Genomic DNA, 115,343 nt, shown 5'->3' with positions numbered 1-115,343 from the left:
AAAGCAACTCAAACTGGAGTAGCTCAGGCTATAGTAGAAGGTCAACCAAATGATAATGATTATTTTAGAAGAAGTTTTAATTTAAACGAGCAAAGATATGTATCCTTTGATGTGGGAGCTTATGCGAGATTTTCACCCTTTGTGGCAGCAGGAATTGTGGTAAAAGATGCCTTTGGTATACCATTAGAAGGTAAAATAACCTCAGGGTATGAAGAGGGTTATTTCTCTGATACTAGCGGTTCTATTACAACTACTACGCCTTATTCTGAAAGTACTTCTCCTATGGATGTGACTTTGCCAGATATGTCTTTGAAGGCAGGTGTATTTGTGAAAATACCAGTTCTTGCTACTAGGGTTGCCATTGATGCAGATCTTGACAAAAACTTTACTCCTATTTCCTATAGAGTAGGTGTAGAACAACCACTATTCTTTGTATTGACAGCAAGAGGCGGAGCAGTACTTGATGCAAATTTACAACCTCAAATCTATACCCTTGGTTTAGGTGCAAATATCTTACTTGTACAAGCTGATATGGCCATTGTTTTAGATCCAACGAATATGGCTCCTGTTGCAGGATCTATTTCGGGTTCTGTAAGATTTTAAGATAACTTAAGGGATAAAAAAGAGGGGAGACCTTTAGGCCTCCCCTCTTTTTTTAAGCTTTCTTGGATTTGAACCTAATTCTTCTTACCAGCTCTAAGAGTTCAAGAACTGAGTCATCTGCTAAAGAGTAATAAACAAATTGGCCTACACGCCTTTTCTTAAGAAGTCCTAAGTTATAAAGATCTTTCAAGTTTTGAGATGTATTTGCAAAGGATGCATTTATAAGTTTGGCTATCTCTCCTGCACTTTTTTCTCCATCGGAAAGGGCACAGAGTATATGAATTCTTACATAACTTGAGAGAGATTTAAAGATATCTGATAAAGCCTCACATTCTTCAATTGAAAGCCTCTCTTTGTCTTTAGTCTCCATATATTTATTACTCCCTTTCTTTTTGTTTTTTTATTTAATTAATAAGTTCTATTTAATTATAGAAGAAGAGGAGATAAAGTCAAGGAAAACTTTTCTATTGACACCCCCTTTCTATTAGTTTATAATTTCTTTTTTAAATATTACAAATTTTTTGTAAAGTACTCCTCCTACTCCTTCAGCCTCACGACACATTTTATTATTGTTGATATTAATGGTTGAACCTTCTGCGAAAACATAGCCTTTATCCCTAGCATATCTTAATAATTCAATGAATAGTGCGGCAGGGACTCCCTTTGATTGAAATTCAGGTACTACAAAAAGTAGAAATACTCTCGCTCTATTTATTTTATTTTTATACCATAGAAATTTAAGCCAACCTAAGGGGAAGAGTCTCCCATTAAGCCTTTTAAGTACTTGATTGTAATCAGGCATTGCTACTGCAAAGCCGATAGGGGTTTCCTCAGAAAAGGCAATCTGTACAAATTCTGCTGGTATAAATTTGACTAAGTCTTTTGCTAAGGAAATCATTTCTTCCTCTGTGGGAGGAAGAAGATAGTCATACTCTAAGGGTATAAGAGATCTTTCCAATATTTTTTGAAGGATTTTTGCCTCCTCGACTACCTTAGAGTAGTCTGCTTTTCTCGTATAGAAGTTATATTTCTTTTTGGCATATTCAATTACTTTAATGGAGTCATCTAATGGTAATTTTTTGAGATCATATTTGAAGGCTACAAAAGTGTGTTCTGGCACAAAACCATAGTCTTTAAAAAAGTCGACATAGTAAGGTGGATTATAGGTAGTGTATATTACAGGTGGATCTTCGAAATTTTCCACTAACATTCCTCTGTAGTCATCACCATTTGTTGGAGAAACAGGACCTATCATTTTTGTCATTTTTCTTTCTCTGAGCCAGTTTTGTGCAGTATCCAAAAGAGAAAAGGCTACTTCTTTATTATTAATACTCTCAAATAAAGTAACATATCCTTCGGTTTTATTTCTTATTTTGTTCATTTTTTCATCTATTCCTACAGCTATTCTTCCTATAATTTTTCCATTTTCATAAGCATTGAAAAAAGTATGAGGACCCGATTGGAATAGTAAGCTTCCTGGTCCATTTACGATTCTCTTCATCTCTGAGATTAGAGGCGGAACCCACAATGGATCGTTTTTATAGAGTTCAAAAGGAAACATTATAAAGTCTTTCTTTTCTTGCTCAGTTTTTACCTCTTTTATTTCTACGGACATAATTACCTCCTTTGAATGAAAAATTTCTAACTTAAATATTTTAAGTAATTAATTCATCAATATCAATAAAATTTTAAGGAAGAAGAGGTCTTTTTTCTGGTATACCTGGCCTTCGAGGATATTTTTCCGGAGTATTATTAATTTTTCTTATCTTTAGGAAAATTCTTGTAATGTTATCGAAATTTATCTCAATTTTTTCTTCGGTTTTTCCTCCTAATATCCCAACTACCTTTTGCGCGTTTTCCCACTCTGAAAGGTTATTGGGTGTTGCTTGTCCTAAGAATATTCCTCCAGTCTTTACAAAGGGTAGGGCATATTCCAAAACTATATTAGGCTTAGCAACTCCTCTTGCAAGGGCTAAATCGAATTGTTCTCTATATCTTGGATCTTTTCCTAAATTTTCAGCTCTATCCCATACAATTTCGACATCCGAAAGTTCCAGTATTTTTATAAGTTCTTCTAAAAATAGGATCTTTTTCTTTTGAGATTCTAAAAGGGTTAATTTATATTTCTCATCATAGATTTTAATTGGTATGCCCGGAAAGCCCGCTCCTGTACCGATGTCTATTATTCTTTCTATATTTTCATTCCTTATGGGTATTATACATGATAGGGAATCAACAAAATGTTTTAAAATAATCTCCTCTTCCCCTTCAAGAGAAGTAAGATTTATTTTCCTATTCCACTCTTTTAATGCCATATAGTATAAATAAAACTTCTCCTCTTGAAGGGGATCAAGACTTAAATTTAGTTCACTAACCTTTTCTCTAAGGATCCTTTTAAAGTTTTCTTCCATTTACTCATATTATAGCCCAGCCTTTTCTAATTGTGCTACTGTATTACTAATTTGTTCTTTTGCAACTTTTGGAAGTCCTGGTATTTCAAGGTTCAGGAAACCGCGAGTTATGGTAGACATTGCCTCATCTTTGTCAAAACCACGTGTAGTTAAATATTCTATCTCCTCTTCATTTATAGGACCTATGGCTGCTTCGTGAGAAAGCTCACTTTCAGGATGCTGAGCGTCAAGTATAGGTATAGCTACTATTTTTGCATTTTTGTTTAAAATTATTCCTCTACAATCTAAAAAGCCTTTGGATCCTTTTGCTTTACCTATCAGCTCGCCCCTACTGTAGATTTGAGATGAATCATCAGCAATTATTCTTGAAACTATTTCTCCCTTTGAGTTTTCTCCTTCAAATATTATTCTTCCACCAAGATCAATATAGGAATCTTTTCTTCCGTATATGATACTATAAAGTCTTGCTATAGCATTTTCTTTTACGTATACCGTTGGATAACTTTGGATAGATTTAACTGGTTTTAAGCTTACATAGTTATTTATAAATACTCCATTTTCCTCTACAAGTACAGCGGTTCTAGGCCTTACATGGAATTCCTCTGACCAATTATGGATCATAGTAAAGTATAGTTTACCACCTTTCTTAACGAAAAATTCTGAAATACCTATGTGAATACCAGGTTGATTTTTCAAATGAGTTAAACACCCTGTGGTTACAAAAACTTCCGCATTTTCCTCAACAATTATTATGTTATGTACATTTTGGCTTATATTCCCTTCTTTGATGTATAAGCAAGATTGCACAGGATATTCTACCTTTTGATTGGCAAATACCCTTATGAAATAACCTCCTGTAGGAAGAAGTTCTGCCCATGCTGTGTATTTATCAGTATCAGGCTTTACAAGTCTTCCGTAATAGTCCTCTAACCAATCGTATTTTTCAAGGGCTTCTTGAATCGACATTATCTCTAATTTACCTTTATAGGTTTCCTTTAATTTTTCGTAAACTACACTGTGGTTTATTTGAAAATATGTTCCTGCTCTTTCTTCTTCGGAAGGAGTTATTCCTGAGTAAAGAATATTCTCTTTTATTTCTTCAGGAAGTTCCTCCAAATCATTAATCTTAATGTCAGATATAGTCTTCATATAGGGCTCTAAATCTATGTCAGGACCCAATAATGCTGGTTTATCTTTTGCTTTTAAGGCTTTTTCTCTTAATTCTTTAAGATAAGTTTTGAGCATATGCCAACCTCCTTACATATTCGTATCCTCTTTCTTCAATTTGATGAATTATTTCAATACCATCTTTATAAATATATTTACCATCTAAGAGGACGATGACAGAATTAGGATTTACATAATCGAGCACTTTTAAGTTGTGGGTAACGATTAACAGGTTACTTTCTTTTGAAATCTTTCTTAGAGCTTCACCAATGAGTTTTAAAGAGTCTATATCTACTCCAGAATCAGGTTCATCAAGCATGGCAAGTTTTGGTTTTGCCAATAAAAGTTGAAGAATTTCACTCTTTTTTCTTTCGCCTCCCGAGAAGCCATAGTTAATTTCTCTTTCAAGAAAACTTTCATCAAGGTCTAATTCTCTTAAATATGTATATACTTCCTCAGGTAAATTCTTCTTGGGATCAATATTCAATATTTTCTTAAGGATATCCTTAAGCCTAACTCCTCTCACAGCTGGGGGTAGTTGATAGGCGAGGAATATTCCTTTTTTAAATCTCTGATCTGGAGTTAAGTCAGTTATATCTTCATTGTAGAACCATATTTTGCCAGAAGTCTTATATTTGGAAAGTCCCATTATTGCCCCTAATAAGGTAGATTTTCCTGTACCATTAGGCCCAAGAAGTACATGAACTCCTTCATTTAGAGACAGATTTATATTTTCAAGAATTACTTCATCTTTTACCTCGACTTTCAAATTTTCTAATCTTAACATTTCCTTTCCAATTGTTTCTTTCATAGTGTCAAAACTTCCTCCTTTCTAATTGTTCCATTAATAAGATCTTCTAGGGTTAATTTTCCTAAAAGATCTATGATCTTTTTCTCTATAAATCTCCATACGCTTTTTGAATAACAAGTGTTTTCTCTTTCACACTTATTTTCTAAATGAATACAATCAATAATTTGAATAGGCCCTTCTAATGCCTCAAAAATCTCTTTTAGAGTAATCTCTTTTGGGGGTTTAGTTAAAGTATAACCTCCTGTGATACCTTTGTAACTTTCTATGAGATTTGCTCTCCTTAAGTCAGACATTAGTTGAGCAAGAAATTCTCTTGATATATTTTCTTTTTGGGATATTTGAGAAAGGGTAACCTTCTCATGGGGGTAATTTTCCCCCAAGTATATCATAGCTCTTAATCCGTATTCCAATTTGGCAGATACTCGAAACATCTTACCTCCTAAAAGTTTAGTTTTTTACTCAACATTTACATTTTAAGTCGGAATTATTTAATTGTCAATAGCAAAACTTTTTATTTTTTTAATGTCAAGGTATAATTGAAAAGTGTATATTAAACTCATAAGAAGGAGGAGGAAATAATGAAGTTTATTACTCAACAAGAAGATTTATATAAGTCATTGCAATTTGTTAAAAGTGCGGTTGCTACAAAGACTACTATACCTATTCTGACTTATGTCTATATGAAGGCAGAGAATGATACTTTATATCTCCAAGGTAATAATTTAGAGGTTGGTCTTGCCTTAAGTATGCCTGTGATTGTGGAAGAGCCAGGAGAAGTTTGTCTTCCAGCAAGCTTATTTATAGATGTAATAGGTAAACTTCCCGAAGTAACCTTAGAGGTTTATGTGAACGAAAGAAATAGAGCGATTATTCATGCTGGCTATTCGGATATAGAAATTCAAGGAGAAAGTCCAGAGGAATTCCCAAAAGTTGAAGTTGGTAATATTACTGAATACCATGCAAGTCTTGATAGAATTTTGTTTGCAAAGGCTATAAAACAAACTATCTTTGCAGCAGCAGAGGATGAGATAAAACAGGTTCTTACAGGAGTGCTCTTTGAGGGAAAAGATGGGAAATTGAATATGGTTGCAGTAGATGGTCATAGATTAGCTCTTAAAACCTTAGAGATAGATAAAGATTTTCCTTCCATTATTGTTCCAGCTAAAAGTTTAAAGGAATGGCAAAAAATAATTACAAAAGCATTGGAAGATAGGGTAAATATAGCTGCCTTGGATAACCAGGTAGTTTTTAATTGTGGAGAGATTTACTTTATATCAAGACTTCTTCAAGGGCAGTTTCCAGCCTATGATAAGATAATTCCAACGGAATTTACAGCTTCTTTTAAGGCAAATAGGAAGGATTTTCTTGATATTTTAGAGAGAATGGAGGTATTTGCTGAGATAGATCAAACAAATACAGTTAAAATTAGTCTTTCCTCAGAAGAGGTGGTAATTTCTACTTTGCCCTCAGAGAGAGGCTTTGCTAAAGAGGTATTGCCTGCAGAGGTTAATATAGATGGTAATTTAGAAATAGGTTTTAATGTAGAGTATCTTATGGATCCTTTGGATAATGCTGATTGGGATGAGATAGTTATGAAATTCACTTCGGATCTTGGACCTGCTTTAATTACGTCTCCTGAGGATGAAAATTATACCTATATCTTGATGCCTGTGAGACTATGAAAGAGATAAAAATATATACAGAGTCTATTACTTTAGGACAGTTTTTAAAGTGGTGTAGGGTAGTAGAGACTGGAGGGCAAGCAAAAAATCTTATTTTAGCAGGAAGGGTAAAGGTAAACGGTGAGATAGAACTTCATAGGAGTAGAAAATTAAAAAATGGAGATGTGGTAGAGGTTGATGGAGAAAAATATGTCGTGGTGGTGGGAGAATAATTGCGCCTTATAGATTTGAGAGTAGTAAACTTTAGGAATTTGAAGAACTTGAATTTGAATTTTTTTGATGTGAACATATTCTATGGGGAAAATGCTCAAGGAAAAACTAATATCCTTGAGAGTATATATTTTCTTTTCTCTGGAAAATCTTTCAGAACTAAAAATGAAAGGGAAATTATAAGATGGGGTGAGGAGAGTTTTTATCTCAGGGGAGATGTAAATTGGCAGAATCAAAATTTAGTGCTCGAGTCAGCCCTTTCTGAGTTAGAAAAGAAGATAAAAATTAATCAGAAAAATTTGAAAAGGTATAGAGATATGGTTTTTCTTTTTCCTATCATTCTTTTTTCTCAAGAAGAAATAGAAAATTTTAAAAAAGGACCCTCTCAGAGGAGGTACTTGTTAAACAGATTTATCTCTACCTTGTCTTATAAGTACCATAAAGCTCTTTCTGAATATTACAAGACTCTGTATCAGAGGAATTTAACTCTTAAAAGTGGTAGAGATGTGAGTGTGTGGAACTCTACATTAATTAAATTAGGAAGTTATATATTGTTTCAAAGGCTAAGCATAGTAGAAGAAATAAAATCTAAAGTAAAGGAGGTTTCTAATAAGCTTCTCGAGAAAAATTTTCTCGAAATAGAATATATTTCCACTGTTCCTTTAGGAGATTCGGAGGAAGAGATTGCAAAAAATTTTGAAGTGATGTTAAAGGCAAAAGAAGCAGAGGAAAAAAAGAAAGGGTACACATTAGTTGGTCCTCATAGAGATGACATAGTTTTGAGGATTATAAGGGATGATATCCAATATGACTTGAGGAAATATGGTTCCGCAGGTGAGAAAAAATTGGGTTATATTATTTGGAAATTAGCTCAAGTTGAGATTCTTTCTGAAAAAAGAAAAGAAAAGCCTATCCTTCTTATTGATGATCTTTTTGGAGATTTGGATGAATATAAACAGAAAAGAGTATGGGATGGAATAAAAGACTTTCAGATATTTCTGACCACGCCAATTAAGATAGAATTTCTTAGAGATTTTCCCCATTTTTTAGTGAAAAATGGTGAGGTTACTTTAAATGCCTGATTCTTTATATTCAAAACTCTGGGAAGTATTCATAAAGTTAAATCTTGAAAAAAAGCTTTGTGAGTATCTTGCTATGAATAAGTGGGAAGAGGTAGTTGGAGAGACTCTTTCCCAACATACAAGGCCTGCATATGTAAAAGACGGGATTCTTTATGTATATGTGGATAGTAGTGTATGGGTACAAGAACTTTCTCTTTTTAAGGATAAGCTTATAGAAAAGTTAAACAGTAGTGTGGTTATTCCTCATGTTATTAAGGATATAATCTTCATAGATAAAGGTAAAGCTTTTAATAAGTTGAAGAGTAGAAAAGTAAAAAAGGAAGTAAAACTTTCTTTGCAGGAGGAAGAAAGAATTGCTAAAATAGTTGAGGATATAAAGGACGAGGAATTACGAGAGATATTGAAGAATTACTATAAGAGCATAGCTTTAATTCAAAAAGGAGGTATTAAGGATGGCCGTAACAAAAAAAGATAAATACACTGCAGATAGCATTCAGATATTAGAAGGTACAGAGGCCGTAAGAAGAAGACCTGGTATGTACATAGGAGATACCGGGGTAAGAGGGCTACATCATCTTATTTTTGAGTTAGTAGATAATAGTATAGATGAAGTAATGGCTGGGTATTGCGATTACATTCTTGTGGAGTTAAAAAAAGATGGAGCAGTGGTGGTTGCTGATAATGGAAGAGGAATTCCGGTAGATATACATCCTCAGGCTAAAAAGCCGGCTCTTGAAGTTGTTCTTACCACTCTTCATGCAGGAGGTAAATTTTCTAACTCTATATATAAGATAAGTGGTGGACTTCATGGGGTTGGTCTTTCGGTGGTCAATGCATTGTCTTCAAAATTAGAAGTAGAAGTTATGAGAGATGGAAAGATTTTTTATCAAGTTTATGAGAGAGGTAAGCCTATTACACCTCTTACAGTGAAAGGAGAAACAGATAAGACTGGTACTAAGATAAAGTTTTATCCTGATCCAGAAATTTTTGAGACTACGAAGTTCGATTATGATATTGTGGCAAATAGATTAAGAGAGCTTGCTTTTTTGAATCCAAAGGTAACTATTGAATTAAGGGATGAACGAACCGGAAGATCTAATATCTTCAAATATGAAGGAGGACTTCTTGAATTTATTGAATATCTTTCAAAGGGTAAGGAAGTTCTGCACGAACCTATTTATATGGAAAGAGAAGAGGGAAACTTAATTTTAGAGATTGTAATGCAATATAACTCAGGTTATGATGAACTGATCTTATCTTATGTAAATAATATTCATACTATTGAAGGAGGAACTCATGTAACAGGATTTAGAACTGCCCTAACAAGGGTTGTCAATAATTTTGCGAGAAGCTGGGGCTTGTGGAAGGAAAATGAAAGCCTTTCAGGAGACGATGTGAGAGAAGGACTTACTGCTATAGTTAGTGTAAAGGTTCCTGATCCTCAATTTGAAGGTCAGACTAAGACAAAACTTGGAAATACAGAGGTAAGAAAATTTGTAGAGAAAGTTGTTGAAGAAGAGTTAACAGAATATTTTTCCAAGAATCCTGATACAGGAAAACTTATAATAACTAAGATTATTGAGGCTTACAGAGCAAGGCAAGCGGCAAGAAAAGCAAGAGAGCTTGTGAGAAGAAAAAGCCTTTTAGAGTCAACATTACTTCCAGGTAAACTCGCAGATTGTTCCGAGAAGGATCCAGCAAAGTGTGAACTTTTCATTGTTGAGGGAGAGTCTGCAGGTGGTTCTGCTAAACAAGCAAGAGATCGAAGATATCAGGCTATTCTACCGTTAAGGGGTAAAATATTGAATGTGGAGAAAGCCCAACATCTTACTAAGATATTATCAAGTGAAGAGATCAAGGCGATAATTGCATCTTTAGGAACAGGAATAGGTCAAGATTTTGATCTCTCAAAATTAAGATATCACAAGATAATCATTATGACTGATGCTGATGTAGATGGAGCTCATATAAGGACATTACTTTTAACCTTCTTCTATAGACATTTTAGACCTCTTATTGAGGGCGGATATATTTATATAGCTCAACCTCCTTTGTATCTTTTGAGGAAGGGTAAAGAAGAAAGATATGCTTATTCCGAAGAGGAAAAAGAAGAGATTCTTAAAGAATGGGGATATCCCGAAAATGTTTATATACAAAGATATAAAGGTCTTGGAGAGATGGATCCAGAACAGCTCAGAGAAACTACCATGGATCCTCAGAAGAGAATATTACTTCAGGTTACCATAGAGGACGCCTTAGAGGCGGAGAGGCTTTTCTCTATTTTAATGGGTAATAATGTGGAAGAAAGGCGAAACTTTATAGAGCAGAAGGCAAAATTTGTAAGAAATTTGGATATTTAATTATGATTTCCTGTAAAAATATAATTCGCGAAGATGAAAATTTTTATACTTTAAAATTTAAGTGTACGGAGGATTTAGTTTCTCTCTTAAAAGGCGAGAATATAGGAGTAGTATATAAAGGAGATCAAAATCTACTTTGGGATGCCATTCTAACTGATTTAGCAATCTATTTTAGATTGAGAGATAGCTTTCCTTTTAGGCCTTTTTTACATGATGAGAAACTTGGTACTGGTGATCATCGTCTTATTCCCTTTTATGAAGATAATAATAGATATGTCATAACTGAAGATTATGCAGGAAAGCTAACAGGCGCAGTTTATATAAACCAAGATATAACATATGGACTTTTTTATGGGGTTCCTATAGAGCCCTCTGAATATAAAAATTTAAATTTCCAGTTGTCATGGATCGCAGATTCATGGAAAGATTATAAAGAAAACTTAAGGAAGGATGAAGAATTCGTTAAGGCCTTGGAGGATCTGGGTTTTCCCTTGAATTATGAGAATTATTCTCAGGTAACTAAAATTGGCCCTATTGCTAATAAAGAGTCATTGAGAAAATACTTTTGTAGAAATCCAAAAGCAGAAATTTATTATCTCTTTTCTAAATCTTTAGGGTGGTATGGAGTCGTACCTAAATATCCTGAGGAAATAAGTCTTTCCAGTGTATACATTAACGAAGAACTTAAAAGACACTTAGCTAAGTTATTTATTACTGGAGTTAGAGGGATTTTAAAGCAGGTAAGAGATAGAGAAAAGAGAAAGGAGATACTTGAAAGAGCTAGGAGGATAAGGAACCATGCTTTAGAATTATTGAAAGAAGAGATTTCTATAGCTGATTTTCAAATAAAGATGGCTAACTTTATTATAAAAGATGTGACAGGTATTGAGGTATATTTTGATAAGACCTCAGAGATGCTTAAGATTAGGAACTTAGAAGATTATGAAAATAAAGATTTTTATTACTTTTTTGATTTGTTATTAAGAAGTCCTGAAACTTTTGCAAGAGCATATAATACTGCATTGAATAAAGCCAAATTACCTTTAAAGAGATTTCATATAAAAAATAATGTTTTTCAACCTCCGTATTTTCTTGAAGTTTTTACCAAGCATAACGGGAGAAATATTTTAACAAGATGTAATATAGAAATTAAAAATACAGATCAGGAAGCTCACATTAGATTGTTTTCGCCTCATTGTTCATCGGAGACCATTACGAGTACAAGAAATATTAAAAATGCAAGAGATTTTTTGACTTCCCTTGTATTATCTAATAAATTTCCTAATGGTTTTGCTCTTATTGGAAAAGCAGGTCCTTTTATGGCTGAAATGAGAAGAATTCCAAGGGTTCTTGCGGTACCTGAAGAAGGCTCTAAGTATGCACCTATGGTAGATTATTTCTTAGGTGAGTTGAAAAAGGAAATTAAAGATATACCTGAAAGTCATCTTTTGAGGATAAATCTAAATTTGCTTGATAACCTTAGGTTTTTAGGAGATCTGAAGTTTAAGTTGCCAAGGTTTTTAAGTTTATATATTGGTGAGACGGAGATATCTGCAAAAGAATTTTCTAGTATTTGGAGAGGAAAAGTAGAAGAGGCTGAAAAAGTGCTTGAGTTGATAAAAGGTCTTGAGGCAGGACAATATTTTCATCTTGCCAATATAATTTTATGGGAAAAAGGACTTATGGATCTTTCAGATAGAAGCTATAAATTACTGAGTAAGCTGAAAGAAAAAGGATATAATAGGGAGTTTCAGAGATTAAATCTTCCTGAGAGTTTTTTGAAGATGCTACAGAACTTGGTTGAGGAACGCAGAAAGATAATAGATGAGATAAAAATGAAAAAAGAGGAGGCTCCAAAGGAGCTTTTTGAAGAGAGGGAATTTTTAGAGTATAAGATCCTATTTCTTTTTGCTGTACTTTTGAGGAGCCTCCTCCAATTTGAAAAATCTCTTAAATATTTGAATTATAGGCCTTATACCATTATTCTATATTTACTTTCACCAGAATTTCTTAAAGAATTAGCAAGCAAGGCAGAGATATACATTGAGAAGGTAGTTTTTAAGATTTAGCAACAAATTGAGGACAGCTGTTATCAGCTTTTACAGGAAGCCCAAAACAAGTTCCACGGGAAGGATCGTTAGGATTAGGTTGAAAGAATTTACAATTTTTACATTTTCTTTCCTCTGTCATATAAACACACCCCCTTTGCTCTTTTTACTCCTTAAATAATATTTTATCACTTTTGTATTTATACTTGTTTGTATTTATACTTGAAAAAATTTATCTTGTATAATAGATATTTAAAATTAACAGAAAGGAGAATTGGGATGAGAGAGAGATTAAAAGAACTACTTGAGAAGGTAAAATCTGGTGAAATTTCAATAGATAGAGCTATAGATGAACTTAGAATTTTACCTTATCAGGATCTTGGATATGCTAAAGTGGATCATTTGAGAGGTTTGATAAAGGGGTTCCCAGAGGTAATTTTTTCTCAGGGTAAAACTACTGATCAAGTGATAAATATAATGTTAGAGTTGCTAAAAGTTAATAATAGAGTTATAGCTACAAGGGCAACTTATGAGGTTTACAAGAGTTTAAAAGAACGTATTCCTGATGCAGTTTATTTTGATAGGGCAAGGATTATAGCTGTACTCAGGGAAGATGTGGAGAAAAAGGGTAAAATTGTAGTTGCTTGTGCAGGAACGGCAGATTTACCCGTAGCAGAAGAAGCGGCAGTGACGGCAGAGATTATGGGGAGCAATGTGGAGAGGATATATGATGTGGGAGTTGCTGGATTACATAGATTAATAGATCAGATTGATAAGTTTTATTCAGCCAATGTGGTCATAGTAGTTGCTGGTATGGAAGGTGCTTTACCTTCGGTGGTGGGAGGATTGGTGGCAAAACCTATAATTGCTGTGCCTACTAGTGTAGGATATGGAGCTAATTTTAATGGGCTTTCTGCTTTGTTGACCATGCTAAATAGTTGTGTACCTGGTATTGCAGTGGTGAATATAGATAATGGATTTTCAGCAGGTTATTTAGCAAACATGATAAATTTAATGGTGGAGGAGAATAAAAAATGAAAGCATTGTATTTTGATTGTTTTTCAGGAATAAGTGGAGATATGATACTTGGAGCTTTAATAGATTTAGGAATAGATGTGGAAAAGTGGAAAACTGAACTTAATAAAATTCCTGTAAAGGGATATAAAATTGAAATTTCTAAGAAGCAGAAGAATAGCATATGGGGAACAGATGTTAATATAATTATTGACGATCACCATTCTCATCGACATCTGGAAGATCTTTTAAAAATCGTAGATGAAAGTGGGCTTTCTGAAAATATAAAAACTAAGGCAAAAAATATTTTTTATAAAATTGCTGAAGCGGAAGCCAAAATTCATAACCAGCCTATAGACGAAGTTCATTTTCATGAGATTGGGGCTTTAGATACGATTATTGATGTCTTAGGATCTCTCATTTTATTAGAGATGTTAGAAGTTGAAGAGATTTACTCTTCTCCTCTTCCTCTTGGAAGCGGATTTGTTAATACTGCTCATGGGACTATACCTGTTCCTGCACCAGCCACTTTAGAGATACTTAGAGGAATTCCGGTATACAAAGATGGCCGAGAAGGGGAACTTGTTACTCCTACTGGTGCAGCTATTATATCTACTGTAGCAAATTTTGTTCAAGAATTGCCTCCCATAAGGGTTGATAAGATTGGTTATGGGTGTGGAAAGAAAGACTTTTCTTTTCCTAACCTTCTTAGGGTGTATGTAGGAGAATTAGTAGAAAGTACTGTTAAAGAGAGAAATATAGTGTTAGAAACCAATATAGATGATATGAATCCGCAGATTTTTGGTTACTTAGTAGAAAAGCTTTTTAAAGAAGGAGCACTGGACGTATTTTTGACACCAGTGTATATGAAGAAGGGAAGGCCGGGTATTTTACTTAGTGTTATAGCTCCTTTAGTTATGGAAGAAAGGCTTTCTGAGGTGATATTTAGGGAGACAACAACTCTTGGTATAAGAAAAATTTACGTAGACAAGAAAATAATGCCAAGGGAAATAAAGGAAATAGAAACAAAGTGGGGTAAGGTAAGAATAAAGGTAGCAAATATTAATGGAATAAGAAAGGCCTATCCTGAATATGAAGACTGTAAGAGTATTGCAGAAAGAGAGAATATCCCTTTAAAGGATGTAATTTTGGAGATTGAAAAACTAATGGAGAGGGAGTAGGGATATGATTGCGGTTATTGATTTTGGTTCCCAGTATACTCAGCTTATTGCAAGGAGATTTAGAGAATTAGGAGTGTATTCAGAAATTTATCCTCCTAATGTGAAATATTCTTTTTTAAATGAGAAAGGAGTAAAGGGAATAGTACTCTCGGGAGGACCTAACAGTGTATATAATACTGAATTAGAACTTGATAATGAGATATTTAATGGTGATATTCCTATTTTAGGGATCTGTTTTGGTTTTCAGTTAATGGCTAAATTTTTAGGAGGTGAAGTGAAGAAAGGGGAAAAAGGTGAATTTGGTCTTACAAGGATAAAGATAGTTAAAGAATCTGTCTTGTTTGAGGGGTTGGAGAAAGAAGAAAAAGTGTGGATGAGCCATCACGATGTGGTAACAAGGCTTCCTGAAGATTTTGTAGTTACAGCTATTTCGGAAAATGGTTTTATTGCCGGTGCACAGTCTTTAGAAAAGCCTTTCTTTGCTGTACAGTTTCATCCTGAAGTTTCTCACACTGAAAAGGGACAATTAATCATTGAGAATTTTGCCTTTAAGATTTGTGGAGCTGAGAAAAACTGGAATCTTGGTAGGTTTGTAGAAGAAAAAATAGAAGAGATAAGGAAACAAATTGGAGAAAATAGGGTGCTTCTTGCAGTAAGTGGTGGGGTTGATTCTACAACTCTTGCGGTTCTGTTGCAAAGAGCTGTTGGTGATAAGCTTACTGCTATATTTGTAGATCACGGATTGTTGAGAATGGGAGAAAAAGAAGAGGTAACAGAAGTATTAAAGAGACTTGGAGTTAATCTTGTGGTGGTTGATGCAGAAGAAAGATTTCTTGAGAAGTTAAAGGGAGTTGTAGATCCTGAGGAAAAGAGAAAGATTATTGGACATGAATTTGTGGAGGTATTTAAGGAGGAGGCAAAAAAGAGAGGTCCTTTTAAGTTTCTTGCTCAAGGTACCCTTTATCCTGATGTTATAGAAAGTGCTGCTTCTCATACTGGAATGGCTGCTAAGATAAAGACTCATCATAATGTGGGAGGACTACCTGAAGAGCTTGGTTTTGAGTTGATTGAACCCTTTAGGTATCTGTTTAAAGATGAGGTAAGGAGAATTGCGGAAATTTTAGGACTTCCTGAGAATATTATAAAGAGACAACCTTTTCCAGGGCCAGGACTTGCTGTAAGAATTTTAGGAGAAGTTACAAGGGATAAATTGGAGCTTTTGAGAAAAGCTGATTGTATCTTGATGGAGGAGATAAAAAAATGGGAAAAGTATGATGAAATATGGCAGTCTTTTGCAGTTTTACTTCCCATAAAAACAGTCGGAGTCAAAGGCGATTTTAGATCTTACGAATATGTTATTGCTCTTAGGGTTGTAAAGAGTGAGGATGGAATGACTGCAAATTTTGTTGAGGTGCCTTATGAGATACTTGGAAGAATAGCAAGAAGAATAACCAATGAGGTTTCAGGTATAAATAGAGTGGTATATGATCTTACTGATAAGCCACCTGCTACTATTGAATGGGAATAAAATTTTTATAAGGAGGATTGAATATGAAGGATATTAAAGTTTGGCTTACAGAGAAACAGTTAAAAAGGACCGCAGAAATCTTAAAGGAGAGAGGATACGATGTTTTCTTGGTAGAAAATAGGGAAGAAGCAAAAAATATAGTGCTCAAGTTAATTCCTGAAAATGCCACCGTAGGAATTGGTGGAAGTATAACTATAAGAGAAATTGGCGTAATAGAAGAGCTTGAAAAGAGGGGGAATAAGGTAATACACCATTGGAAGGAAGGTTTATCTCCCGAAGAAGACCTTGAGATAAGGCGACAAGAACTAATTTCAGATGTATTTTTATCTAGTGTAAATGCACTGACCTTTTCAGGAGAAATTGTAAATATGGAAGCTATAGGAAATAGAGTTGCAGCTCAGATCTTTGGCCCTAAGAAGGTAATCGTAGTGGTGGGAAGAAATAAGCTTGTAATAAATTTAGAGACTGCTATATGGAGGATTAAAAATGTAGTTACGCCTCTTAATGCAAGAAGGTTGAGATTGGAGCTCCCTTGTGCTGAAGAGGGATATTGTGTGGATTGTAATCATCCAAAAAGGATATGTAGAATAACTACTATACTTGAGGCTCCCCCTGCAAGGACTCCTTTTACTGTTATATTAGTTAATGAGGATTTAGGTTTTTAGGGGAATATATGAATAAATATAGGAATTAGAAATAAAGCTGGTAGAAGATTTGCTACTTTTATTTGCTTTATATTTAGTAGATTTAGAGCAATACCTAGTATTAGTACTCCTCCTACGGCTGTCATTTCCTGAATCACTATGGGGGTAAATAAAGGACTTATAACCTTAGCAAATAAAGTTATACCTCCTTGAACGATAAGCACTGAGATGGAGGAAAATATAACACCTACTCCAAGGGCTGAGGCAAGAGCAATAGAGGCAGTTCCATCAAGTAGAGCTTTAGTATATAGAATTTGAGGAGTTTGTCCAAGACCATCTTGTAGTGAGCCCATAATAGTCATAGGGCCTATGCAGTAAAGAAGTGTAGCTGTTAGAAAGCCTTTTGCAAATGTATTTTGTTCTCTTGCAAACCTCTTTTCTACTTCTAAGGAAAGTTTTTCAAGTCCATCATGTATCTTAAGAAGTTCTCCAATAATTGCTCCTACTACTATGCTAAAAACCAAGGCAAGGAACTTTTCTCCCTTTATAGCCATCCCCATTCCAAGAGGAAGACATATCAAACCGAGAGAATCCATTAATAGTTTTTGAAGACTTTCAGGTATCCTTTTCTTAAATATGGTACCTATTAATCCTCCAATAATTACTGCGATAGAGTTGAATATGGTCCCCATAATCTTACCCTTAGATTTCTTTTGTTATTTCATTTATCTTTTCAAGGAGATCTTTAATCTCAGGATGTGATAATAGGTAATATACTGATTTCCCTTCTCTTCTTGTTTTTAAGAGCTTGACTCTTTTCAACAAAGTTAGGTGCTGAGAAAGATTGGGCTGTCTAACATCGAGTATTTTAAGAAGATCTGAAACGGTTGCAGGATTTTGAGCTAAGATGAATATCAATTTTATCCTTAAAGGGTGCGCAAGAATTTTCAATATGTCACTCATATTTTGCAAGGCTTCATCAGATAAGGATATGTAATCTTCTTTTTTGGTCATAATTCGACCCTCCTTCCTTAACCAAGTAAGCATATTTTAACATAAAAAATTAAAAAATATTAACTTTTTGGTATAATTTCATTGTAAAATAATTTATTTAACTTTATGGAGGCGGAAAGATGCTTTATCCTAAAGAGAGTGAAACAAGAGAGGTAAAGGATTTGTCAGGAGTGTGGGAGTTTAGAACCGAATCTGATAAAAATTATATCCTCATGCCAGTTCCTGCAAGTTTTAACGACATCACACAAGATATTAATTTAAGAGATTATGTTGGCAGAGTATATTATAAAAAATCCTTCTTTATACCGGTTTATTGGAAAGAAAGAAATATTTTTTTGAGGGTGGGAGCAGCAGCTCATTTTTCTGAGGTTTATGTAAATGGTAATTTAGTGACTAAACACAAAGGAGGATTTCTTCCTTTCGAGGCAGAGATCTCTAAATTTGTAAATTATGGACAAGAAAATATTATAGAAATTATGGTAGACAACACTTTAACTTGGGATGTTCTTCCTCCTGGAGAATTAAAAGTTATTGAGGACGAAATGCATCCTAAAGGATATAAGGTTTTGAATTATTATTTTGATTTTTTTAATTACTCTGGAATTCACAGGCCTGTGGTAATATATACCACTCCTAAGGTATATATTAAAGATTTTTCTGTTATTACTGAACTAAGTAATAATTCTGCATTGGTAAAGTACAGTATTGAAAGTGAAGGTAATAATTTTCAAGTTATTTTAAGAGATAAAGATAAAAATATAGTAGCAGAGAATTTTGGTAAATCAGGAGTTTTAGAGGTAAAAAATCCAAAATTATGGGAGCCTGGAAATCCTTATCTATATAATTTAGAGATTAAACTTTTGGAAAAAGACAACTTTGATATTTATAGAATGGACATAGGAATAAGGACGGTAAGAGTAGAGGGAAAACAGTTTCTTATAAATGAGAAACCATTTTACTTTAAGGGTTTTGGTAAGCATGAGGACTCAGATATAAGGGGAAAAGGTTTAGATCAAGTTATTAACATTAAAGATTTTAATTTATTGAAATGGATAGGGGCAAACTCTTTTAGAACCTCTCACTATCCCTATAGCGAGGAGATACTTTTCCTTGCTGACCAATATGGGATAGCTGTTATTGAGGAAGCTCCAGCTGTTGGGTTAAATTTATGGAACCGTAATGAAAAAGTTTTTACTGAAGGAAGGGTTGATGGAAAGACATTAGAGCATCATTTAGAAATTATGAGGGAACTTATAGCGAGGGATAAAAATCATCCGAGTGTAATTATGTGGAGCGTAGCTAATGAGGCGGCAACTTACGAAGATGGAGCAGAGGAATATTTTAGGAGAGTTATAGAGGAAACAAGAAGGCTCGATCCTACAAGACCAATAACCATAGTAGAAAATACTAAGGCAAGTGAGACGAAAGTAAGTAAATATGTTGATGTGATATGTGTTAATAGATACTATTCATGGTATACCGATTCGGGAGATTTAAGTGTTATTGAATATCAACTTGAAAGAGATCTTAGAGAGTGGTATGAATTATACAGAAAGCCGATAATTCTCTCTGAGTTCGGGGCAGATGCTATTTCTGGATTTCATTCTGATCCTCCCTTAATGTTTACAGAGGAGTATCAACAAGAGATGATTAAAAGATTTGTGGGAGTTCTTGACAGGCTTGATTTTGTTGTGGGAGAGCATATTTGGAATTTTGCTGATTTTATGACGAAACAGAGTATAACGAGGGTAGTGGGCAATAAGAAAGGGGTTTTTACAAGGAATAGACAGCCTAAAATGGTGGCTCATTTTTTGAAAGAGAGATGGAGTAAATTACCTGATTTTTGGGAAAAATAGAATTATTGACAATGAACTATATATTTTCTATAGTATCCTATGTGTTATAAAATTCTATAAAAAATTAAAAAGGGAGAAATATGTTTGAGAATTTGACAAGCAGGCTTCAAGAAGTATTTAAAAAATTAAGAGGAAAAGGAAAGCTTACTGAAAAGGATATAGAAGAAGCCTTAAGAGAGGTAAGACAAGCTCTCTTAGAGGCTGATGCTCATTATAAAGTTGTTAAGGAGCTTTTGAATAATGTTAAGGCAAAGGCTTTACAAGAAGATGTCTTAAAAAGTGTTACTCCTGCTGAGCAGATAATAAGGATATTGTATTATGAGCTTTTAAATATTCTTGGGGGCGAAAAGGCAGATCTAAATTTAGGGAGTAAAAAACCAGGAATAATTTTAGTGGTGGGGTTACAAGGATCAGGTAAGACAACTACTTGTGCAAAACTTGCCTATAAACTTGCTCAAGAACAGAGAAGAGTTCTTCTAGTAGGAGCAGATACTTTTAGGCCTGCTGCAGGCAAGCAACTTCAAATTCTTGCTGAGAAAATTAAAGTCCCTGTTTATGTGGATGGAAAAGGTCCCTTCGAAATAATTGATGGGGCTTTAGAGGTAGCTAAAGAGAAGTTATCGGATGTTATGATTGTTGATACTACCGGGAGACTTCATATTGATGAAGAGATGATGAACGAATTAAATGAATTAAATAAAAGATATAATCCTTCGGAAATATTACTTGTAGTAGATGGAATGACAGGACAGGATGCTGTAAATATTGCTGAAAAATTTAATGAAAAATTGCCTCTGACTGGAGTTATTTTGACGAAGATGGATGGAGATGCTCGTGGTGGTGCAGCTTTGTCAGTTAAGGCTATTACTGGTAAACCGATTAAATTTATAGGAGTAGGGGAAAAAATTGAAGATTTAGAATATTTTTATCCAGATAGGTTAGCTTCAAGAATTCTTGGAATGGGTGATCTTGCATCTCTTGTAGAGAGGATAGAGAAGAATATAGAATTAGAAAAGATGGCAAAACTTGAAGAAAAATTAAAAAAGTCTAAATTTGATCTTGAGGATTTTTATATTCAGTTAAAGGAACTTAAAAAGGTTGGGACTTTTGATCAGATATTAGACATGCTTCCTTATTTTCCTAAAAACAAAATAAACGTAGAGCTAAGTGAGAAAGAAATCAAAAAATTTCTTGCTATAATAGAGTCAATGACGCCAGAGGAAAGGAGAAATCCTTCCATAATTAATGGAAGTAGAAGACAAAGAATTGCGAAAGGAAGTGGTACTTCAGTACAGGATGTAAATAGACTCTTAAAGCAATATTTTCAGACTTTAGAATTGATAAAGCAGATAAACAAAGGGAAAAAATCTATATTCCCATTTCTTAGGTAAGATTTAAATAATTTAAGGAGGTGATTTTAGTTGGTAAAGATTCGTCTTACAAGGGTTGGTGCAAAGAATAAACCAGCTTACAGAATAGTTGCTATGGACAGTAGAGAACCAAGGGATGGCAAACACTTAGAGATCTTAGGATTTTATGATCCTAAGACAGATCCAGCTACTATTCAATTGAAGGAAGAAAGAATTCTGTATTGGCTTAGCCAAGGCGCACAACCTACCGATACTGTTCTTAGTATTCTTAAAAAGTACGGTGTTTGGGATAAGTTTTTAGCAATGAAGACATCCGCTAAGAGTTCTGCGTAAAGGGGGCTTTGGTGGATGAAAGAACTTTTGGAATATATTATTAAGGCTATTGTTCAGAAGCCCGAAGAAGTTGAGGTTAGGGAGGTTGAAGGAACAAAGTCTGTAATTCTTGAAGTAAAGGTTGCTCCAGAGGATAGAGGCAGAGTAATAGGAAAGCAAGGGCAAACGGTTAAGGCATTACAGACTATTGTAAGAGTTGCTGGACTTAAAAAGGGAAAGAAGGTTGTAATTGAAGTTCTACAATAAAGGATGAAATCTCGTTTGGTAAGAATAGCCAAGTTAGGTGAGCCTTTTGGTATAAAAGGTGGTATTAAAATTTGGCCCTTCTTTGATTTAATTGGCACTTTAAAGAAGGGACAGAAGATCTATTTATCTTGGGGCGATACTCTACTGGTAAGAAGGGAGCTCTCTTTAGAGAATATAAGAGAGCATAATAAAGGGTATGTAATTTATTTCTCTGAAATATTGACAAGAGATGAGGCGGAAAAGATTAGAGGAAACTGGCTTCTGATAGAGGAGGAGGATCTACCAAAACTTCCAGAAGGTCAATATTATACTTATCAGATAATGGGCCTTTCAGTGTACGAAGAAAGTGGAGAATACTTAGGAAAGGTTAAGGAGATACTTGAAACTGGTAGTAATGATGTATATATTGTGGAGGGAGAAGAGGAAGATATATATATTCCTGCAATTAAAGATGTGATAGTCGAGATAAATTTAGAGGAAGGAAAAATTGTTATAAGAAAAATGAAAGAATATTAAAAATGTTAAGGATAGATATAATAACAATTTTCCCTGAGATGTTTAGAGGTCCTTTTGATGTTAGTATTTTGAAAAAGGCTCAGGATAGAGGTTTTGTAGAAATTAAAGTGCATAATTTGAGGGATTTTACAGAGGATAAACATAGGACTGTAGATGATTATCCTTATGGTGGCGGTTCAGGAATGGTGATGAAGCCTGAACCCATATTTAAGGCTGTGAAAACTTTAAGAAAAGAGAAAAGCGAAGTAATTTTACTTTCGCCAAGTGGAGATTTATTTAATCAGAAAATTGCGGAAGAATTATCAAAAAAGGATCATCTAATATTAATATGTGGGAGATATGAAGGAGTAGATGAAAGAGTGAAGAAAATAATAACAAGAGAGATATCTATAGGAGATTATGTGTTGACTGGAGGAGAAATACCTGCAATGGTTTTAGTAGATGCTATAGTAAGGCTTATACCAGGAGTTTTGGGAGATCCTAATTCCTTGAAAGAAGAATCTTTTCAGTGGGGCATATTAGAATATCCTCAATATACTCATCCAAGAGAGTTTGAGGGTATGGAAGTTCCCGAGATTTTACTTTCTGGAAACCACAAGGAAATTAGAAGATGGAGGAGAAAAGAGGCTTTGAGAAAGACTTTTTTAAAAAGGCCTGATCTTCTTGAAAAAGTAGAGTTAACTCAAGAAGATCTTGAACTTTTAGAAGAAATTAAAAAAGAACTAAGAGAGGAGGTATAAGAGATGGATCTTATAATTCAGAATTTAGAGAAGGAGTATATGAAAAAAGATATTCCTGAAATATGGCCAGGAGATACCGTAAGAGTGCATTATCGTATAGTAGAAGGGGATAAAGAAAGGATACAAGTTTATGAGGGAGTCGTAATCGCCAAGAAGCATGGTGGTATAAGAGAGACAATTACAGTAAGAAAGGTTGTTCAGGGTGTAGGAGTAGAAAGAATCTTTCCTCTCCATTCTCCTTTGGTAGAGAAGATTGAGGTAGTGAGAAGAGGTAGAGTAAGAAGAGCAAAACTTTACTACTTAAGAGAGAGAAAGGGTAAGGCTGCTAAGATAGCTGAGAGGGAAGAAAATGAAGGATAAACTTTTAGAGATATTTAGAAATATACTTTCTAAGAGACAGGAGCTAAAGCAACATGAGTGGTACGATCTTCTTGAGACTATTGTATTAGCATTTATACTAGCGTTCATAATAAAGAGCTTCATATTGCAGATATCTTATATTCCTACAGGGTCGATGATACCTACATTAAATGAAAGAGAAGCAGTTCTTGTAATAAGAATACCTTATTATTTTAGAGAACCTAAAAGAGGAGAAATCATTGTTTTTAAATATCCTGAGGATCCTACAAAGGAGTATGTAAAAAGATTAATAGGTCTTCCTGGAGATACGGTAGAGATAAAAAATGGCATAGTTTATGTTAATGGAAAGGTGTTGGATGAGCCTTATGTGAAGAATAAAAGTTATGATAATTATGGACCAGTAAAAGTGCCTGAAAATAGCTATTTTGTCCTTGGTGATAATAGACCTGTAAGTGTAGATAGTAGATATTGGGGATTTGTGCCAAAGAAAAATTTGGTAGGAAAAGCAGTACTTCTCTTATGGCCTCCTCAAAGAATAGGCCTTGTGCATTAGGAGAAAGAGAAAGAGAACTTTGGTATTATTTTAAATACATTGCAGGAGTGGATGAGGCAGGGAGAGGAGCACTGGCTGGTCCTGTCTATTCAGGAGCAGTCATCCTTCCTCCCTTTTCTTCTATTCCTGTAAATGATTCTAAATTGTTAACTCCAAGAGAGAGGGAAGAACTTTTTGAAATTATTAAAAAGGAATCTTTATGCTGGAGTTTTGGTTATGCAACAGTGGAAGAGATTGAAAAATTTGGTATCTTACAGGCTACTTTTTTAGCAATGAAAAGGGCTGTAGAAGGATTGGAGATTAAGCCTGAGTATTTGCTTATAGATGGGAATATTCCTATACCTGATATTGACATACCACAAGAGACTGTAGTGAAGGGTGATCGAAGATGTTTGAGTATTGCCTCAGCTTCTATTGTAGCTAAGGTTTTAAGGGATAAGTATATGAAGGAGTTAGACAAAGAATATCCTGAATATGGCTTTGGTAAACATAAAGGTTATGCTACAAAGGAACATAGAGAGAAGATAAAAGATTTAGGCACTCTTGTGATCCATAGAAAAGGTTTTAAACTTTTATGAACAATAAAGAAATAGGTAAGTTGGGGGAGGACTTTACCATAGATTTTTTAAACAAAAGGGGGTTTATTATTTTAGAGAGAAATTACAAGGTCCCTTTGGGAGAGGTGGATATCATTGCACAGAAGGGAGATCTTTTAATTTTTATTGAAGTAAAGACCAGAAGAAATTTGGATTTTGGCATACCTGCTGAAGCAGTGGATCGTACAAAGCAGACCAGAATTAAGAAGATAGCTGAGCTATATATAAGTACTAAAAAACCTAAATTTAAAAAAATAAGATTTGACATCATGAGCATAATCTTATCTAAATCAGGGAAAATTTTAGATTGGGAGTATCTAATTAATGCTTTCTAAAATAAAGTCAGCGACTCTCTGGGGATTAAATTGTTATGAGGTAGAGATTGAAATTGATATTTCCAGTGGTGTACCTAGTTTTAACATTGTAGGACTTGCAGAGCAAGAGATTCAAGAATCTAAGGAAAGGGTAAGATCTGCTCTTAAGAATTCAGGATATGATTTTCCTTTAAAAAGAATAACCATTAATCTTGCTCCTGCAGATTTAAAAAAGAATAGTCCTTTGTTTGATTTGCCCATTGCGATAGGCATTCTTTCTACATCTATGAAGTTTAATTTTAATCCTGAAGAAACAGCCTTTTTTGGAGAACTCTCTTTTGAGGGTAAGATAAGAAAGGGTAGAGGGTTGTTGTCTTTGGTTTATGAGCTAAGAAATAAAGGTTACAAAAGATTTTTTATACCTAAAGAAAATGAATTTGAGTGTGCTTTGATAGATGGTGTTGAGATATATGCTGTATCTCATATCTCAGAGGTAGTAAAGTTTTTAACAGGAGAAGCTGAGATAAAACCTTTAAAATACAATTTTCCAAATTACAAACCAACTTTTAGCGAGGATTTTTCTTTTATAAAAGGACAAGCTTATGCTAAGAGAGCCTTAGAAATATCTGCAGCGGGAGGTCACAACGTTCTATTAGTAGGTCCTCCTGGTACGGGTAAAACTCTTCTTGCAAGGACCTTTCCTTCTATATTGCCTCCTCTTACTTATGAAGAGGCTTTTGAAGTAACTCAGATTTATAGCGCTGCTGGCCTTTTAAATAACGAATCATTAATATTAGAAAGACCTTTTAGAAGTCCTCATCATACTGTGTCTTATGCAGGTCTTCTTGGGGGTGGTTCTACTCCTCAAATTGGAGAAGTAACTCTTGCCCATAGAGGAGTTTTATTTTTAGATGAGCTTCCTGAGTTTAGAAGAGATGTTTTGGAGGCGTTAAGACAACCCCTTGAGGAAGGTAAAATTGTTATTTCAAGGTCAAAATATACAGTAGTTTATCCTGCTCAATTTATTCTAATTGCAGGCATGAATCCTTGTAAGTGTGGATATTTCGGAGATAAGGAAAAGGAGTGTACTTGTTCTCCCTATGAGGTTAAAAAATATTGGTCAAAGGTTTCTGGTCCTCTTTTAGACAGAATGGATATTAGGGTATACGTGGGTAGAATTGAGAAAGATAAGATATTTAGTGATACCCAAGAAGAAAGTTCAGAAGAGATAAGGAATAGAGTACTTAAAGCTAGAGAGGTACAGAAAGATAGATATAAAAAAGAGAGATTCTGGTTGAATTCTCAATTGACTCCAAAATCTATAAAGAAATATTGTATTCTTTCTAAAGAGACACAGGGCTTTTTGATAAATGCTGTGGATAAAAAGAATTTGTCAATGAGAGCTGTGGATAGATTGATAAAAGTAGCAAGGACTATTGCAGATTTAGAAGAAAGTGAGTATATTAAAATAGAGCATTTAGCTGAAGCCTTATCCTATAGAGGTCTTGAGGATTTTATCTCAAGTTTATAGAAGTCTTTTTAGAAAGGGGGTATTTTTCTTGTTTCAAGCATTAGCCAAGTATTTTGGTTTCAAGGAAAAGGATACATCATGGTCCAATGAGATCATAGCAGGACTTACCACTTTTGTTACCATGGCATACATCTTATTTGTTAATCCAAACATATTAGGCGATGCAGGTATGCCTAAAAGTGCAGTCTTAATGGCAACAGCTATAGGAGCTGGGATAGCAACTCTTACTATGGGGCTTTATGCAAAGCTTCCCTTTGCCCTTGCACCAGGAATGGGCTTGAATGCTTATTTTGCTTATTCAGTATGTCAAGGATTAGGACTTCCATGGCAAGTGGCTTTAGGTGCAGTATTTATTGATGGTTTAATCTTCCTTATATTGTCCATACTGCCTGTTAGAAAGTGGATTGTACAATCAATTCCTCTTAACATAAAGCTTGCCACATCGGTAGGTATTGGATTATTTATTGCATTAATTGGCCTAAAATCTGCAGGAATTGTAGTAAAGAGTGATGCTACTCTTGTGACTCTTGGATCTTTAAAAACTCCGGAAACTCTCCTTTCTATTTTTGGAATAATTGTCATAGCTTTGCTTATGGCTTTGAATGTAAAAGGGAATATCCTTATTGGTATACTAATTACCACTATTGTGGGGGCTTTTATCAAGGGATCAAATGGAGAATATATTACACATTTTACAGGTAATATAATTGCTTTACCTAACTGGAGTGAGTTTTCGAAGACCTTTTTAGCATTAGATATATTAGGGGCTTTAAAGTGGGGATTCTTTTCTATAATTTTCACTTTTACCTTTGTGGATATGTTTGATACAGTAGGTACTATTTCAGGTCTTGCTTCTAAGTTGAATATTCTAAAAGAGGATGGAAGTTTTGAGGGGGCAGAAAGGGCTCTTGTGAGTGATGCTGTGGGAACTATAGCAGGAGCTCTCTGTGGTACTTCTACTATTACTACTTACGTAGAATCAGCATCTGGTATTGCAGAGGGAGGAAAAACAGGAGCAGTTTCTTTGATTACAGGGCTTCTTTTCCTACTTTCTATTGTTTTCTGGCCTCTTGCGGGTATAATTCCATCTGCAGCTACCGCTCCTGCTCTTGTTATAGTTGGCTTTCTTATGATGGAACCTATATTAAAGGTTAATTTTAAAGATGTATCAGAAGCTCTCCCTGCATTTATAACCATTATTGCAATGCCTTTCACATACTCAGTGGCCAATGGTTTAATCCTTGGTATTTTAAGTTATGTATTATTAAAGCTTCTTACTGGAAAAGTAAAGGAACTTAATCCTGTTTTAATAGTCCTCTCCATACTCTTTATCCTTTATTTCATCTTTTAAGGAAGAGTGGGAAGGAGAAAGTTTTTCTCCTTCCCTTTTTTGATTTTTCTATAAATTCTGGTAAAATAATTCGGAATGTATCATTTTAAAAATGAGGATAAGCCTTATATATATGCTTTGAGTTTTTTCTCTCCTTTGTTTAGAAGGTGGAGAGAGTGGATTGATGTTGTATCTCCAAAAGATTTTTTTCTACTCTCCGAGAGTGAATTGATTAATTTATTTTTAGGATCCTCTTTGATTCAGGAGTTTATCATTTTTAGACGCAAGTTTGATTTGGAAAGAGAATGGGAAAAGTTGGAAGAAAATAAAGTAAAAATGACCACTTTGTGGGAAGAGGATTTTCCTCCTTTATTAAAAGAGATTAAAAATGCACCGCTTTTTTTATTATATAAAGGAGATCTGAAAGGTGATAAGTTCATAGGTATTGTAGGGACAAGAAGGCCATCATCTTATGGGATCAAGATGGCGGAAGCTTTCTCAAAAGAGTTAGTGAAATATGGATTTATAGTGGTGAGTGGACTTGCTTATGGTATTGATACTTATGCTCATAGAGGGGCTATAGAGGGTGGAGGAAAAACCTTCGCAGTTCTTGGAAGTTCTTTAGACCATATATATCCTTCTGGTAATTTGAAGCTTGCAGAAAGAATAATTGAGAATGGAGCTATAATTAGTGAATATCCTCTAGGAACAAAGCCTGCTCGTTATACTTTTCCGCAGAGAAATAGAATAATAAGTGGAATATGTCAAGGGGTATTAGTAATAGAAGCTGGTGAAAAGAGTGGAGCTTTAATTACTGCGAGTTTTGCGGCTAATGAAGGGAGAGATGTTTTTGCTATTCCAGGTAGATTGACTGATGAAAGAAGCGTGGGTACTAATAAGCTCATAAAAGATGGCGCTAAAATGGTAGTTGATGTATTTGATATTCTTGAGGAGTATAATATTGCCTATGAAATAAAGAAAGAGAGAAGATTTAACATAACCCCAGAAGAAAAATTTGTACTTAGTTTTTTAAATTCTGAACCTATATTTATCGAGGACTTAATGAAGAATTTAAATATTGATTTATCGACATTAATGTTTATAATAATATCTTTGCAAGGGAAAGGCCTTGTAGAGGAATATCCTGGATTAAGATATGCAAGAAAAGGGAGTGCTTTAGTTGATGAGTAAAGAAAAATTGATTATTGTAGAATCGCCTGCTAAGGCTAAAACTATAGAAAAGATTCTTGGTAAGGATTTTAAAGTTTTGGCGTCTTACGGGCATATTAGAGATTTACCAGAGAAGGAGCTTGGAGTTGACATAGAAAATGGCTTTAAACCTAAATATGTACTCTTACCTTCGCGAAAAAAGATTATCGATACAATTAAGGATTTATCTAAAAAAGTTGAAAAGTTATATCTTGCTACAGACCCTGATAGGGAAGGAGAAGCAATTGCTTGGCATCTTGTAGAGACTCTTAAGCTTCCAAAAGATAAGTTTACAAGAATAGAGTTTCATGAGATAACTCCTCGAGCTATTCAGGAGGCCATAAGAAATCCAAGGGATATAGACTTGGATAAAGTTGAGGCGCAACAAGCAAGAAGGATCCTTGATAGGCTTGTGGGCTATGAGTTAAGTCCATTGCTTTGGGAAAAAGTGAGAAGAGGGCTTTCTGCAGGTAGGGTACAATCGGTAGCACTTAAACTTATATGTGAGAGAGAAGAAGAGATTGAAAAGTTTGTTCCTGAAGAGTACTGGTATATTTATGGTGAATTTGAAGATAAAGACAAAATAATATATGGGAAGCTTGTTTTTTATAAGGAAGAGGAAATAACTATTAGGAATGAGAAGGAAGCAAAAAGACTTATTGAAGTATTAAATAATCTTGAGTACAAAATTGATAGAGTTGTAATAAAGGAAGAAAAAAAGACACCACCGCTACCCTTTATAACTAGTACTCTTCAACAAGAGGCTTCGAGAAGGCTTGGTTTCCCTGTAAGTAAGACTATGAAGATAGCTCAGTCTCTTTATGAGGGTGTGGATATCGGAGATGAAAGGGTTGGACTTATAACTTATATGAGAACTGATTCTACGAGAATTGCTCCTGAGGCAAGAGAAGAAGCTGTTACATATATTGAATCAGTTTTTGGAAAAGAGTATGTAGGTAAAGAGAGAAAAGAAAGAAAGAAGTTAGGAATGCAAGATGCCCATGAGGCTATAAGACCTACTTCAGTTTTAAGAACTCCTGAGAAAGTTAAAAAGTATTTAACAGAAGATCAATATAAATTATACAAGCTTATATGGGAGAGATTTTTGGCAAGTCAGATGGCTAATGCTTTATACGATGTAATAGAGATAGATATAAAAGGTGGAGATTATACCTTCGTCTCTAAAGGAAGAAAGCTGAAATTTGCAGGATTTATGTCTCTTTATACGGAAAAAGAGGAAGAAGAAGAGGAGGAGGTTAATGTTGACTATATTCCTCAGGAGGGTAGTGACATAGATTTGATAAATCTTACTCCGAAGCAGTTTTTTACACAGCCTCCTCCAAGGTATACGGAGGCTACTCTTGTTAGGACCCTTGAAAAATATGGTATTGGAAGGCCAAGTACTTATGCTACAATAATAGAAACTTTGAAAGAGAGAAAATATGTAGAAGTTAGCAAGAAAGAGCTTGTTCCTACAACTCTTGGAAAAGTGGTAAATGAATTTTTAACAAAACAGTTTCCCCATCTTATTGATGTAAAGTTTACTGCAAAAATGGAAGAAGATCTGGATAAGATAGAAAGTGGCGAAGTCAAAGCTATTGAAGTATTAGAAAAATTCTATCCTTCATTTAAAGAGGAACTTGAAAGAGTATCTAAAAATTTTGGAAAAATTCAGGTGGTGGAAAAAACTGATGAGTTTTGTCCTATCTGTGGTAGAGAACTAGTTATAAGAGAAAATAAACATGGAAAATATTATGCTTGTTCCGCATATCCTGAGTGTAAGTATACAAAGCCTATATATGAAGAAGCTCATGGTAAATGTCCATTATGTGGCGGGATTGTAGTAAAGAAGAAAGCAAGAAAAACAGGAAAGGTGTTTTGGGGTTGTATAAATTATCCTAATTGTAGTTTTGCTTCACCTTATGAACCATTAGATGAAAAATGTCCTCAATGTGGAAGTGTTTTACTAAAGGGAAATGGGTTTAAGAAATGTAGTAATGAAAATTGCAATTATATCGTTTGGGTAGGGAGGAGGAAAAGATGGAAAAAGTCAAAATAATAGGAGGAGGGCTTGCTGGGTCAGAGGCAGCATGGCAACTTGCTAAGAGGAAAATTCCCGTTGAAATATATGAAATGAGACCTGTGGTTACAACTCCAGTTCATAAGACAGAATATCTTGCTGAACTCGTTTGTAGTAACTCTTTCAAATCTACAGAGTTAACAAATGCTTCAGGTCTTTTGAAAGAAGAAATGAAAAAGTTAGACTCACTCCTTTTAAGAGTAGCTGAAGAAACAAGAGTTCCTGCTGGAGTGGCTCTTGCTGTAGATAGAGAACTTTTTGCTAAAAGAGTTCAAGAGATATTACTTGAAAGTCCGTATGTCACTGTAATAAGGGAAGAAGTTAAAAAAATACCTGAAGAAGGTATAGTAATAGTTGCTACAGGGCCTTTAACTTCATCAGATTTTGCTGAACATTTAATAGAAATTCTTGATACCGATTCTTTATATTTTTATGATGCTGTATCGCCTATAATTTATGCAGATAGTATAAATTATGAAAAGGTCTTTAGTGCTTCTCGTTATGGTAAAGGAGAAGAGGCCTATCTTAATTGTCCTATGACTAAAGAGGAATATGAAAGATTTGTGGAAGAATTAGTTAATGCTGAAACTGTTGAATCTCATTATCCTGGAGAGGAAAAGTTTTTTGAAGGATGCTTACCTATTGAGGTGCTTGCCAGAAGAGGTATTGATACATTAAGGTATGGTCCTATGAAGCCTGTGGGATTAATAGATCCTAAAACCGGAAAGGAACCTTATGCAGTTGTTCAACTTAGACCTGAGAATATACAGAAGACTCTTTATAGTATGGTAGGATTTCAAACTAGGTTAAAATTTCAAGAACAAAGAAGAATTTTTAGAATGATTCCTGGACTTGAAAATGCAGAATTTGCAAGATATGGAGTAATGCATAGAAATACTTATTTTTATGCTCCAAAATTTTTAAAGCCTACTCTTCAATTTATAAAGAATGAAAGAGTGTTTTTTGCAGGGCAATTGATAGGCGTGGAAGGATATATGGAATCAGCTGCCATGGGAATTGTAGCAGGAATAAATGCAGCACGTTTATATAAAGGGAAACCTTTAATTATATTGCCCCCAACCACTATGATTGGAGCTTTGATTTCTTATGTTACTACCAAAGTTCCGGTAAAACAATTTCAACCCATGAATGCAAATTGGGGTATACTGTTGCCTCTTGAAAGACCAGTAAAGGATAAAAAGCTTAGAAATAGATTACTTGCTGAAAGAGCTCTTAGAGACCTTGATGATGTGATAAGGAGATTTGCTATTAACGTATGATTCTGGATTTAAAAAGAGAAATAGAAAATTACATAAATTATTTGAGATTTGAGAGAAATTACTCTCCAAACACTTTAAGGAGTTATTCAAGGGATCTTATGGATTTTTATAAATATTGTAAAGAAAAAGACTTAGACTTTACAAATAAACGAAATGTTAGGAGTTATATTCAGTTCATAGCCCAAAAAAATTATAAGAATAGTACTTTTGTAAGAAAGGTTATAAGTTTGAGAAGCTTTTTTGAGTATTTATTAACTTTTGAAAAAATTAACGAGGATTTAACGGTATTCATACCAACTCCTAAAGCGGAAAAAAAGCTTCCACAATTTTTATCAGTAGATGAAGTAATGAAGCTTCTAAATTCACCCTCTTTAGATGATCTTATTGGAATTCGAGACAGGGCTATTATAGAAACCTTATACGCTACAGGAATTAGAGTAAGTGAATTGGTTGGCATGAATGAGGAAGATATTAATTGGAATTATGGAGAAATTAGAGTATTTGGTAAAAGAGCTAAAGAGAGAATTGTAATAGTGGGTGAAGAAACCCTTAAGATACTTCAACTTTATAAAGATCATGTAAGACCTAAACTTTTAAAAAAACCCGAAAAGGCCTTTTTTCTTAATGCGAAAGGTGGAAGAATATCCGATAGAGCTATAAGGATGATCATTAAGAAGTATACCAAGGATTTTAATAAAAAAGTCTCTCCTCACACTTTAAGACATACCTTTGCGACTCACCTTCTTGAAGGTGGGGCAGATTTAAGGTATGTACAAGAGCTCTTGGGACATGTAAGAATTTCTACTACTCAGATTTACACCCATCTAACTTCTGAACAGATAAGAAAAACTTATACTCTTTCCCATCCAAGAGCTATAAAAAAGGAAACAAAGGAGGAATAAATGGAAATGAAGAGATATTTAGTGTTAAGTATTATTCTTTTGTTAATGCTGAATATTGGGCTTGCCAAGCAAACTTTTGTCATTGATTTTACAAAAAATCCGCCAAAAGGCAATTTAAGTTATGAGGTTAGTAAAGGAGTTGAACTGGAAAAGGAGGATGGAGCTTATCATTTAGCATTTCTAAAAGGTGGAAGTAATCTAAAGATCTATACTCCTGTTTCTTCCTTAGAATCTCCTAAAAGAGTTATACTCAAAATTACAGGTATATCCTCATCTTTTATTACTCAAGAAACGTGGGCTCCAATATCGATTTTGGTGAATACTAAGGAGTTGATCAGCGGTTTTGATTTTGGAAGTGACTATTATATCACACCCTCTTTTAATATTTCGAGATACTGGCTTAATGGACAGACGAATGTAATAGAGATAAGATTAGACAAAGAGGCTAGCGGGGAATTCTGGCTTAAAAAGGTAGAAATCTCTATTTATGAAAAATAAAGACATCTTCTTTTATTTCTAAGCTTTCAGGAATTTTGTCCTCCTTTGAGGAGATAGAGTTTAATAGTGAGAACTCTATCTCCTCAAAGACTGGTATTCCGCATATTGCAAGGATTAAATTTTGTAAGAAGGTTTTTTCGCTTTCAATTTTGTATGGAATATTGTATTCGTATATCTTTTCTCCTTTGAATCTTTCTGATAACTTAGGAATTTTTTCGAAATTTATTGCAAAAGTTATGAATTTTGTCATTTTTAAATAAAAAGATAAAGTTTCCCATAAAAAATTTTCATAAGATAGAGACTCTTTTTCGGGAGGAACAATATCTTCAGGCAAAATTATTTCAAGTTTATTAATTAGTTTTCTAATATCATCTATTATGAGGCTTACATCGTTAATTTCTTCAGGAATTCTTGCTTTGAGCAAGATTTTTTCTCTTAGATCTTTTATTTCTTTAAGTTTTTTAACAAGTTTATTAAGTTCATCTTCTTTCTGAGATATCTGGTTTTTAAAGGCCTTATAATATTTAAAAGACTTTATTAATTTTTCCTCTTCTCCCTTCTGAAAATAATAAAAGTAAAATAGGGTCTCTCTTCCCCACTCAAAGGGGAAATAGAGTTTTTCTAATAGATCTTTCATTATTTTATGAATGATCTCTTGAGGTATTTCTTTCATTCTCTAAAATTTCTTTTAAAAATCTTATTGCTTCTTCTTTTGTCTTTATCTTTTCTTCTATTTGGGCTTCTATAAGTTTTTCTTTCAAGATGCCTACCAAAGGAGAAGGTTGAAGATTGAATAATTGCATGATTTCATGTCCACTTAGCAAAGGTTTTGGTATGCTTTTTAGTTTAAAGAAATCCTGTAAAAGTTTCTCAAAATATTCTTTGTTTTCAAAGGTTCTTTTTATGGCTATTTGGTCAGAAATGAAAAGGAAAATAAGAGATGGCACATCTTCATTTACTCTTGAGATTAATTTATGAATTGGATTTATCTCTTGATTTTTAATAAAATCGATAAGGTACATATGATTTCTTATAATTTTTTGTATAAAGGACAACTCCTTATTACTCAGTTTTAATCTCTCTGCAATTTCTTCTAACATCTCTGAGCCAACCTTGGAATGTCCGTAATAATGGACAAGATTGTTTTCGTCTATGCTATAGGTCTTACTTTTTCCGATATCATGTAGTAAACTTGCAAGTTTTAAAGTCTCTTTTTTTGTAAATTCTGAGAACAATTTTTCGCTAAAATACTTTTCGAGTTCTTTTTTAATAGAGGGGAAAATTTTGTCTATATTATAGAATAGCTCCTCTAATACGTATAGTGTGGTTATAGAATGCTCTAAAGGGTTTTCGTGGTGAGGCTCGCTCCATGGAATGTTTTTCATCTCGGAAAGCTCAGGAAATATTTCTCTCAATACATTATATTCTTCCATTTCTTTCCATATATAAGAAGTAAAAGGATTTTTTAATATTTTATATAATTCCTCGTGAATTCTTTCAGGTTTTATTTTTGAGAGTCTTTGACTATTTTTTCTAATACTTTCAAAAACACTCTTGTCTATCTTGAATCCTGATGCTCCAAACCTAAAAACTCTTAATATTCTTAGGGGATCCTCTTTTAGAGAGTCAGGAGAGGATAGTTTTAATACGTTCCTTTCTAAATCTTTTAAGCCTTTTAATGGATCGTATATTTCGAAGTTTCTAAGATTCAAAACGATGGAATTTATTGTAAAGTCTCTTCTAACTATTTCAAGAAGTAAATTTTGCTGATATATAGGAGTAAAATCAAGGACAAAAGTGTTTTCTTTATTTTTTACTACTATTCTGAAATATTTCCTCTCCTCATCTAATATGACAAGTCTGCCCTTTAGGATTTTTGATAGATTGTCTATAAAATCTATATTAAAAGGATCAATTAAAAAGTCTATATCTTGAGGTTTCTTCCCTAATAGATAATCTCTGATGAAGCCACCTACTATATAGGGTGTAATCTCGTAAATTTTTGAATACTCTTTTATTATGTAGAGAATCTTATATAACTCTTGCTCCATTTTCCAAAAGCAATTTAATTTCGTTTATTTCTTTTAATGTAAGGTCTCTTGGGTAATTATAAGGCGTAATTCTTGGACTTTCATTGTAATAGGGTCGATTGCACTCAGGACAACCTGAGGTTTTGAAGATTTCATTAAAATATGGGTAAGTTTTTTCTATGATAGTTTTAGTAAGTATAAGGTCATCATCTTTGAATTTCAAGTCTTTAAAGTCTATCAAATGGTTTTGCAGTAGATATGTGATTATTTGTATTTTTCTATATTTTTGATAAGAGGGTTGAGGTATATTCTCAAGAGGAGTACCTGGAAGAGGCGTAAAGGCAAAGAGGGCAATCCTAACTCTCCAATTGGAGAGATCTCTTATGAGCTCTACTAATTTATTTTCTTTTTCTCCTAAACCTACAATAATATGGGTAGTTATTTTTTCGGGAAAGTTTTTGCTTGCTTCTTTTATAAGGTTTATTTTCTCTTCCCAGTTTTTTTCTTTAATTTTTTCATAAAGTTCTTTCTCTGCTGCGTCTATGGATATGTTTATCCTTTCTGCTCCTTTTTGAAAAAGAAAGTTGACATCCTCTAAGTTTTCTATAGGTGCTGAGATAGATATAGGTATGTTATGTTTTTTAAGATTATTTATTACCTCTGTGATGTTATTCTTCCATCCTATATGGTTGGTTACTTGTAGGCATATTCTTTTGAAAGGATTAAATTCTGATAGAAGTATCTCAAGCTCTTTAAGCTCTATAGGAGGCCATGAAATTCTCGATAGCATAAAGCTTTCTTTTCTCATATTTCTTGCTTGAATACAGAAGGCACAATTATTAAGACATTTATTACCTACTAAAAGGTAGAGAGTTGTAGGAGAGTCTTTCTTGACTACTCTTCTCTTTAATACCTCAAGGCTTCCAGAAGATACTCCAATCTTCATAGTAGGGCACAGCACTCTTCAAAAATTTGAGTATTATTTGAATTTTTAATTACATCAGAGTGAGGATTAACTATTGCTTTAAAGCCGAGTTCTAAAGCAAGAGAGTCTACATTATATCTGTATTCTCCTTTGGGTCTTACGCATCCTAAATATAGATTGGTTTGGGGTAGTTTTCTCTTGGTAAATTTCCAAAGTTCTTCTATTTCTTTTAAGGAAGGAAGATTTATATCTCTAAAAGTTGTATTTTCTAAGGGAGTGATTATGATAAATATAAGCTTCTTAGGTTTTATTTTTTCTAAGAATTCTATTGCTTCATATTCCTTTTGAATTTTTCCATAATTTGCTCCAATCAAAATATGAGGACTTACTGGAAAGTTTTCGTTAAGAATTAGAAAGGATTCTTTAAAGTTTTCACTATTTTTGTTTTTAAGATTAAAAATTTCTTTTATAACAAAGTCATCAAGCATGAGATCAAAGGATACCATATCGGGGATATTTTTAAGCTTTTTAATGTTCTCAGGAGTTACCAAACCTAAGTGAAAGTTTAATTCATAACCAAGAGATTTAAGTTTTTTTATTTGTGCTAATTTAGCATCGGTAAGAGGAAGTACTCCCTCACTATTATATCCTCCGCTTATAAGAATACTTTTGTAATTGTTGTCTTTTTGGAGTTTACTTTCTAAGAACTGTAAGGGAGTCATATTTTTGAGAAAATGTCCTTTGCAGTGTTCACATTGTAAAGCACAATAATCTCCTGTTACACTTACAGGTAGAGTATTGATAGGAGTTACTTTGATGGTCATTTCCAATTTACCTTTAGTACCTTTGCTGCATATACTTCGTTTAATCTTTTTACAGGAGTATTATGAGGTGCATTCTTAACTATATCAGGATTTTCATCGACCTCTTTTAAAATATTTCTTATGATTTCTACAAATTCATCAAGAGTATATTTAGTTTCTGTTTCTGTGGGCTCTATCATTAATGCCTCTTCTACTATTAAGGGGAAATATATAGTTGGGGGATGTACTCCATAGTCTAAAAGTCTTTTTGCAATATCAAGGACTTTTATTCCTTTTTCTTTTAGATTTTTACCTGATAGCACAAACTCATGCTTACATATGGATGGGTATGGAAGTTCGAAATAAGCTTTTAATTTTTCTTTTAGATAATTTGCATTTAGCACTGCCATCTCAGTAGTTTTCTTTAGACCTTCATCTCCTAATAGCCTGATATAGGCATAAGCTTTTAGCATAACCAGAAAGTTACCATAAAAGGTTCTTACTCGTCCTATAGTTTTAGGAACCTGGTAGTTTAAATAGTATTTGTTTCCATCATACTCTACCGTAGGAACAGGTAGGTAATCTTTTAGAAAGTCTTTTACTCCTACGGGACCCGCACCTGGACCTCCCCCACCATGGGGTGTAGAGAAGGTTTTGTGTAAGTTGACATGTACCGCATCAAACCCCATATCTCCAGGACGAGCATAACCCATAATTCCGTTTAAATTGGCACCATCATAGTACAAGAGTGCTCCCTCATCATGAACCATTTGAGCTATTTTAAGGATGTCTTTTTCAAAAAGTCCAAGAGTATTAGGATTTGTTAACATTAACACAGCCACATTTTTATTTAGATATTTTCCCAAAATGTTTGGATTTACAAGGCCTCTTTCATCGGATGGTATTTCTATAGTTTCAAATCCAGCCATTGATGCACTTGCTGGATTTGTGCCATGGGCAGAGTCAGGTACAAGTACTATGTTCCTATTTTCTCCTTTGTTCCTTAGATAGGCTTTTATTATAAGAAGGGCTGTTAATTCTCCATGGGCTCCAGCAGAAGGCTGGAATGTAAATTTGTCCATCCCTGTTATTTTAGAAAGGGCTTCTCCAAGTTTGTAGATTATTTCAAGGGCTCCCTGAGATAGTTCTTCAGGAGTGTAAGGATGTAGATCAGTAAAATATTCATTATTTGCAATTTCTTCGTTGATTTTTGGATTATATTTCATAGTACATGACCCTAAAGGATAAAAACCGAGGTCAACCCCATATCCCATATGGGATAGATTTGTGAAATGTCTTACTACTTCAATCTCACTTATCTGAGGAATGGGTAGAGATTCTCTTAACAAATCTTTGGGTAGTATTTTTTCAGGTAAAAAATCTTCTAATGGCTCTGGTAAATGTATAGTAGGTTTCTCGTCATTGTTTAGTTCTTTTATTAAAGGTATTTTCTTTTTCAATTCTTCTTAAGGACCTCCTTAAGAGATTTTATATAATACTCAAGTTCTTCTAAAGAATTTCTTTCTGTTACCGCTACGAGTATTTCCTTATCTCTGTCTTTATAAAACCTGGATAAAGGAATTCCTCCTAAAATCTTTTTTTCTTCTAACTTTTTCAAGAAATTCTCACTATTTTCAGGAATTTTAATTACAAATTCGTTAAAGAAATGGGAATTTGGATATGTGATTTCTAAATTTACTTCTTTTTGCATTCTCTCTCTCAAATAATGTGCCCTCGAAAAACAGACTTCTGCGATTTTCTTAATACCTTTTTTTCCAAGAATTGCCATATAAACAGCTGCAGATATAGCTGATAGGGCCTCATTTGTGCATATATTTGATGTGGCCTTCGCTCTTCTTATGTGTTGTTCTCTAGTTTGTAGGGTATTCACAAAGCCTCTTTCACCTTCTAGATCTATGGTTTCTCCAACTATTCTTCCTGGAATTTGTCTTATAAATTCCTTTTTTGTGGCAAGAATTCCTAAATAAGGTCCACCAAATCCCAATGGTATTCCTAAGGATTGTCCTTCTCCCACAACAATATCTACATTGTATTCAGAAGGGGGTTTGAGAATACCAAGAGATATAGGATATATGGAGAGAATAAACAGGGCATTATTTTTATGAATTAGTTCTTCTATATCTTTGAGTTTAGTCTCTATAACTCCAAAGAAATTAGGGTTTTGTATTATAACTCCAGAAGTTTTAGGAGATATATTTTTTTCAAGAAAATCAACATCTGTTTCACCCTTTTCATCAAGAGGTATTATTTTAAGTTCAATGTTTTGGGCTTGAAGATAGGTCTTAAGTACTGAGATATATTCAGGATTAAGACCTGAAGATGCAATAACTTCCTTTTTTCCTGTGATTCTAACTGACATAAGAGCAGCTTCTGCTATTCCTGAACCTGCCTCATATAAAGAGGCGTTTGCTACCTCCATTCCAGTAAGATCACAAATAAGGCTCTGATACTCAAAGATAGATTGTAATACACCCTGACTTATTTCTGGTTGATAAGGGGTATAGGCAGTATAAAATGTAGGAAAGAGGGAGACCAATTTCACAAAGGGTGGGATATAATGTTTATAGGCTCCACCGCCAAGAAAGGAAATATAGTCTTTTCCAATATTTTTTCTTGCTATATTTTTTATTTCTTCTAAAAGATCGATTTCTGAGGGAGATGCTGGAATTTTGAAGTTTTCTTTTGCTTTTTGTCTTATCTCTTCAGGGATTTCAGAGAAAAGGTCCTCTATAGACTCTAATCCTATAGTATTCAGCATCTCCTTTATTTCTTGTGGAGTATGAGGAAAGTACGTCATTCAACTATTCTCCAATGAGTTTTTTATACTCCTCTGCAGAAAGCAAACTTTCGTACTCTTTTGGGTCTGAAAGTTCTAACTTAACGATCCATCCTGCATTATAAGGATCTTCATTTATGAGTTCTGGCTTGGTTTTTAAATTTTCATTGACCTCAACGACTTTTCCAGAGAGGGGAGAATAAACATCAGATGCAGACTTGACTGATTCAACTACTGCAAGAACTTCGTTTTGTTTTACTTCTTTTCCTACCTCTGGTAGATCTATGTGTACTATGTCACCTAGCTCCTCCTGAGCATGGTAGGTAATTCCAATGATGGCAATATTACCCTCTAATTTTGCCCATTCATGATCTTTTGAGTATTTTCTATCTTCTGGATACATTTTCACTTCTCTCCTTTCTTTATGGAAGTATTTTTAATAAAAGGTGGCTTTTCAATTTTTGCTTTTAAGAATTTTTCTCTTATTTTAATAAATATTTCATTTTCAATATCCTTGGTAGTATATAACATACCAATACCTGTTTTCAATATAGGAGAAAAGGTTCCGCTTGTGATATAGCCAATTTTTTCCTCTCCTAAGTATACTTCATAGCTATCTCTTGGTATACCATTCTCTAACATGATAAATCCTTTTAGAAATTTCTCTTTCTTATTCTTTTTCTCTATTAGTGCATCCTTTCCTATAAAATCTCCTTTATTAATTTTTACTACCCATCCTAAGTTGGCTTCCCATGGTGTTGTATTTTCATCTATTTCGTGCCCGTATAGAGGGTATCCCATTTCTATTCTTAAAGTATTTCTTGCTCCCAATCCACAGGGTAAAACTTTTTTATTCTCTACCAAATCTTTAAATATTTTTCTCCCTGTATCTAGATCTGATATTATCTCAAATCCATCTTCACCAGTATATCCTGTTCTGGAGATAATTATGTGATTCTTTTGAAAATGATAGTATTTTAGGTTTTTTAGATTTAAATTAAAATAATCCTCAAGGGTTTTTTCGGAAGCTGGCCCTTGAATGGCTAGTAGAGTAGTATCAGTGGTAATATCTAAAATATTTACACCAAATTTGTTGTGTATATTTAACCAGTCTAAAATCTTTTGAGTATTTATTGCGTTTACAACCATTAAAAATTCTTCTTCATCTATTTTATAAACGATAATATCATCTTTAATCGTTCCAGTAGGATTTAATACGAGTGAATATTGAGCTTTTCCAGGATAGAGGTTGTTTACGTCATTAGTAGTAATATATTGGACAAGATCTTTTGCTCCCTTTCCTTTTAAGAGTATTCGTCCCATATGGGAGATGTCAAAAATTCCGACATGGTTTCTTACAGTAAGGTGCTCATTTATAGTTCCTGAGTATTCTAAAGGCATCCACCAACCGGAAAATTCAAAAAACTTCGCGCCATATTTTACATGCTCATCTTCGAGAAATAGCTTCTTTGCCATTTTTCCACTCCCAAAAAAATGTTTCCGGGCTGGGGAAATCCCCAGCCCGGAGATAAGTTTTACTTCTTTACTGCTTCACGAAGCTCTTTTCCTGGACGGAATACTGGAACTTTTGTGGCAGGAATCTTAATTGGTTGTTGAGTACGGGGATTTCTCCCTTCTCTTGCCGCTCTCTTTCTTACAGAGAAGGTTCCAAAGCCTACAAATTGAACAGTATCCCCCTTAGAGAGAGCTTCAGTGATGGTTTCTAATACAGCATTTACTACTTTTGTTGCCTCTTTCTTGGTGATTTTTGCCTTCTCAGCTACTTTTGCGATAAACTCTGCCTTTTTCATCTCTTAGTCACCCCCTTTCTGATTATAGGTTTTTATAAAAACTTCTATAAAGTTTTCGAGCTTTCCCAAAGTTTATCCAATTCTTCTAAGCTAAAATCTTTCCATTCTTTACCAGATTCTTTTATTCTATCTTCTATGTATTTAAAGCGCTCTGTAAATTTTTTGTTTGTCTTTCTCAAAGAAGATTCTGGATCAATTCCTAAATGTCTTGCTATATTTACTATGGTAAATAGTAGATCCCCGATTTCCTCTTCCATATCTTCTTTATTGTCTTCTTGAATTGCTTTTTCTAACTCTTTTAACTCTTCGTAGAGTTTAGGTATTATTTCTTTACTATTCTTCCAATCAAAACCCACGTGGGAGACTTTTTCTTGTATTCTAAAAGCAGTAAGTAAGGCAGGCATATTTTGAGGAATTCCACTCAGGATTCCCTTTTCATCTTTTTCTTTGCTTTTTATACTTTCCCAATTTGTTAAGACATCCTCAACCCCTTCTATTTTAACTTCTCCAAATACATGAGGATGTCTTGTTATTAACTTGACTTTTAAATTTTTACATACCTCTTCAAAATTAAATCTATTTTTTTCTTCTGCCATTATACTTTGCATAAGTACATGCAAGAGAATATCTCCTAACTCCTCTTTTATCATTTCCTGATCATTTTTTTCTAAAGCATCTATGAGCTCATAAGCTTCTTCAAGAAAATATGGTATGAGAGTTTGAGGGGTTTGTTTTTGGTCCCATGGACATTCTTCCCTCACTCTCTTTACTACAGAGTAGAGATCTATAAATTCTTTACATATTTTTTCTTTTTCGTCCATTTTATTTTTCTCTTTATCTTTAAAAATACGAAGTTCACTTAAATTATAGCACTTACTTTATAAAAAGCAAGTTTTTATGCTATATTTTAGAAAAGTAATTCTAAGAAATAAGGCCATATGCTGTTTGGAAAAAATAGTAATTTTACTATTCGTCAGTTTTGGGTAATGGTGTTTTTGCTTCTTTTCTATAAAATATTTGTTGGATTTCGACGATTTTTCTCCATAGTTTCATCCATATATCGTTATCTGAAAAGTCTTTTTCTATCTTAGCTTTACTTACTTGCTCCTCAAGCCACTTATTGAAAACCTTAGATCTTTTATCATAAAGGAGTTTATCCTCTATTTCTGCTTTAGCTTGGAAGTAAGGTGTAGTATAAGCCTCTTTTATTTCAGTAACTTTTGTTATGTAATATCCTTCATCGGTTTTAATAGGTTTGCTTATTTGGTTAAGAGGTAAGGTAAAGGTTACTTTTTCAACCTCCTCAGGAAGAGTACCCTGAGTGATAAATCCTAAATCTCCACCTGAATCTTTTGTGGTTGTATCTTCAGAGTATTTCTTTGCAGCATCAGTAAAGGTTATTTTATTAGAGAGAAGTTCATTATAGACTTCTTTTGCTTTCTTCTCGTCTTTTATAAATATAGAGTAAACTTTATACTCCTTAGGATGTTCAAAAAGTTTTATATTCTCATTGTAATATTTCTTTATTTCATCTTCAGTTACTTTTTCATCTTTTCCAATCTCATCCATAAGTTTTCTCATGAGTAGGTTTTTTCTAAGTTCTTCTTTAAAAGTGTTTCTGTCGTAACCATACTGGGAAAGAGTTATTTCAAATTGTAGTACACTTGGAAATTCTTTCTCTATTTCTTTTAATCTTGTCTCAACTTCTTTTTCGGAGACTGAAATTCCTCTCTTTTTGGTTTCTGCTTGTACAATTTTCCAACGAGCAATATCTTTAATAGTTTCTTCTTTTACTTGTGAAAGCATTTTTTGGCCCTGAGTGGTGGTAAAATCAACACCAAACATGATAGAATACTGAGTTTTTATGAAGTTTAATCTGTCTTTATACTCTTGTCTGCTTACGGGCATACCGTTAATTTTTAGCACAGGATAGTTTTTCATCTGATGATATACAAGGGCTACAAAAGCTCCTCCAAGGATAAAGATTGCAACAAAAACAATGAATAAGATCTTAAAGATACTGTGTTTCTTCATGTCATCTCACCTCATACTTTACAGTTTTTGAAATAAAAACCTGATTGCGATTATAACACAATTTTACTTAATATTGGAGATGTCTTTGAGGAATTGGAGCAGAAATTGGATCTTTTTCTTATAGTTTCCTCTTGGTAGGTTCAAGGTTCTTTCAATGCCTTTTGAATAGGTTAATTTTGTTTTATCTTCTGATATTTCAATTTTTTCTATGCCTATTTTTTCTGCAAAAAACTTTATCTGAGATAGAATAAACAAGTTCTCCACTGGCTCTGGAATTGGACCATAGATATCTTCTAATTCTTTTCTTATCTTATCTATATCATTTATATCTTCTAAGTGAGCTAATTTCTGATAATAATATATACGATCGCTACTTTGACTTATGTAGTATTCTGGTATGATTGCTGGAAATGGATGTGTAATACGGCAATTTACTTTGTTTTTTTCACTTTTTCCTTGACTGTTCTTTAATTCATTTATAGCTTCTTCCAAAAGTTGAAGATATAAATAGAAACCAACAGAGTTTATATGTCCGTGCTGCTCTTTTCCAAGAATTTTCCCTGCTCCTCTTATTTCGAGGTCTCTTAAGGCAAGTCTTAATCCTGATCCAAGGCTTGAGAATTCCTTTAGTGCTTCAAGTCTTTTAATGCTATCTAAAGATAGTTTTTTTAGAGGAGCATGAAGAAAATAGGCATATGCTTGTTTATAGGATCTTCCTATTCTTCCTCTCAGTTGGTAAAGTTGAGCAAGTCCCATATGTTCTGCATTTTCTACAAATAATGTGTTGGCATTTGGAACATCGATACCTGATTCTATAATAGTGGTGGCTATTAAGACGTCTATTTTGCCATCATAGAAATTACTCATAACCTCTGTTAGTTCTTCATCGTCCATTTTTCCGTGTGCTATGGAATAAGTTGCCTCCGGAACAAGTTTTGTTAGTTCTTCTTTTATTTTCTCTAATCTTTCTATATCATTACATACGTAATATACTTGTCCACCTCTTTCTAATTCTCTTCTTATTCCTTCTTGAATGATCTCAGGATTATATTCAACAACAAAGGTTTGAATAGGCAATCGGTTTTCAGGAGGAGTTTCAAGCACAGAAAATTGCCTTATTCCAGAAAGAACCATAGATAGGGTTCTAGGAATCGGAGTTGCAGAAAGATAAAGAATGTCCACATGTGGATATTTCTTTTTAAAGGATTCTTTTTGTAAGACTCCAAATCTATGTTCTTCGTCTACTATGATGAGACCCAAGTCCTTAAATTCCACATCTTTTTGTAATATTCGGTGGGTTCCTATAATAATGTCTATTTCCCCTTTTCTTATTCTTTCTATTATTCTCTTTTGTTCTGATTTAGGTTTGAGTCTGCTTAAGATCTCTACGTTTACAGGAAATACTTCTAATCTTTCTCGAAATACCTTCCAATGTTGGTAGGCAAGAATAGTAGTCGGCACTAAGATTGCCACTTGTTTTCCATCTAGAACTGCTTTAAAACTTGCTCTTAAGGCAAGTTCTGTTTTACCAAACCCCACATCTCCAATCAGTACCCTTTCCATAGGTTTTTTTGATTCCATATCCCTTTTTATCTCTTTAAGGGCTTTTATTTGATCTTCTGTTTCTACATAAGGGAAACTTGCTTCAAGCTCTTCCTGAAGAGGACTATCTGGAGAAAAGGCAAAACCCTCTGTTAATTCTCTCTGGGCATAAACTTTTAACAATTCTTCTGCAATCTCTTTTGCCGATTCTTTTACTTTTCTTTTGGTTTCTTCCCATTGGTGAGATTCTAATCTGCTTATCTGAGGGGGTTCTGGTGAAGAGGATACGTATCTTTGGATAAGATGCATTTCCTCTAAGGGTACATATAAAAAGCTATTGTTAGCATATTCAATGTATATAAATTCCTTTTCTACATCGTCTATTTTAAGCTTTTTTAAGCCCCTGAATATTCCTATTCCATAATTTACATGTACCACATAATCTCCATCTTTTAATAGATATAAATCTTTTGGTTTTAATCCCTTTTCGTATCTTATTGGTTTTCTTTTTCTTTTTTTACCAAATATTTCATAATCGGTAATCACAAGGACTTTTTCATTCTCCCATAAGAATCCTTCTCTTACTTTTTCTTCGGTTAAGTATTTCACATTTAGGTTTTTTAATCTTGTTCTTATTATGTCTTGGTGTTCTGAGAATATGTGTACTTCCCAGCCATTTTCAAGGAAGGATTTTATGTTTTTTTCAAAAAATTCGTTAGTACCTCGGTAGGATGGAGGAGAGTAAATAGTAAATACAAGATCTGGCTCTGTGCTGTTCAAGTCTAAAACTTGGTATTTAGAAATGAAATTTTGTAATTCATAGTCGGTAAGATATAAACCTTCAGGTAGGTTTTCTTTAGTTCTTCTTTTTTCAAAATTTGCAAGTCCTTTTCCAGTCCATTTCTCAAGTAATGCAAGGCTTGCTTTATGGTTTTCAAAGACTAAGATGGTGTCTTTAGGTAAATATGAAAATAGATATGTTTTTATCTCTTTGTTTTTTAGAAAATAGCTCTCTTCATTTTTATCTTCAATCAATTCCGAAATGGGGGTTAAAATAACTTCTTTTGTAGTTTTTATAGATCTTTTGTCTTCTAAGTTAAAGAATCTTATAGAAGAAATCTCATCTCCAAAAAATTCTATTCTTATGGGATTTTCATATAGTGGAGGGAATATATCAAGAATTCCACCTCTTATACTGTACTCTCCTATCTTTTCTACCTGAGGTGTTCTTTGATATAGGTTTTCTGCGAGGAATTTTTCTATCTTTTCTCGAGTTATTTCTTCTCCCACTTTAATTTTTAAAATTCTTTTTTCAATATTTTCTTTGGGTATAAGAGGGTAGATTAGGGATTTTAAGGAAGCTACTATAGAAAAACTATTGTTGTAAATTATGTCGGAAATAGCTTTTAACCTTTTTCCTTGAACCTGTGGCGATCTTAGAGGTCTTTCATACGGAAGATGAACATAAGGAGGTAATATGCTTAATTCCAAATCTTCTTGTAAGTCTTCCCATATGCTTAAGTCCTCTTCATTATTAGTTACCCATAAAATTGGTCTTTTATATCTTTTTAGGTATAAAAAAAGTAAGGGAAAGAATCCCTTGTAAATTCCAAAAAGCTTAATATTGCTCCTTGAGTTAATTTCTTTTTCTAAATTGCTAAATTCACTACTTCTTAAGACCTTTTCTAAGAGAATAGGCATTTTCTGTTGTATAAGTTTTGAGCTACTTCCCATCCTTTCTCTATGATAGTTTCTACTATCTGGGGGGAGCTTTGTATAATTTTGTTAATTATTGTAAATTCCTCATCTTCAAAATTTCCTAATACATATTCTACAACTTGATTTTTATCTTTAGGTTTTCCAATACCTATTCTAAGCCTATAAAAATTAGGCGTATTGATTTCTTTTATTATGGATTTTATTCCATTATGTCCTCCATCTTTTCCATCAAATCTGATCCTAATGGTTCCTACAAGAAGATCAAGATCATCGTGGATTACAAGAACTTCTTCGGGTTTAAAGTTAAACTTTGCTAAAAATTCTTTGACTCCTATACCACTTAGGTTCATATAAGTTTGAGGTTTTACCAGATAGACCTCTGTGTTGTGTACTCTTCCGAAAGTAATTAAATTTGAGCTTGTCTTTTTGTATGGTGGAAATTTAAAGAATTCTTGTAAATAATCAACCACCATAAATCCCACGTTATGGCGAGTGTTAGCATATTCATATCCTGGATTTCCAAGTCCAACTATTCCTAATCTTTCCACTTTCTTTACTTAGGAAAAATTATTCCAGCATATCCTACAACTTGATCAAAATCTCTTGTTACATTACCTGAAGTTTGATACTCAACAAGTTTTGCTCTTTTACTTCCCAGTAATTTTACGGCTATCATTGTGATAACTATTGGGCCTACTCCACATATTGAAATGTCTTTTTCTATAACTCTTTTTATAAACTCTTTTTCGTCCAGATTGAGAATAGATTCTATAGCATAAAGATCCTTCTGTTTTGCAATTTCATGTGGTTCATAGTGAGAAAAATCTGAGCTTGCAATTATCACAGTGTTATACTCATAATCTCTTACGGCTTGGCTTATAGCATATCCTAGATTTTTTAGCACCTCATAGCTGTAGTCAACCACAGTTATGGGTACTATTTTTATGTTGGGATTTATATATTGTAAGAAAGGTACTTGAACCTCAAGAGAGTGTTCTGGTTGGTGAGCTAAGGCGTCTTCTTTAAGATAATCAGATTCTTGTAAGATTTTTTGTGAAAGAACAGAATCTATTTCTACGTCTCCGAGGGGAGTAGTCCAGATTCCTTCACTATAAATAGCAGAGGGGTATCCAAGTCCATTATGGTTCGGACCTATAATTATGGCTACATCTGGAACTTCCATGAGAGAGTATACTGCTCCAGCAACCTTTCCTGAGTAAATGTATCCAGCGTGAGGAACAATACATCCCCAGAGAGGTACTTTGTTGGGCACCTCTTTTATAAACTGAGATAGCATATTTAAAAGCTCTCTTGAGGTGGCAGGATAAAAATATCCTGCCACTGCTGGCAATCTTTTCTTCATATGATATAATTATAACCGATTTTTCTTGAAATTTGTTATTTTTTTAACACAAGTTTAAAAATATTTTCTTAAAATCTATAAAGAAAGGAGGTATGCAAAATGTCAAGAAGATGCGAAATTTGTGGCAAAGGTCCATGGACTGGATTGCAAGTATCTCACTCTCATCGTAGGACTAAAACCAGATGGCTTCCTAATCTTCATAAAGTTCGTGCTCTTGTTAATGGAAAAGTTAAAACCATAAAAGTGTGTACCCGTTGTTTGAAGGCTGGAAAAGTGCAAAAGGTAGTGTAGAGCTATGAGAGAAGAGAAAATTAAAGATGTTATTTCTTTTATAAGTGAGAAAGAAAAAGAAGTAGAATTTGAGATTGAGAAAGCAAAAAAGGAATTAGAAGAAGAATATTATTGGAAGGTTCAAGAGTATGTTACAAAGGTAGAAGAGGAGAAACAAAGATTTTTGGAAGAATTAAAAGCTGAAGAAAGAAAGTATTATGATTCTTTAAAAGTAAAGCTGGAAAAATTAGAGCAAGAATATATAAACGAAACTAATGCTTATAAAGAAGTAGTAGAAAAGAGAATACCTAGTATTGTAGATTATCTTCTGGATAAATTAATTGAAAAGTAGGGATGAAAAAATTATGGCTATTTTAAAAGTTGAAAAGTTCTGGTTGATCTTTCCTAAGGAAAAAGAAGAAAAAGTAGTTTCTATTTTTAAAGGCTTTGAAGACATACACTGGGAGAAACTGACTGAAGAAGGAAACCCTGAAAAGAGTTCTCCTTATGATGCTTATCTTACAAAATTAGATGAGATATTAAAAATCTTAAGATTTTTTTATCCAGAAGGAAAGGGATTTTTAGAGGCATTTTTTGCTGGAAGAGAGGAGATAACAGAAGAAGAGTTTGAGAAGTTAAGATCAGAAGTTTCTGTTGATGAACTATATAAAGAAGCAAAGATTTTAGAAAGAACTCTTAATGTGATAGAAGAGAAGAAAAAGCTATTGTCTAATTTATACGAAGAGACAGCTTATTGGGTAGATGTTAATGAAATTCTTGATTTTCCTAGAGTTTTTAAAAGATTTGCTTTGTATTGTGGTGGCTTTACACAAGATGAATGGAATAGTTTTTTAGAGGATAGTAAAGATGTGCTTGAAGAAAGTTGGTATAAGGCTTTTGTTAGTAATAAAACTGTGAAGGTTATATTTGTTGTACCTAAGACTCTTTCTGAAATTTTTGAAAACCTTCTTCAGAAACATAACTTTAATCATAAACGTATTCCTTATTTGAAATCTTCTCCTGTCGAAGGTCTTGAGAAAATTCAGAGGAGTTTGAATAAGGTAGAAGAAGAATTAAAAGCGTTGTATCTAAAGGCTGAAAAATTATTGGCTAAAAAGAAGAATATTCTTGCATGGTACGATTATTATGTGGCCAAAATAAAAGAGGTAGGGGCAAAAAGTCTTGCTCATCACAGTAATTACTTTACCATATTTTCAGGATGGATACCTAAGAGGGATAAAGAAAGATTTTTAACGTTACTTAGGGATAATATTCCTGATGCTATCTTTGATAGTAGAGAGCCAGATCAGGATGATGATCCGCCTGTAATTTTACATAATCCTAAATTGATTAAACCCTTTGAGTTTTTGACTAAATTGTATGGGCTTCCTCCTTATGGATTTATTGATCCTACACCTTTTATGGCTCCTTTTTACATGGTGTTTTTTGGTATATGCTTAGGGGATATAGGTTATGGGCTTTTGCTTCTTCTAAGTTCTTTATGGATAAAGAGAAAATTCAAACCTGAAGATGACACAAAGCAACTCTTAGATCTTTTAACTGTGCTTAGTATTCCATCTATCATAGTTGGAACATTAACTTGGAGCGTTTTTGGAAATCAACCATTTTTAGGTCCTGATGGAAAATTTCTGGGAGTATTTCCTATTGTAAATCCGTCTCAAGATTTGATTACGGCTCTTGGCATATCGTTATTTATAGGCATAATCTCACAATTCTATGCTTTAATTCTTCGTTTTATATCTTGCATTAAGGTAAAGGACTACGAAGGAGCTTTATACGATGCTGGTTTATGGATATTATTCCTTGGATCATTGTTAATTTATTTTGGATCTAAAGCCTTAGGGATAAGACTTGGAGGTATGGAGGTATTTAAATACGTACTTCTCTTCAGCCTTATTGGGCTTATATTGACTCAGGGAAGAGATAAAAAAGGTTTTGCTCGTATTTTAGTTGGTTTAATTAGTATTTATGGAATAATGGGAGGATATGGTTTGACATCCTTTGTGGGGGATGTACTTTCTTATTCAAGGCTTTTTGCATTAAACCTTGTTGGCTCTATATTTGGATTTGTGATTACCCAGCTTGCCAATATGGTAAAAGGTGTGCCTATTTTAGGATGGATATTTCTGATTTTAATCTGGATGGGGGGTCAACTCTTAAACTTTGTTCTTAGTGCATTATCAGCTTTTGTTCATTCTACCAGGTTACAATTTTTAGAGCTTTATGGAAGATTTTTTGTAGATGGGGGAAGAAAGTTTCTTCCTTATAGAATAGAAGGGAAATTTTTTAGAATAAAGAAAAATTATGATGGGAGGTAAGTAGTATGCTTGGTTTGGCAATTGCTCTTATTGGGGCTGCTTTAGGTGCGGGATTAGCAGCAGCAGGTTCTGGAAAAGGAGTAGGAATAGCTGGTGAGGCTGCGGCAGGAGTACTTGCTGAAAAGCCAGATCTTTTTGGTACAGTTCTTATTCTTCAAGCCCTTCCTGGTACACAAGGTTTTTATGGATTTATAGGTGCATTTCTTATACTAATGAGATTGGGACTTCTGGGAGGTAATGTTCCAAATCTTACTTTGGAGCAAGGGTTAATGGTATTTGCAGTAAGTATTCCTCTTATGATTGGAGAATATGTGAGTGGTATGTGGCAGGGTAGGGCGAGTGCTGCTGCTCTTCAAATGGTAGCTCAGAAGCCTCAAACCTCTGGACAGGCTATTATTATTCCTGCTCTTGTGGAGACTTATGCTATTCTTTCTTTAATAACATCAATAATTCTTTTGTTCTTTGGAGTGAAGCTATAATGTCCTTAGAGAGAATAGTTGAGAGACTTGAAACTGAAAAGAGAACAAAGATTGAAGAGATCAAAAATAAAAAGGAAAAAGAATTCCAAGAGTTTGTAGCTAAAAAGGAAAAAGAATTAGAAGAATGGAAGGAAAAACAAAAGAGAAGCTTGAAAGAGAAGCTTAATAGAGAAGAAAATACTTTGGCTGCTCAGTTAAAGCTTAAGTATAATGCTGAAAAGCTACGTATAGAGTCTGATGCAATTGCTAAAGTTAAGAATTTGGTCTTAGAGAGGCTTAAAAGTTCCTCTAATGAAGTTTACAATAAGATTTGGGAAAATTTGCTTGAGAGAGAGTCCATAAAAAGTGGAGAGATGATTCTCACAAAAAATGAGGATAAGATTGACGTAGATTATTTTTGCAAGAAATATAGTTTAACTTTAAGTAAGGATAGAATGGAGGGAAATGGTGGATTTGTAATTCAAAAAGATAATTTAGTGATCGACCTTACTGTTGATACGATTATTGAAGAATTAGTTAATAAAAACATACTTGAAATAGCGCAAATTCTTCATGGAGAAAGGTAAGTATGTATACAGAATATTTATTTCTTTCTACAAATTTAAAAGCAAAGCTACCTAAGCTTCTTGATAAGCGTCAATGGGAAATTCTTTTGAATGCTGATTTGAGTGATGCTTATAACCTTTTGAAGGAGACTATTTATGCCCCTCTTTTAGAGGGATACTCTGGTTTTTTAAAGGTTTTATATGACGATTTGAAAATAATGGCTAATACTGTAAAGTATCCCTATTGGGATTTGGTGCTTTTTGAATTTATGACCCATGATGTAAGAAATGAGTTATTGCAATTAAGCAAAAGTGAAAGTTTAGAGGTATTTTTTAATTTCTCTTATGGAAGGACATACAGTGAACTTAGGAATAAATTGACTTCTAAGATTCAAAAGGCTGATTCTCAACAAATTAGTGATTTAGGGCTATGGAATTTAATAATAGATTTTGGAATTCTAGATACTTCAAAGGAATTGTTTAAAAGAATAGAAAACAAGAAGATAAGAGATTTTGTTCTGCTTAAAAATAAACTTAATTTTATAAAAATAGATGTAAGACTGGAAAAAGTTCCTTATGTAACAGAGATTCTTAAGAGGCTGAATTGGGATTTAGCTTCTTACAGAGTGCTCTATGGAGACGAAGAATTAAAACAAAGATTTCTAGAAGATTTAAAAAATTACGATTTTGATATGCTTATTAAAAAATACCTTTATTCTTATATGAATAAAAACTTTAAAAATGTAGTTAGTGGGCCTGAGGTAGTTTTGTACTATTTTTATGTCAAGATGTGGGAGATGGAAGATATATTATTCATCCTTGAAAATAAGAAATTGAAAATCCCAAGAGAATATTGGGAAAGAGGGTTGTTGAGAGCAAATGAATGAGAATAAAATTGCCATAATAGGACTTGGTAGTCTTATAGAGGTTTTTAGGATTTTTGGTCTTGATGTATATCCTGTTAGAAACCCTGACGAGGCATACGAAATTTATATGAGTCTTTCAGAGAAAGAATATTCTCTAATTATTGTCCTTGAGAGCGTAGCTGGAAAAATAGTTGAGAATTTAAAAGGTAAAGGAAAGATTCCTTTGATCCTACCTGATACTTTTTCCAATAGAAAGATGGGAGAAGAGCTTTTGAGAGATATGGCTGAAAAGGCCTTAGGAATTGATATTATTTCTGAAGGAGAGGGATATTATGGAAGGAAAAATAGTTAGAGTAGCAGGCCCTCTTGTGGTAGCAAAAGGGCTTCCAAATGTAAAGATGTATGAGATGGTTAGAGTAGGTAACCTTGAGCTTTTTGGAGAAGTGATAGGACTTGATAACGATTTGGTATATATTCAAGTGTATGAGGAAACTCAAGGTATAGGTCCTGGTGAGCCTGTTTATGCTTTGGGGGAACCTCTTTCTGTAGAACTCGGGCCTGGAATTATAAGTCAGATTTACGATGGTATACAAAGACCCTTAAATAGACTTGCTGAAGTAAGTGGAGATTTTCTTAGCAGAGGTTTATCTTTTCCTGCTCTCGATAGAGAAAAGAAATGGGATTTTGAAGCAAGGGTTAAACCTGGTGATTATGTAGAAGGTGGAGATGTTCTTGGAATTGTACAAGAAACCTCTGCTTTAGAACATAGGATACTTGTCCCTCCTTATTTGAGGGGTAAGATTCTTGAGATTAAGAGTGGGACTTATACAGTGGAAGAAGTTATTGGTGTTCTAGAGGACGATAGTGGAAAGAAACATGAATTAAAATTGATGCATAAATGGCCTGTAAGGTATCAGAGGCCTGTCAAAGAGAAACTTCCTCCTCAAGTTCCTCTTATAACCGGGCAAAGAGTTCTGGATACGTTCTTTCCTCTTGTAAAAGGTGGTACTGCATGTGTGCCTGGACCCTTTGGAAGTGGTAAAACTATAATTCAGCACCAGCTTGCCAAGTGGGCTGATGCAGAGGTTGTGGTTTATATAGGGTGTGGTGAAAGAGGGAATGAGATGACGGAAGTTTTAATAGAATTTCCAGAATTAAAAGATCCTAGGACTGGAAAGCCTCTTATGGAGAGAACTGTTTTGATAGCTAATACCTCAAACATGCCTGTGGCTGCAAGAGAGGCTTCTGTATTTACTGGTATAACCATTGCTGAGTACTTTAGGGATATGGGATATCATGTAGCTCTCATGGCAGATTCCACATCTCGTTGGGCGGAAGCTATGAGGGAGATATCTGGAAGACTTGGAGAGATGCCTGGTGAGGAAGGATATCCTGCATATCTTGCTTCAAGGGTTGCGAGTTTTTATGAAAGAGCAGGCTTAGTTAAATGTCTGGGCAAAGAGGATAAAATTGGTTCTGTAAGCATAATAGGTGCAGTATCTCCTCCAGGAGGAGATTTGTCGGATCCTGTAGTTCAGGCTACCCTTAGGGTCACAAAAGTATTTTGGGGACTTGATGCTCGTTTGGCTTTTAGCAGACATTTTCCTGCTGTAGATTGGCTTGTAAGTTATTCTCTTTATCTTGAACCTGTGAGTAAGTTCTGGAAAGAAAATGTGGCAGAAGATTTTTATGATTTAAGACAGGAAGCAATGGCTATTCTTCAGAGAGAGGCAGAGCTCCAAGATATAGTAAGGCTTGTGGGTATGGAGGCTTTATCTCCTCAAGATAGATTAACTCTTGAGACAGCTCGTTCTATAAGGGAAGATTTCTTGCATCAAAATGCTCTTCATGAGGTGGATACTTATACTTCTCCTTATAAACAGTATCTAATGTTAAAGAATATAATAAGTTTTCATAGGATAGCTCAAAGCTTGATTGAAGAAGGTTATCCTTTAGAAGATATACTGAGGCTTCCTGAGAGAGAGAAGATAGCAAGAATGAAATTTGTTCCTGAGGATCGTATAAATGAACTTGAGGCTCTATTGGTTGAGATTAAGCAAAGGCTTGAGGGAATAAAGGAGGGAACAAGAGAATATGCCTAAAGAATATACTTCAGTATCGAAAATAAGTGGGCCTTTAGTTTTAGTGGAGAATATTGAAAATGTAAAATATGGAGAAGTAGTAGAAGTAAAGCTTGCTAATGGTGAAATAAGGCAAGGACAAGTGCTTGAAGCTCAAGAGGGCGCTGCTTTAGTACAGATGTTTGCAAGCACACAGGATTTATCTTTGAAAGGAATGCGAGTAAAATTTTTGGGCCATGTTCTTGAGATAAACTTATCTCCAGAGATTCTTGGAAGAACTTTTGATGGACTTGGCAGACCGAGAGATGGTGGACCTGAAATTATCCCTCAAAAAAGGATGGATATAAATGGAAGTCCTATAAATCCTTATTCAAGAGCTTATCCTCAAGAATTCATCCAAACTGGAATTTCCGCTATAGATGGTATGAATACTATCGTAAGAGGCCAAAAGATTCCAATTTTTTCAGGAGCGGGTCTTCCTCATGCTACGCTTGCTGCTCAGATTGCGAGACAGGCAAGACTTCTTAATGAAGAAGAAAAGTTTGCTGTGGTATTTGGAGCCATGGGAATAACTTTTGAAGAAGCAAACTTCTTTATAGAAAATTTTAAGAATACAGGAGCTTTAGAGAGAACAGTACTGTTTATAAATCTTGCTAATGATCCTGTAATTGAAAGAATAGCGACTCCAAGATTTGCATTAACAGCAGCAGAGTATCTTGCTTTTGATCTAGATATGCATGTCCTTGTAATATTAAGTGATATGACTAACTATGCAGAGGCTTTGAGAGAAGTCTCAGCTTCAAGGAAAGAGGTACCAGGAAGGCGTGGATATCCTGGATATCTTTATACAGACCTTGCAACTCTTTACGAGAGAGCAGGAAGAATTAGAGGTAAGAAAGGTTCAATAACTCTCTTGCCTATATTGACTATGCCTGAAGATGATAGAACTCATCCTATTCCTGACCTGACCGGATATATCACTGAAGGGCAGATATTTTTGAGTAGAGAGCTTCATAGGCGTGGTATATATCCTCCTATTGATGTGTTGCAATCCCTTTCAAGACTGATGAGAGGTGGAATTGGAGAAGGAAGAACTAGAAAAGATCACGGAGATTTGTCCAACCAATTATATGCTGCTTACTCAAGAGGACTTGAAGCAAAAGAACTTGCTGTGGTTTTAGGTGAAGCTGCGCTTACCGAAGAAGATGTTCAATTTCTTGAATTTGCCGAAGCTTTTGAAATGGAATTTATCAAACAAGGAGAATATGAGAACAGAAGTATATTTGAGACGTTAGATTTAGGATGGAAACTCCTTAGAAGATTACCAAGGTCTAGTCTTAAGAGAATTAGACCTGAATATCTTGATGAGTTCTGGGGGAAGGAAGATGCCTCTTAGAGTAAATCCTAATCGAATGGAACTTTTAAGATTAAAAAAGAGACTTGCTATTGCAAGAAGGGGTCATAAACTTCTTCAAGATAAGTTAGAGGGTTTGATTCAGAGATTTATGGAAGAAGTTCAAAATTATAGAACCTTAAGGGAGTTAACAGAGAGAGAATTCCTTGAATTTTTGGCAATAGGAGGTACTCTTTATATAAGGCTTTCTGGTCCACTTTGGGAAAGTTTGCTTCAGATAAATGATGGTAAAACTACTATATCTCAAAAGTTAGAAAAGAGAATGAATATACCTGTTAAAGAACTTACTATTGAGAATGTTTATACTCCTCTTTATAGTTATATAGAAACTCCTTATGTTATGGATGAGCTTGTAGAAAGATGGAGTAGGATAGTTGAGAATATAATAGTCCTTGCAAATAAGGAAAGATACCTGATTTCTCTTGCAGAAGAGATTGAGAGAACTAAGCGAAGAGTAAATGCTTTAGAATATAAGCTTATACCTCAAATAGAAGAGACTATTAAATTAATAACTGTTAAATTAGAGGAACTTGAGAGGAGTAATTTCTTTAGACTTTTGAGATTGAAGGAATCTTGATGAGAGATATATTGGCTTGGAGAGAGATTGATCTCTCAGCCCTTTTAAATAATATAAAAGTTATAAGAGAAAAAATTGGGAAAAAGGTTGATATAATTGCAGTGGTTAAGGCTGATGCCTACGGGCATGGAGCTAAGATTGTATCTTTATTTTTGCAAAAGTATGCTAATGTTAACAGCTTTGCTGTAGCGCATATAGATGAAGGTATTTTTTTAAGAAAGATAGGCATAACTAAAAAAATATTAGTACTTTCTCCTCAACTCAAGTCTTCCATACCCTATTATCTCGAATATCAACTTACACCAGTGATCTCCGATATAGAGTTTTTAGAAGATTTGGGGAAATTCTCTCATAGTAAAGGTAAAGAATTAAAGATTCATCTCATGTTTGATACAGGTATGGGAAGAGAAGGTCTTCTTCCTTCAGAGGTTGATAAAGTGCTGAATGTTATGGAGAAATATCCAGGTTTGATCCTTGAGGGGATTTCGTCACACTTATCTAATTCAGAAAATAAAAAGGATCCTTATAATATTTTTCAAAAGAAATTATTTTACGAGATATATGATAAATTTAAAGATGAAGAGTTGGTTTTTCATTTTTCAAATACTGGTGGTATCTTTAATTTTCCAGAGTTCCATTTTAATGCGGTAAGGCCAGGAATATCTCTATATGGATATGGAGATAAAGCGTTAAAACCTGTTATGGAAGTAAAAGCAAAAATTACTCTTATTAAGGATCTTCCAGAGGGTTGGGGGATAGGGTATGGTCATACATTCATGACAGAAAAGAATACGAAAATTGCTCTTGTGCCTTTGGGATATGCCGATGGGTATAGGAGAGATCTTTCTAACAAGGGAAGGGTTATTCTTAATGGTGAATACTGTAAAATCGTAGGTAGGATTTCTATGGATCAATTTACTATTGATGTAACAGATAAAGAAGCAAAGAAGGGAGATGTAGTAACGATATTAGGTATGGAAAAGGATAAAATAATTGATGCTCAAGAACTTGCAATTATATCTAACACTATTCCCTATGAGATTTTAACAGGTTTTGGCTCAGCAAAGAGGCTTAAGAGTGTATATAAGTTTGAAGGAAAGATCTTAAATGATCCTATTTTAGATTTGAGTTTATAATTTCTTTTATAAATTTTTCCTCTTCCTCTCTTGTTTTTACTTCTCCGTAATAATGTTTTAAAAATAACTGTTTTAAAAGTTCTCCAATTATCTTTCCTTTAAACCCCATATTTAAGAGATCCTTTCCTTTAAGGTAAGGTACTCCTTTTTCTTTAAGTAATCTTATTCGTAGAATATCTTTACCAGTTTTTTTGGAATTTAACGAAAGGAGAAGTAAGAAGTCGTCAGGAAGGTCTGATAGATTTATAATGTCTTTTTCAGATAAGGTACTAATGTTTTGATAGTGTTTGAGAAGAATAAATTGATAGGCTATTTTTTGGGGAAACTTTAAATCTTGTAGCCATTTTTTTCCTTCATCTAAAGTGGCTTCGGATATTATATTTAGTATTTGAAGTTCATATTTTTGAGGATATTCGTTTTTTAATATTTGGTTTTTCTTCTCAAAGTTTTTAGGAAGTTTTCTTATGGGAAATATGTAAGAAAGAGCATTTAATTCTTCGAGGCGTTTTAATACTTTTTCAGGTTGAGATTCTTGAAGTATTAAAATTATTTCATCTTTCAATCTTTCTTTAGCGATCTTATTTAAAAAGCCGTTTTCTATAGCTTCTTTAAGAAGTTTGAAGGTCTTCTCTTCGAAGGTAAATCCAAGTCTTGCTTCAAGCCTTATACCTCTTAATATTCTGGTAGGATCTTCTACAAAGCTTAAATTATGTAATATTCTTAATTCTTTTCTGGTAAGATCTTCTAATCCTCCATAAAGATCAATGATTTCTCCAAAGTTCTCTTCATTGAGGCTCATGGCTAAGGCATTTATGGTAAAATCTCTTCTTTTAAGATCCAGCCATAAAGAGCTTCTTTCTACTTTAGGAAGACTTCCAGGTTCTTCGTAGTGTTCTATTCTTGCTGTAGCAATGTCTATTCTTTTTCCATCACTAAGGATTATCTCTGAGGTTCCAAATTGGGGATGAGTTATTACTTTACCTTCCCATTTGTCCATAATCTTAGATATAATAAGTTGAATATCTCCCTCTACCACAATATCTAAGTCAAAGTTGGACTGTCCTAATAAAAGGTCTCTTACAAATCCCCCTATAGCATAAATAGATATATTGTATTGAGAAGTTATTTTTCTAAGTTCTTCTAATATATCTCTCCAGGGAGATGATCTAATTTTATCCTCACTTATTTGGAAGATACTGCCTAGTGGTGAGTAAATATTAGATCTTAAAAATCTAAATCTCAAAATATCCTGTCTTGTTATTATGCCTACAATTTTATCTCCATCTAATACTGGAACTCTTCCAATATTTTTTTCCACGAGTATTTTTTCTATTTCCCATATTGGTGTTTCGGGAGTTACCGTTATTACAGGTTTAGACATAAAAGATTTTACTTTTCTCTTGGTAAGCTTAAGATTTATAGCTCTTTCAATATCTCTTCTACTTATAATTCCAACAAGTTTTTTGTTCTCCTCAACACACAAACCTCCATATCCATATTTCATCATAATTTTGAAAGCTTCTTTAATGGAGATATCTGGTGGAATAGTAACTACAGGATAAGACATTATATCTTTTGCTAAGAAGTCTCGTGGTAGATATTTTTTAAGTCTTTCTATAACTAAATCCTCTGCGGAGTTCAGTCCTATCTCTTGAGAGTTGAGAACAATTGTAGTAGCGGTTTTGTGGCCTCCAGGGTTAAAGTCTCTTAGTACTTCTCTTAAGTCAACATTTGGGGTTTTAGATCTACCCATGACAAAGATTTTGTCCTTTACTTGAAGTAGGATAAATAAGATATCTGCTTCTTTTTCATCTAAAACTTTATGGGCTAAGATTGATAGGCCCTCTACATATTTATCTTTCTCTAAACTAGCAATAACTATCCTGTAACCACTTATGGATATTTCCTTAGATGCCTGTAGAAGTTCATTGAGTAATTCTTTTTGTTCATCGGTTAATTTTTCATAGATATAACGATTTATAATATTGAGATCTGCACCTCTTTCTAATAGATAACTTGCTATTTTTAAATCCTTGGGAGTGGTATTTAAGAATAAGAAGTTTCCAGTATCTTGGTACATACCTAAGAGGAATATAGTTGCCTCGATAGGGTCTATAGGAATTTTTTTCTCAATAAGTTTTTCCACTAAGATAGTAGTGGTTGATCCAGTTTTTTCAATAAATTCTATATCTCCTTTTATGTCTCCTGTTTCATGATGGTCATATATCTCTATAGGAACTTTCTTTTCCTTTATAATATCTTGAAATTTCTTTTCTACACGGTTTAACCAATGATTATCAACGAGAATTATCTTTTCTATCTCTACATTTATATCAGGATTCTCGACAAATCTTAAGATATCTTTGTAGAGCAAATAGAATTCGTAGACTTTTCTCTCCATGCTTTTACCTGCATAGGCTATTGCTTTAGGATAAAGCTTTTTAGCAGCATAGAGAGAAGAAAGAGCATCAAAATCAAGATAGTTATGAGTCAGGATTATAGGTACCTTTTCCATAATTATATTGGCTTGTAGGGAAAGTTTTCTTTATTATAAGGAACTACCTCTATCTCTTTTTCCCCTTTTCCTAATTTGGCTTTTACTTTAACTTTTGGCTCCATCTTGTGATCACTATAATAAGCAGTTATTCTTGCAACTTCTTGAAGCTCTTTTTCATCTTCAATAATTTTGTTGGGAACAATAGTTATAGGAGAGGGTTCTGTCGCTTTTAGAATAGTATCATTTTCTCTTGCCAAAGATAGTATTTTTTCGTTTTCTTCTTTATTTCTTCCTACTATTACTTTTGTATTGTCATTTATTCTAAGGTGTCGACCTATCTTCAAAAGTTTCAAGTCTCGCTTATCGAAATTTTTAGAGTGTTCTAATAGATCTTTTAAGCGACGAGAAAAATTAGGTTCTGTTAGGAGACATCCTCCAGCAGGAGTAGGAATTTCTTTTAGTCCTATTTTTTTAGCAAGTTCCAATTGTACTTTCCTTGATCTTCCTTTTATATCTAAAAGTTTTTCTCTATCTACCCAACCTTCTCTTTCTGGCTTTGTGGGAGGAAGCAATTTGGCAGAAAGAGGCCTTAAGAGTATATCTTCAGTTCCAGAGTATTTTTCTACAAGTCTTAAAGATTGTTTGTTTTGGGACATAGGTCTTTCTCCTAAGACCTCTCCAGTAATAATGAAATCTGCATCAAACTTTGGAAGTAACTCTTTTGCTTTTTTAACCATAAAGGTATGACAGTCAATACAAGGATTCATGTTTTTGCCATAACCAAATCTAGGGTTTTTTAAAATAGCCATGTATTCTTCTGTTATATCTACCACATGCAAAGGGATATTTAAAAATTCACATGCCTTCTTAGGTAATTCTAAGTTAAAAAAGGGAGTATAAAAGGTCACTCCAATTACTTCTATACCTTGTTGGAGAATAAGCCATGTAGCAAGAATACTGTCAAGTCCTCCAGAGATTAATGATATAGCTCTTACTTTCTTCATAGCTTCTCTACTATCTCTTCATTAAGATTTTTGATTACCTCTATAATTAATTTTTTTGCATTTAAGAAGTCTTGTATATTTATAATGCTAGTATGGGAATGAATGTACCTTGCTGGAACTCCAATTACAACAGAGGGTACACCTTTTGCATGAATATGAATTCTGCCCCCATCAGTTCCTCCTCTTTCAAGGGCAGAATATTGTATTGGTATATTTAGTTTTTCAGCAATGTCTATAAACATTCTTCTTAAGTTAGAGTTTGGGATCATGGTAGCATCGTAAATTATTAAGGAAGGCCCTTTTCCTAAATAAATCTTCTTTTCTTCGTTTATTCCTGGCATATCGGTAGCGATATCTGATTCTAATATGATAGCCATGTCAGGGTTAACCACAAAAGAGGAGGTAGTGGCACCTCTTAAGCCTACTTCTTCTTGGACTGTTGCAACCCCATATATTGTGTTAGGATGATTTTCATTGATCAATTCTTTTATTATTTCTACAAGTAGAGCACATCCTACTCTGTCATCCCATGCTTTTGCTAAGAGGAGATCGGGATTATGCATTACCTGAAATTCACTGTAGGGTGTTATGGGATCTCCAGGTCTTACACCCCATTTTAAAGCTTCTTCTTCACTACTTGCTCCAATATCAATATACATCTCTTTCTTTTCTACCACTTTTTTTCTCTCTTCTTCTGATAGTATATGAGGTGGCTTTGATCCTATAACTCCTATGATAGGTCCATTTTGAGTATGTATAACCACTCTCTGGGATAAAAGAACCTGATCCCACCATCCTCCGAGAGGGATAAATTTTATATAACCATTCGAAGTTATGCTTTTTACCATAAAACCAATTTCATCCATATGGGCTGCTAACATTATCTTTGGTCTTTGGTTAGAACCTTCCTTTTTAAAGATTAAACTTCCAAGCCTATCTTCTTCTAATGTTGCAATTTGAGAAAGATATCTCTTTAGTACTTCCCTTATACCCTTTTCATACCCTGAAACTCCAGGAGCTTCAGTAATCTCTTTGAGCATGTTTAATAGATCGTTATTCATTTTTTGTAATTCCTCCTTTTTCTAAAATTTCAATTTCATAGCCTTTTTCTTTTATTTTATCAAAAATTCTCCTAATTTGGTCGGGATTTTTCGTCTCAAGAGTAAATTCAACGGTACTCTCTATTTTAGGAAAGAAAGGTAGAGACGGATCTTGATGTATGGTGATAATATTTGCCTTTTCTTTAGATATAACGTCAATTACCTGAGATAAATGTCCAGGAAGATCAGGAAGTTTTACCTTCATATGTACGATTCTTCCCGCCTCTATGAGACCAAACTCAATAATTTTTGTTAACAGGCTTACATCAATATTTCCACCGCTCAAAATAAGGACAATCTTTTTTTCAGGTATTTGGTCACAGTATTTTAAGACTGCAGCAAGGGTTGAGGCTCCAGCTCCTTCTACCAGGGTTTTTGCTCTTTCTAAGAGTAATAGAATGGCTTCTGCTATTTTCTCTTCTTCCACTATAAAAATATCATCTATATACTTCTCGATTATATGTGATGTTATTTCTCCAGGTTTTTTAACAGCTATTCCTTCTGCTATTGTTTGTTCTGGTTTTTTAGGTATTTCTACTTTTTTAATTTTTTCATACATTGAGGGGAAAGCATTAGATTGTACTCCGTAAACTTTTATTTTAGGATTTATTTCTTTTAAGGCAATTAAGATTCCCGAAGCAAGTCCTCCTCCACCAATGGGTACAATTAAGGCTTCTATATCTTTTAAATCCTCAAGAATTTCAAGAGCTATTGTTCCTTGTCCAGAAATTATTCTTTCATCGTCAAAAGCAGGTACAAATTCTAATCTTTCTTCGTTTGCCAATTCTTTGGCATAATTAAAGGCATCGTCATATACTTTTCCGTGTAGAATTACTTTTGCTCCATAGTTCTTTGTAGAAATTATTTTTATCAAAGGTGTATTTTCAGGCATAACTATTGTAGAAGGTATACCAAAGAGTTTGCTTGCATATGCCACTCCTTGAGCATGGTTTCCAGCTGAAGCGGTTATTACTCCTTTTACTTTTTTTAGCTGAGAGATGTAATTTATAGCCCCTCTGATTTTAAAAGCCCCTGTTTTTTGTAGATTTTCAAATTTTAAAAATATTTCTTTTCCTGTCATATCACTAAAGGTTTGGGAAAGAGAGATAGGAGTTTTGTGAATGAAGGGAGAGATCCTCTCCTTTGAGGACTCTATATCCTTTAAGCTTATCATTTTTGAACACTCCTTCTTTATCTTAAAATTTTTATTCCTAAAGGACTTGACTTTACAGACCTTATTTTATAACCTTTGGCTAAGTATTCCTCGATTTTTTTAATGATTTTTTTAATCTCAGAGTCATCTCTAATTAACACAAACATGGTAGAGCCTGTGCCTGTCAGAGCCACATAGGGGGTTATTTCTGATATTAATTCTTTTATCTCTCTTAATTCCTGATATTCCTCAAAGACTATTTTTTCAAAGAAGTTATAAGGTTTTGAAAGGAAGCCTTTTTCAAAGTTTGATATAATTTCTTCAAAATTTATATGAGTTCCTAAATCTTCTTTTTTTATTTTTGAGTAAATGTCCCTTGTGCTTATGCCATAGGGAGGAAGTATTAGAAGAAATTTAAAGTTTTGGTGTGATATCTTTGTGATTAGTTCCCCCTTTCCTTCTGCTACACATGATCCTCCATAAAAGAAGAAAGGAACGTCAGAGCCTAAAGTTTCTCCTATATTTGCCATTTCTTTTAAAGAAAGATTTGATTTGGTGAGAATATTTAAGCCCCAAATTATTCCTGCTGCATTAGAGCTACCACCGCCAAGGCCTGCTTGTATTGGTATTTTTTTGTATAAAAATATTCTTACTCCTATCTTTCTTCCCGTGGTTTCAATAAATTTTTTATAGGCCTTGTATACAAGATTTTCCTCTAATGGGATATTGAGATTAGAATTTATAATGAATTTAGGATAGGGTAGTGGTGAGATTTGCATGAAGTCCCATAAATTTATGTTATGGAGAAGTATTTTTATATTATGGTATCCATCTTCTCTTTTATTTATTACGTCAAGAAAAAGAGTTATTTTACCAAAAGTATATATGTTTAATCTTTCCATAGAGCAAAGGCCTTATTTGACAATGTTATGTAATCCTCAGGCGATAAATCTTCTGCTCTTATTTTACTATCAATATTGAGTTCGGTGAATAGTGTTTTCCAGTCTATCTCAGGAAAAGCTCTTTGCAGATTATTTAATAGAAATTTTCTTCTTTGGCTAAAACTTTCTTTTAAAAGTTTGAAAAAGAGTTCTTTATTATGGATTTTATCGAGTTTAGGATTTAGCTTTAGTCTTAGTATCACTGATTCTACTTCTGGTGCAGGAAAAAAGCACGAAGGAGGGACTTTTGAGATAACTTCATAAGAATAAGTGATATGGAGGAGTATAGATAAAGGACTATATTTTTTGTTTCCAGGGGAAGAGGTTAGTCTTTCAGCCATCTCCTTTTGAAGCATTATTACCATTAAGCTCGCATAAGGTCCTTTCTGAAAATATTCTCCTAAAAAACTGCCAGAAATGTAGTAGGGTAAATTCCCTGCTAATTTGTAGGGTGGAGTTACTATTTTTGAAAGATCTATTTTCATAATATCTTCAAAAATAATCTCTGTATTTGGATAATCCTTTAAGAGATTTTCAAGGATAGGTTTGAACCTTTTATCGATTTCCACACCTATGACCCTTTTGGATCTTTTTGCAAGTTCAAGGGTTAAAGTTCCAACGCCGCATCCTACTTCTAATATAGTATCTTCTTTTGAGATTTCTAAGGCATCGATAATTTTTTTTAAAATATTTTTATCAACTAAGAAATTCTGACCTAAGCTTTTTTTGAGAAATATGTTGTTTTTCTGAAGGATTTCTATGAGCTCTGATCTACTTGTTAAGTTCATTAAGCTATTCTTCTAAGAAGATAAATAGTAATTTTTCTTCTTCCAAAATACTTTACTTCTCTTAAAGTGGGAAAGCATAGGTCTACTCTCCATCCTTTTATGAGTCCGCCTGTATCTCCTGCTAAAGCAAAACCATAGTTTGGGATATAAAATGCACTCCTTAAAGGTATATATCTTGGATCTACAGCTATAATTCCTTTCGATGCTTTCCATCCAAGGGCAGTGATATTATTTCCATCACCACCGGTCCAGGGTTCGTAGGCAGTAGCAGTTACTTTGATGGGTTTTACTACTTCAAAAGTGGCAGATTCTAATTTAAGATACTTGATAACAGGGGTGGTAACTTCTATAACAGTCGGGGACATTTTTTGAAGTTCTTTTCTTGAGATTAAAACTTCTTTTTCAAGTTTTCCATTAATGATTCTCTTTTTGTAGACTTTTTCTATTTTACCGGGTATTCCGTGAGTTTTTATTCTTTCACTGTAGGATTTAGAATAGGTTACTTTCAAGATTATTTTAGGTTCAATAATTTCTATCCTCTTAGTAGTGCTCTCGCTTACTCTTGTGATTTTTATTTCTTTTATTCTTTCAGTCAGTGGAGTTCTTGCAGGTGGACTTACAATGTCGTACTTAGACAATTTAATTTTTTGCTCTTCAAGTACCTCCCAAACAAATCCAGCATTTGTTTTAACTTTTATAGGTCTTTTGTTCCCATCGGTAAGAATAACTTCTCTTATAGGTCTTAAATGAGAAAAATTCCTCCATAGATAGTTATTCTCTATGATTTTTGCAGAGGCTATTATTACTAAACTACCGAAAAACACTGTAATAGCAATTGCTCTTTTTTTTCCTTTTCTCATGCCCTTTTTATCCTCCTAAAGAAATGCTTTCCAACCCTTAATATAAAGGGTTTGTCAATGGAAATATCCAAATTTATGTCTTCTATTCTCGTGCCATCTATTTCTACTGCCCCTTGGGAAATTAATCTTTTTGCTTCACTGTTGCTTTTGGCTGCTCCGACTTGGGTTAATAATTTCACAATCCATATCTTAGGTTCCGATATTTCAACTTCAGGTACATTCTCAGGTAATTCTTTATTTCTAAAGATTCTATTAAACTCTTCCTCGGCTTTTAAGCTTGCTTCTTCTCCATGATATATCTTTACAATTTCTCTTGCTAATCTTGCTTTCGCATCTCTAGGATTAAGTTTTCCTTCTCTCATTTCCTGTTCTATTTTTCTAATTTCTTCTTTAGGTAATTCTGTTGCAAGTTCAAAATATCTTATTATTAATTCGTCAGGAATAGACATTACTTTTCCATACATCTGGTTGGGTGGCTCAGTAAGACCTATGTAGTTTCCAAGACTTTTGCTCATTTTTTGTTTTCCGTCAAGGCCTTCCAATATTGGCATCAACATTGCTACTTGTGGTTCTAAGCCGTATTCTCTTTGAATTTCTCTTCCTACTATAAGATTAAATTTTTGATCAGTTCCTCCTAATTCTATGTCTGCTTTTATAGCTACAGAATCATAAGCTTGGAGCAATGGGTACATGATCTCATGAATAAAAATTGGTTTTTGTTCTTTGAATCTTTGAGCAAAGTCGTCTCTTTCAAGCATTCTTGCGATAGTGTATTTTGAGGTTAAAACTAATACATCCTCTAATTTCATTTTCCCAAACCATTCTTCTTGATACCTTATTTCTGCCTTTGAAACATCAAGAATCTTACCTACCTGTTCTTGATAAGTTAAGGCATTTTTCTTGACTTGTTCTGGGGTTAGGGGTTTTCTTGTTTCACTTCTACCTGAAGGATCACCTATTCTTGCAGTAAAATCTCCTATGATAAATACTACTTGATGTCCAAGATCTTGAAATTGTTTTAATTTTCTCAATACTACTGCGTGTCCCAGATGTAGGTCAGGGGCAGAAGGATCTGCTCCTAATTTTACCCTTAGTGGCCTTCCTTCTTCTCTTGCCTTTTTTAGTTTTTCGTACAAACCATCTTCAGGGATTATCTCTACCACGTTAGATTTTAATATTTCCAATTCTTCCTCAATACTTATTTTCTTCATCATCCTCTACTCCTTACTGAAGATTTTTTTAAGATTTTCATTCTTGAGTATGTAAAGTAAGAGAGGAAGTCCAATGAAATATGTGGCGATAGCCTCTCCTAAGCCTATATATAGAACATTCAGTAAATAAGGTAACTTGAAGAATAAATGAAGATATAAACTAACTCCAAAAGCATTAACAAGTATAGGCGGTAGAGGAGCAAGGTAAACATTAGGCATTTTTCTTGTTAAAAAAGCTGCAATTAAGGTAAATAAACTTCCAAAGATAACATCTATCCAGCCAGCAGGGCTAAATAAGTTAGCTATGGCGCAGCCTATGAAAAGTCCTGGTATTGCCATCTTATCTATAAAAGGGAATAGAGTCATAAATTCAGATACTCTTACTTGAATGGGACCATAGCTTATAGGACTTAGTATTACAGTTAATACTGCATAAGACGCTGCATATATAGATATTCTTGCGATTTTTTTTGAGGACATCGCTCTTCCTCCTTACAGTCCTAATTCGTCTGATATTGACTTCATGGCTTCTAAGCCTATATTTATGAATTCTTCTAAGCTTAAACCAAATTCCTCGCAAGTTTTGATTTGTTCCCTATTTGCTCCTCTTGCAAAGCTTTTTTCTTTGAATCTATTAAGAATGAAATTTACATCTAAAGGAGCTAATTTCTTCTCTGGATGAATTAGAGCAGCAGCAACAATTAACCCTGTTAAAGGATCTACTGCATATAAAGCCTTTGCAAGGAGAGTTTCTCTTGGTAATTGATGTATCTCGTTGTGAGCCTTTATTGCTTCTATGACGTCTTCTGGTAAATTATCGTCTTTTAATAACTCTTCTGCAAGGAGGCTGTGTTTTTCTGGCTCTTTTTCAGTAAGTTCATAGTCTATGTCATGTAAGAGTCCGGCCAATCCCCATTTTTCTTCATCCTCATTAAATCTTTTGGCAAGGGCTCTCATGATAGATTCTGTAGCTAGCATATGTTTTATTAGATTTTTATTTTTTACATATTTTTTAACTTTGGTTAGGGCTTCTTCTCTATTCATAGATATGCCTCCTAAGATTTGAACTGATTTTGGGGTTAATAAGATAAGACCCAAACTTCTGTGGAAGAGGGAATATTATTCTTATTTACTTCTATTTCTTTCTCCTCAAATCTTTTTACAGGGTAACTAACTTCATTAACGAAGTCGTCTACTTTTGCAAGATCAAATTTTAAGTGAGGAGTTTTATAGTGCATTGGTATCACAATATTAGGCTTTATAAGCTCTACTACTTTTATTGCAGAAGAAGCATCAATAGTAAATGTGCCTCCTACAGGAATGCAAAGTATATTTACCTCGCCAACTTTTTCCTTATACTCATTAGTTAATACATGTCCTAAGTCTCCTAAATGCAATATCTTAATTTCATCGGTTTCAATAAGATAGATAGTGTTAACTCCTCTTTTCTTTCCACCTTCCTCATCATGGAATGTGTTAAATCCTTTTATTTTAACGTTGTTTATTTGGGTTTCTCCTTCTCCTTGTACTACTATTGGATTTCCTTTTAATATATGGACAGCATTGTGATCGAAGTGTTCATGGCTTACAGTAACTATATCAGGTTCTACATCAGGTAAAGGATATCCTACCGATGAATCAAAAGGATCTGTGAGGATCTTTTTGCCCTCAGAATTTATAAAGAGAAAGCATGCATGTCCGTACCATCTTATTCTCATATTCACACCCCCTTACATTTTTTCGGGAGCTGATACCCCAAGTATGCTTAAGGCATCTTTTATTATTATTCTAATACAGTCTATGAGCACAAGTCTTGCTAATGTTAGATCTCTGTCTTCGGTTATAACCTTATGGGAATCATAGTATCCATGGAAGAGAGTGCTAAGGTTTAATAAATAGAAAGGAAGTTGATGTATTTCTAAGGTTCTTGTAATATCGTCGAGTTTTTCAGGATATCTTAAAAGATTTAATATTAGGTCTTTTTCTTTTTCTTCTTTAAGTAGGGATAGGTTGGCTTGATCTAAGTCTGCTAAGTTATATCCTTTTGCTTCTGCGTTTTTAAGAATACTACAGCATCTTGCATGAGCATATTGTACATAGTAAACAGGGTTCTCTACTGATTGTTTTTTGGCAAGTTCTATATCAAAATCGAGTTGGCTTTCAGGGCTTCTTAATAAGAAGAAAAATCTTATAGGATCTTTTCCAACTTCTTCTTGCACTTCTTTAAGGGTTACAAAATCTCCTGTCCTTTTTGACATTTTTATTTCTTCGTTGCCTTTCATTAACCTTACCATTTGGACAAGAATTATTTCAAGGATATCTTTAGGATATCCTAAGGCTTGAATTGCTCCCTTTAATCTGGTGACATGACTATGATGATCTGCTCCCCACACATCAATTATCCAATCGAATCCTCTCTGGATTTTATTTAGATGATAAGCAATGTCAGCTAAAAAGTAAGTTGGTTTGCCATCACTTTTAACAAGAACTCTATCTTTCTCATCACCAAATTTTGTGGATAAAAACCAGATGGCACCATCCTTTTCATAGGCATATCCATTTTTTACAAGAATATCTAATACTTCTTTTACTTTACCATTTTCGTGTAAGGTTCGCTCACTAAACCAAACGTCATATTCTACCCCAAAGTCAAGAAGAGTTGTTTTAATATCTTCTAACATCTTACTTAAGGCGTATTCTTTGAAAAACTTCTTCTTCTCTGTTTCATTCATTTTCTCTATTTGATCTTTTTGGTTTAATAGTTCTTTTGCTAATTCTATAAGATAGTTTCCATGATAGCCTTCATCTGGTACTGGATGATCATATCCTAAGAGTTGCATATACCTCGCATAAAGAGACTCCCCAAGAAGATCAATTTGGTTTCCAGCATCATTTATGTAGAACTCTTTTTCCACATTCCAGCCTATTCTTCTAAATAGATTTGCTAAAGAATCGCCTATGGTTACGCCTCTTGCATGAGCTATATGCATGGGGCCTGTGGGATTGATGCTTCCAAACTCTAATTGTATCTTTTTCTTTTTAGGAGGTATGCTTACAAAACTATCTAAATCTTTTCTGATTAATCTCAAAGTCTCCCATAGTGCTTCGTCGTTAAGGAAAAAGTTTATAAATCCAGGACCAGCAATCTCTGCCTTTCTAATAAATGGGGATTTTTCTAAGTTTTCTAAAATTTTTTCGGCTACTATTCTTGGCGGTTTTTTGTTCTTCTGAGCAATTTGGAGTGCAACGGCTGTTGCATAATCTCCGTATTCTTTTTGTTTTGGGGTTTCTATAATTATTTCAATCTCATCTGTTGTGAAATTTTCTTTTTCTTTTAAGACATTTATAGCATTTTTTATGAGCTCATAAATATGCTTTCTCATTGTTTCTCCTCACCTTATTCTCAAAAACTATTTTAATAATATACATTATATTGAGGCTTAATGCAACTTCTTGCATTGAGTTTTGATTTTAGTTGTCTTAAAATTATTTTATATAATGAGAAATGATTTTTTTATAATGGATCTAAAACAAAAAGTAGAAAATTTTCCTGAAAGTACTGGAGTATATATTTTCTATGATCACTCAGGTAAGGTAATTTATGTAGGCAAAGCCAAAAACCTGAGAAAGAGGGTTCTTTCTTATTTTAATGATGACTCCCCCAAAAGTAACTATATTTTAAAGAAAGCCAAGAATATAGAGTTTTATATAACAGACACCGAGACAGAGGCCTTGATTTTAGAATCAGTACTTATAAAGAAATATAGACCTATAATGAATGTACAATTAAGAGATGATAAGCAATACCCAATGTTGAAATTGACCCTCTATGAGGAGTATCCAAGACTTGTTCTTGCGAGACGTTTTGAAGATGATGGTGCAAGGTATTACGGTCCTTATACTCAAAGTGGAACAGTAAGAGAGACCATATCTATGGTCAAGAAGATATTTAACTTAAGATCCTGTAATTGGAATTTACCAAAATCAAAACCTAAGAGACCCTGTCTAAACTATTTTATCGGCAATTGTAAGGCTCCGTGTCAAAATTATATTACAAAAGAAGAGTATTGGGAAATTGTAAAAGGGGTTATCGATTTTTTAGATGGAAAGTATGAGGAGATTATAGAAAAACTTTATGATCAAATGCAAGAGTATTCTAAAAATCTTGAGTTTGAAAAGGCAGCGAAGATAAGAGATAAGATAAGATTATTACAAAACTTAAGTGAAAAGCAAAAAATTGTTTCTTTTAATCGTGAGAATAAAGATCTTATACAGTTTTATGTGGAGGATCATAAGGCTAAGGCTTTAGTTTACTTAATAAGAGAGGGAAAGTTGATTGAGAAGAGGATATTTAATTTAACTCTACCTGAGATATGTTCTAATGATGAGCTTATAGAAAGTTTTGTATTGCAATATTATTCAAGAGGAGAAATTCCTGAGGTAATAGTGGTACCTTCTCCATTTTCTGAAGAAGAGGTGAATTTAAAAGAATTTTTGTGTAAAAGAAAGGGATCTGAAGTAGTTTTGAGGACACCGGAGAATGAAGAAGAAGAAAAGCTTTTAGGCATGGCATTAAAGGATTTAACAATTGAGAGCATTAAGTCAGAAAAGGTCTGGTTGGCTCTTTCAGAGCTTCAAAGGATTTTTAATCTACAAAATTTACCTGTTTCTATAGAAGGTTATGACATTTCAAATCTTCAGGGGAGAGAGGCTGTAGGATCAAGAGTCTATTTTCAAAATGGTTATCCAGAGAAAACTAAATATAGAAGATATAAAATTAAATATACTCCAGAATTACCTAATGATTACTTGATGCTTCAGGAAGTAATAAGAAGAAGATTGAAAAATATTGAAGAAGATCCTTTACCAGATATTATGCTTATAGACGGAGGAAAGGGTCAACTGAGTGCAGTTTTAGAGGTTTTTAATGAACTAAAAATAGAGCCTAAATTTATATTAGCTCTTGCTAAAGAGAAAGAAGAGATTTTTGTTCCAGGAAGGTCAGAACCTATTTTGCTTTCTTACGATTCTCCTGCTCTACATCTTCTCCAACAGGTAAGGGATGAAGCTCATAGGTTTGCTGTATCTTATCATAGAAAATTAAGGAGTAAGAAATTAATGGATTCTCATTTGGATAAAATACCTGGAGTAGGAGAGAAAAGAATGAAAATTCTTTTGGAAGCTTTTAGTACTTTAGAGAATCTAAAAAAAGCCTCTTTGGAAGATTTGAAAAAAGTTCCAGGAATTTCTGAAAAAATTGCCGAAAAGATTTATCTATATTTCCATGATTCTTCTTAATAAAAATTTAATATACTCTGTTTTGACAAATTCATATAAAAGGAGTATACATTTAGAAAAATAGAAAAATGTGAATAGTTTTTTCGAAGGAGGGTGTTATAAATGCAAGTCTTTACAGGAACAGATAAAGTAAAAAGAGGTTTAGCTCAGATGTTAAAAGGTGGAGTGATTATGGATGTAACTAACGCAGAACAGGCCGAAATTGCTGAGGAGGCCGGGGCTGTTGCAGTTATGGCTTTGGAAAGAGTTCCTGCTGACATAAGAGCTCAGGGCGGAGTGGCAAGAATGGCAGATCCTAAAAAAATAAAAGAGATTATGTCAGCAGTTAGCATTCCGGTTATGGCAAAAGTTAGAATTGGCCATTTTGTAGAGGCTCAAATTTTAGAGGCTCTTGGTGTGGATTTTATTGATGAAAGCGAAGTGCTGACCCCTGCCGATGAAAAGTATCATATAAATAAACATTTATTCAAAGTTCCTTTTGTATGTGGCGCTAGGGATTTAGGAGAAGCACTGAGGAGAATTGCAGAAGGCGCAGCTATGATTAGAACCAAAGGAGAAGCAGGTACCGGAAATGTGGTGGAAGCTGTACGCCATATGAGGCAAATTATGGATGAGATAAGGGCTTTGGCTCTTCTTCCTGATGAAGAATTAGTAGCGAAGGCTAAGGAACTTGGTGCTCCTCTGGAGCTTGTAATAGAGACTAAGAAATTGGGAAGACTTCCTGTAGTGAATTTTGCTGCTGGTGGTATTGCTACTCCTGCTGATGCTGCTTTGATGATGCATCTTGGTGCTGATGGTGTGTTTGTAGGTTCTGGAATATTTAAGTCTAAGGATCCTAGGAAGAGGGCAAGAGCTATAGTTCTTGCTGTGACTTATTATGATGATCCTTATGTCTTGGCCGAGATCTCGGAGGATCTAGGGGAGCCTATGCCAGGTATTGATGTGAGAAAACTTTCTGAAACCGAATTATTACAGGTAAGAGGTTGGTAAAAATGAAAATAGGGATACTTGCTATACAGGGATCTATAGTAGAGCACAAAAATATGTTGGAAAGATTAGGGGTTGAAACGGTTCTTGTTAAAAAACCCGAACATCTGGAAATTATTGATGGAATAATACTTCCTGGAGGAGAAAGTACTACCTTCTTTACTATTTTGGAAAATCGTCTATTATTTGATGCTCTTAGAGAAAAATTAGTTAATGGTTTACCAGCTATGGGAACTTGTGCTGGTTTGATTCTACTTTCCAGTAGAATAGAAAATCATCCTGACCAAAAAACTCTCAAGGTTTTAGATATAACTGTTTCTCGTAATGCTTATGGTAGGCAAAGAGAGAGTTTCTCTACTTATGTAAAGATTCCAGTAATTGGTGATAGAGAATATGAATGTATATTTATTAGGGCTCCCCAAATAGTTGAAATAGGTCGAAACGTGAAAGTACATGCAACCTTTAATGATAGGCCTATATTTGTAGAGGAGAACAACATATTGGGTCTGACTTTTCATCCCGAACTTACGGATGATCCTAGAATACATGAGTATTTCTTAAAGAGGTGCTCAGGTTAGGGATGAAGTGTGATTTTTGCAATCAGAATGAGGCTACATATATTTTGGAGATAGATGATGAAAAAGGAAGAAGAAAATATTCGATCTGTGAAAGTTGTCTTAAACAGGTTATAAAGGATATATTTAAGGGTACTTATATTATGAAAGAAGAAAAAGCTAAAAAGTGTCCAAAATGTAATAGATCTTTAGAAGAAATTAAAGAGACTGGTATGTTGGGGTGCAGCTATTGTTATGCCTATTTTAGAGATGAGATAGAAAAAATGGTATACCAGTATCATGGAAATAAAATCCATAAAGGTAAAATTCCTGCTAAGAAAGAATTTAGAATTGATAAAATATTGAAATATAAAATTGAGCTCTCTAAAGCTATAGAGGAAGAGGATTATGAAAAGGCAGCAAAATTGAGAGATCTTCTTAAAAATATAGATACGAGGGGTGGATGAGAGAATTTTATTATAAATATCTCAAGTGGTTAGGAGAAGATAAAGACAATAATAGAGAAGTGGTGGTAAGTACAAGGATAAGAATTGCAAGGAATTTAGAGGATTTCGTTTTTCCATCCCAATTATTAGAGTCTCAGAGAAAAAGAATCCTTAACAAAGTAGAATGGGTTTATAAAAATGAAACAAGATTTAGTGAATATGATTTTTTAAAATTAGAAAAGTTACCAAATATTGTACTTGATGCCCTAGTTGAAAAACATTTGATAAGTAGTGATCATTTGGAGAATATTAGAGGGGCTGGACTTTTAGTAGATAAAAGTGGTAAACTTAGTGTAATGATAAATGAGGAGGATCACTTTAGGTTACAGGTATTAAGTAGTGGATTGGAGTTAAAGGAAAGTTGGAAAAAATTACTTTCATTGGAGGAAATTTTTTCTGATTATTTTAAGTTTGCCTTTGATGATAAGTTTGGTTATTTGACCTCATGTATAACCAACTTAGGTTGTGGTGTTAGAATTTCTTTTGTCGTTCATCTTCCAGCTTTAACTTATTCTGGTAAAATAAAAGATTTTCTCAAAAAGCTTAGATCTAATAAGATTCTTATAAGAGGTATCTATGGAGAAAGAAGTAAACCTATTGCAGGATTTTATCAAATTACTAGTAGGTCTTCTTTAGGAATTGCTGAGGAAGAATTAATTGAAAAGATGGAAAAGGTAGCAAGGAAGATAATAGATGAAGAGGTGATTGTGAGAGAGTTTTTATTTAGGGAAAAAAGGAGGTATGTAGAGGATATAGTTGCAAGGGCATATGGAATATTGAGTAATGCACGATATTTAAATAGTCTTGAGGCGATAAATTTATTATCAGACTTGAGATTTGGAATATATTTCAAAATGTTGGATATTTCTATGAAAGTATTAGATCTTCTCATGATCCTGATATTACCAGGGCACTTACAAACAAAATATGGGAGGGGAATGGACCCAGAGGAGAGGGATGGGGTGAGGGCGGATTTGTTGCGTGTCTTTCTTAAAAATTATAAAATAAATCAGGGAGGTGTCATTTAAGGAGGTGCATGAGAAATGATGGATAAACTAACACAAAGAGCATACAGAGTACTACTCTTAGCACAGGAGGAGGCACGTAGACTTAACTATTCTACAGTAGGAACAGAGCATATTCTCTTAGGGTTGATTCGTGAGGAAGGAGGTATAGCTGCTCAAGTTCTTATAAATCTAGGTCTTGATCTAAATCATCTTAGGAATGAGATAGAAAGATTAATAGGACGTGGAGATGGTACCTCCTATGGAGCACTTCCCTTCACTTCGAGAGCAAAGAAGGTATTGGAATATGCTTCCGAATCTGCCCAAGAACTTAATCATAACTATATTGGAACTGAGCATTTGCTTCTTGGTTTATTAAAAGAAGGTGAAGGTGTAGCAGCTCATGTTTTGGAGGGAATGGGAGTAAGGTTGGAGGATGTTACTATAGAGATATTGAAACTTCTTGGCGAACCTATAGATCCGACTAAGATAAGAGGTAGACAACAAATGAATACTTCTACCAATAATTCTTTAAAGAAGAAGCGCACAGTTACAGCAACCTTAGACGAGTTTGGTAGAGATCTAACTCAACTTGCAAGACAAGGGAAATTAGATCCTATTATTGGGAGAGAGAAAGAATTAGAAAGAATAATTCAAATTCTTAGTAGAAGAACTAAAAATAATCCTGTTCTAGTGGGCGAACCTGGAGTTGGTAAGACAGCTATAGTAGAAGGGCTTGCCCAAAAGATAGTGGAAGGGGATGTCCCTGATACCTTGTTAAACAAGAGGATAGTTGCTATTGATATGGGAAGCATTGTGGCTGGTACGAAGTATAGAGGTGAGTTTGAAGAAAGAATGCAGAGAATTATCGAAGAAGTTAAAATGGCAAAGGATGTCATTCTATTTATAGATGAGATTCATACTCTGGTAGGAGCAGGAGCAGCAGAAGGAGCGGTTGATGCAGCAAATATTTTGAAGCCCTCCTTAGCAAAGGGGGAGATACAGCTAATAGGTGCTACTACTCCTTCTGAATATAGAAAGTATATTGAAAAAGATGGTGCTTTAGAGAGAAGATTCCAGCCTATAATGGTTGATGAGCCAACTCCCGAAGAAACTATTCAGATATTAAAAGGGTTGAAAGAGAGATATGAAAATTATCATAGGGTAAAAATTACCGATGAGGCTATAGAAGAAGCGGTCAAATTATCAGTGAGATATATAACTGATAGATTCTTGCCTGATAAGGCAATAGATGTGATAGATGAAGCTTCTGCAAGGGTAAGATTAAGAAAGCAAAAGAATACAGCTCAGAGTAATTTAGAACTTGAATTGGCGAGAATAAGAGAGCAAAAAGAAATTGCTATAAGAAATCAGGCCTTTGAAAGAGCAGCTCAATTGAGAGATGAAGAAAGAAAGATTGAAGAATATCTTAGAAATTTCATAGATACAACTGCTCCTTCTAACTTTGGAGTGGTAACTCCAGAGGATGTGGCTCAGGTTGTAGCGACTTGGACTGGAATACCTGTAGCTCAGCTTCTCATTGAAGAAAGAGAAAGATTGTTAAGAATGGAAGAAGAGCTTCATAAAAGGATTATTTCTCAAGATGAGGCTGTAAGAGTAGTATCTAGAGCTATAAGAAGATCAAGATCTGGATTAAAAGATCCTAGAAGACCTATAGGGGTATTCATGTTTTTAGGCCCAACGGGTGTTGGTAAGACCGAGCTTGCAAGAGCTCTTGCAGAGTATCTCTTTGGGAATGAAAATGCTCTGATTAGATTCGATATGTCAGAATTTATGGAGAAACATACAGTCTCAAGATTAATTGGTGCTCCTCCAGGATATGTAGGATATGAGGAGGGTGGTCAACTTACTGAAAAGGTTCATAGAAGACCTTATTCGGTTATTCTCTTAGATGAGATAGAAAAAGCTCATAGTGATGTTTTCAATATTCTTTTGCAAATAATGGATGAAGGTCAACTTACAGATGGTCATGGTAGAAGGGTAAGCTTCAAAAATACCATACTAATAATGACTTCTAATTTTGGTGCAGAATACTTTAAGCAAGAGGCAAGTATAGGTTTTGCTTCCAAAGAAGACAGGGAGAAGTCTTTTGATAAGATAAAAGAATTGATTTTGAGTGAGATGAAGAAATACTTCAGGCCAGAATTTCTGAATAGGCTTGATGAGATCGTGTTCTTCAGGCCACTTACTAAAGATGATCTAAAGCAGATTTTAGAGCTACTGTTAAAACCAGTTAGAGAGAGATTGAGAGAGAAGAGATTAGATTTAGAAATAAGTGACGAGGTCAAAGAGTTCTTGCTTGAGAAGGGTTATGATCCTCAATATGGTGCAAGACCTCTAAAGAGGACAATTCAATACTATATGGAAGATCCTTTGGCAGAATTTATACTTCAAGGAGAGTTCAAAGAAGGAGATGTTATAAAAGCAGAACTTGATAAGAAAGGAAATATAGTTTTTAGAAAGTTGGCTTTTGCAAAAGAGCCTTCATAGTCTTTAAATGTCTAAAGTAAAGAGTAAGTTTGTATGTCAGGTATGTGGATATGAGAGTGTAAGATGGCTTGGCAGATGTCCTAACTGTCAAAGTTGGAATTCCTTTATCGAAATTGTTGAGGATAAAGGTAAAGTAGATAAAAGAGTAAACAAAGAAGAGTTAGAAGTATATAGATTAGATCAGATTCTAAATTACGAACCTGTCAGGCTAAAGACTGGCCTGACAGGTTTTGATTATATTATTGGAGGGGGAATTGTAGAGGGATCAGTAACACTTTTAGCAGGGGAGCCTGGAATTGGTAAATCTACATTGTTGTTACAGCTTGCCATATCTCTTAGTAAAGAAAGCTCGAGAGTTTTATATATTTCAGCAGAGGAATCCTTATCTCAAGTTGGTTTAAGGTTAAAAAGATTAACCTCAAAAGACAGATTGGATATTGATTTTGTCTCTGAAAGAGACATAGAAAATATTCTGCCAGAACTTGAAAAATTTAATTATTCACTAATAATTGTAGATTCTATTCAGACGATTTATTCCTCAGAGTTTCCCACTTCTCCCGGAAATGTGGTACAGGTGAGAGAATGTACCTCGAAGCTGGTGGATTTTGCTAAAAAAAATAATGTGGCTGTTATATTAGTTGGTCATGTAACTAAAGAGGGTGATATAGCAGGGCCCAAAATATTAGAGCATTTAGTTGATGTGGTTTTGTATCTCGAGGGAGAGAGATATCATGACTTGAGGGTGTTACGAGTAGTTAAAAATAGATTCGGACCCACTAATGATTTTATACTTTATGAGATGAAAGAAAGTGGCCTTTTTGAAGTGGAAGATATCTCAGCGAAGATGATTGAAAATAGAAATATTAATGTGGCTGGTTCTATTATTGTTCCTGTTATGGAAGGAACAAAACCCTTGTTGATAGAGTTACAAGCCCTTGTAAGTAAAACAAATACCTCTTATCCAAGAAGAATAGCTTCAGGGGTGGATTTTAATAAGTTAGTTCTTTTGTTAGCAATTCTTGAGAAAAAGCTTCGTACTAATTTTTCCGATAAAGATGTGTTTGTAAATGTAGTAGGTGGAATAAAGATTAATGAGCCTGCAGTAGATTTAGGACTTGCTTTTGCTCTTCTTTCTGCATTGATGGATAAGCCTTTTCCTTCGGATATGATTGCTGTGGGGGAAATAGGTCTTGGGGGGGAGGTTAGAACAGTTCCTCACATAGAAAGACGATTAAAAGAGGCAAGGAAATTTGGCTTTATTAAAGCATTGATTCCTAAGGACAAAAAAATTAAACTAAATGAGTATAATATGAATATATTACCTGTTTCGGATATTGAAGAGGGAATAAAACTAGTTTGGGGGGAAGAATGGCGGAATTAAAAAAATTTGCATTGCAGGCTTTAAGATTTGTAGCTCCAGGTACTCCTTTGAGAGAGAGTCTTGAGCAAATAGTAAAGGCTAAGACAGGAGCATTAATTGTGGTAGGAGAGATAGAAAAACTCAAACCTCTTATGAACGGAGGATTCCCTTTAGATATAGACTTTACTCCTAATAGATTGTACGAACTATCAAAGATGGATGGAGCTATTCTACTTTCAAGGGATGGGAAAAAGATTCTTTTTGCTAATGTGATATTGCTTCCAGATCCTAATATTTTTTCCTCTGAAACTGGAGCACGACATGCCACTGCTGAAAGGGTTGCTAAGCAAACTGGTTGCTTAGTTATTAGTGTTTCTCAGAGAAAAGATACTATAACTTTGTTCCAAAATGATTGGAAATATGTCTTAAGGGATGTGGAGGAGATATTAACTAAAGCCTCTCAAGCTCTTCAAACTATGGAAAGGTATAGAAATATTTATGATGATCTTTTAAATAGGCTTAATTCTTTGGAGTTAGAGAACCAAGCTAATATATATGAGGTTTTGTCTTTTTTACACAGAGCTTGTATGTTATTTACTATAGGAAAAGAGGTAGAAAACTATTTAATTGAGCTTGGTACAGAGGGAAGGCTTATAGAAATTCAGCTTGAGGCTCTGCTTACCGGGGTAAAGGAAGACACTATTCTTGTGATAAAGGACTACTCGAGGAAGAATAAGGATCCTGAAGATATTTTAAAAGAATTGATTATTAATTTTAAAGGAAATTTTCAAGAGTTTTCATATATAGCTGGGGAAATATTAGGATATAGGAAGGAAGAAGTAGATATGGAAATTACTGTAATACCGAAGGGCTATAGAATCTTGAACAGAATTACTTCCATACCTTCAAGTGTTATTGAAAAGATTGTTAATTACTTTGGTGATCTATCAAAGATCATGGAGAGTAGTTTTGAGGATCTGGATAATATTGAAGGGGTTGGGGAGGTGAGAGCTAAAAAGATTAGAGAAGCTTTGACTAGATTACAAAGACTTTCATCTTTTTAAGTTTTGATTTAAGGGGATTTATTTTTTAATTACATTATTATGGGGGACTGAAAATTCATGAGAAAAAATTGGAAATTGTTATTAATTGTAACTTTTATTCCTTTTTTAGGGGATTTTATTTTGTCTTCTTATCTTTTTTATTCTAATGTCAAAAATTTATGGTATATATTTAATTTCGTTTTTTCTCTTTTGGTATTAATTGTTTATATCAGCTTTGCAAGAAAGGTTAGGTTTTTTGATTTGGTAAATTTTCCTTATGTGAAAATACTAGATACAAGTGTCATTATAGATGGAAGAATTGTGGATGTTTTAAAGACCAATTTTATAGAGGGAAAAATTATTATTCCTCGTTTTGTTCTCAAAGAGCTCCAACAGCTTGCTGATTCCTCAGAATCTCTTAAGAAGAATAGAGGTAGGTTTGGTCTTGATAATCTAAGTCAGATAAGGAGAGAACTTGGTAGTCAAGTGATTATTGTGGATATAGATTTTCCTAAGGTGCAAAGTGTTGATAGTAAATTGGTTAAGCTTGCTAAGACTCTGGGTGGTAAGATTATCACTAATGATTACGGTTTAAATAAGCTTGCAAAGATTGAAGGTATAACAGTTTTAAATATTAATGAACTGGCAAATGCTTTGAAGCCTATTTATCTGCCTGGAGAGGAAATAGTGATAAGTATAATAAAAGAAGGAAAAGAGCCTGGACAAGGAGTGGGTTATTTAGAAGATGGTACTATGGTGGTAGTGGAAAATGGTAAGAAATATATTGGTCAGACTGTTAAAGTTACTGTTACTAGTGTTTTTCAGACAGCTGCAGGGAGACTCATTTTTGGTAGGATAAGAGAGGAGAAAGAGCATTGGAAAAGATAGTAGGGATTGTTGTAGCAGCAGGCAAGAGTAAAAGGTTTGGAGAAGATAAACTTCTAATTAATATAAAAGGTATGCCTATAGTGTATTACTCAATAAGAAAATTGCATGATATAAAAGACATAGAGAAAATAATTCTTGTGGTAAGGAATGAAATGTTGGAGTATTACAAAGAAAAGATAAAAGACTGGAAATTGGAAAAAGTTTATAAACTAGTTTTAGGGGGAGAGGAAAGACAAGATTCTGTATATAATGCATTAAAATCGGTTGATTTTCACTGCGATTATGTTCTTATTCATGATGCTGCAAGGCCTTTTGTATCGATCAAAAAAATAGAAGAGCTTATAAAATTTTGTACTGAGAATAGTCTTTCTGCCATTTTGGGTATTCCTGTAAAAGATACTATAAAGGTTGTAGATAATACTACCAAAAGGATTATGGAAACCTTAGATAGAAGTAAACTATGGATTATTCAAACCCCACAAATGTTTCCTTTTGAGATAATTAAAGAGGCTCATAAGAAAGCAAGGGAAGAAAATTTTGTAGGAACTGATGATGCTTCTTTAGTAGAGAGATTAGGTATTCCTGTTTATGTGATAGAAGGTGAGCCTTTTAATATAAAAATTACTACTAAGGATGACTTATTATGGATGGAGGGAATTCTTTCAAAATCAGAGTTGGTTTAGGTTACGATGTACATCCATTTCAAGAAGGAAGAGATCTTTTTTTGGGAGGTGTAAAGATACCTTTTCAGAAGGGCTTGAAAGGTCATTCAGATGGGGATGTTTTGATACATGCTATTGCGGATGCCTTGTTAGGGGCGTCCGCTCTTCCTGATATAGGGTATTTCTTTCCTAACGATGATAAGAGTATGGAGGGTATATCTAGTGTGGTAATTCTTAAAAGGGTAAAAGATTTATTAGAAGAAAAGGGAGTAAATATAATTAATATTGATTCTATTATTATCGCTGAAGAACCTAAGATTTTACCATTTAGGGATAAGATTATTAAAAATTTGTCTTCAATCTTAGAAATTCCAGAGAGTTCTTTAAATATAAAGGCAACAACAAATGAGAAATTGGGATTTATTGGAAGAGGAGAAGGTATAGCAGTTTTTGCTGTGGCTCTTGTAAGTTTTCAATAAGGAAAGGAGAAGAAGATGGAAGATAAGATTTATGGAAAAAATGCTGTATTAGAGGCTTTGAAGAGCAACATTCCTTTAAACAAAATATATATTGCAAAAGGTATTCATTTTGATAATAAATTCAATGAAATATTAAATTTGGCAAAAGAAAAAGGTGTACCTATCAAGTATGTGGAAAGAAGTGTTATAGAAAAGATGGTAGGAGGAAATTCTCAAGGGGTTCTTGCAATAATTTCCTCTGTTCCTTACAGAGAATGGGAAGACATAGAGAAGACTTTAAATAACAAGAGTGTAATTGTGGTATTAGATCATATTCAAGATCCACATAATTTAGGGGCTATAGCAAGGACTTCTGAGTTTGCTGGAGCTTCAGCGATAGTAATACCTAAAGCAAGAAGTGCAGGAGTGACTTCTGCTTCTTTTAAGGCTTCAGCTGGTGCTCTTTCCTATATCCCTGTGGTAAGGGTTTCTAATATAGCGAATTTTTTGAGAGAGTTAAAGAAAAAGGGATGGTTTATAGTAGGTGCAGATCTTGATACGGAGAACTTATATAACCAAGTAAATTATAGATTTCCTCTTGCTCTTGTTGTAGGGAGTGAGGATGAAGGATTACATCGGATTGTTAAAGAATCTTGTGATTTGCTTGTAAAGATACCTTCTTATGGTAAAGTAGAGTCTTTAAATGTTTCTGTAGCTTTGGGGATTATTCTGTATAAGATAAGGGAGAGCCATGAAGGATAAATTAGAAGATTTCTTATTTTATTTAAAGTTTGAGAAGAACATGTCATCGGCTACTATTGATAGCTATAGGAGAGATTTAGAGGATTTTATAAATTTCCTTCAGAAAGAAGGTATAAACATTAAAAATTTAAAGAGGGAAGAATGGCAGAGGTATTTGGTAGCTTTATATAAAAAATACAAGATAAAGTCTATTGCAAGAAAGATATCCTCTATAAGAAGTTTTATAAAATTCCTCCTGAGAGAGGGTTATATAAATAAAAATTATAGTAACTTTATGCTAATTCCTAAAATTCCTATGTATCTTCCGGAGGTTCTTGATCCTAAAGAAATAGAGAGTTTCTTGAAAATCCCTGATCCCTTATCTCCTCTTGGTATTAGAAATATGGCAATTCTCGAAACTTTTTATGCAACAGGTATTAGAGTTTCAGAACTTGTTAATTTAAATATTCAGAATGTAGATTTAGAAGAGAAGTATGTTAGATGTTTTGGAAAAGGAGAAAAAGAAAGAATTGTTCCTTTAGGAGATTATGCTGTAGAAAGTCTTAAAAGATATCTCTCTGTAAGGCATTTATTTAATCCAAAGGATAAAGAAGCACTATTCTTGAACAAAAAGGGTGAGAGGATAACAAGACAGGGTGTATGGTTTATTATAAAAGCCTACTCTAAGATTTTAGGTCTTCCTAAGAAGGTTAGTCCGCATACTTTTAGACATTCTTTTGCGACTCATCTTCTTTCTAATGGGGCAGATATACGTATTGTACAAGAATTATTAGGCCATTCGGATATTGCTACAACTCAGATTTATACTCACATTGTTTCTAGCAAACTTCATGAAGTCTATCAGAGGGCGCATCCTTTAATGAGGAGGAATACTAAATGAAAAGAGCTATTTTAATTGTTTTGGATGGAGTTGGAATAGGCGAACTTCCAGATGCTGCGAAGTATAACGATGAAGGAAGCAATACTTTGGTAAACACTGCAAAGGCTTTGGGTGGACTTAGTTTACCTAACATGGGTAAAATGGGACTTTCTAATATTGAAGAGATTCCTGGAACTCCTAAAGAGGATAATCCAATAGCCTTTTATGGTAAAATGGCTGAGGCTTCTCCTGGGAAAGATTCTACTACAGGACATTGGGAGATTGCAGGCTTAATTCTTGACAGACCCTTTCCAGTTTATCCTAATGGCTTTCCTAAAGAGGTAATAGAGGCTTTTGAAAAAGCCATAGGAAGAAAAGTGATTGGGAATAAGCCTGCATCAGGGACAGAGATCATAAAAGAGCTTGGCGAATATCATATGAAGACAGGGTATCCTATTGTCTATACTTCGGCTGATAGTGTTTTCCAGATAGCTGCCCATGAAGAGGTTATCCCTGTAGAGGAACTCTATAGGATGTGTGAGATTGCAAGGAATATACTCCAAGGAGAGCATGCTGTAGCAAGGGTTATTGCAAGACCTTTTACAGGCTCCCCTGGAAATTTTTATAGGACGCCAAGAAGAAAAGATTTTTCTTTACCTCCCTTCAAGGCGACTTTATTGGATTATTTAAAGGAAAATAATTATGATGTGATAGGGGTAGGAAAAATAGAGGATCTTTTCGCAGGAAGAGGTTTAACTTTATCTTTGCATCAAGATAATAATAGCGAGGGAATAAAAAATATCTTTGAAGCATGGAATAAGTTAAGAGAAGGATTAATATTTGTAAATTTGGTAGATTTTGACATGTTATATGGACATAGAAATGATCCTGAGGGAATGGGAAAAGCCTTAAAAGATTTTGATGACGCACTTCCCGATATAATGAAACTTCTTTCAGACTTTGACTTATTGATAATAACAGCTGATCATGGAAATGATCCTACAACTCCAAGTACAGATCATTCAAGAGAATATGTTCCTTTACTTATTTATTCTCCTAATTTTAAGCGTACTTTTCCTTTAGGTATTAGGAGTACCTTTTCTGATCTTGGTAAGACTCTTGCAGATTTCTTTAATGTGAAAAATGATCTTCATGGAGAAAGTTTTTTAAGTACAATAGAAGAAGGGTGGAAATAAGTATGAGAATGGTAGATATCATTATTAAGAAAAGAAATGGTGAGGCTCTAAGTGAGGAAGAAATTAGTTTTATAGTAGACGGTTATGTTAAGGGAGACATACCAGATTATCAGATGTCTGCTCTTTTGATGGCTATTTACTTCAGGGGCATGAATTTGGAAGAAACCATCAATTTAACGAGAAAAATGGCCTATTCTGGTAAGGTATTAGATTTATCTGGTATTCCTGGAATAAAGGTAGATAAGCACAGTACTGGTGGAGTAGGAGATAAAACTACATTGGTTTTTGCTCCATTGATTGCTTCTATGGGATATCCTGTGGCAAAGATGTCTGGTAGGAGTTTAGGACATACAGGGGGGACCATAGATAAACTTGAATCTATTCCAGGTTTTAAAACGAGCATGAAAGATGAAGAATTTATAAAACAGGTTAAGGAGATAGGCATTGCTATTGTGGGGCAAACAGAAGATTTGGTTCCTGCGGATAAAAAGATATATGCATTGAGAGATGTTACGGGAACTGTAGATTCTATACCACTGATAGCAAGTAGTGTTATGAGCAAAAAGATTGCAAGTGGATCTGATGTAATAATTCTTGACGTTAAGGTTGGAAAAGGAGCTTTTATAAAGGATATAAATTCCGCAAGAGAACTTGCTAAGATAATGGTGGGAATTGGAAAGGGTTTTGGCAAAAGGATTGTAGCAGTACTTTCTCAGATGGATCAGCCTTTAGGTTTTGCTGTTGGGAATTCTCTTGAGATTGTGGAGGCTATTGAAACTCTTAAGGGAGGAGGTCCTAAAGATTTAAAGGAACTTATAGTTACCCTTGGAGTGGAGACTTTAAAATTGATAGGAGATTACAAAAATGAGGATGAGGCTAAGGATAAAATTTTAGAACATTTAAATAGCGGGAAGGCTTTGTTGAAGTTTAGAGAAATGGTCAAAGCTCAAGGTGGAGACGTAAAAATAATAGATGATTATAGTCCTCTACTAAATGCTAAGGTTCAAAAAGAGATATACTCTCTTGAGGGAGGATATGTAGAAGATATAGATGCTCATAAAGTAGCATTAAGTGTTATGGCTCTTGGTGCTGGAAGAGATAAAAAAGAGGATAAAATTGATTTATCAGTAGGAATAAGGCTTTATAAGAAGGTTGGGGATAAGATAGAAAAGAACGAGCCTATTGTAACCTTTTATGCTAATGAAGTTGAAAGGCTAAAGAAAGCTCAAGAAATTTTTAAAGAGGCAATAAAGATAGGGAATAAAAAGAAAGATCCTCTTCCTATAGTTTTAGATATTATTTCATAAAATTAGGAGGAAAGAATGGAATTTAGCGATATAGTTACTTATTTATGGAGAATAGTTGCCATATTAATTGCTATAACTGTTCATGAGTTTGCCCATGGTAAGATGGCGGAGATTGAGGGTGACATTACTCCGAGACTTTCAGGAAGGTTAACTCTAAATCCTTTAGCTCATATTGATCCCATAGGATTTTTAATGCTTCTCTTTTTTAGGTTTGGATGGGCAAAGCCTGTTCCTGTTAATTTTAATAATCTAAGGAGAGGAGAAAAAAGTATCATATTGGTTTCTCTTGCGGGACCTCTTGCTAATTTTATTCTTGCCTTCTTGGTAAGTATCTTTTGGAGAATTGATTTACCACTCCCGTTAGGTTTTATAAGGTTTTGTATAGAGCTTGCTATTCTAAATGTATTTTTGGGAATATTTAATCTAATTCCTATTCCACCTCTTGACGGCTCTCATATATTAGAGTCTATTCTTCCTTATAAATACAGGAGGTATTATCAATCTATAAGTCTTTATGGTGTACTAATACTTATGGTTTTGATATTAACTAATGGATTATATATAATAATAAGTCCTTTTCTGAACTTATTCTTATATCTTTTAGGGTTAAAATGATCCTAATAAGTTAGGAGGTTTTAGATGAATGAAGACAGGAAGAATACTTAGTGGAATGAGGCCCACAGGAAAACTTCATTTAGGACACCTTTTAGGAGTATTAAAAAATTGGGTAGAGCTTCAAGATACTTACGAGTGTTTTTTTGAGATTGCTGATTGGCATGCTTTGACCACTCATTATCGTGAGACCGAAGAAGTAGTTGAGAATGTATTTAATATGATTTGTGATTGGCTGGCTGTAGGTATAGATCCTAAAAAATCTGTGATATTTAGACAATCTGATATATTAGAACATGCTGAACTTTTTTTGCTGTTTTCCATGATAGTTCCTCTTCCCTGGCTTGAAAGAAACCCCACCTATAAGGAACAACTTCGTGAGATTGAAGGAAGAGATCTCATGACTTATGGATTTTTAGGATATCCTGTACTTCAGGCAGCAGATATATTAATTTATAGGGCAGATACGGTTCCTGTAGGTGAAGATCAACTTCCCCATTTGGAGCTTACTAGAGAAATAGCAAGAAGATTTAATTATTTCTATTCACCTATATTTCCTGAACCTCAGGCAAAGCTTTCAGAGGTACCAGAGCTTGTAGGAATTGATGGGAGGAAGATGTCGAAAAGCTATGGAAATACTATCCCCCTTGATACAGAAGAAGAGGAATTGAAAAAATTAGTAAGGAGTATGATTACTGATCCTGCAAGGATAAGAAGAAGTGACCCAGGGCATCCTGAGGTATGTACAGTGTTTGCTTATCACAAGATTTTTAACAAGGAAGAGGTTTCAGAAATTGATTATGCATGTAGAAATGCTCAAATAGGCTGTGTTGAGTGCAAGATGAAGCTTGCAGAGAAATTAAATCAGTTTTTAGCACCTATAAGGGAGAAAAGGAAGATTTACTCAAAAGATCGAGATCTTACTTGGAGTATCCTTGTTGAAGGAAACAAAAAGGCGAGAGAAGAGGCTCAAAAAACTATGGAGCTTGTTAGGGAGGCTATGAAGATAAAAATAGTATGATAGTAAATCCCTTTCTTACAATAAAGGAGTTGTTACAGAAGGAGATCGATATATCTGTTTTTCCTTTGAAAGATCTTGTTGAACAGTATTCTTCTCTAGGAGAAGAGAAATGGAAAGATCTTGAATTAACAACATCTTTTTTAGATGTAACTGTAGATCTTATAGAAGGAAAAATTAGGAAGGTATTTAATAAAGAGGTTGACATAGAACCAAAAAAGGTAGAAGAAGAATTATATTTTTACGATGATTCTTGGAGAAATGTGGCGGAATATTTGAGAGAAAAAGAAGAGAGGAGCTTGTTAATATTTAGAAGAGAAAGAAAAGACGAGATTGAGCTTATCCCTGAGAAAAAACTAAATATAGCTGAGATTTATCTTCTGTTCTTAGAAAGAAAAAATAGCCTTATTTTAGATCTTTCTTATCTTGAGGACGATTATGAATTTGATTTTGAGGGAAAATATAAAGAGATTTTGAGCAAGAGAGAAGGTAGCTTTTCAGAACTCATTAAAAGAAAAACCATACTGGAAGCAATATGTTACTTTCTTGTTTTGTGTGATATGAGTAATAAAAATGAAGTTATCTTACAACAAAAGGAGTTCCTAGGAGATATATACTTCAAGGTGAAAACTTATGAGAGAGATAAGGCTAATAGCTAAGAAACAAATAGAAGCGTTAATATTTATTGCCGAAAAGCCTCTTTATCCTGAGGAAATCGCAAAATTATTAGAGATGAGCGTAGATGAGGTAGAGGAAGTTTTAAAGGAGTTAAAAGAGGAATATGAAAATCGAGGTATTAATCTCTATAAAATAAATGGTGCTTATGACTTTGCAACATCTCCTGAGGTAGCACCAGTTTTATGGAGATATGCTTCGAGAAAAAGAGAAAGATTATCTAAAGCTGCTCTCGAGACTCTTGCCATAGTTTATTATCATCAGCCCATTACTAAGGTGGAGATAGAAACTATAAGAGGAGCAAAAGTAGATAGTGTCCTGAGTACTCTCTTAGAGAAGAAATTGATAAAGATTGTAGGCAGAAAAGAAACCATAGGAAGACCATTTTTATACGGTATTGGTGATGAATTTTATAGATATTTCACTATAGAGGATGAAGAAGAGCTAAAAAAATGATGGAGAGGCTTCAAAAGTTTATAGCTAAGGCTGGGGTTACATCAAGAAGAAAGGCAGAAAAACTTATTTTAGAGGGCAGAGTGAAGGTAAACGGAGAAGTAATTAGAACCCTTGGGGTTAAGATTGATCCAGAAAAAGATATAGTAGAGATAGATAACAAAATAGTTAAACCTGATAAGAAGATATATATTGCTTTATACAAGCCTGTAGGTTATATATCTTCTTTATATGATCCCTTTGGAAGAAGAACTATAAAAGATCTTTTAAGAGATAAAGTCCCTTTTAGGGTTTATCCTGTGGGAAGGTTGGATTTTGATAGTGAGGGACTTTTATTATGTACTAATGATGGCGAGATAGCTAATGTACTTATCCATCCAAGGTATAAAATTCCAAAAGTATATGAAGTATTAATTGATGGCATACCTAAGGAAGAGGAGTTGAAAAAACTTAGAGAAGGTGTTATTTTAGAGGAAGGACGGACTCTTCCTGCAGGATTTGAAATTATTTGGGAAAATAGAAGAAAAAATATATCTCTTTTAAAAATTACCTTATATCAAGGATGGAAAAGACAAATAAGAAGGATGTTAGCTCTTTTTAATTACAAGGTTTTGAATCTTAAGAGGGTACAGATAGGAAAGATAAAATTAGGTGATTTAAAACCGGGAGAGATCAGATTTTTAAGAGATGATGAGATAAGATGGTTAGAGAGTCTAAAAGCTTAGGAGAGATTTTAAGAGAAGAAAGGGAAAAAAAAGGCTTATCTTTAAGAGAGGTAGCAAATCTTTTAAAGATAAGTTATAGGTATCTCAAGCACTTAGAAGATGATGAATATGATAAGGTAAATCTTGCTGAGGTTTATAAAAGAGGCATTTTAAGGAAATATTCTAATTTTCTTGGTCTTAATGAAGAAGAGATAATTAAGACTTATAATACCCAGTATCAGTTAGAAAAGGAAGAAAGCTCACCTGAGCTTGTTAAGCCTAAAAAGAGTTCTTTGAAATACATAGCTTATTTCCTAGTAATATCCATCATATTTCTAACAGTATTTTTAACAGTAAAATTGAATAATAAAGAAGTTATGAGTAATAATTTTAAAAACAGAGATATAACGTCTTATGAGATAAATATACCAGAAAGTTATACTAAGACTATTGAGAGTAGTAAGGTTGATGAAATTGGTAATGAAGTTAGCGTTACTAATACAAACACTTTCACTAATACTATAAAAGTTGTAGCCTTAGATAGGGTTTGGCTCAGAGTTAACTACGAAGATAAAACTATTTATGAAGGTATTTTAAAAAGAGGAGATACTATAACTTGGACTTATACCTCTCTTTACTTTCATATAGGAAATGCGGGTGGGCTTGAGATATATTATAACGATAAGAATATAGGAACTTTGGGTAAGAAGGGAGAAGTTGTAAAACTTAGAGTGCCATGAAAAAAGCTGGAATTATACATCTTGGATGTTCAAAGAATCAAGTTGATACGGAAATTCTTATGGGATTTTTAAAAGAGCTTGGTTATACTTTTACTCCTTATCTTGGAGAGGCAGATCTTGTGCTAGTGAATACTTGTGCTTTTATAAAACCAGCATGGCAAGAAGCAGAAGAGAATATTAATTTTTTGAAAGAGTATAAGGAGAATAATAAAAACTTGAAAATTGTAGTTACAGGCTGTTATGTAGAAAGATTTGAGAAAGAGTTAGAGGATAGATATCCTTTTGTGGATCTTTTTATTGGACCTGGAGAATATGATAAATTTGTTTCTCTAATAACCTCTAATGGAGAAAGAAAAATCCATTCTTCTCCTGCTTCTTCTTTTATGTATACACATAAGATGCCCAGAGTTTTAATTTCTCCTAATTTCTGGGTTTATGTAAAAATTTCTGAGGGGTGTAATAATTTTTGTAGTTATTGTACCATTCCATTTATTCGTGGAAGACTCAGAAGTAGGAGCATAGATGATATTATAAAAGAAGTAGAGATATTGGTGCAAAAAGGTGTTAAAGAGATAAATCTTATTGCTCAAGATACTACTCGGTATGGAGAAGATTTATACGGAAAGTCTGCTCTTGTGGATTTATTGAAAAGTATTGAGAATATAAAAGGAGATTTTTATGTAAGAATTTTGTATTCTTACCCTTCTCGTGTAACCAAAGACCTTATTAATTTTATAAAAGTTTCCGAGAAAGTAGTTCCTTATTTTGATATTCCTATTCAGCATGTAAATGATGAGATATTAAAGAAGATGAATAGAAGTTATAAAAAGGATGATATTATAAGGGTTTGGAGTACGATAAGGGAGAATTTTGAAGATGCTGTAATAAGAACTACTGTAATGGTTGGCTTTCCTGGAGAAACGGAAGAAAATTTTGAAGAACTTATAGCTTTTATAAAGGCTTATCCTTTTGATAGATTGGGGGCTTTTACATATTATAATGAGGAAGGGACTATATCTAAGAATTTTGATGGCCAAATAGATGAGGACGAGAAAATAAGAAGATACGATATATTGATGAGTACTCAGAAAGAGATCTCAAAAAAACTGAATGCAAAACTTTTAGGAAGAGAGTTTGATGTGATAATTGAAAATGAGAAAGGTAAATACTTTATAGGTAGAAGTTGGCGAGAGGCTCCTGAAGTAGATGGGGTAATAATGATACCCAAGGAAGGCTCAAGATCTATAAGTATAGGAGATAGAGTTAGAGTGAAAATAAAAAAATATAGAGCTTATGACCTTTTGGGAGAGTTAGTATGAATTTGCCTAACATTTTAACAATTATAAGAATTTTTATGTTATTTCCTATAGTTATTCTCATAGAAGTAAATGCCTTTTTATCTGGGATATTGTTTATTCTTGCTGTATTTACCGATTATTTAGATGGAAAGATAGCAAGGAGATATAATAAAATCTCCGATTTAGGTAAATTTCTTGATCCTCTTGCAGACAAGATTCTTGTTTTAGGTATATTGGTTTATTTTGTATGGTTAAAGTACTTCTCTCCTTGGATTGTCATATTAATCCTTTTTAGAGAATTTATGGTTACTGGTTTGAGGCTCTCTCTTGTTCAAAAAGGTATTGTTCTTCCAGCTTTAAAATCAGGTAAGTTGAAGACCTTTTTTCAAGATTTCAGTATTTTGTTATATTTGTGGAACTTACCTTTTAAATATATACTACTAATGATATCTTTAGTTCTTACTCTTTATTCAGGTTTTTATTACTTCTATAAATATGGCAAAGAAATCTTCTGAGAAGAACATAGCTTATAGAAGGTTATTTATAGCTATCGAGCTTGAAGATAGCATCAAAGATCATATTTTAAGTTTTCAAAAAGAACTAAAAAATTCGGTATTAGGAGATGTTAAATGGGTTGAGAGAGAAAATTTTCACTTAACCATTAAATTCCTCGGGGAAACACCAGAAAATCTAATTGACGATATTAAAAGTATCTTAGATGAAACTTCATATTATTTCGAACCTTTTTATATTTCTCTTGAGGGGTTTGGAGCTTTTCCCTCCTTGAAAAGTCCAAGAGTTTTGTGGATCGGAATAGAAGAGGGGTTAGATGGTTTAGAAAAGGTTTTCGATTTTATTGAAAAAAGGCTAGTAAAGAAGGGATTTAGGAAAGAAGATAGACCTTTTTCACCTCATCTGACCCTTGGTAGGGTCAAGGATAGGGATGTTAGAATTTTAAAGGATCTGCTTTTTGATAAAGAAGTAGTATTAGTCAGTAGTATAACACTATTTGAAAGTAAGTTGACTCCAGAGGGACCCATCTATACTCCGATATATAGAGTTAATCTTGGTAAAAAATAAAGAAAAAATGCAAAAATTTTTTAGATACTGCAAAATATAGAGTAATATTAAGAAAATTGTTCAAAAATTGCAATTTCTGTCTATTTTCTCCAGAAAAATTATTGTCAAAAGGTTATATTAGTGATAAAATTTGATTCGTAAAAATCTTAAATGGAAGGAGGCGGGACCCAAGGTGAAAATAACAGGGAAGTCTCTTGGGAGACATATTTTAGCAGAGATGTATAATTGCAACAGGGAGATTTTAAATGATGTAGAAAAGATTAAAGAGATTATGGTTAAAGCTGCTATCGAAGCAGGCGCAGAGGTAGTAGAGGTTGTATTTCATAAATTTAGTCCCTATGGAGTGAGTGGTGTAGTAGTAATATCTGAATCTCATCTTGCAATTCATACTTGGCCAGAGTATGGATTTGCAGCAGCCGATCTTTTTACCTGTGGTGACCATGTAAATCCTTGGAAGGCTTTCGAATACCTGAATAATTATTTACAGGCTGAGCAGTTTATTACCTTTGAGGCAAAAAGAGGAATTCTACCGATAGAAGCTGGTAATTTTACTTATAAGCCAGAGGAAAATAAGAAGGAGGTAAAAGAGACAGTAGGTTGACTGGCATAAATAGTTTTGGAGAAGGGTGGAAAAATAAAAATGGATGCTTATTGGATTATTGAAAAAAACCATCCTAGTGAGATACATTGGCATGGAGTAAGCAGGTTTTATTATACTGGTGTTTCGCCATTTCAAAAGATAGAGGTCATTGAGAGTAGCTTTTATGGCAAATGTCTCGTGTTAGATGGAAGAATTCAGTCTAGTGAGAAAGATGAGTTTATTTATCACGAGGCATTAGTGCATCCTGCTTTATTGTTGAATAACTCTAATAGAAAAAAAGTATTAATAATGGGAGGAGGAGAAGGAGCTACATTAAGAGAGGTTTTACGGCATAAAGATGTAGAAGAGGCTATAATGGTGGATATAGATGGTGAGGTAGTCGAAGTCTCGAAGGAATACCTTCCTGAATGGCATCAGGGAGCCTTTGAAGATCCAAGAACAAAATTATACATAACTGATGCAAGGGAATTTGTAGAAAGAGCTGAAGAAAAATACGATGTAATAATAAGTGATTTATCAGAGCCTATGGAAGGTAGTCCTGCCGTAAAATTGTTCACTTATGAGTTTTATAATATTATAAAGGAGCATTTGAAAGAAGATGGAGTATTTGTAATGCAGGCAGGTACAACTCACCATCTTAAGATATTTTTTCATGCTGCAATGAGTTCTACTTTACGTAGGGTATTTAAAATAGTAAGATCCTATCAGGCTTACGTACCAGCCTATGACTTTATTTGGAGTTTTATATGGGCAAGTGATAAAATAGATCCAAAGAATTTCAGTGAGGAGGATATAAATAATTTAATTAAAGCAAAAGGTTTAGAAAATTTGAGGTTTTATGATGGAGAAGCGCATAAGATGATGTTTTCTCTTCCAAAACACATTAGAGAATTAATAGAAAGAGAAGAAAAAGTAGCTTATGATAGCGCTCCTCTATATGCGGTAGAGGATTAAAAGGAGGTTTTTATGTTTTGTTGCGAAGATTGCCCATATTATAATGAATGTCTAAATCATAAGGTAGGTTGTTGTTCTAAGTGTCCTCATTACAATGAGTGTTATGATGTAAAAGAAGGGTACAATTCGGAGGGGTAGAGATGGCAAAAACAAGATCTAAGAAGGAGAAGAAGGAAAGGACAATTAGAATAGTTGCTACAATTGTAGCAGTTTTTTTTCTTTTGAGTATTTTCATACTCTGGGGTATGTATTTTATTGGTAGATGAAAAGGGATAAAATATCCGTTGTAGGATTCATGGGAAGTGGTAAAACAACTATTGGTCTATTATTGGCTAATTTTTTGAATTATTTTTTTTATGATCTTGATGAGTATATTGAAAAAAAAGAGGGAAAAAGTATAAAAGATATTTTTGCAGATTACGGAGAAGAACATTTTAGGAATTTGGAATCTTTTTATCTAAAGGAATTAATAGAAAAACATAACAAGATTGTAATCTCTACTGGAGGGGGCATAATTAAAAGAGAGATTAATAGAAAGCTTCTTAAGGAAAAGACTTTTGTTGTTTTCTTAGATGGCAGTTTTGAGGTTTTTATGAATAGATTAGAAGGAACAGAGGAAAAGGATAAAAGGCCTTTAATGAGTTTGGGTAAAGATGAACTTTATAATTTATGGATTTCTAGGAAACCTTTATATGAAGAGGTCGCTACTTTGAAGATAAATGTAGATAGTAAGACTCCTTATCAAATTGTAAGGGAGATATTAGATTTTTATGGCAAGATGTAAAATTCTTGTAATTCATGGTCCTAATTTAAACTTGCTTGGCGTTAGAGAGCCTAATATATATGGGGAAATAGGCTTTGAGGACCTTAATAGACTGATATATGAAAAAGCTAAAGAAAAGGATTTTGATGTAACTATTCTTCAGTCAAACTGGGAAGGTCAAATTGTAGATTGGATTCAAGATATAGGAGCAAAATCTGATTATATTATCATAAATGCAGGAGCGTTTACTCATTACAGTTATGCCATAAGAGACGCTATATCAGCGGTTAAAAAGCCAACTATAGAGGTACATATAAGTAACATTTATGCTCGGGAAGAATTTAGGCATAAGTCAGTTATAGCTCCTGTTTCTTTAGGACAAATCTCGGGTTTTGGAGTTTATAGTTATCTTCTTGCTTTAGATTATATTGATTACATCTTAAAGACGCAAAAGTAATTTCTTCTCTACATCTCCTTTTTACCATTCTTAACTTGACAAGTTTCCCTTATATATGTATAATTAATATAGATAAAATAATCATATCTATTAATAAAACATAATGTCTTCACACCAATAAGGCTATTTTCAACTCCCTTAAAAACCTTCACGGGAGGTGATGGCTATGAGAAAACAGCAAATAGAGAGAATTAATGTAGCATTTCTTAGCACTTATCCTCCCAGAGCATGTGGATTAGCTACTTTTACAGAGGATCTCGTGAGGGAGATTGATAAAATAGCTCCTTTGTATAATCCCTTTGTTAATACTTCAATTATAGCCATAAGTGATGACACTTATATTTACGATAACAAAGTAATAAAGGAGATAGATCAATTTAATAAGAAAGATTACCTTGATCTTTCTAAGTACCTCAATAATTCTGAGATTGACCTTTTGGTAATACAACATGAGTATGGAATTTTTGGGGGCGAAAGTGGAGAGTACCTTTTGGATCTTATTTATAACTTAAGCATTCCTTTTACTACTGTGCTTCATACTGTTCTGACTAATCCAAGCGAAAAGCAGAGACATATTTTAAGAGAAATTGGCAAGTATTCAGAAAAAGTTGTGACTATGGCTAAGAATACTATTGATCTTTTAACTAATATTTATGAGATTGAAGAAAATAAAATAGTTCATATTCCTCATGGGGTTCCATATGTGTACTATGGTGATAGAGAAGAACTAAAAAAGGAACTTGGCCTAGAAGGTAAGATAGTAATAAGTACTTTTGGACTTATTGGGCCTGGTAAGGGACTTGAGTATGGAATTGAGGCAGTTGCAAAGTTAAAAGATGAATTTCCAAATGTGGTTTACCTGATTTTAGGAAGAACTCATCCTGGAATTATAAGAAATGAGGGAGAATCTTATAGAGAAAAGTTATTAAAAATGGTTGAGGGGTTAGGGGTAAAGGAGAATGTCATATTTGTAAACAAGTATTTAACTAAGGAGGAAATTCTTAAATATTTACAGGCATCAGACATTTACATGACACCATATCTTAACAAGGAGCAGGCTGTTAGTGGTACTTTAAGCTATGCTTTAGCTTGTGGGAGGGTAATAGTATCTACTGCTTATAGATATGCAGAAGAACTCTTAGCTGATGGAAGGGGTATTTTGGTGGATTTTAGAGATTCTGATGGAATTTATAGGGCAATAAGAGATGTACTAAGAGACGAGGAAAGAAGGAAAGAGATGGAGAAAAAAGCTTTTGAGTATGGAAAAGGTATGTGGTGGAATGTGGTTGCAGAGAGGTATATAGAAATGTTCTATGAAGTGGTATTGGGTAAGGATGAAGAAGTAAGGGGGTGGAAGAAATGGAGCTTCTCTACCCCAGAGTTGATCACTTATTTAGATTAACGGACGATACTGGTATACTTCAGCATTCTAAATTTAGTGTGCCAGATCCACGTTTTGGATATACTACTGATGATAATTCAAGGGCACTTATCGTTGCAACAATGTTATATAAACAATATAGAGAGGAAAGATATCTTGAACTCATTTATAAATATAGTTCTTTCATTTTAAATGCTCAAACATATAAAGGAAATTTTAGAAATTTTATGTCCTATGATAGAAAGTTCTTAGAAGAAGAAGGTTCGGAAGATTGTTTTGGAAGGGTGGTATGGAGTTTAGGGGTTGGAATAGCTACAAAGGAGGTTCCTTTGGGGGTTAGAAATTTGTACAAAGAGTTACTTAGTAGGTCTTTGAAATATATAGAAGAATTGAGATCTCCCAGAAGTAAGGCTTACACAATCTTAGGATTGTATTATGCTAATAAAGATATATCTTTGAGTAGTCTTGGTCTTACAGAATATATTGATTGGCTTGCAAAATCTTTAGTAAGGCAGTTTAGAGAAAATAGTGATACTGATTGGAGATGGTTTGAAGATATAATGGCTTATAGTAATGCAATACTTCCCCTCTCCCTTTTGGTTGCATATAAAATGCTAAGAGATAATGATTTTAAAGATGTTGCTATTGAAAGCATGGAATTTTTAGAAAAAATAGTATTTAGATATGGATATTTCAAGCCTATTGGATGTAACGGGTGGTATGTAAGAGGAGGAAAAATAGCAGAGTTTGATGAACAGCCTATTGAGGCAAGCGAGATGATCCTTCTTTATAAAGAAGCTTATGAACAGTTTAAAGATATTAGATATGTAAACAAGGCTAAGGAAACCTTTATGTGGTTTCATGGAAGAAATTCAAAGGGTGTAAATATGATTGATACGGAAAGTGGAGGTTGTTTTGATGGTATAAATGAATATGGTGTTAATCTTAACCAGGGAGCAGAGAGCATTATATCTTATCTTATGGCCTATCTCACTATGAAAGAAATAGTTAGCCTTAAAAAAGAAGCTGCTATATGTTAGCCTGCTATTATTCCTTTGATGGCAAGCTCTAAGTCAGAAGGATTGGGGCTTGCCATCAAAGCTTCATTTGCATCTATAATATTAGCTTTATATAGCTCTAAGAGATTTTGATTGAAAGATTGCATGCCTTCTAACTTTCCTTCTTCTATGATCTTGGGGATTTCTGAAAGTTTGTTCTCTCTAATCCATTTTCTCACCGTGGATGTACCTATCAGAACCTCGCATGCAGGTACAAGTCCCGTTTTGTCTTTTCTCTTTAATAATCTTTGAGATATTATACCAACCAGAGTACTTGCTAGTTGATATCTTACTTGATTTTGTTGATGCGGAGGAAACATGTCTACGATCCTGGAAATAGTAGAAACTGTGTCTATAGTGTGAAGAGTACTGAGCACTAAGTGGCCTGTTTCTGCTGCTTGAAGAGCCACCGAAACACTCTCTATATCTCTTAATTCTCCTACCATTATTATATTAGGGTCTTCTCTTAAAGCCATCTTTAGGGCTGAATAGAAAGAGCTTGTATCAATACCTATTTCTCTTTGTGAGATTAGAGATAATTTATCAGTAAATACGTATTCTATAGGATCCTCAATGGTTATTATATTCAAACTCTCATTTTGGTTAAGATACTCTATCATAGCAGCGAGGGTAGTGGATTTACCGCTTCCTGATGGGCCTGTAACTAGTATTAATCCTGCTTTTTTGGTAACAAGAGACTTTAATATGCTAGGAAGTCCTAAATCTTCTATGGAAGGAATGTTCAATTTTATGAGCCTCATGGAAATAGCTACAGTTTGTCTTTGAGTATAGACATTTACCCTAAATCTTACTAATCCTTTTTTCTCATATGGAAAATCTACCTCTTTGTTCTTTAAGAAAACCTCTCTTGCGGAAGGAGGCATTATACTAAAAGCCAGGTTTTCAACCTCTTCTGGAGTTAAAGGCTCTTCTTTTAGAAAGACAATATCTTTCATTATTCTTACCGCTGGAGGAGTACCAACTTTTAAATGGATATCAGAGGCTTCTAAATTTACAGCGAGATTTATTATTTTTTCAAATCTTTCAGGTTTTATTTCTAATCCCCCCTATCTGTTATTTTACTCAACCCCTCTAAAATTTTTCTATTTATTTCTAATTTTACCACTTTCTCCGCAAGTTTTAATGCATTTTTTATTGCCTTTGCTTTTGATCTTCCGTGAGAGATTATTACAGTTCCATCTACCCCTAAGAGAGGAGCTCCTCCAAACTCACTATAATCAAGTTTTTTCTTAACATTTTTAAATTTAGGTTTTAACAACATTCCTAGTATAGTGCTCCAAAGAGAACTCTTTATTTCTGAAGAAAGAAGTTCAAAAAGGGTTTCTGCTACTCCTTCGGCAGTTTTGATGGCTATATTTCCTACAAACCCATCGCATACAATAACATTTGCTATTCCTTTGAAAAGATCTTTCCCTTCCACATTTCCAATGAAGTTAAAGATAGGATTATTTTTAAGAAGATTATAAGTCTCTTGTGCTAGCTGGTTTCCCTTTCCTTCTTCCTCCCCTATGTTCAAAAGGGCTATTTTAGGATCTTTTATGTTGAAAACTTCTTCCATATATATTTTCCCCATGAGAGCAAATTGTTCTAAATATTCTTTTTTACAATCCACATTTGCCCCTATATCAAGAATTATTGATGGAACCTCGGTTAATGTAGGAATTAAGGTGGAGATGGCTGGCCTTTTAATTCCTTTTATTCTTCCTAAATATAATAAGGCACTGCTCATTACTGCTCCTGTGTTTCCTGCAGATACTGCCCCATCAACTTTTCTTTCTTTCAATAGTTTTATTGCTTTTACTATAGAAGAGTTTTCCTTTTCTTTTACTGCAAAGGCAGGATGTTCATGCATCTCTATTACTTCTTCTGCATTTACAATTTCTATTCTGGATTTGTCATACTCATAGTCTTTTAGGATTTTTTGTAATTCCTCTTCTTTGCCTACTAATACTACAGTAATATTACTTTCTTTGATTGCTTCTAATGCTCCTTTTGTAGTTTCAAGAGGTGCGTAGTCTCCGCCCATAGCATCTAAGGCTATTTTCATATTCTAAAATTCCTCCTCTTTGAACTTATTTTTTAATTCGATACTTTTTTTATAAATCTCTTTCTTAGGTATATTATACATTTTAGCTACTATATTTACTGCTTCTTTCAAGGAAATTTTGTGCTTTACAACTTGATCTATTAAGAGCGCTTCTATTGATAAAGTTTCTTCAGGCTCCAAATTATTTTGCCAGAAAACTATCACTGTATATTCGCCCTTTTCTTTATAAGGATCGTTACTTATTTCTAAAAGAACTTTTTCTATATCTCCATAATAAGTTCTTTCGAATTTTTTTGTGAGCTCTCGGCATACGCATATAGTGGAGTTTGGAAATACTTCTTTTATGGTATTTAGAGATTTAATTATTCTTTTGGGGGATTCATATATCACAAAAGTCTTGATATTACTTTTCTTAATCTCCAAAAGTTTTTCAAGTTTTTTGTTCTCTTCTTTGGGAAGAAAGCCTATGAAGAGAAATTCGTTTGTAGGAAGGCCAGAAATTGAAAGAGAAGCTGTAAGAGATGAAGGGCCTGGTATGGAAACAACTTCAATGTTTTTTTCTCTTGCTGCTCTTACTATTTTGTATCCTGGGTCTGAAATACATGGAGTTCCAGCGTCAGATACAAGAGCAACATCCATATTCTTGTTTAATAAAAAGTCAAGGAAAAGCTCAGTCCTCTTCTCTTCGTTGTATTTATGGTATGAAATTAAGATTTTATCTTCTATATTATATGCTTTAAGAAGAATGAGGGTATGTCTTGTGTCTTCTGCTGCTATTACAGGACACATTTTAAGAACATCAATAGCTCGGATAGTTATGTCTTTCAAATTACCTATTGGGGTAGCTACCACATATAATTTGCCCATAGGTAAATTATATAAGTTTTTTTCTACTTGGCAAATATTTCTATATAAAGTAAAATAAATAACAATGAGGAGCATGACTGCCTCAGCATTTAGGGAGTTCTCTATTAATAGCCTTAACTTTTTTTTGGAGATAAAAGGCTATAATCATAGATTTTTGGAAATTAGAGTAAATCTTCCTGACTCTCTCTCCTTTATGGAGCAAGATATAACGCGAGAAATTAAGAACCATATTAAGAGAGGATACATTTTGTTTTCCATTAAAATTCTTAAAGATTATTCAAACCTTTATAAACTTAATGTTTCTTTGTTGAATAGTATTCTTGATGAGCTCGGAAAAATAACAGGTAAGGAAGAGAATATCTCTGACTGGAAAGAGATACTTGCTAATCCTCAGATTTTTTATATGGAGAATAGAGTTTTTAATGATGAGGATGTATTAAAATTATTGAATGAGGCGACCCTTCTTATAAAGGATTTTAATAAGGTAAGGGAGGAAGAGGGTAAAAGTATATATAATGCTTTAAAAAGTAGTCTTGATAGGATCGAGACTTTACTTTTTTCTATCAAAAGAGAGGAGGAATTGTGGCATAAAGAGGCGAGAGGTTTTGTGGAAAGAAAATTAAGGGAGTTTAGTTTTAAAGAAATAGATGAGAATAGATTGTATCAAGAATTAGCTCTGTTACTTATGAAGACAGATATTAATGAAGAAATTATAAGAATAGATGAATTCATAAGAAGATTTAGAACTGAGATGGAAAAAGAAGAACCTATAGGAAAGGCTCTTGAGTTTATGGTGCAAGAAATGCATAGAGAGGTCAGTACTCTTTCTAGTAAAACTGCAAAGACTTTGGTTATGTTCTATGCTGTGGACATTAAAAAAGAGCTTGAAAAAATTCGCGAGTTAATATTAAATGTTGAATAGGAAGGAGAGGGTTTTAAATGAAACTTGTTAATATAGGTTTTGGAAACATGGTAGTTAGTTCTCGTATTGTAGCTATTATAAGTCCTGATTCTGCACCAATAAAAAGGTTTTTATCTGATGCTAAAACAAGAAATGAACTTATAGATGCTACTTATGGGAGAAAAACACGAGCAGTTTTAGTCCTTGATAGTGGTCACATAGTTTTGTCTGCTTTACATCCCGAAACTATCGCGGCAAGAATAGAGGGCGGAGATAAGGAAGAGGAGAGTTATTAAATGTTTAGAGGAAATCTTTTTGTCTTGTCAGGACCGTCAGGAGTTGGGAAGGATGCTATATTGGAGAGGATTTTAAAGATCGTGCCTAATCTTGTTAAATCAGTCTCTTATACTACAAGACCTAAAAGACCAAGTGAAGAAGATGGCAAAAATTATTTCTTTGTGGATGAAAAGAAGTTTAAAGAAATGATTGAAAATGGTGAGTTTTTAGAGTGGGCAGTGGTGCACGGATATCTTTATGGTACACCCAAGAAAATGGTTGAAGACTGTATTAAAAGGGGTATGGATGTAATATTAAAAATAGATGTACAGGGTGGAGTTAATGTAAAAAAGATTTATAATGAAGCCAAACTCATTTTTGTATTACCTCCTGACTTTAATGAATTGAAAAGAAGGCTTATAAGTAGAGAGACAGAAAGTTTAGAAGATTTAAATTTACGTTTAAGGAATGCCCCTCTTGAAATTTCTAAAATTTCTTATTATGATTATGCTGTTGTGAATGATAATCTAGATGAAGCTGTAGATATGGTAAGATGCATCATATATGCTGAAAGGCATAGGTTATGTAAAGAAAAGATAGAATATTTCTTGAATATTTTTGGAGGTGCAAAGGATGAAAGAGATAGATATTGATACTCTTATTTCAAAGATACCTAATAAGTATATTTTAACAGTAGTTATATCAAGAAGAGCAAGACAGCTTTTTGAGGAATTAAAGATTTTAAAAACTGTGGCGAGGGATCCATTAATACTTGCCATGGAAGAGGTAGCACAAGATAAGATTACTTATGGAGAGGGAAGTGATTCGGAAGATTAGAAAGAGTGGTGAGAGTTAGTAAAGTAGTACTTTTTGATACATATATTCCAGAAAAGGATTTCTTGTATTATTCAATTCCTGAGGAATTTACTGAATCGGCTGATATTGGAAAGGCTGTTGTTGTACCATTAAAAAAATCTAGAAAATTAGGATATATTTGGGATATTGAAGAAATTGAGGATCCTGAATTTGAAGTATATCCTATTCTTAGTATATTAGAAAATATACCTCCCCTATCAAAGCCTCTCGTAAGGCTTGTTAATTGGATAAGTGAATATTATGCTAACTCTTTATATAAAACTGCCAATTATATATTTCCTTCAGGGGTTGAATTAGAAGTACTTCGTTACTTAAAAGCAAGAGCCACCGTAGTAGAGATGTCTAAAAAACAGGAAAAGATATTTTTAGCTTTGATTGATAATGAGATGGAAGAAAAAAGTCTAAAAAAGAGCTTAAAGGTTTCCGAAAGTGTTATAAAGGCTTTGCTCAAAAAAGGAGCTATTGAAGAGAGGTTTGAAATAAAATTGATAGAGAAAAAGCCTAGGAAACATGTATATTTAAGTGAAAAAAGTGGGGACTCTTGGGGAAGTTTTACTATAGATAAAAAGATATTAGATTTAATGAAAAAGCCCATTCTTTTATTTATTGAATCAAGAGATGAACGATGGAAAACATACTTTGAAATAATGAAACATTTTTATCAAAGAGGGAAGAGTATACTTTTTGTATTTCCTACTGTAAAAAGTTTAATTCAATTTGGAGATTTTCTTTCTCAATGTGTACCATTTTCGATATATTTCTATCATAGTTTTCTTACAGAAGCACAGTCTTATTCTGTTTTTAAAGTTGCTACTACAGAACAGGCTGTAGTTTTAAGCACAAGCAAAGGTTTATTTTTACCTTTTAAGGATCTTGGAGTAATAATTGTAGATCAGGAGGAGAACGAGTTTTATAATATGCGTGAGAAAGAGCCTAGATATGATAGTGTAGTGGTAGCCTTAAAAAGAGGAGAATTGGAAGGTATACCTGTTGTATTAGGTAGTAGCTCACCTTCTATAGTTTCATTTTATAGAACCATATATAGAGAGATGGAACTTTATAGAAAGCCTCTTTTTTACAGGCCTCAGATTACTGTGATTGATTTGAGAAAAGATAAGACACAAGAAATTCTTGATTTTTATTCCTTAAGAAAGATTGAGGAAAATTTGAGAAATAGAAGAAAGGTTTTTATTTTACTAAATAGACTTGGATATTCTCCCTATATCCAATGCCAAGATTGTGGTTATATATTTATGTGTCCTCACTGTAAGTCTTCTCTTGTGTACCATTTAGAGGAGAAAATCATGAAATGTCATTATTGTGGTTTTGAAATGTTGCCTCCTCAAAGGTGTCCAGTGTGTGAGGGTTATAGTTTTGTATATGGTGGTATCGGTACTGAAAAACTTTATCGTTACCTTGTTAATTTGTATGATAGGGCAAAGGTACTAAGGATTGATAGTGAAGTGGAGTTACAAGATGAAACTATAATTTATGGGGCAGATATTGTGGTAGGTACAAGACTTATAGAACCATGGCTTGATGATGAGAAGATTGGACTTTTGATTATATACAATTTAGACAATTTTCTACATATTCCAGACTTTGCAAGTCCTGAAAAGACTTTTAATATGATAAAGAGAATAATTGGTATTTATAAGGGAAGGGAGATAATAATTAGGACTTACAATCCTTCTCACTATGTTGTAAGAGCATTAAAAATTAATTCTTTTGGAAATTTCCTGAATAGAGAGTTATTAAATAGAAAGTCTCTGAATTATCCTCCTTTCTCAAGAATTCATCAAATACTTCTTGAAGATATAGATGAGAAAGAGATATTAGATGAGGGAGGTAGGATTGTTAGTAAGATAAAAGAGGAGTTTAAGGATCTGGCTATTCTTGGTCCTGCACCATATTTTCCATATTTTGTTAGAGACAAATATAGATATCAGATTATAATAAAAGATAATGAGAACTTAATAAATAGCGATTTTTTGAAAAAGGTATGTGAGGAAAATAGAAGTCCATTTTCAAATTTGAAATTTATAATTAATATAGATATGAGAGAAATAATAACATGAGGTGACTGAACATGATCAGAGAAATAAGAAAAGTGGGAGATCCAATTCTAAAAACTAAAGCCAAGAAGGTAGAAAAAATTGATGAGAAAGTTAAAGAGTTGGCAAGAGATATGATAGAAACGATGAAATTTTGTAATGGTGTTGGGCTTGCAGCCCCTCAAGTTGGGGAAAGTTTAAGAATTATTGTTGTGGATTACGAAGATAATCCTATTGTCCTGATCAATCCAGAGATTATCGAGATGTCTGGTGAGGAATTAGACTATGAAGGATGCTTGAGCGTACCTGGAGTTGAAGTACCTGTAAAAAGGGCTGAAAGGATAGTTTTTAAGGCTCAAGATCTAGATGGTAGAACCAAAAAGTATAGAGCAAAGGGGCTTCTTGCTAGAGTGGTTCAGCATGAGGTTGACCATCTTGATGGTATGTTAATACTTGATAGGGCTGTAGAAGAAACTCTTAAGACGGAGGAAAAATGAGAGTTATATACTTTGGAACGCCTGAGTTTTCAAGGATAATTTTAGAAAAAATTTATGATCATCTTAATATAATTGGAATAGTGACTCAACCTGATAAACCAAAGGGGAGAGGTAAAAAGATATTACCATCTCCAGTGAAGCAATTTGCTATTAATAAAGGTATTACGGTTTATCAACCAGAAAAACTTAAGGGAAATATAGAGTTTTTTAATATTATTAAAGACTTGAAACCTGATGCTTTAATTGTAGCCTCATATGGAAAAATAATTCCTGAGGATATTTTGAATATTCCTCCTTACGGAGGAATAAATGTTCATGCTTCAATTCTTCCTAAATATAGAGGGGCAGCACCTATAGAGAGAGCACTAATGAATTGTGAGAAGGAAACAGGGGTATCTATAATGAAGATGGAAAAGGGGCTTGATACTGGCCCTGTTTATGCTATAAAAAAAATTCCTATACTTCCTGATGATGATAAGGGAACTCTTTCTATAAAACTTGCTAATTTAGGAGCGGACTTGCTACTTGAGGTTTTACCTCTTATTAAGGAAGGAAAACTTATTCCAGTACCTCAGGATGAATCTTTAGCATCCTATGCACCCAAATTGACAAAAGAAGAGGAAATAATAAATTGGAATATGGATGGAGAAAAAATATGTTGCCAAATAAGAGCTCTCTCTCCTGAGCCAGGAGCTATGACCTTTTTTAGGGGTAAGATTTTAAAAGTATTTAAAGCTAATTTTGAGAAAAGATTTTTTGACGAGGATGTAATAAATGGTACAATAATTGAACAAGACAGGAAGAAAGGTATTGGAGTTAAAGTGGAGAATGGAATATTATGGCTTCTTGAGCTTCAACCTGAAGGTAAAAAGAAAATGAATTTCTTGGAATTTATGAATGGATACCGTCTAAATATAGGAGAGAGATTCGAATAAATAAACAATATGAGGAGGTGAGTGTTGATGTTCTTTTTATGGGATCCTACTTATATCTTGCTTTTGCCTGCTCTAATTCTTTCCATATATGCGAGTATGAAAGTAAGATCAACTTTTCTATATTATTCTGAGATACCAAACTCTCGTAGGCTTACTGGAAGAGAGGCTGCAGAGATTATTCTCAAAAGTGTAGGGCTAAATGATGTGAAAATAGAACCTATTCCTGGAACTTTAACTGATCATTATGATCCTACCACAAAAGTTTTAAGACTCTCGGAACCTGTCTATTCAGAACCTTCTGTTGCGGCTCTTGGGGTTGCTGCTCATGAAATTGGACATGCTATACAACATGCTACAGGATATTATGCTTTAGCTCTTAGATCATCTTTAGTTCCCGTAGCTAATATTGGAACAAATCTTGCTTTTCCACTCTTTTTCTTAGGATTTATTTTTGGAAGCCCTAGCTTAATGAATATAGGTATATTAGCCTTTTCGTTGGCAGTATTGTTTTATTTAATAACCCTTCCCGTAGAGATAAATGCTAGCAAGAGAGCTCAAGAAGTTTTATTGTCTCTTGGACTTGTAACTCAGAAAGAAGCTGAGGGAGTAAAAAAAGTGCTGAATGCAGCTGCACTTACTTACCTTGCTGCTGCTCTTACAGCATTATTGAACTTACTCCGTCTGATACTTCTTGCGAATATGAGAAGAAGGGACTAAATGGAGGTAAGATTAAAGGCTGCTGAAATTTTATATGATCTTGAGAAGAGGGAAGCTTATTTAAATCTCCTTTTGAGAAGTAGGCTTCCCTCTTATAATTTATCATTAAAAGAAAAACACTTTATCACAGAGCTTGTTTATGGTGTAACTCGATGGAAAACTACTCTTGATTATATTTGGTCAAGATTTGTAAAGAGGGATAATCTTAGTCTTTTTGGTAGGATTCTCTTAAGATTAGTTGCTTATCACATATATTTCTTAAAAGATACTATTTTGCCTATTGCTGTAAATGAAATTGTAGAAATAGCCAAAAGGAAGGTTCCGAAGGAAGCAAAGTTAATAAATGCAGTTTCAAGAAGAATGGTGAAAGAAAGAAATAACTTAGATTTGAATTTAATTCCCTTCCATATACGATATGCAATTCCAGAATTTATCTTTGAGGAATGGCAGGATTATATAGGAAAAGGTGAGGCTGTAAAAATTTTAGGATGGTTAAATAAAGCTCACAATATCGCCATAAGAGTTAATACTTTGAAGATATCGGTAGAGGATTTAAAGGAGAAACTAAAGGAAAGAGGTATAAAATTTAAGGACGGGAATTTGGTAACCCAAGCTCTCTTAATTGAAGATGGATTTGATTTTGAGAAATCTGATTTATTCCATAATGGTTATTTTGTAATTCAGAGTGAAGCTTCCATGTTGCCTGCACTGATTTTAAATCCAGAGCCAGGAAGTAGAGTAATCGATTTATGTTCTGCTCCAGGTCTTAAAAGTACTCATCTTGCGGAGTTAATGAATAATAAGGGTAAGATTGTTTCGGTAGATATTAATAAAAACAGAGTAAAACTAGTAGAAGAAAATGCTAAAAGGCTTGGAATTTCAATAATTGAGACTTTAGCTGAGGATGTTTTAAACTTACCAGATTCTTTAAATGGAACTTTTGATAGGGTGCTTTTGGATGCTCCATGTTCTGGTTTGGGAGTGATAAGTCATAAACCAGAGATTAAATGGAGGTTAAAGAGAGAAGATATCTATAAATTGTCTGAGATGCAGATAAAGATGCTTGAAAGAGCAGGAAAATTACTTAAAAAAGGTGGAAGGATGGTGTACAGTACTTGTACAATTACGTGGCACGAAAATGAAAATGTAGTATTGTATTTTTTGGAAAGGAATCCTGAATTCAAATTAATTGATTTTTTTTACAAAGGAGAAAAATTCCCTGGTATAATGAGGGTAATTCCATATAAGTATAAGACTGATGGATTTTTTATCAGTTTAATAGGTCGTGAATAACATACTATCCTTTGATATAGATGAAATAAGGGATATTTTAAGGGGATGGGGTGAGCCATCCTACAGGGCTGATCAAATTTTTGATTGGGTTTATAAGAAGCTAATTCTGAATCCTTCAAGCATGACAAATCTTCCTAAAGGGTTAAGGCAAAAAATTGCAGAATATTTTTCCTTCGATATTCCTAAAGTTGTCAAGATTACCGGAGAAGGAAATACCAAGAAATATCTGTTGGAACTTGAAGATGGTGAGAATATTGAGACAGTACTTATTTCTCATAAAAATAGAAATACTGTTTGCGTTTCTGTTCAAGTGGGTTGTGCCATAGGGTGTAAATTTTGTGCTACAGGCCTTGTTGGTTTAAGGAGAAACTTAAACACTCATGAGATCGTAGGACAAATAATTTTAATTCAGAAGGAATTATTCGAAAAAGGAGATAGAATCTCTAATGTGGTTTACATGGGTATGGGAGAACCTCTTTTAAATTATGATAATGTTGTTAAATCTATAAGGATTATAAACAGGGAATGGGGACTTAATATAGGTTCTAAGCATATAACCTTGTCTACTATTGGAATAGTTCCCAAGATATATCAATTGGGAGAGGAAGATTTGAAGGTAAGGCTTGCCATATCTCTTCATGCTCCGAATAATGAGTTGAGAAGTAAGATCATACCAATAAATAAAGAATATCCTATTGAGAAACTTTTAGAAAGTGCTTTTTATTATGCTGAGAAGACAGGAAGAAGGGTAACTTTTGAATATGTTTTGATAAAGAACTTCAATGATAGAGAAGAGCATGCGATAGAATTAGCAGGGCTTTTAAAAAATAAACCTGTTCATGTTAATCTTATTCCCTGGAATAAGGTTCCAGAATATCCTTGGGAGACATCAGATTTAAAAGACATATTTAAATTTAAAAAAATACTTTCCGATGCTGGTATAAACGTTACTTTGAGAATTTCTTATGGTAGTAGAATAAAAGCAGGATGTGGACAACTTAGGGCTTTATATTTAAAAAGTAAGGGGGAATTAAAGTGAAAAGATGGAATATATTTAGAAAACTTTCCATAAAGGAATTAATCCTTTATGGACTTATTTTTATAAATCTTATTATCTTAGGTCTTGTGATCTTCTTTTTTCAGAAGACAATAAATAATAGTCCTGACTTAGTTTTTCCTCCTGATGTTCGTGGTAAAGATCTAAAAGAAGCTACAGACATTTTAGCTAAAAACAACTTTAAGGTTGTTATAGAAGGAGTGCTAATCGATAAAAATAAAGATCCATTAGTGATTCTCGATCAAAATCCACTAAATACTAAGATACCTTCTGGAAGCATAATATCTTTGTGGATAAATATGCCTCAAATTGTTAAGATACCTAATGTAATACAGAAGGATACAGGAGAAGCAAGAAATATTCTAGAGAAGTTAGGATTAAGGGTGGAAGTTGTTAACGGAGAAAATGGATATATTGTGAGGCAGATACCCGAGTCTGACTTCTTTATAGAAAAAGGTGCAAGTATTGTTCTTTATTCCTATGTATCGCAAGAGCAAACTTTCACTTCTTCTACTACAGAGACCTATACGGGGGGCCAGTAAGATGAATATAAAAGTTTTTCCATCGATTCTTTCGGCAGATCTTCTTAACATGGAAAAATCGATAGAGCTTGTAAAAGATCTAGCTGATGCAATCCATATTGATGTTATGGATGGACATTTTGTTCCCAATTTAAGTTATGGTCCTGCCTTAGTGAGGGCTTTGAGAAGTAAATATGATATTTCTTTAAATGTACACTTAATGGTAGAAAGACCAGAGAACTTTGTTGATATGTTTATGGACGCTGGTGCTAATCATCTTGGTTTTCATATAGAAGCTACATATCATCCTCAAAGGCTTTTAAAATATATAAGAGATCATGGGGTTCGTCCTTTTATTACTTTAAACCCTGCAACACCTTTAAATACCATAGAGTATCTTTTAGGTGAGGTAGATATGGTATTGATAATGACTGTAAATCCGGGTTATGGAGGACAAGAATTTTTACCGTTTTGCCTGAGAAAGATAAGGACTCTTAGGGAGATGGCTTTAAAGGAGGGAATTGATCTTGATATTATGGTAGATGGAGGTATAGATCTTAATACTGCTCCTCTGGTGGTGGAAGCAGGAGCAAATATTCTAATTAGTGGAAATACAGTATTTACCTCAGAGAATCCAAAAGAAGTAATCATTAAAATGAAGTCTATAGGATATAAGGAGGTATAGAAGATGGGGTTGATATACCAACCTTGGTTTATTCCCATAGTTATAATTTGCTTCATATTCCTTAGGCAATATTTAGAGAGAAAGGAAGAATTATATTATCAGGAGGATGCTAAAAAATATATAAAAGTAGAGGGAAATGAAGAGATTGTTCCTCCGTGGCGAAAGCAAGAGGAAAAGAAAATTGAGAAACCCAAAAGGAGTTTTGGCTTTTGGATTTTAAATATTGTATTGATATTGTATTTACTTTTTGTATGGGTACTTACAAAATATTATGGGTTTAGTAAAGATGTGTACGAGATCATCGCAGGATTTACTATGGCACTATATTTTTTCTTCCTGGATATTCCTGGTTACATAAGTAATATATGGACCTATAGAGAATACCCAGGAAGTGTTAAAGGTGAGATAACTTTAAGCAAGCATTTTATATATTCCTCCAAAAAGAACGAGACAAAGATATTTTTAATAATCTCATTCTTCTATTATCTTCTAACCTTTTCAAATATTATCTTAGGAGCTATATTTGCTCTTATTATAAGAATCTGGTTTATTGACAGAAGACTTTCAAAGATTAGTCTTCCTGATTGGTAATATTTATTGGAACAAAGAATTTTTTTTCATTTAATTTAATTTCTTTGTATTTTACTTGGAATACATTTTCCAAAAGATCAGGTGAAAGGACTTTAATGGGCTCCCCATAAGATATTATTTTTCCATTTTTTATTACAAGAATATAGTCCGAATAGGCAGAGGCCATATTTATATCATGAAGACTTGAAAGCACAAGAATTTTTGAACTGAGTGTTTTAGCAAAATCTAAAAAATATATCTGGTAATATGGATCTAAGTTATTAGTAGGCTCATCGAGAAGTAAAATAGAGGGGTTTTGAGCTAGGACTCTTGCAAGTAACACTCTTTGTTGTTCTCCACCAGAAAGTTCTACTAATTTTTTCTTCCTAAGATGCATTGTATCTGTAATATTTAGACTCTCATTAATTTTGTTGATATCTTCTTTACTCAAAGGTCTCCAATGGGGATGATGAGGATATCTTCCGAGAGATACATATTCTTCTACTGTGAGATTTCCCTCAAAGAAAGGTTTTTGGGGTAATAAAGCTATTTTTTTCCCTATTTCTTCTTGGCCTATGGATTTTAGGTTTTTATCTTCTATTAATATATCTCCTTGGATAGGTTCTATATATTTGATCAATAGTCTAAATAAAGTGGTCTTTCCAGAGCCATTAGGACCTATGATCCCTATAAAACCAGTTTTAGGGGTTTCCCAATAAAAATCTTTTATAACTGTCTTGTTTTTGTAACCTGCAAAGACATTTATAAATTTTATCATCGTTTTCTAAGAAGTAGATAAACAAAAAATGGTACTCCTAAAAAGGAGGTAATGATTCCTACAGGAATCTCTGTAGGATAAAAAAGTATCCTTGATAAAATGTCTGAAGCAAGAAGTAAATTTGCTCCGGCAAGAAAACTTGATGGGATTAACCATTTGTAGTTGGCAGTTTCCCAGGTTCTCATTAAATGGGGTGCTATGAGCCCAACAAAGCCGATACTTCCTGATACTGCTACTGATGGAGATATGAGAAGGGAGAGTAATATTATTATAAGGGGTTGATATTTTCTTAGAGAGAAACCGAGACTGTATATTTCTTCTTCGCTAAGAAAAAGCAAATTAAATTTATTTCTCCATATGAAAGCCCAAATAATGCCAAGAATAGAATAAGAAATTAATAAATAAAAGTGATCCCATGTTTTACCATTGAAGCCTCCAAGAAGCCAGAAATAAACTCCTTGAAAGGTTTTTTGTTTGAGAAACATTATAAGGGCAATAATGGACGAAAGCAGAGAATTTAGGGAAACTCCTAAAAGGATTAGTGTATAAGATGACTGAAATTTTCTATTTAAAATAATGAGCAGTATAAGTGCTATCAGAGATCCTGCAATGGCAAACCATGGTGTTATTAATGGGTCAATATCCCAGGTGCTTCCGGAAAGAATAAAGTACAAAGTTGCTCCTAAAAGAGCACCTGAGGAAAGTCCAATCACATGAGGCTCTGCAAGAGGATTATGAAAGAAACTTTGCAGAATCGCACCAGCAAGGCTTAGATTTCCTCCTACAAATATGGAAAGAAGAGTCCGGGGAATTCTTATATTTCTTATTATTTTTCCCCGGACTTCTTCTGGAATATCTTTAGTTTCTCCGGTATAGATCGAGAAAAGTGTTAAGACAATTAAAAAGATAAGTAAGAGAGAAATTTTTAACCTCATTAATTTATCTCAGGATAAATCAACTTAAAGAGCTCTTTTAGACCGTCTGCAAGTCTTGGTCCTGGTCTAAACACAAGATCATCGTTTATTGTATAAACTCGTTTATTTTTAACAGCATTGGTTTCCTTTAAGAGAGGGTGGTTTAATATGGAATTTATGGATATACCTGACATTTCTCCTATAATTATTATGTCGGGATTTTTGGCAACAATGAACTCTACGCTCAATACAGGATATTCTGGCTCCTTATTTTCAACAATATTAATAGCCTTAATTTTTCTAAGAAGATCACCTAAGAAGGTAGATGGAGAGACAGATATAAATGGATCATTCCATACAAGGAATAGAACTTTGGGAGATTTTCTTATAGATATGGTCTTTTTCTGTATTTCTAGCCAAGTTTTGAGCATATTGTTGTAGACTTTTCTTGCTTCATCTTCTTTTCCTACAGCTTTTCCTAAAAGGTTTATATCTTTCATTACATCTTCATAGGTTTTTGGGTCTAATACAATGAAGTTTGTATTAGGTAGATTCTTTTCAAGCTGGTTGAATATTTCTTTGGGGAAACTCTTATAAAGAACAATGAGGTCTGGATTTAAAGAAATTATCTTTTCTACGTTAGGATTGCTAAATCCTCCTACTTTTTCCTTAGCTAAAGCTTCTTTAGGATAATTGCAATAATCTGTGACTCCAACGATTTTATCTCCTGCCCCTATTGCAAATAGAATTTCAGTAGAAGACGGAGCAAGGGATATAATTCTTTCTGGATATTTTTTTATAGCTATGGTTCTTCCTAAGTCGTCTTTTAAAATAATAGGAAAGGTTTTAGAAAATGAGAAAGATAAAAGTAGTAATGTTATTAGTATAATTGTTATCAGGTTTAGCCTTCTTTTATTAAACATAAACCTATCACCCCCTACGCATATCTATGCCTTTTCAAAACCTACTGTTATTTCTTCGTCGTATACCTTGATATTCTTCTTATAGGCTGACTCAGGTATATTACCTTCTTTTATGTCTACAGCTAATATTTCTTCTCCAAATTCTTCTTTGTTATTTTCTATTATATTCTTTATTCTGTCGGATCCTTTGTAATAGAATTTTATCCTATCAGTGTAATCTAATTTTGCTTCTTTTCTTAACATTTGAACTTTGTGCTCCAGCTCTCTTAAGATTCCCTTATTTAGTAATTCTTCACTTAGGCTTGTGTCAAGAGCAATTTCAAAAAATTCTTCTTTGTGATGGATAATACCATCTCTATTTTCAGGGGTTCCTATTATTATCTCTTCAATATTTAGTTCTTGTTGTACATATTTTTTAAGAAGTTCAATATCTTTTTCAATTCTAGGATCAACTTTAATCCAAAGTCT

Annotated in this window: 125 protein-coding genes (2 of these 125 running past the window's edge); 83 read left to right on the top strand and 42 right to left on the bottom strand. The window is 33.8% G+C overall.

The window, feature by feature from the left end; all coding sequences use genetic code 11:
• On the top strand, positions 1-603 hold the end of the coding sequence (locus DICTH_RS06995) for a hypothetical protein (RefSeq protein WP_041723580.1). The gene continues 606 nt to the left of window position 1, outside the view; only the last 603 of its 1,209 coding nucleotides appear in the window; its start codon lies beyond the left edge, outside the window; its stop codon occupies positions 601-603.
• A 52-nt stretch (positions 604-655) separates the two neighbouring features.
• On the opposite strand, the gene DICTH_RS06990 is transcribed toward DICTH_RS06995, so the two are convergent.
• The 6 genes from DICTH_RS06990 to DICTH_RS06965 form a co-directional block, all read right to left on the bottom strand.
• Positions 656-973: an ArsR/SmtB family transcription factor gene (locus tag DICTH_RS06990; RefSeq protein WP_012548502.1), complete on the bottom strand. Its 318-nt coding sequence runs from the start codon at positions 971-973 to the stop codon at positions 656-658.
• A 114-nt stretch (positions 974-1,087) separates the two neighbouring features.
• Entirely contained in the window at positions 1,088-2,218 is a 1,131-nt protein-coding gene (locus DICTH_RS06985) for a GNAT family N-acetyltransferase (RefSeq protein WP_012547813.1), read from the bottom strand.
• Between the two features lie 73 nt (positions 2,219-2,291).
• Positions 2,292-3,014 carry a 16S rRNA (guanine(527)-N(7))-methyltransferase RsmG gene (rsmG, locus tag DICTH_RS06980; protein ID WP_012547572.1) on the bottom strand — a complete coding sequence of 241 codons (723 nt, stop codon included), beginning with the start codon at positions 3,012-3,014 and terminating at the stop codon, positions 2,292-2,294.
• Between the two features lie 9 nt (positions 3,015-3,023).
• Positions 3,024-4,259 (bottom strand): SufB/SufD family protein, encoded by a 1,236-nt coding sequence (locus tag DICTH_RS06975; RefSeq protein WP_012548177.1) that lies wholly within the window; start codon positions 4,257-4,259, stop codon positions 3,024-3,026.
• Positions 4,240-4,992 carry a Fe-S cluster assembly ATPase SufC gene (gene sufC, locus DICTH_RS06970; RefSeq protein ID WP_012547317.1) on the bottom strand — a complete coding sequence of 251 codons (753 nt, stop codon included), beginning with the start codon at positions 4,990-4,992 and terminating at the stop codon, positions 4,240-4,242. Before sufC ends, DICTH_RS06975 begins: the two co-directional genes overlap by 20 nt.
• Positions 4,989-5,423: an RrF2 family transcriptional regulator gene (locus DICTH_RS06965; protein ID WP_012548017.1), complete on the bottom strand. Its 435-nt coding sequence runs from the start codon at positions 5,421-5,423 to the stop codon at positions 4,989-4,991. Before DICTH_RS06965 ends, sufC begins: the two co-directional genes overlap by 4 nt.
• Positions 5,424-5,570: 147 nt before the next feature.
• On the opposite strand from DICTH_RS06965, the gene dnaN reads away from it, so the two are divergent.
• The 6 genes from dnaN to DICTH_RS06935 are packed head-to-tail and all read left to right on the top strand — an operon-like array spanning position 5,571 to position 12,395.
• The gene (dnaN, locus tag DICTH_RS06960) at positions 5,571-6,674 is read left to right on the top strand and encodes a DNA polymerase III subunit beta (RefSeq protein WP_012547338.1); all 1,104 of its coding nucleotides are present in this window, start codon (positions 5,571-5,573) and stop codon (positions 6,672-6,674) included.
• Positions 6,671-6,886, top strand: coding sequence for a S4 domain-containing protein YaaA (yaaA, locus tag DICTH_RS06955; RefSeq protein ID WP_012547436.1), 216 nt, complete (start codon positions 6,671-6,673; stop codon positions 6,884-6,886). The genes dnaN and yaaA overlap by 4 nt, the downstream gene beginning before the upstream one ends.
• Positions 6,887-7,966, top strand: coding sequence for a DNA replication/repair protein RecF (gene recF, locus DICTH_RS06950; RefSeq protein WP_012548663.1), 1,080 nt, complete (start codon positions 6,887-6,889; stop codon positions 7,964-7,966). It abuts the gene before it with no gap.
• Positions 7,959-8,441 (top strand): DUF721 domain-containing protein, encoded by a 483-nt coding sequence (locus tag DICTH_RS06945; protein WP_012547832.1) that lies wholly within the window; start codon positions 7,959-7,961, stop codon positions 8,439-8,441. Before recF ends, DICTH_RS06945 begins: the two co-directional genes overlap by 8 nt.
• Positions 8,419-10,326, top strand: coding sequence for a DNA topoisomerase (ATP-hydrolyzing) subunit B (gyrB, locus tag DICTH_RS06940; RefSeq protein ID WP_012547781.1), 1,908 nt, complete (start codon positions 8,419-8,421; stop codon positions 10,324-10,326). The genes DICTH_RS06945 and gyrB overlap by 23 nt, the downstream gene beginning before the upstream one ends.
• Before the next feature lie 2 nt (positions 10,327-10,328).
• Positions 10,329-12,395: a hypothetical protein gene (locus tag DICTH_RS06935; RefSeq protein ID WP_012547054.1), complete on the top strand. Its 2,067-nt coding sequence runs from the start codon at positions 10,329-10,331 to the stop codon at positions 12,393-12,395.
• Here DICTH_RS06935 and DICTH_RS10330 read toward each other — a convergent pair.
• Positions 12,385-12,516 carry a hypothetical protein gene (locus DICTH_RS10330; RefSeq protein WP_012547949.1) on the bottom strand — a complete coding sequence of 44 codons (132 nt, stop codon included), beginning with the start codon at positions 12,514-12,516 and terminating at the stop codon, positions 12,385-12,387. The two genes, DICTH_RS06935 and DICTH_RS10330, sit on opposite strands and share 11 nt — an antisense overlap.
• A gap of 137 nt (positions 12,517-12,653) precedes the next feature.
• Here DICTH_RS10330 and larB point away from each other — a divergent pair, with 137 nt between their 5' ends.
• The 4 genes from larB to DICTH_RS06915 are packed head-to-tail and all read left to right on the top strand — an operon-like array spanning position 12,654 to position 16,762.
• Positions 12,654-13,412 (top strand): nickel pincer cofactor biosynthesis protein LarB, encoded by a 759-nt coding sequence (gene larB, locus DICTH_RS06930; RefSeq protein WP_012548123.1) that lies wholly within the window; start codon positions 12,654-12,656, stop codon positions 13,410-13,412.
• The gene (gene larC, locus DICTH_RS06925) at positions 13,409-14,569 is read left to right on the top strand and encodes a nickel pincer cofactor biosynthesis protein LarC (protein ID WP_012548144.1); all 1,161 of its coding nucleotides are present in this window, start codon (positions 13,409-13,411) and stop codon (positions 14,567-14,569) included. Before larB ends, larC begins: the two co-directional genes overlap by 4 nt.
• 4 nt (positions 14,570-14,573) lie before the next feature.
• Positions 14,574-16,097 carry a glutamine-hydrolyzing GMP synthase gene (gene guaA / locus DICTH_RS06920; protein WP_012548379.1) on the top strand — a complete coding sequence of 508 codons (1,524 nt, stop codon included), beginning with the start codon at positions 14,574-14,576 and terminating at the stop codon, positions 16,095-16,097.
• A 23-nt stretch (positions 16,098-16,120) separates the two neighbouring features.
• Positions 16,121-16,762, top strand: coding sequence for a lactate utilization protein (locus DICTH_RS06915; RefSeq protein ID WP_012547406.1), 642 nt, complete (start codon positions 16,121-16,123; stop codon positions 16,760-16,762).
• Here DICTH_RS06915 and DICTH_RS06910 read toward each other — a convergent pair.
• Positions 16,759-17,433: a DUF554 domain-containing protein gene (locus DICTH_RS06910; RefSeq protein ID WP_012548205.1), complete on the bottom strand. Its 675-nt coding sequence runs from the start codon at positions 17,431-17,433 to the stop codon at positions 16,759-16,761. The two genes, DICTH_RS06915 and DICTH_RS06910, sit on opposite strands and share 4 nt — an antisense overlap.
• Positions 17,434-17,443: 10 nt before the next feature.
• On the bottom strand, positions 17,444-17,755 hold the full coding sequence (locus DICTH_RS06905) for an ArsR/SmtB family transcription factor (RefSeq protein WP_012548050.1): 312 nt from the start codon (positions 17,753-17,755) through the stop codon (positions 17,444-17,446).
• 119 nt (positions 17,756-17,874) lie between these two features.
• On the opposite strand from DICTH_RS06905, the gene uidA reads away from it, so the two are divergent.
• The 17 genes from uidA (at position 17,875) to DICTH_RS06820 (ending at position 33,469) form a co-directional block, all read left to right on the top strand.
• On the top strand, positions 17,875-19,611 hold the full coding sequence (uidA, locus tag DICTH_RS06900) for a beta-glucuronidase (RefSeq protein ID WP_012547217.1): 1,737 nt from the start codon (positions 17,875-17,877) through the stop codon (positions 19,609-19,611).
• An 80-nt stretch (positions 19,612-19,691) separates the two neighbouring features.
• On the top strand, positions 19,692-21,002 hold the full coding sequence (gene ffh, locus DICTH_RS06895; protein ID WP_012547765.1) for a signal recognition particle protein: 1,311 nt from the start codon (positions 19,692-19,694) through the stop codon (positions 21,000-21,002).
• 30 nt (positions 21,003-21,032) lie between these two features.
• A complete protein-coding gene (gene rpsP, locus DICTH_RS06890) occupies positions 21,033-21,314 on the top strand; it encodes a 30S ribosomal protein S16 (RefSeq protein ID WP_012546978.1) in 282 nt (93 codons plus the stop codon).
• Between the two features lie 15 nt (positions 21,315-21,329).
• On the top strand, positions 21,330-21,560 hold the full coding sequence (locus tag DICTH_RS06885) for a KH domain-containing protein (protein ID WP_012547534.1): 231 nt from the start codon (positions 21,330-21,332) through the stop codon (positions 21,558-21,560).
• A gap of 15 nt (positions 21,561-21,575) precedes the next feature.
• Complete coding sequence (gene rimM, locus DICTH_RS06880; protein WP_012548626.1) at positions 21,576-22,076, top strand: ribosome maturation factor RimM; 501 nt, start codon at positions 21,576-21,578, stop codon at positions 22,074-22,076.
• Between the two features lie 2 nt (positions 22,077-22,078).
• Positions 22,079-22,816, top strand: a complete 738-nt coding sequence (trmD, locus tag DICTH_RS06875; RefSeq protein WP_012547228.1) for a tRNA (guanosine(37)-N1)-methyltransferase TrmD — start codon at positions 22,079-22,081, stop codon at positions 22,814-22,816.
• 3 nt (positions 22,817-22,819) lie between these two features.
• Positions 22,820-23,176 carry a 50S ribosomal protein L19 gene (rplS, locus tag DICTH_RS06870; protein ID WP_012548412.1) on the top strand — a complete coding sequence of 119 codons (357 nt, stop codon included), beginning with the start codon at positions 22,820-22,822 and terminating at the stop codon, positions 23,174-23,176.
• The gene (lepB, locus tag DICTH_RS06865; RefSeq protein WP_012547465.1) at positions 23,166-23,729 is read left to right on the top strand and encodes a signal peptidase I; all 564 of its coding nucleotides are present in this window, start codon (positions 23,166-23,168) and stop codon (positions 23,727-23,729) included. Before rplS ends, lepB begins: the two co-directional genes overlap by 11 nt.
• Positions 23,696-24,307 (top strand): ribonuclease HII, encoded by a 612-nt coding sequence (locus DICTH_RS06860; protein WP_012547333.1) that lies wholly within the window; start codon positions 23,696-23,698, stop codon positions 24,305-24,307. Before lepB ends, DICTH_RS06860 begins: the two co-directional genes overlap by 34 nt.
• Entirely contained in the window at positions 24,304-24,660 is a 357-nt protein-coding gene (locus DICTH_RS06855) for a YraN family protein (RefSeq protein ID WP_012548087.1), read from the top strand. The genes DICTH_RS06860 and DICTH_RS06855 overlap by 4 nt, the downstream gene beginning before the upstream one ends.
• On the top strand, positions 24,650-26,170 hold the full coding sequence (locus DICTH_RS06850; RefSeq protein WP_012547060.1) for a YifB family Mg chelatase-like AAA ATPase: 1,521 nt from the start codon (positions 24,650-24,652) through the stop codon (positions 26,168-26,170). Before DICTH_RS06855 ends, DICTH_RS06850 begins: the two co-directional genes overlap by 11 nt.
• 28 nt (positions 26,171-26,198) lie before the next feature.
• Positions 26,199-27,521 (top strand): NCS2 family permease, encoded by a 1,323-nt coding sequence (locus DICTH_RS06845; protein ID WP_012547869.1) that lies wholly within the window; start codon positions 26,199-26,201, stop codon positions 27,519-27,521.
• Positions 27,522-27,656: 135 nt separating this feature from the next.
• Positions 27,657-28,691: a DNA-processing protein DprA gene (gene dprA / locus DICTH_RS06840; RefSeq protein WP_236608256.1), complete on the top strand. Its 1,035-nt coding sequence runs from the start codon at positions 27,657-27,659 to the stop codon at positions 28,689-28,691.
• On the top strand, positions 28,684-30,768 hold the full coding sequence (gene topA, locus DICTH_RS06835) for a type I DNA topoisomerase (protein WP_012548590.1): 2,085 nt from the start codon (positions 28,684-28,686) through the stop codon (positions 30,766-30,768). The genes dprA and topA overlap by 8 nt, the downstream gene beginning before the upstream one ends.
• Positions 30,750-32,069: a methylenetetrahydrofolate--tRNA-(uracil(54)-C(5))-methyltransferase (FADH(2)-oxidizing) TrmFO gene (gene trmFO / locus DICTH_RS06830; protein ID WP_012547446.1), complete on the top strand. Its 1,320-nt coding sequence runs from the start codon at positions 30,750-30,752 to the stop codon at positions 32,067-32,069. The genes topA and trmFO overlap by 19 nt, the downstream gene beginning before the upstream one ends.
• Positions 32,066-32,971 (top strand): site-specific tyrosine recombinase/integron integrase, encoded by a 906-nt coding sequence (gene xerA, locus DICTH_RS06825; protein ID WP_012548701.1) that lies wholly within the window; start codon positions 32,066-32,068, stop codon positions 32,969-32,971. Before trmFO ends, xerA begins: the two co-directional genes overlap by 4 nt.
• A gap of 6 nt (positions 32,972-32,977) precedes the next feature.
• Positions 32,978-33,469, top strand: a complete 492-nt coding sequence (locus DICTH_RS06820) for a hypothetical protein (protein ID WP_143707878.1) — start codon at positions 32,978-32,980, stop codon at positions 33,467-33,469.
• On the opposite strand, the gene DICTH_RS06815 is transcribed toward DICTH_RS06820, so the two are convergent.
• From DICTH_RS06815 to amrB, 14 genes are all read right to left on the bottom strand, one after another.
• A complete protein-coding gene (locus DICTH_RS06815) occupies positions 33,453-34,106 on the bottom strand; it encodes a hypothetical protein (RefSeq protein ID WP_012547631.1) in 654 nt (217 codons plus the stop codon). The genes DICTH_RS06820 and DICTH_RS06815 overlap by 17 nt on opposite strands.
• A gap of 4 nt (positions 34,107-34,110) precedes the next feature.
• On the bottom strand, positions 34,111-35,520 hold the full coding sequence (locus tag DICTH_RS06810) for a CCA tRNA nucleotidyltransferase (RefSeq protein WP_012548015.1): 1,410 nt from the start codon (positions 35,518-35,520) through the stop codon (positions 34,111-34,113).
• Entirely contained in the window at positions 35,501-36,445 is a 945-nt protein-coding gene (locus DICTH_RS06805; protein WP_012546946.1) for a radical SAM protein, read from the bottom strand. Before DICTH_RS06805 ends, DICTH_RS06810 begins: the two co-directional genes overlap by 20 nt.
• Entirely contained in the window at positions 36,442-37,248 is an 807-nt protein-coding gene (locus DICTH_RS06800; protein WP_012548191.1) for a radical SAM protein, read from the bottom strand. The genes DICTH_RS06805 and DICTH_RS06800 overlap by 4 nt, the downstream gene beginning before the upstream one ends.
• Positions 37,245-38,687 (bottom strand): aminomethyl-transferring glycine dehydrogenase subunit GcvPB, encoded by a 1,443-nt coding sequence (gcvPB, locus tag DICTH_RS06795; RefSeq protein ID WP_012547189.1) that lies wholly within the window; start codon positions 38,685-38,687, stop codon positions 37,245-37,247. The genes DICTH_RS06800 and gcvPB overlap by 4 nt, the downstream gene beginning before the upstream one ends.
• Positions 38,684-40,045 carry an aminomethyl-transferring glycine dehydrogenase subunit GcvPA gene (gene gcvPA, locus DICTH_RS06790; protein WP_012548489.1) on the bottom strand — a complete coding sequence of 454 codons (1,362 nt, stop codon included), beginning with the start codon at positions 40,043-40,045 and terminating at the stop codon, positions 38,684-38,686. Before gcvPA ends, gcvPB begins: the two co-directional genes overlap by 4 nt.
• Positions 40,046-40,049: 4 nt before the next feature.
• The gene (gene gcvH, locus DICTH_RS06785; RefSeq protein ID WP_012547677.1) at positions 40,050-40,427 is read right to left on the bottom strand and encodes a glycine cleavage system protein GcvH; all 378 of its coding nucleotides are present in this window, start codon (positions 40,425-40,427) and stop codon (positions 40,050-40,052) included.
• Between the two features lie 2 nt (positions 40,428-40,429).
• A complete protein-coding gene (gene gcvT / locus DICTH_RS06780) occupies positions 40,430-41,500 on the bottom strand; it encodes a glycine cleavage system aminomethyltransferase GcvT (protein ID WP_012548530.1) in 1,071 nt (356 codons plus the stop codon).
• Positions 41,501-41,559: 59 nt separating this feature from the next.
• Positions 41,560-41,835, bottom strand: a complete 276-nt coding sequence (locus DICTH_RS06775) for an HU family DNA-binding protein (protein WP_012547195.1) — start codon at positions 41,833-41,835, stop codon at positions 41,560-41,562.
• Between the two features lie 44 nt (positions 41,836-41,879).
• Positions 41,880-42,656: a nucleoside triphosphate pyrophosphohydrolase gene (mazG, locus tag DICTH_RS06770; RefSeq protein ID WP_012548311.1), complete on the bottom strand. Its 777-nt coding sequence runs from the start codon at positions 42,654-42,656 to the stop codon at positions 41,880-41,882.
• Between the two features lie 145 nt (positions 42,657-42,801).
• Entirely contained in the window at positions 42,802-43,869 is a 1,068-nt protein-coding gene (locus DICTH_RS06765) for a peptidyl-prolyl cis-trans isomerase (RefSeq protein ID WP_012547445.1), read from the bottom strand.
• A 63-nt stretch (positions 43,870-43,932) separates the two neighbouring features.
• Positions 43,933-47,145: a transcription-repair coupling factor gene (gene mfd / locus DICTH_RS06760; protein ID WP_012547326.1), complete on the bottom strand. Its 3,213-nt coding sequence runs from the start codon at positions 47,143-47,145 to the stop codon at positions 43,933-43,935.
• On the bottom strand, positions 47,097-47,678 hold the full coding sequence (gene pth / locus DICTH_RS06755; protein WP_012547642.1) for an aminoacyl-tRNA hydrolase: 582 nt from the start codon (positions 47,676-47,678) through the stop codon (positions 47,097-47,099). Before pth ends, mfd begins: the two co-directional genes overlap by 49 nt.
• A gap of 5 nt (positions 47,679-47,683) precedes the next feature.
• Positions 47,684-48,493, bottom strand: a complete 810-nt coding sequence (amrB, locus tag DICTH_RS06750; protein WP_012548535.1) for an AmmeMemoRadiSam system protein B — start codon at positions 48,491-48,493, stop codon at positions 47,684-47,686.
• A gap of 99 nt (positions 48,494-48,592) precedes the next feature.
• On the opposite strand from amrB, the gene rpmB reads away from it, so the two are divergent.
• From rpmB to alr, 11 genes are read left to right on the top strand one after another with little or no spacing between them, the layout of a single operon-like run.
• Positions 48,593-48,784 (top strand): 50S ribosomal protein L28, encoded by a 192-nt coding sequence (gene rpmB, locus DICTH_RS06745; RefSeq protein ID WP_012547624.1) that lies wholly within the window; start codon positions 48,593-48,595, stop codon positions 48,782-48,784.
• A gap of 4 nt (positions 48,785-48,788) precedes the next feature.
• Positions 48,789-49,115 carry a hypothetical protein gene (locus DICTH_RS06740; RefSeq protein WP_012547163.1) on the top strand — a complete coding sequence of 109 codons (327 nt, stop codon included), beginning with the start codon at positions 48,789-48,791 and terminating at the stop codon, positions 49,113-49,115.
• Positions 49,116-49,128: 13 nt separating this feature from the next.
• Positions 49,129-51,102, top strand: a complete 1,974-nt coding sequence (locus DICTH_RS06735) for a V-type ATP synthase subunit I (RefSeq protein WP_012547931.1) — start codon at positions 49,129-49,131, stop codon at positions 51,100-51,102.
• 5 nt (positions 51,103-51,107) lie between these two features.
• Positions 51,108-51,581 carry a V-type ATP synthase subunit K gene (locus tag DICTH_RS06730; protein WP_012547164.1) on the top strand — a complete coding sequence of 158 codons (474 nt, stop codon included), beginning with the start codon at positions 51,108-51,110 and terminating at the stop codon, positions 51,579-51,581.
• Positions 51,581-52,147: a V-type proton ATPase subunit E gene (locus tag DICTH_RS06725; protein WP_012547552.1), complete on the top strand. Its 567-nt coding sequence runs from the start codon at positions 51,581-51,583 to the stop codon at positions 52,145-52,147. The genes DICTH_RS06730 and DICTH_RS06725 overlap by 1 nt, the downstream gene beginning before the upstream one ends.
• A 2-nt stretch (positions 52,148-52,149) precedes the next feature.
• On the top strand, positions 52,150-53,013 hold the full coding sequence (locus DICTH_RS06720; protein WP_012548444.1) for a hypothetical protein: 864 nt from the start codon (positions 52,150-52,152) through the stop codon (positions 53,011-53,013).
• Entirely contained in the window at positions 53,006-53,344 is a 339-nt protein-coding gene (locus DICTH_RS06715) for a V-type ATP synthase subunit F (RefSeq protein WP_012547780.1), read from the top strand. The genes DICTH_RS06720 and DICTH_RS06715 overlap by 8 nt, the downstream gene beginning before the upstream one ends.
• On the top strand, positions 53,325-55,094 hold the full coding sequence (locus DICTH_RS06710) for a V-type ATP synthase subunit A (protein ID WP_012548133.1): 1,770 nt from the start codon (positions 53,325-53,327) through the stop codon (positions 55,092-55,094). The genes DICTH_RS06715 and DICTH_RS06710 overlap by 20 nt, the downstream gene beginning before the upstream one ends.
• Positions 55,087-56,469 (top strand): V-type ATP synthase subunit B, encoded by a 1,383-nt coding sequence (locus tag DICTH_RS06705; protein ID WP_012547120.1) that lies wholly within the window; start codon positions 55,087-55,089, stop codon positions 56,467-56,469. The genes DICTH_RS06710 and DICTH_RS06705 overlap by 8 nt, the downstream gene beginning before the upstream one ends.
• Positions 56,459-57,064, top strand: coding sequence for a V-type ATP synthase subunit D (locus tag DICTH_RS06700; RefSeq protein ID WP_012547038.1), 606 nt, complete (start codon positions 56,459-56,461; stop codon positions 57,062-57,064). Before DICTH_RS06705 ends, DICTH_RS06700 begins: the two co-directional genes overlap by 11 nt.
• Positions 57,064-58,200, top strand: coding sequence for an alanine racemase (gene alr / locus DICTH_RS06695; protein ID WP_012547489.1), 1,137 nt, complete (start codon positions 57,064-57,066; stop codon positions 58,198-58,200). The genes DICTH_RS06700 and alr overlap by 1 nt, the downstream gene beginning before the upstream one ends.
• On the opposite strand, the gene DICTH_RS06690 is transcribed toward alr, so the two are convergent.
• The 12 genes from DICTH_RS06690 to argS are packed head-to-tail and all read right to left on the bottom strand — an operon-like array spanning position 58,178 to position 71,137.
• Positions 58,178-60,715, bottom strand: a complete 2,538-nt coding sequence (locus DICTH_RS06690; RefSeq protein WP_012548046.1) for a CBS domain-containing protein — start codon at positions 60,713-60,715, stop codon at positions 58,178-58,180. The two genes, alr and DICTH_RS06690, sit on opposite strands and share 23 nt — an antisense overlap.
• A 2-nt stretch (positions 60,716-60,717) precedes the next feature.
• On the bottom strand, positions 60,718-61,701 hold the full coding sequence (locus DICTH_RS06685) for a DUF814 domain-containing protein (RefSeq protein WP_012548269.1): 984 nt from the start codon (positions 61,699-61,701) through the stop codon (positions 60,718-60,720).
• The gene (locus DICTH_RS06680; protein ID WP_012548779.1) at positions 61,698-62,762 is read right to left on the bottom strand and encodes a M42 family metallopeptidase; all 1,065 of its coding nucleotides are present in this window, start codon (positions 62,760-62,762) and stop codon (positions 61,698-61,700) included. The genes DICTH_RS06685 and DICTH_RS06680 overlap by 4 nt, the downstream gene beginning before the upstream one ends.
• Positions 62,755-63,975 carry a threonine ammonia-lyase gene (gene ilvA, locus DICTH_RS06675; protein WP_012547920.1) on the bottom strand — a complete coding sequence of 407 codons (1,221 nt, stop codon included), beginning with the start codon at positions 63,973-63,975 and terminating at the stop codon, positions 62,755-62,757. Before ilvA ends, DICTH_RS06680 begins: the two co-directional genes overlap by 8 nt.
• 17 nt (positions 63,976-63,992) lie before the next feature.
• A complete protein-coding gene (gene ispE, locus DICTH_RS06670; RefSeq protein WP_012548331.1) occupies positions 63,993-64,856 on the bottom strand; it encodes a 4-(cytidine 5'-diphospho)-2-C-methyl-D-erythritol kinase in 864 nt (287 codons plus the stop codon).
• Positions 64,844-65,683 carry a 16S rRNA (adenine(1518)-N(6)/adenine(1519)-N(6))-dimethyltransferase RsmA gene (gene rsmA / locus DICTH_RS06665; protein ID WP_012547503.1) on the bottom strand — a complete coding sequence of 280 codons (840 nt, stop codon included), beginning with the start codon at positions 65,681-65,683 and terminating at the stop codon, positions 64,844-64,846. The genes ispE and rsmA overlap by 13 nt, the downstream gene beginning before the upstream one ends.
• Positions 65,683-66,543, bottom strand: coding sequence for a 3D domain-containing protein (locus DICTH_RS06660; protein ID WP_012548616.1), 861 nt, complete (start codon positions 66,541-66,543; stop codon positions 65,683-65,685). Before DICTH_RS06660 ends, rsmA begins: the two co-directional genes overlap by 1 nt.
• A complete protein-coding gene (gene tyrS / locus DICTH_RS06655; RefSeq protein ID WP_041723579.1) occupies positions 66,540-67,745 on the bottom strand; it encodes a tyrosine--tRNA ligase in 1,206 nt (401 codons plus the stop codon). The genes DICTH_RS06660 and tyrS overlap by 4 nt, the downstream gene beginning before the upstream one ends.
• Before the next feature lie 15 nt (positions 67,746-67,760).
• Complete coding sequence (locus tag DICTH_RS06650) at positions 67,761-68,234, bottom strand: QueT transporter family protein (RefSeq protein WP_012548083.1); 474 nt, start codon at positions 68,232-68,234, stop codon at positions 67,761-67,763.
• 12 nt (positions 68,235-68,246) lie between these two features.
• Positions 68,247-68,798, bottom strand: a complete 552-nt coding sequence (locus tag DICTH_RS06645; RefSeq protein WP_012547249.1) for an HD domain-containing protein — start codon at positions 68,796-68,798, stop codon at positions 68,247-68,249.
• A gap of 35 nt (positions 68,799-68,833) precedes the next feature.
• Positions 68,834-69,472 (bottom strand): MBL fold metallo-hydrolase, encoded by a 639-nt coding sequence (locus DICTH_RS06640; protein WP_012548428.1) that lies wholly within the window; start codon positions 69,470-69,472, stop codon positions 68,834-68,836.
• 12 nt (positions 69,473-69,484) lie between these two features.
• Complete coding sequence (argS, locus tag DICTH_RS06635; protein ID WP_012548088.1) at positions 69,485-71,137, bottom strand: arginine--tRNA ligase; 1,653 nt, start codon at positions 71,135-71,137, stop codon at positions 69,485-69,487.
• Between the two features lie 115 nt (positions 71,138-71,252).
• Here argS and uvrC point away from each other — a divergent pair, with 115 nt between their 5' ends.
• The 31 genes from uvrC (at position 71,253) to DICTH_RS06485 (ending at position 98,925) form a co-directional block, all read left to right on the top strand.
• Entirely contained in the window at positions 71,253-73,052 is a 1,800-nt protein-coding gene (uvrC, locus tag DICTH_RS06630) for an excinuclease ABC subunit UvrC (RefSeq protein WP_012548636.1), read from the top strand.
• A 102-nt stretch (positions 73,053-73,154) separates the two neighbouring features.
• Positions 73,155-74,042 carry a pyridoxal 5'-phosphate synthase lyase subunit PdxS gene (pdxS, locus tag DICTH_RS06625; protein WP_012547586.1) on the top strand — a complete coding sequence of 296 codons (888 nt, stop codon included), beginning with the start codon at positions 73,155-73,157 and terminating at the stop codon, positions 74,040-74,042.
• 2 nt (positions 74,043-74,044) lie between these two features.
• Positions 74,045-74,617, top strand: coding sequence for a pyridoxal 5'-phosphate synthase glutaminase subunit PdxT (gene pdxT, locus DICTH_RS06620; protein WP_012546890.1), 573 nt, complete (start codon positions 74,045-74,047; stop codon positions 74,615-74,617).
• A gap of 2 nt (positions 74,618-74,619) precedes the next feature.
• Positions 74,620-75,060, top strand: coding sequence for a UvrB/UvrC motif-containing protein (locus DICTH_RS06615; RefSeq protein ID WP_012548002.1), 441 nt, complete (start codon positions 74,620-74,622; stop codon positions 75,058-75,060).
• On the top strand, positions 75,057-76,127 hold the full coding sequence (locus DICTH_RS06610; protein ID WP_012548738.1) for an McsB: 1,071 nt from the start codon (positions 75,057-75,059) through the stop codon (positions 76,125-76,127). The genes DICTH_RS06615 and DICTH_RS06610 overlap by 4 nt, the downstream gene beginning before the upstream one ends.
• 15 nt (positions 76,128-76,142) lie before the next feature.
• Positions 76,143-78,614: an ATP-dependent Clp protease ATP-binding subunit gene (locus tag DICTH_RS06605; protein WP_012548032.1), complete on the top strand. Its 2,472-nt coding sequence runs from the start codon at positions 76,143-76,145 to the stop codon at positions 78,612-78,614.
• Positions 78,615-78,621: 7 nt separating this feature from the next.
• Positions 78,622-79,995: a DNA repair protein RadA gene (radA, locus tag DICTH_RS06600; RefSeq protein ID WP_012548448.1), complete on the top strand. Its 1,374-nt coding sequence runs from the start codon at positions 78,622-78,624 to the stop codon at positions 79,993-79,995.
• A complete protein-coding gene (gene disA / locus DICTH_RS06595) occupies positions 79,983-81,038 on the top strand; it encodes a DNA integrity scanning diadenylate cyclase DisA (protein ID WP_012547357.1) in 1,056 nt (351 codons plus the stop codon). Before radA ends, disA begins: the two co-directional genes overlap by 13 nt.
• Before the next feature lie 57 nt (positions 81,039-81,095).
• Positions 81,096-81,905, top strand: a complete 810-nt coding sequence (locus DICTH_RS06590) for a PIN/TRAM domain-containing protein (protein ID WP_012548255.1) — start codon at positions 81,096-81,098, stop codon at positions 81,903-81,905.
• Complete coding sequence (gene ispD / locus DICTH_RS06585; protein ID WP_012547240.1) at positions 81,893-82,588, top strand: 2-C-methyl-D-erythritol 4-phosphate cytidylyltransferase; 696 nt, start codon at positions 81,893-81,895, stop codon at positions 82,586-82,588. Before DICTH_RS06590 ends, ispD begins: the two co-directional genes overlap by 13 nt.
• Positions 82,549-83,046, top strand: a complete 498-nt coding sequence (gene ispF, locus DICTH_RS06580; protein WP_012547763.1) for a 2-C-methyl-D-erythritol 2,4-cyclodiphosphate synthase — start codon at positions 82,549-82,551, stop codon at positions 83,044-83,046. Before ispD ends, ispF begins: the two co-directional genes overlap by 40 nt.
• A 15-nt stretch (positions 83,047-83,061) precedes the next feature.
• The gene (gene rlmB / locus DICTH_RS06575) at positions 83,062-83,787 is read left to right on the top strand and encodes a 23S rRNA (guanosine(2251)-2'-O)-methyltransferase RlmB (RefSeq protein ID WP_012547037.1); all 726 of its coding nucleotides are present in this window, start codon (positions 83,062-83,064) and stop codon (positions 83,785-83,787) included.
• Positions 83,777-84,667, top strand: coding sequence for a site-specific tyrosine recombinase XerD (gene xerD / locus DICTH_RS06570; RefSeq protein WP_012547633.1), 891 nt, complete (start codon positions 83,777-83,779; stop codon positions 84,665-84,667). Before rlmB ends, xerD begins: the two co-directional genes overlap by 11 nt.
• The gene (locus tag DICTH_RS06565; RefSeq protein ID WP_012548699.1) at positions 84,664-85,842 is read left to right on the top strand and encodes a phosphopentomutase; all 1,179 of its coding nucleotides are present in this window, start codon (positions 84,664-84,666) and stop codon (positions 85,840-85,842) included. The genes xerD and DICTH_RS06565 overlap by 4 nt, the downstream gene beginning before the upstream one ends.
• Positions 85,843-85,844: 2 nt before the next feature.
• Positions 85,845-87,149 carry a pyrimidine-nucleoside phosphorylase gene (locus DICTH_RS06560; protein WP_012548572.1) on the top strand — a complete coding sequence of 435 codons (1,305 nt, stop codon included), beginning with the start codon at positions 85,845-85,847 and terminating at the stop codon, positions 87,147-87,149.
• A 15-nt stretch (positions 87,150-87,164) separates the two neighbouring features.
• Positions 87,165-87,764, top strand: coding sequence for a site-2 protease family protein (locus tag DICTH_RS06555; protein WP_012547797.1), 600 nt, complete (start codon positions 87,165-87,167; stop codon positions 87,762-87,764).
• A 28-nt stretch (positions 87,765-87,792) separates the two neighbouring features.
• Positions 87,793-88,782 (top strand): tryptophan--tRNA ligase, encoded by a 990-nt coding sequence (gene trpS / locus DICTH_RS06550; protein WP_012548717.1) that lies wholly within the window; start codon positions 87,793-87,795, stop codon positions 88,780-88,782.
• On the top strand, positions 88,779-89,438 hold the full coding sequence (locus DICTH_RS06545) for a segregation/condensation protein A (RefSeq protein ID WP_012546888.1): 660 nt from the start codon (positions 88,779-88,781) through the stop codon (positions 89,436-89,438). The genes trpS and DICTH_RS06545 overlap by 4 nt, the downstream gene beginning before the upstream one ends.
• Positions 89,413-89,910 (top strand): SMC-Scp complex subunit ScpB, encoded by a 498-nt coding sequence (gene scpB / locus DICTH_RS06540; RefSeq protein WP_012548368.1) that lies wholly within the window; start codon positions 89,413-89,415, stop codon positions 89,908-89,910. The genes DICTH_RS06545 and scpB overlap by 26 nt, the downstream gene beginning before the upstream one ends.
• The gene (locus tag DICTH_RS06535; protein WP_041723570.1) at positions 89,910-90,632 is read left to right on the top strand and encodes a pseudouridine synthase; all 723 of its coding nucleotides are present in this window, start codon (positions 89,910-89,912) and stop codon (positions 90,630-90,632) included. Before scpB ends, DICTH_RS06535 begins: the two co-directional genes overlap by 1 nt.
• A complete protein-coding gene (locus DICTH_RS06530) occupies positions 90,608-91,351 on the top strand; it encodes a helix-turn-helix domain-containing protein (protein WP_012548161.1) in 744 nt (247 codons plus the stop codon). Before DICTH_RS06535 ends, DICTH_RS06530 begins: the two co-directional genes overlap by 25 nt.
• Positions 91,348-92,670: a 30S ribosomal protein S12 methylthiotransferase RimO gene (rimO, locus tag DICTH_RS06525; RefSeq protein ID WP_012548364.1), complete on the top strand. Its 1,323-nt coding sequence runs from the start codon at positions 91,348-91,350 to the stop codon at positions 92,668-92,670. The genes DICTH_RS06530 and rimO overlap by 4 nt, the downstream gene beginning before the upstream one ends.
• Entirely contained in the window at positions 92,667-93,164 is a 498-nt protein-coding gene (pgsA, locus tag DICTH_RS06520) for a CDP-diacylglycerol--glycerol-3-phosphate 3-phosphatidyltransferase (protein WP_012547892.1), read from the top strand. Before rimO ends, pgsA begins: the two co-directional genes overlap by 4 nt.
• Positions 93,145-93,729 (top strand): RNA 2',3'-cyclic phosphodiesterase, encoded by a 585-nt coding sequence (thpR, locus tag DICTH_RS06515; RefSeq protein ID WP_012547091.1) that lies wholly within the window; start codon positions 93,145-93,147, stop codon positions 93,727-93,729. The genes pgsA and thpR overlap by 20 nt, the downstream gene beginning before the upstream one ends.
• A 172-nt stretch (positions 93,730-93,901) precedes the next feature.
• A complete protein-coding gene (gene speD / locus DICTH_RS06510; protein WP_012547984.1) occupies positions 93,902-94,330 on the top strand; it encodes an adenosylmethionine decarboxylase in 429 nt (142 codons plus the stop codon).
• Between the two features lie 39 nt (positions 94,331-94,369).
• A complete protein-coding gene (gene speE / locus DICTH_RS06505) occupies positions 94,370-95,284 on the top strand; it encodes a polyamine aminopropyltransferase (RefSeq protein WP_012546901.1) in 915 nt (304 codons plus the stop codon).
• Positions 95,285-95,424: 140 nt separating this feature from the next.
• The gene (locus DICTH_RS10325) at positions 95,425-95,550 is read left to right on the top strand and encodes a hypothetical protein (protein ID WP_012547006.1); all 126 of its coding nucleotides are present in this window, start codon (positions 95,425-95,427) and stop codon (positions 95,548-95,550) included.
• Entirely contained in the window at positions 95,547-96,068 is a 522-nt protein-coding gene (locus DICTH_RS06500) for a shikimate kinase (RefSeq protein ID WP_012548132.1), read from the top strand. The genes DICTH_RS10325 and DICTH_RS06500 overlap by 4 nt, the downstream gene beginning before the upstream one ends.
• Positions 96,055-96,504, top strand: a complete 450-nt coding sequence (gene aroQ, locus DICTH_RS06495) for a type II 3-dehydroquinate dehydratase (protein ID WP_012547291.1) — start codon at positions 96,055-96,057, stop codon at positions 96,502-96,504. Before DICTH_RS06500 ends, aroQ begins: the two co-directional genes overlap by 14 nt.
• A 166-nt stretch (positions 96,505-96,670) precedes the next feature.
• Positions 96,671-97,906, top strand: coding sequence for a glycosyltransferase family 4 protein (locus tag DICTH_RS06490; RefSeq protein ID WP_012548479.1), 1,236 nt, complete (start codon positions 96,671-96,673; stop codon positions 97,904-97,906).
• Complete coding sequence (locus DICTH_RS06485) at positions 97,864-98,925, top strand: hypothetical protein (protein WP_012547799.1); 1,062 nt, start codon at positions 97,864-97,866, stop codon at positions 98,923-98,925. Before DICTH_RS06490 ends, DICTH_RS06485 begins: the two co-directional genes overlap by 43 nt.
• On the opposite strand, the gene DICTH_RS06480 is transcribed toward DICTH_RS06485, so the two are convergent.
• The 3 genes from DICTH_RS06480 to rsmI are packed head-to-tail and all read right to left on the bottom strand — an operon-like array spanning position 98,922 to position 101,953.
• A complete protein-coding gene (locus DICTH_RS06480) occupies positions 98,922-99,971 on the bottom strand; it encodes a type IV pilus twitching motility protein PilT (protein WP_262370152.1) in 1,050 nt (349 codons plus the stop codon). The two genes, DICTH_RS06485 and DICTH_RS06480, sit on opposite strands and share 4 nt — an antisense overlap.
• A gap of 29 nt (positions 99,972-100,000) precedes the next feature.
• A complete protein-coding gene (gene plsX / locus DICTH_RS06475; RefSeq protein ID WP_012546990.1) occupies positions 100,001-101,011 on the bottom strand; it encodes a phosphate acyltransferase PlsX in 1,011 nt (336 codons plus the stop codon).
• A gap of 3 nt (positions 101,012-101,014) precedes the next feature.
• Positions 101,015-101,953 (bottom strand): 16S rRNA (cytidine(1402)-2'-O)-methyltransferase, encoded by a 939-nt coding sequence (gene rsmI / locus DICTH_RS06470; RefSeq protein ID WP_236608255.1) that lies wholly within the window; start codon positions 101,951-101,953, stop codon positions 101,015-101,017.
• Between rsmI and DICTH_RS06465 the strand changes: the two genes are divergently transcribed.
• Genes DICTH_RS06465 through DICTH_RS06405 form a run of 13 tightly spaced genes read left to right on the top strand, consistent with a single transcriptional unit; the run spans position 101,943 to position 112,281 of the window.
• Positions 101,943-102,800 carry a YicC family protein gene (locus DICTH_RS06465; RefSeq protein WP_012547026.1) on the top strand — a complete coding sequence of 286 codons (858 nt, stop codon included), beginning with the start codon at positions 101,943-101,945 and terminating at the stop codon, positions 102,798-102,800. The genes rsmI and DICTH_RS06465 overlap by 11 nt on opposite strands.
• A gap of 17 nt (positions 102,801-102,817) precedes the next feature.
• Positions 102,818-103,075: a DUF370 domain-containing protein gene (locus DICTH_RS06460; RefSeq protein WP_012547122.1), complete on the top strand. Its 258-nt coding sequence runs from the start codon at positions 102,818-102,820 to the stop codon at positions 103,073-103,075.
• Positions 103,076-103,708, top strand: a complete 633-nt coding sequence (gmk, locus tag DICTH_RS06455; protein ID WP_012547935.1) for a guanylate kinase — start codon at positions 103,076-103,078, stop codon at positions 103,706-103,708.
• A complete protein-coding gene (rpoZ, locus tag DICTH_RS06450) occupies positions 103,689-103,892 on the top strand; it encodes a DNA-directed RNA polymerase subunit omega (RefSeq protein ID WP_012547307.1) in 204 nt (67 codons plus the stop codon). Before gmk ends, rpoZ begins: the two co-directional genes overlap by 20 nt.
• Positions 103,893-103,897: 5 nt before the next feature.
• The gene (priA, locus tag DICTH_RS06445; protein WP_012548022.1) at positions 103,898-106,009 is read left to right on the top strand and encodes a replication restart helicase PriA; all 2,112 of its coding nucleotides are present in this window, start codon (positions 103,898-103,900) and stop codon (positions 106,007-106,009) included.
• A gap of 11 nt (positions 106,010-106,020) precedes the next feature.
• The gene (def, locus tag DICTH_RS06440) at positions 106,021-106,482 is read left to right on the top strand and encodes a peptide deformylase (protein ID WP_012547804.1); all 462 of its coding nucleotides are present in this window, start codon (positions 106,021-106,023) and stop codon (positions 106,480-106,482) included.
• Positions 106,479-107,417, top strand: coding sequence for a methionyl-tRNA formyltransferase (fmt, locus tag DICTH_RS06435; protein ID WP_012548445.1), 939 nt, complete (start codon positions 106,479-106,481; stop codon positions 107,415-107,417). The genes def and fmt overlap by 4 nt, the downstream gene beginning before the upstream one ends.
• Before the next feature lie 27 nt (positions 107,418-107,444).
• Entirely contained in the window at positions 107,445-108,134 is a 690-nt protein-coding gene (locus DICTH_RS06430) for a zinc metallopeptidase (protein ID WP_012547140.1), read from the top strand.
• On the top strand, positions 108,135-109,427 hold the full coding sequence (gene rsmB / locus DICTH_RS06425; RefSeq protein ID WP_012548240.1) for a 16S rRNA (cytosine(967)-C(5))-methyltransferase RsmB: 1,293 nt from the start codon (positions 108,135-108,137) through the stop codon (positions 109,425-109,427).
• Positions 109,420-110,466, top strand: coding sequence for a 23S rRNA (adenine(2503)-C(2))-methyltransferase RlmN (gene rlmN / locus DICTH_RS06420; protein ID WP_012547630.1), 1,047 nt, complete (start codon positions 109,420-109,422; stop codon positions 110,464-110,466). The genes rsmB and rlmN overlap by 8 nt, the downstream gene beginning before the upstream one ends.
• Positions 110,463-111,026: a PASTA domain-containing protein gene (locus tag DICTH_RS06415; RefSeq protein WP_012546952.1), complete on the top strand. Its 564-nt coding sequence runs from the start codon at positions 110,463-110,465 to the stop codon at positions 111,024-111,026. Before rlmN ends, DICTH_RS06415 begins: the two co-directional genes overlap by 4 nt.
• Position 111,027: 1 nt before the next feature.
• On the top strand, positions 111,028-111,690 hold the full coding sequence (gene rpe, locus DICTH_RS06410) for a ribulose-phosphate 3-epimerase (protein WP_012548450.1): 663 nt from the start codon (positions 111,028-111,030) through the stop codon (positions 111,688-111,690).
• 3 nt (positions 111,691-111,693) lie between these two features.
• On the top strand, positions 111,694-112,281 hold the full coding sequence (locus tag DICTH_RS06405) for a hypothetical protein (protein ID WP_012548114.1): 588 nt from the start codon (positions 111,694-111,696) through the stop codon (positions 112,279-112,281).
• Here DICTH_RS06405 and DICTH_RS06400 read toward each other — a convergent pair.
• The 4 genes in view from DICTH_RS06400 to ileS are tightly spaced (at most 24 nt apart) and all read right to left on the bottom strand, a layout consistent with a single transcriptional unit that may run on beyond the window.
• A complete protein-coding gene (locus DICTH_RS06400; protein WP_012547513.1) occupies positions 112,262-113,038 on the bottom strand; it encodes an ABC transporter ATP-binding protein in 777 nt (258 codons plus the stop codon). The two genes, DICTH_RS06405 and DICTH_RS06400, sit on opposite strands and share 20 nt — an antisense overlap.
• Positions 113,035-113,973: a FecCD family ABC transporter permease gene (locus DICTH_RS06395; RefSeq protein WP_012547246.1), complete on the bottom strand. Its 939-nt coding sequence runs from the start codon at positions 113,971-113,973 to the stop codon at positions 113,035-113,037. The genes DICTH_RS06400 and DICTH_RS06395 overlap by 4 nt, the downstream gene beginning before the upstream one ends.
• Entirely contained in the window at positions 113,973-114,875 is a 903-nt protein-coding gene (locus DICTH_RS06390; protein WP_012547061.1) for an ABC transporter substrate-binding protein, read from the bottom strand. The genes DICTH_RS06395 and DICTH_RS06390 overlap by 1 nt, the downstream gene beginning before the upstream one ends.
• A 24-nt stretch (positions 114,876-114,899) precedes the next feature.
• On the bottom strand, positions 114,900-115,343 hold the final stretch of the coding sequence (gene ileS, locus DICTH_RS06385; RefSeq protein WP_012548118.1) for an isoleucine--tRNA ligase. 2,484 nt of this gene lie beyond the right edge of the window; 444 of the gene's 2,928 nt are visible here — the last part of the coding sequence; its start codon lies beyond the right edge, outside the window; its stop codon occupies positions 114,900-114,902.

The sequence above is a fragment of the Dictyoglomus thermophilum H-6-12 genome (genome assembly GCF_000020965.1).
Lineage (GTDB): Bacteria > Dictyoglomota > Dictyoglomia > Dictyoglomales > Dictyoglomaceae > Dictyoglomus > Dictyoglomus thermophilum.
This window is presented reverse-complemented; position numbering and strand designations above follow the sequence as displayed.

Coding starts and splice junctions, on each gene's coding strand:
- xerD (WP_012547633.1), top strand. CDS start 83,777: ATGAAGGATAAATTAGAAGATTTCTTATTTTATTTAAAGTTTGAGAAG.
- DICTH_RS06690 (WP_012548046.1), bottom strand. CDS start 60,715: ATGGAAAAGGTACCTATAATCCTGACTCATAACTATCTTGATTTTGAT.
- rsmI (WP_236608255.1), bottom strand. CDS start 101,953: ATGCTCCTCATTGTTATTTATTTTACTTTATATAGAAATATTTGCCAA.
- DICTH_RS06765 (WP_012547445.1), bottom strand. CDS start 43,869: ATGAAGAAACACAGTATCTTTAAGATCTTATTCATTGTTTTTGTTGCA.
- speE (WP_012546901.1), top strand. CDS start 94,370: ATGGATGCTTATTGGATTATTGAAAAAAACCATCCTAGTGAGATACAT.
- gcvT (WP_012548530.1), bottom strand. CDS start 41,500: ATGGCAAAGAAGCTATTTCTCGAAGATGAGCATGTAAAATATGGCGCG.
- DICTH_RS06860 (WP_012547333.1), top strand. CDS start 23,696: ATGGCCTCCTCAAAGAATAGGCCTTGTGCATTAGGAGAAAGAGAAAGA.
- DICTH_RS06615 (WP_012548002.1), top strand. CDS start 74,620: ATGAAGTGTGATTTTTGCAATCAGAATGAGGCTACATATATTTTGGAG.
- guaA (WP_012548379.1), top strand. CDS start 14,574: ATGATTGCGGTTATTGATTTTGGTTCCCAGTATACTCAGCTTATTGCA.
- DICTH_RS06820 (WP_143707878.1), top strand. CDS start 32,978: ATGAAGAGATATTTAGTGTTAAGTATTATTCTTTTGTTAATGCTGAAT.
- amrB (WP_012548535.1), bottom strand. CDS start 48,493: ATGAAGAAAAGATTGCCAGCAGTGGCAGGATATTTTTATCCTGCCACC.
- rsmG (WP_012547572.1), bottom strand. CDS start 3,014: ATGGAAGAAAACTTTAAAAGGATCCTTAGAGAAAAGGTTAGTGAACTA.
- uvrC (WP_012548636.1), top strand. CDS start 71,253: ATGAGAAATGATTTTTTTATAATGGATCTAAAACAAAAAGTAGAAAAT.
- DICTH_RS06710 (WP_012548133.1), top strand. CDS start 53,325: ATGGAAGGAAAAATAGTTAGAGTAGCAGGCCCTCTTGTGGTAGCAAAA.
- DICTH_RS06530 (WP_012548161.1), top strand. CDS start 90,608: ATGGTTAGAGAGTCTAAAAGCTTAGGAGAGATTTTAAGAGAAGAAAGG.
- DICTH_RS06725 (WP_012547552.1), top strand. CDS start 51,581: ATGTCCTTAGAGAGAATAGTTGAGAGACTTGAAACTGAAAAGAGAACA.
- alr (WP_012547489.1), top strand. CDS start 57,064: ATGAGAGATATATTGGCTTGGAGAGAGATTGATCTCTCAGCCCTTTTA.
- rsmB (WP_012548240.1), top strand. CDS start 108,135: ATGGAGGTAAGATTAAAGGCTGCTGAAATTTTATATGATCTTGAGAAG.
- ispF (WP_012547763.1), top strand. CDS start 82,549: ATGGATGGAGGGAATTCTTTCAAAATCAGAGTTGGTTTAGGTTACGAT.
- DICTH_RS06945 (WP_012547832.1), top strand. CDS start 7,959: ATGCCTGATTCTTTATATTCAAAACTCTGGGAAGTATTCATAAAGTTA.
- larB (WP_012548123.1), top strand. CDS start 12,654: ATGAGAGAGAGATTAAAAGAACTACTTGAGAAGGTAAAATCTGGTGAA.
- lepB (WP_012547465.1), top strand. CDS start 23,166: ATGAAGGATAAACTTTTAGAGATATTTAGAAATATACTTTCTAAGAGA.
- radA (WP_012548448.1), top strand. CDS start 78,622: ATGTCTAAAGTAAAGAGTAAGTTTGTATGTCAGGTATGTGGATATGAG.
- DICTH_RS06810 (WP_012548015.1), bottom strand. CDS start 35,520: ATGGAGCAAGAGTTATATAAGATTCTCTACATAATAAAAGAGTATTCA.
- aroQ (WP_012547291.1), top strand. CDS start 96,055: ATGGCAAGATGTAAAATTCTTGTAATTCATGGTCCTAATTTAAACTTG.
- gcvH (WP_012547677.1), bottom strand. CDS start 40,427: ATGTATCCAGAAGATAGAAAATACTCAAAAGATCATGAATGGGCAAAA.
- ilvA (WP_012547920.1), bottom strand. CDS start 63,975: ATGATAAGCTTAAAGGATATAGAGTCCTCAAAGGAGAGGATCTCTCCC.
- DICTH_RS06555 (WP_012547797.1), top strand. CDS start 87,165: ATGGAATTTAGCGATATAGTTACTTATTTATGGAGAATAGTTGCCATA.
- DICTH_RS06990 (WP_012548502.1), bottom strand. CDS start 973: ATGGAGACTAAAGACAAAGAGAGGCTTTCAATTGAAGAATGTGAGGCT.
- DICTH_RS06650 (WP_012548083.1), bottom strand. CDS start 68,234: ATGTCCTCAAAAAAAATCGCAAGAATATCTATATATGCAGCGTCTTAT.
- trpS (WP_012548717.1), top strand. CDS start 87,793: ATGAAGACAGGAAGAATACTTAGTGGAATGAGGCCCACAGGAAAACTT.
- argS (WP_012548088.1), bottom strand. CDS start 71,137: ATGAGAAAGCATATTTATGAGCTCATAAAAAATGCTATAAATGTCTTA.
- rlmB (WP_012547037.1), top strand. CDS start 83,062: ATGGAAGATAAGATTTATGGAAAAAATGCTGTATTAGAGGCTTTGAAG.
- scpB (WP_012548368.1), top strand. CDS start 89,413: ATGAGAGAGATAAGGCTAATAGCTAAGAAACAAATAGAAGCGTTAATA.
- DICTH_RS06800 (WP_012548191.1), bottom strand. CDS start 37,248: ATGACCATCAAAGTAACTCCTATCAATACTCTACCTGTAAGTGTAACA.
- DICTH_RS06560 (WP_012548572.1), top strand. CDS start 85,845: ATGAGAATGGTAGATATCATTATTAAGAAAAGAAATGGTGAGGCTCTA.
- DICTH_RS06700 (WP_012547038.1), top strand. CDS start 56,459: ATGCCTCTTAGAGTAAATCCTAATCGAATGGAACTTTTAAGATTAAAA.
- DICTH_RS06905 (WP_012548050.1), bottom strand. CDS start 17,755: ATGACCAAAAAAGAAGATTACATATCCTTATCTGATGAAGCCTTGCAA.
- trmFO (WP_012547446.1), top strand. CDS start 30,750: ATGGAAAAAGTCAAAATAATAGGAGGAGGGCTTGCTGGGTCAGAGGCA.
- DICTH_RS06490 (WP_012548479.1), top strand. CDS start 96,671: ATGAGAAAACAGCAAATAGAGAGAATTAATGTAGCATTTCTTAGCACT.
- DICTH_RS06400 (WP_012547513.1), bottom strand. CDS start 113,038: ATGATAAAATTTATAAATGTCTTTGCAGGTTACAAAAACAAGACAGTT.
- mfd (WP_012547326.1), bottom strand. CDS start 47,145: ATGGGAAGTAGCTCAAAACTTATACAACAGAAAATGCCTATTCTCTTA.
- rpmB (WP_012547624.1), top strand. CDS start 48,593: ATGTCAAGAAGATGCGAAATTTGTGGCAAAGGTCCATGGACTGGATTG.
- DICTH_RS10325 (WP_012547006.1), top strand. CDS start 95,425: ATGGCAAAAACAAGATCTAAGAAGGAGAAGAAGGAAAGGACAATTAGA.
- DICTH_RS06935 (WP_012547054.1), top strand. CDS start 10,329: ATGATTTCCTGTAAAAATATAATTCGCGAAGATGAAAATTTTTATACT.
- DICTH_RS06915 (WP_012547406.1), top strand. CDS start 16,121: ATGAAGGATATTAAAGTTTGGCTTACAGAGAAACAGTTAAAAAGGACC.
- DICTH_RS06430 (WP_012547140.1), top strand. CDS start 107,445: ATGTTCTTTTTATGGGATCCTACTTATATCTTGCTTTTGCCTGCTCTA.
- DICTH_RS06680 (WP_012548779.1), bottom strand. CDS start 62,762: ATGAATAACGATCTATTAAACATGCTCAAAGAGATTACTGAAGCTCCT.
- pdxT (WP_012546890.1), top strand. CDS start 74,045: ATGAAAATAGGGATACTTGCTATACAGGGATCTATAGTAGAGCACAAA.
- DICTH_RS10330 (WP_012547949.1), bottom strand. CDS start 12,516: ATGACAGAGGAAAGAAAATGTAAAAATTGTAAATTCTTTCAACCTAAT.
- plsX (WP_012546990.1), bottom strand. CDS start 101,011: ATGAAAATAGCCTTAGATGCTATGGGCGGAGACTACGCACCTCTTGAA.
- DICTH_RS06405 (WP_012548114.1), top strand. CDS start 111,694: ATGGGGTTGATATACCAACCTTGGTTTATTCCCATAGTTATAATTTGC.
- def (WP_012547804.1), top strand. CDS start 106,021: ATGATCAGAGAAATAAGAAAAGTGGGAGATCCAATTCTAAAAACTAAA.
- DICTH_RS06775 (WP_012547195.1), bottom strand. CDS start 41,835: ATGAAAAAGGCAGAGTTTATCGCAAAAGTAGCTGAGAAGGCAAAAATC.
- disA (WP_012547357.1), top strand. CDS start 79,983: ATGGCGGAATTAAAAAAATTTGCATTGCAGGCTTTAAGATTTGTAGCT.
- pdxS (WP_012547586.1), top strand. CDS start 73,155: ATGCAAGTCTTTACAGGAACAGATAAAGTAAAAAGAGGTTTAGCTCAG.
- DICTH_RS06720 (WP_012548444.1), top strand. CDS start 52,150: ATGTATACAGAATATTTATTTCTTTCTACAAATTTAAAAGCAAAGCTA.
- DICTH_RS06910 (WP_012548205.1), bottom strand. CDS start 17,433: ATGGGGACCATATTCAACTCTATCGCAGTAATTATTGGAGGATTAATA.
- DICTH_RS06640 (WP_012548428.1), bottom strand. CDS start 69,472: ATGAGAATAAGATGGTACGGACATGCATGCTTTCTCTTTATAAATTCT.
- rpoZ (WP_012547307.1), top strand. CDS start 103,689: ATGAAAGAGATAGATATTGATACTCTTATTTCAAAGATACCTAATAAG.
- topA (WP_012548590.1), top strand. CDS start 28,684: ATGAGTAAAGAAAAATTGATTATTGTAGAATCGCCTGCTAAGGCTAAA.
- DICTH_RS06545 (WP_012546888.1), top strand. CDS start 88,779: ATGATAGTAAATCCCTTTCTTACAATAAAGGAGTTGTTACAGAAGGAG.
- rpe (WP_012548450.1), top strand. CDS start 111,028: ATGAATATAAAAGTTTTTCCATCGATTCTTTCGGCAGATCTTCTTAAC.
- DICTH_RS06390 (WP_012547061.1), bottom strand. CDS start 114,875: ATGTTTAATAAAAGAAGGCTAAACCTGATAACAATTATACTAATAACA.
- dnaN (WP_012547338.1), top strand. CDS start 5,571: ATGAAGTTTATTACTCAACAAGAAGATTTATATAAGTCATTGCAATTT.
- DICTH_RS06605 (WP_012548032.1), top strand. CDS start 76,143: ATGATGGATAAACTAACACAAAGAGCATACAGAGTACTACTCTTAGCA.
- pgsA (WP_012547892.1), top strand. CDS start 92,667: ATGAATTTGCCTAACATTTTAACAATTATAAGAATTTTTATGTTATTT.
- DICTH_RS06685 (WP_012548269.1), bottom strand. CDS start 61,701: ATGAAGAAAGTAAGAGCTATATCATTAATCTCTGGAGGACTTGACAGT.
- ispE (WP_012548331.1), bottom strand. CDS start 64,856: ATGGAAAGATTAAACATATATACTTTTGGTAAAATAACTCTTTTTCTT.
- DICTH_RS06660 (WP_012548616.1), bottom strand. CDS start 66,543: ATGAGAAAAGGAAAAAAAAGAGCAATTGCTATTACAGTGTTTTTCGGT.
- DICTH_RS06850 (WP_012547060.1), top strand. CDS start 24,650: ATGCTTTCTAAAATAAAGTCAGCGACTCTCTGGGGATTAAATTGTTAT.
- DICTH_RS06975 (WP_012548177.1), bottom strand. CDS start 4,259: ATGCTCAAAACTTATCTTAAAGAATTAAGAGAAAAAGCCTTAAAAGCA.
- rimO (WP_012548364.1), top strand. CDS start 91,348: ATGAAAAAAGCTGGAATTATACATCTTGGATGTTCAAAGAATCAAGTT.
- DICTH_RS06645 (WP_012547249.1), bottom strand. CDS start 68,798: ATGAATAGAGAAGAAGCCCTAACCAAAGTTAAAAAATATGTAAAAAAT.
- gcvPA (WP_012548489.1), bottom strand. CDS start 40,045: ATGACGTACTTTCCTCATACTCCACAAGAAATAAAGGAGATGCTGAAT.
- thpR (WP_012547091.1), top strand. CDS start 93,145: ATGGCAAAGAAATCTTCTGAGAAGAACATAGCTTATAGAAGGTTATTT.
- DICTH_RS06965 (WP_012548017.1), bottom strand. CDS start 5,423: ATGTTTCGAGTATCTGCCAAATTGGAATACGGATTAAGAGCTATGATA.
- DICTH_RS06535 (WP_041723570.1), top strand. CDS start 89,910: ATGGAGAGGCTTCAAAAGTTTATAGCTAAGGCTGGGGTTACATCAAGA.
- DICTH_RS06855 (WP_012548087.1), top strand. CDS start 24,304: ATGAACAATAAAGAAATAGGTAAGTTGGGGGAGGACTTTACCATAGAT.
- DICTH_RS06730 (WP_012547164.1), top strand. CDS start 51,108: ATGCTTGGTTTGGCAATTGCTCTTATTGGGGCTGCTTTAGGTGCGGGA.
- DICTH_RS06985 (WP_012547813.1), bottom strand. CDS start 2,218: ATGTCCGTAGAAATAAAAGAGGTAAAAACTGAGCAAGAAAAGAAAGAC.
- DICTH_RS06610 (WP_012548738.1), top strand. CDS start 75,057: ATGAGAGAATTTTATTATAAATATCTCAAGTGGTTAGGAGAAGATAAA.
- DICTH_RS06705 (WP_012547120.1), top strand. CDS start 55,087: ATGCCTAAAGAATATACTTCAGTATCGAAAATAAGTGGGCCTTTAGTT.
- DICTH_RS06805 (WP_012546946.1), bottom strand. CDS start 36,445: ATGAAGATTGGAGTATCTTCTGGAAGCCTTGAGGTATTAAAGAGAAGA.
- DICTH_RS06815 (WP_012547631.1), bottom strand. CDS start 34,106: ATGAAAGATCTATTAGAAAAACTCTATTTCCCCTTTGAGTGGGGAAGA.
- rplS (WP_012548412.1), top strand. CDS start 22,820: ATGGATCTTATAATTCAGAATTTAGAGAAGGAGTATATGAAAAAAGAT.
- DICTH_RS06465 (WP_012547026.1), top strand. CDS start 101,943: ATGAGGAGCATGACTGCCTCAGCATTTAGGGAGTTCTCTATTAATAGC.
- yaaA (WP_012547436.1), top strand. CDS start 6,671: ATGAAAGAGATAAAAATATATACAGAGTCTATTACTTTAGGACAGTTT.
- rsmA (WP_012547503.1), bottom strand. CDS start 65,683: ATGAACTTAACAAGTAGATCAGAGCTCATAGAAATCCTTCAGAAAAAC.
- DICTH_RS06395 (WP_012547246.1), bottom strand. CDS start 113,973: ATGAGGTTAAAAATTTCTCTCTTACTTATCTTTTTAATTGTCTTAACA.
- DICTH_RS06715 (WP_012547780.1), top strand. CDS start 53,006: ATGAATGAGAATAAAATTGCCATAATAGGACTTGGTAGTCTTATAGAG.
- uidA (WP_012547217.1), top strand. CDS start 17,875: ATGCTTTATCCTAAAGAGAGTGAAACAAGAGAGGTAAAGGATTTGTCA.
- larC (WP_012548144.1), top strand. CDS start 13,409: ATGAAAGCATTGTATTTTGATTGTTTTTCAGGAATAAGTGGAGATATG.
- DICTH_RS06740 (WP_012547163.1), top strand. CDS start 48,789: ATGAGAGAAGAGAAAATTAAAGATGTTATTTCTTTTATAAGTGAGAAA.
- ffh (WP_012547765.1), top strand. CDS start 19,692: ATGTTTGAGAATTTGACAAGCAGGCTTCAAGAAGTATTTAAAAAATTA.
- DICTH_RS06885 (WP_012547534.1), top strand. CDS start 21,330: ATGAAAGAACTTTTGGAATATATTATTAAGGCTATTGTTCAGAAGCCC.
- DICTH_RS06565 (WP_012548699.1), top strand. CDS start 84,664: ATGAAAAGAGCTATTTTAATTGTTTTGGATGGAGTTGGAATAGGCGAA.
- sufC (WP_012547317.1), bottom strand. CDS start 4,992: ATGAAAGAAACAATTGGAAAGGAAATGTTAAGATTAGAAAATTTGAAA.
- DICTH_RS06485 (WP_012547799.1), top strand. CDS start 97,864: ATGGAGCTTCTCTACCCCAGAGTTGATCACTTATTTAGATTAACGGAC.
- DICTH_RS06500 (WP_012548132.1), top strand. CDS start 95,547: ATGAAAAGGGATAAAATATCCGTTGTAGGATTCATGGGAAGTGGTAAA.
- mazG (WP_012548311.1), bottom strand. CDS start 42,656: ATGGACGAAAAAGAAAAAATATGTAAAGAATTTATAGATCTCTACTCT.
- gmk (WP_012547935.1), top strand. CDS start 103,076: ATGTTTAGAGGAAATCTTTTTGTCTTGTCAGGACCGTCAGGAGTTGGG.
- DICTH_RS06460 (WP_012547122.1), top strand. CDS start 102,818: ATGAAACTTGTTAATATAGGTTTTGGAAACATGGTAGTTAGTTCTCGT.
- fmt (WP_012548445.1), top strand. CDS start 106,479: ATGAGAGTTATATACTTTGGAACGCCTGAGTTTTCAAGGATAATTTTA.
- trmD (WP_012547228.1), top strand. CDS start 22,079: ATGTTAAGGATAGATATAATAACAATTTTCCCTGAGATGTTTAGAGGT.
- DICTH_RS06735 (WP_012547931.1), top strand. CDS start 49,129: ATGGCTATTTTAAAAGTTGAAAAGTTCTGGTTGATCTTTCCTAAGGAA.
- gyrB (WP_012547781.1), top strand. CDS start 8,419: ATGGCCGTAACAAAAAAAGATAAATACACTGCAGATAGCATTCAGATA.
- xerA (WP_012548701.1), top strand. CDS start 32,066: ATGATTCTGGATTTAAAAAGAGAAATAGAAAATTACATAAATTATTTG.
- DICTH_RS06590 (WP_012548255.1), top strand. CDS start 81,096: ATGAGAAAAAATTGGAAATTGTTATTAATTGTAACTTTTATTCCTTTT.